The organism is Acidovorax sp. BLS4, assembly GCF_032929295.1.
In the GTDB taxonomy this organism is placed as follows: Bacteria; Pseudomonadota; Gammaproteobacteria; order Burkholderiales; family Burkholderiaceae_C; genus Paracidovorax.
The window spans coordinates 3412672-3528014 of sequence record NZ_CP136797.1; the positions used below are offsets into that span (position 1 = coordinate 3412672).

Here is a 115343-nt window from a genome sequence, read left to right on the forward strand (position 1 = left end):
ACACGACCCTCAATGCCGGCGACCAGGAAGCCGCGTACGTCGCATTGCGCAAGGGCATCATGGATTACGAACGCCGCCAGCACTACCGCGGGCCCGAGAAGTTCGTCGCCCTGCCCACCAATGCCCAGGAAGCCGAGGACGTGATCGATGACACCCTCGCCCTGCATCCCGACAACGGGGACGTGATGTCGGCGGTGGTGCTGGAGGTGACGCCCAAGAAGATCGTGGCGGCGCGCGCCAGCGGCGAGCCGATCGAGATCACCGGCGACGGGCTGAAGCCGGCCCAGTCGGGCCTGAGCGACAAGGCGCCGCCGAACGTCAAGATTCGCCGCGGCGCGGTGATCCGCGTGATCCAGACCCCCAAGAAGACCTGGGACATCACCCAGCTGCCGGAAGTCGAGGGCGCCCTGGTGGCGGTCGATCCGCGCACCGGCGCGATCAAGGCCCTGGTGGGCGGCTTCGATTTCGACAAGAACAAGTTCAACCATGTGACGCAGGCATGGCGCCAGCCAGGGTCGAGCTTCAAGCCGTTCATCTACTCGGCCGCGCTGGAAAAAGGCTTCACGCCGGCCACCGTGGTGAACGATGCCCCGCTGTTCTTCAGCGCCGGCGTCACGGGCGGCCAGCCCTGGGAACCCAAGAATTACGACGGCAAGTACGACGGCCCGATGACCTTGCGCACCGCGCTGGCGCGCTCCAAGAACGTGGTGTCCATCCGCGTCCTGCAGGCGGTCGGCCCCAAGAACGGCCAGGAATGGGTATCCAAATTCGGCTTCGACGCCGAAAAGCACCCGCCCTACCTGACCATGGCGCTGGGCGCGGGGTCGGTCACGCCCATGCAGATGGTGTCGGCCTATTCGGTGTTCGCCAACGGCGGCTACCGCGTGAACCCCTACCTGATCAGCCGCGTCACCGACCACAAGGGCCGCATCCTGTCGGACTTCCAGCCGCCGGCCACCTCCGACAACCCCCGTGCAATCGATGCGCGCAACGCCTTCGTGATGGACAGCCTTCTGCAGGAAGTCACCCGCTCCGGCACGGCGGCGCGTGCACAGGCCACGCTCAAGCGCCCCGACCTGTACGGCAAGACCGGCACGACCAACGATGCCGTCGATGCCTGGTTCGCCGGTTTCCAGCCCACGGTGGCCGCGGTGACCTGGATCGGCTACGACACGCCCCGCAACCTGGGCAGCCGCGAAACCGGCGGCGGGCTGAGCCTGCCGATCTGGATCAGCTTCATGGAGCGCGCGCTCAAGGGCGTCCCGGTGGCCGAGCCCACCGTGCCGCCCGGCGTGGTGAACGTGGGCGGAGAATGGTTCTATGAGGAGTTCGCCCGCAACGCGGGTGTCGCCAGCGTGGGCATGGAAGACGCCTCCGCCGCCGTGCCAGGATCGCCGCCGCAGGCACCCCCGCCGACCGAGGAGCGCAACCGGATCCTGGATCTGTTCCGCAATTGACCCCATGGACCGCCGGCACGCGGTCCCACCAAAAAAAGCCCTTGCGCGGCCATCGCGCAAGGGCTTTTTTGTTACAGGCCGAAGGCGCTCAGGGCGCGAAAGACAGCGCCAGTCCCGACTGCTCGCTGGCGCTGCGGTCCAGGGCTTCGAAGAACTCGCCCGCCCCCTTGGTGTCCATCCAGCGCTGGCCGTCGAACCGGTAGTGGTAGCCGCCGGACTGTGCGGCCAGCCAGATTTCGTGCAGCGGCTTTTGCAGGTTGATGACGATCTGGCTGCCGTTCTGGAACGCGATAGTCACCATGCCTCCGGAGCGTTGTGCGTCCAGGTCGGCGTCCGAGGTGTCGTTGATGCGATCGCAGCCTTGCTCGACAGCGAGCAGGAGCTTTTCCGCGTGGTCCAGGAATTCGAGGTCAGTCATTAGAATCGGCGGATGTTGAGAGCATCGCAAATTCTAGTCAGGACGCTTGCCCTTGCTGCGAGTGCGGCGGCCCTGTCGGGCTGCGGCCAGCGCGGCCCGCTGTACCTGCCCACCGACCCCGCTGCCAGCCAGCGGGCCACCCTGCCCCAGACGCTGGACCCGATGCGCGACACACCCACGCCGGCGCCGATCGTCCCCACCGCCCCCTCCCGTTCCGCTTCCTCCCCGACTCCATGACCTTGCCTGCCCTGCCCGGCCATCCCCACATCGCCTACCGCGGCGACGCACTGTTCATCGAACAACTCCCCCTGGCCGACCTGGCGCGGCAGCACGGCACGCCGCTGTACGTCTATTCGCAAGCGTCCATGCTGGACGCGCTGGCCGCCTACCAGCGCGGCTTTGCCGGCCGCCAGGTGCAGATCTGCTACGCCATGAAGGCGAACTCGTCGCTGGCGGTACTGCAGCTTTTCGCGCGCCAGGGCTGCGGTTTCGACATCGTGTCCGGTGGCGAGCTGGAACGCGTGCTGACCGCCGGCGGCGATCCGCGCAAGATCATCTTCTCGGGCGTCGGCAAGACGCGGGCCGAGATGCGGCAGGCCCTGCAGGCCGGCATCGGCTGCTTCAACGTCGAGAGCGAGTCCGAACTGGACGTGCTGAGCGAGGTGGCCGTGGCCTTCGGCACGAAGGCGCCGATCAGCATCCGCGTCAATCCCAACGTGGACCCGAAGACGCATCCCTACATTTCCACCGGGCTCAAGGGCAACAAGTTCGGCGTGGCACACGAGCGCATCGTCGCGGCCTACCAGCATGCCGCGTCGCTGCCGGGGCTGAAGGTGGCCGGCATCGACTTCCACATCGGCTCGCAGATCACCGACGAGACACCTTACCTCGACGCGACCGATCGACTGCTCGACCTGATCGAGGAGATCGAGGCCGCAGGCATTCCGATCCACCACATCGACTTCGGCGGCGGCCTGGGCATCGACTACAACGGCGACACGCCACCGGCCGCCGATGCGCTGTGGGCCAAGCTGCTGGCCAAGCTGGATGCGCGCGGCTTCGGTGACCGCCATTTCATGATCGAGCCCGGCCGCTCGCTGGTGGGCAATGCCGGGGTGTGCGTGACCGAGGTGCTGTACGTGAAGCCCGGCGAGCAGAAGAACTTCTGCATCGTCGATGCGGCGATGAACGACCTGCCGCGCCCCGCGATGTACCAGGCGTTCCACGCCATCGTGCCCGTGCAGGCGGCCGCGGCCGGCGCAGCGGCCGGGGTGTACGACGTGGTGGGCCCGGTCTGCGAGAGCGGCGACTGGATCGGCCGCGACCGCACGCTGGCGGTGCAGCCGGGCGACCACCTGGCCGTGCTGTCGGCCGGCGCGTATTGCAGCTCGATGGGCAGCAACTACAACACGCGCGCCCGCCCGGCCGAAGTGCTGGTGGATGGCACGCAGGCCCACCTGATCCGCGCGCGCGAATCGGCGGCCGACACCTTCCGCCACGAGAAACTGGTGGGCTGACTGGCCAACGCTTGATTCGCATCAAGCCCCGGGCACGGGGGGCGGCCTACATTGGCATTTTTCAAGAATGCTGCATGCCATGGCACTGGAACCGCTGGAACTGTACCGAGACAAGCACCACGCCTGCCTGATGTTCTCCGACCTCATCGAGGAGGACGGGCAGGCCGTTCAGGCCAATCAATTCCTGATCGTGGACGGCGACACGGGCGCCATCATCGACCCGGGCGGCAACCTCGCCTTCAACGAGCTGTTCATGGGAATGTCCAAGCATTTCCCGCCGCACAAGCTGTCGTACCTGATCGCCTCGCATGCCGACCCGGACATCATCGCCTCGCTCGACCGCTGGATGACCAGCACCAAAGCCACGCTGGTGATCTCGCGCGTTTGGGAGCGCTTCGCGCCGCATTTCACCAAGGTCGGCAAGACGGAGAACCGGGTGATCGGCGTGCCGGACGGCGGCGGCCACCTGCCGCTGGGGCGGCACGAGCTGGTGCTGCTGCCAGCGCACTTCATGCACTCCGAGGGCAACTTCCACTTTTACGACCCGGTCAGCCGCATCCTCTTCACGGGGGACCTGGGCGTGTCGATGACCTCGGGCACCGAGGCGCGCGAGCCCGTGACCGATCTGGCGCCGCACATTCCGCGCATGGAAGGGTTCCACCGCCGCTACATGGTGTCCAACAAGATCCTGCGGCTGTGGGTGCGCATGGTGCGGCAGATGGACATCGCCATGCTGGTGCCCCAGCACGGCGCGCCGATCATGGGACCGAAGGCCATCGGCGATTTCTTCGACTGGATCGAGAACCTGATGTGCGGCATCGACCTGTTCGACGACCGGGCCTACCAGTTCCCCACGGCCTTCATCGACCCGGCCACGCGGCAGGTGCGGCCGGCCCTGCACGCCGTGCAGGGGCGATCCTAGCCAAAAGGGCCTCCAGCACAATAACTACTAGGGCATATTGCTATTCTTTTAATAGCATCATGCCGTGCGGGCGGCCACCGGGCGCCGGGCGTAGCGCTTCCACACGCGCCAGCCCAGCAGCGCGCCCAGGATGGCCGCGTACACCGCCACCTCGGCGAAGTTGTTCTTGCCCGCGCGCATCCAGAAAAAGTGCAGCAGCGCCAGCCCCGCGACCGCATAGACGATGCGGTGCAGCGCCTGCCAGCGCTTGGCGCCCAGCCAGCGGATGGCGCGGTTGAACGACGTGGCCGCCAGCAGCGTGAGCAGCACGATGGCCAGCGTGCCCACCAGGATGAAAGGCCGCTTGCCGATGTCGTACACGATCTCCGGCCAGTCGAAGCCCATGTCCAGCCAGGCGTAGGCCACGAGGTGCAACACCGCATAGAAATACACGAACAGCCCCAGCATGCGCCGAAAGCGCGCCAGGGCCGGCGTGCCCGTGATGACGCGCAGCGGCGTCACCGCCAGCGCCAGGCACAGGGCCCGCAGCGCCCAGTCGCCACTCTCGCGGATCAGCGCCTCGGCCGGGTTGGGGCCGAGCCGGTCGGTGGCGGCGCCGAACACCAGCCACGCCAGCGGCAGCAGGCACAGGGCGAACACCACCGGCTTGGCGGCGGGATGCATCAGCAGTTTTTTCATGGCGGCGGCCCTCGAAGGCGCTGGCGGCGGGATGTCAGACGCGGGGCGGGTCAGTAGAACTTCTTCAGGTCCATGCCGGCGTACAGCGAGGCCACCTGGGCCTCGTAGCCGTTGAACATCAGCGTCTTGCGCTTCTTGGCGAACAGGCCGTCCTCGCCGATGCGCCGCTCGGTGGCCTGGCTCCAGCGCGGGTGGTCCACGTTCGGGTTCACGTTGGAATAAAAGCCGTATTCCTGCTTGGCTGCCTTGTTCCAGGCCGTGCCCGGCTCCTTGTCGGTCAGGCGGATCTTGACGATGCTCTTGGCACTCTTGAAGCCGTACTTCCAGGGCACCACCAGCCGCACCGGCGCGCCGTTCTGGTTGGGCAGCACCTCGCCGTACATGCCGAAAGTGAGCAGAGTGAGCGGGTGCATGGCCTCGTCCATGCGCAGCCCCTCGGTGTAGGGCCAGTCGAGCACGGCGGAGCCGACGAAGGGCATGGTCTTCTTGTCGGCCAGCGTGACGAACTCCACGTACTTGGCGCTGCCCTGCGGCTCCACGCGCTTGAGCAGCTCGGCCAGCGAGTAGCCCACCCACGGAATCACCATGGACCAGCCCTCGACGCAGCGCAGGCGGTAGATGCGCTCTTCCTGGGCGCTGAGCTTGATGAGGTCCTCGATGCCGAACTTGCCCGGCTTGTTGACCAGCCCCTCCACCTCGACCGTCCAGGGCGTGGTCTTCAGGGTGTGGGCGTTGCGGGCCGGGTCGGCCTTGTCCACGCCGAACTCGTAGTAGTTGTTGTAAGTGCTGGCGTCCTTGTAGTCGGTCACCTTTTCCATGGTGTTGGCGCCCGCCACCGCCGATTTGCCGCCGGCCAGGGCCGCCAGCTTGCCCGGACGCGCGGCCTCGGCGCCGGCATCGCGCGCGGCCCAGGTGGCCAGGGCCGCCCCGACAGCGCCGCCAGCCATGAGCTTGATGAGGTCGCGCCGGCCTTCATAGACGGCGCGGGGGGTGATTTCGCTGCTGGCGGCGTGGATGAAGCCGTTGTCTCTGCGGGGAATCGGCATGGGGAATCCTTGTGGTTCGGGGGGACGATGCCGGTTATACGCGCACCGGCCCCGAAAGGATTCATTGTGGGCTACAACGTTCCGTAGCTGTGCAGCCCCGACAGCCACATGTTCACGCCCAGGAAGGCGAATGTGGTCACGCCCAGCCCCACCAGCGCCCACCAGGCGGACACGGTGCCGCGCAAGCCCTTCATCAGGCGCATGTGCAGCCAGGCCGCGTAATTGAGCCACACGATCAGCGCCCAGGTCTCCTTGGGGTCCCAGCTCCAGTAGCCGCCCCAGGCCTCGGCCGCCCAGAGCGCGCCCAGCACCGTGGCGATGGTGAAGAAGGCGAAGCCCACGGCGATGGCCTTGTACATGACATCGTCCAGCACCTCGAACGACGGTAGACGGGCCGCGATGCGCCGGCGCCCGAGCAGGATGCCCGCCACGATGAACGCCGACACGCCGAAATACACCATCCAGTAAGCGCCGCCGTTCTCGGTGGCGCCCTGGCGGAACACGATGGGCTCGAAGCACAGCACCACGCCCAGCAGCCACAGGGGCGCGAGCTTGTACCAGCGCGTCTCGCCGGCCTGCTGCTTGATGAGGTAGGCGAACGCCACCATGGCCGACAGCGCGAAGGTGCCGTAGCCGATGAAGTTGGCGGGCACGTGCAGCTTCATCCACCAGCTCTTCAGGGCCGGCACCAGGGGCTGGATCTCGTGCGCCTCGCGCACCACGGTGTACCAGAGCAGAAAGCCCACGGCGGCGCTGACCACCAGCATGACGAAGCCGCCCAGCGCGCGGGTCTCGTACTGCGCCTCGTAATAGAGGTAGAAGGCCGCGGTCATCCAGCAAAACAGCACGAACACCTCGTACAGGTTGCTGACCGGGATGTGGCCCACGTCGGCGCCGATGAGGTAGCTCTCGTACCAGCGCACCAGCGTGCCGATGAGCGCCATGCCGATGCCCACCCACGCCAGGCGCGAGCCCAGCAGCGACAGGGTGCGGCCCTCGCCGCGGGAGAACATGCCGATCCAGTAGAACGCCGTGCTCATGAAGAACAGCATGCTCATCCACAGGATGGCCGACTGGCTGGACAGGAAATACTTGAGGCCGAACACCGTGTCGGCGCGCGCCAGGCTGCCGGCGCCGTCCTGCTGGTACAGGCCGATGGCCGCCAGGGCGAAGGCCGCCACCACCACCATCAGCACCCGCAGCGGCCGCCAGAACCAGCCCAGCCACACGGTGCAGGGAATGGCGCCGAGCAGGATGCCTTTTTCGTAGACATCCATGAACGCGCCGTAGCGCTGCAGCGCAAACAGCCCGCCCGCCGCGACCAGCGCGGCGAAGACCCAGTCGAAGGCATTGCGCCGGGCCAGGAACCCCTCGTTCAGGGTGATGGTGCGGTCGGCGCGATCCGTGCGATCGCGGGCAGCGTCCGTGGCGGCGGTGTTCATGCGGTGTCTCCGTGGGGCCGCGCCCCGATGAGTTTGTCGGTGAGCCGGGCGAACTCGCGGTCGCCGTCCAGGGTCTTGCGGTTGCTCGACAGCGCCATGGTGGCCTGGGCGCCCCCGTCCTGGGGCACCAGCCACACCCACAGGCGCCGTTCGCGCACGTAGAGCATCGAAAACACGCCAATGATCAGCAGCGCGCAGCCAAGGTACACGATGTTCTTGCCCGGCGCGCGGGCCACCTGGAAGACACTCGCCTGCACCTGGGTGAAGTCCTTGAGCTCGAACGCCAGGGGCACGGGGTAGGCCTGCGCGTCGCTGAGCGACAGCACCGCCTGCGTCATGAACGCCTGGGTGGCATCGCTCTGCGCCAGGGGTTTGAGGCCCGCACGCTCGCGCGTGAGCTGGGCCAGCTCGAACAGCGCGCCGTTCAGGATGCGGATCAGCACCTCGCCCGCCCGCTCGCGTTCGGCCGGCGGCACGTTGGCCTCCATGAAGTCCGAGATCGCCTGCAGGCCGCCGCGGCCCGGCGCACCGCCCTTGCCCGTGGTGGCGCCTGCCGCGCCGGCGTCCGCCCCGGCAAAGAGCGACAGGGCGCGCACGGTCGACTGCGCCAGCTGCTCGGCCAGCTCGGGGCGCGCGGGGTCCACCGCCTTGGCCACATACCGGCGCACCGCCTGCTCGCGCAGCGCCGGATCGGCCAGCGCCACGCGCATGCGCACGAAGCCCTGCATGCTGCCCTGGTCGTCCACCGGAATGCGCAGGAAGCGAAACGGCTCGGACGGCGTGTCGCGCACGCCGAGCAGGAAGACGGGCTGCCCGTCGCCCGCGTCCAGCGGCAGCATGTAGTTGTGGAATTCGCGCGCCTGGCCCGCCGCGTCGCGCAGCTTGTAGCTCACGCTGGGGCCGATGTTGCGCAGCTCCTTGCGGGTCACGGTCTTGTTGCCCGCGCCCAGGCGCGCCTCAATGGCCTGGCGCAGGTCCACCTTGCGCACGTCCGCGCCGGAGGTGACGGCGCCGGTGTCGGTAAAGTTCTCGACGTTGATGGTGCGCAGCGCGGTGAACTCCAGCGTGAACGGCTGGCCCGCGGCGCTGGCGGTGAGCGGCGTGGAACTGCCCACCACGCCCTCCACGTCGAAGGGTGCTATGCCGGGCGCGAGCGGCACCGCGCGAAGCTGCAGGCGCGAGCCGCCGTCGTCGAAGCTCGACTGGTAGATCTCGATGCCGCGGTAGCTCGCCGGGTGGTTGACCTCCACGCGCGCGGGCGTGGCCTCTCCGGTGGCCTTGTCGTGGATGACGATCTCGCTCGCGAAGAGCTTGGGCATGCCGGTGGAGTAGTGCTCGACGATGAACTTCTTGAGCTCGATGGCGAAGGGCAGCTCCTGCAGCAGCACGCCGTCGGACTGGTTCAGGATGGCGGTGCTCGACTGCGTGCCCTCGGCCACCAGCAGGTTGCCGCGGAAGGTCGGGTTGCGCTCGGACAGGCGGTGCTCGGGCCGGACCTCGGAGATCAATCCGCCGCCGTTGTACGGCGTCTTGCCGCCCAGCCACATCTGCGCGCGCACGACCAGGTCGCCGTCCAGCAGGCCGCCCACACACACCAGCACGATGGCGCTGTGCGCCGCGATGTAGCCGATCTTGTTGGCCGCACCCGCCTTGGCCGCCACCATCCAGCCCGTTCCAGGCCCGGCCGGCGTGGTGCGCTGCTGCAGCCGCACCTTCCAGCCGCCGCCGGCCAGCATGTCGCCGATGCGGCACGCGGCGGCCTCGGGGGTTTCGCCGGGCAGCGGCCCTTTGGCCCGCAGCCCGAAGGCCTCCAGGCTTTGCTCGCGGACGTTTTCCTTGTAGTTGCGCACGTCGGCCAGGTAGCGCGGGCCGTTGCGCGCGATGCACAGTGAGGTGCTCGCCACCAGGAACGCCAGGATCAGCAGGAACCACCAGGCGCTGTACACCGCGTTGAGCTTGAGCGCCATGAACAGCTCGGCCCAGAACGGCCCGAACTGGTTCACGTAGTTGGCGGCGGGCTCGTGCTGCTTGAGCACCGTGCCGATCACCGAGGCGATGCAGATCACCGTCAGCAGCGAGATCGCGAAGCGCATGGACGACAGCAGTTCCACCGCCGCGCGCATGGCCTGCGAGCGGGTGTGGATGCGGATGCCGTGGGTGGTTTCAGACATGGACGAAAGACAAAAGGGCGGGCCATCCGTTCAGATGGACCCGCCCGTCTTGGGTGTGATTATCGGCGGTTGGTTCAGGGGCGCGGCACGGTGGCCGGCCCGGGGGATTGACCCAGGTCAACGCAGGCCAGCGATGTAGTCGGCGACGGCCTTGATCTCGCGGTCGTTGAGCTTGGCGGCGACCTGCGTCATCTGCAGGCTGTTGCTGCGCACGCCGTCGCGGAAGGCGACGAGCTGCGCGGCGGTGTAGTCGGCGTGCTGGCCCGACAGGCGGGGGTACTGCACCGGAATGCCCGCGCCGTTGGGACTGTGGCAGCCGGCGCAGGCGGCGATGTTGCGGTCGGCGATGCCGCCGCGGTAGATGCGCTCGCCCAGGGCGACGAGTTCCTTGTCCTTGGCGAAGCCCGGCTTGGCCTGCTTGGACGCCACCCACCAGGCGATGTTGCGCATGTCGTCATCGGACAGGGCCGAGGCGAAGCCCTTCATGACGGGGTTGTTGCGCTTGCCGGACTTGAACTCCTGCAACTGCTTGACAAGGTATTCGGGGTGCTGCTGGGCCAGCTTGGGGTTGATGGCGATGGCGGAGTTGCCGTCGGCCGCGTGGCAGGCAACGCACACGGCCGTGAAGGTGGCCTCACCCTTGGCCAGATCCGGCTTGGCGGGTTTTTGCGCCGCGGCAGCGGGGGCGGCCCCCTGAGAAAAAGCCGGGAAAGCAGCAACTGCCAGCACGGCAGCCATCAGCATGGGAGCAAGCAATTTCTTCATATCGAGGGTTCTTGTGTTATGGGCGCAAAACGGCGCGATTCTACAATGCGACCCCCTGGCCCTCTATCCTTGGTAACCCCCGTTATGACGACTACATCACATGCGCCAGTTGCTGGCTCCCTCCCGCCCGCACCGGACGCCAAAGTCGCCATGGGGTGGATGCACACCACGCGGTTCCTGACGACGGCAGCGCAACTGCACCACCTGCCCCCCATCGATGTGCCCGAGATCGCCTTCGTCGGCCGCTCCAATGCCGGCAAGTCCACCTGCATCAACACGCTCACGCAGCAAAAGCAGCTGGCCTTCGCCTCCAAGAAGCCCGGTCGCACGCAACACATCAATTTGTTCTCGCTGGGCAAGCAGGGCGTGACCGACGCCGTGCTGGCCGACCTGCCCGGCTACGGCTACGCCGCCGTGTCGCGCTCGGACAAGATCCGCTGGCAGCAGGTGATGCTGAGCTACCTGGTCACCCGCCAGAGCCTGACCGGCATCGTGCTGCTGTGCGACCCGCGCCTGGGCCTGACCGAGCTGGACGAGGCACTGCTGGAGGCCGTGCGCCCGCGCGTCGAATCGGGCCTGAAATTCCTGGTGCTGCTCACCAAGGCCGACAAGCTCACCCGCGCCGAACAGGCCAAGGTGCTGTCCATCACGCGACTGCAGGCCGGCGGCGGCGAGGTCAAGATGTTCTCGGCCCTCAAGAAGCAAGGGGTGGACGAGGTGGCGCAACTGCTGTGGCAGTGGTCCCACCCAGTGGCCGGCCCGTCGCCCGAGGCGCAGGACGGCACCGAAGAGGCGCCCCTGGACGAGGATTCGGAAGACAACTAGGCGCCCGCGCAGACAGGTCATGCGCGGGCTGCGATCCAAGGCAGAGCACCATGATCGACACCATTGCGCACGCCCTGCCCCACGGCACCACGCTGCACTGCCGCACCCGCGGCGAGCGCGGCCGCCCGGTGCTGCTGTTCCTGCACGGGTTTCCCGAAGGCGCCTTCATCTGGGATGCGCTGCTGGAGCACTTCGCCGACCCGGCCCACGGCGGCTACCGCTGCGTGGCGCCCTGGCTGCGCGGCTTCGCGCCGTCGAGCGCCCCGCCGGACGTGGCCGCCTACCGCGCCAAGCACCTGGTGCAGGACATCACGGCCCTGATCGCGGCCGAATGCGGCGACTCGCAGCCCCTGGCCGCGCTGATCGCGCACGACTGGGGCGGCGCAGTGGCCTGGAACCTGGCCAACCAGCGGCCTGAGCTGATGCAGCGGCTGGTGATCGTCAATTCGCCGCACCCGGGCACGTTCCTGCGCGAGCTGCAGAGCAACCCGGCCCAGCAGGCGGCCAGCGAGTACATGCACTTTCTCTGCCGGCCGGACGCCGAGGCGCTGCTTGCGGCCGACGACTTCCGGCGCCTGTTCGGCTTTTTCGACCGAGCCGACGGCACGGCGCCCGCGTGGCTCACCCCCGAGGTGCGCGACCAGTACCGCGCCACCTGGGGCGCCGGCCTGACGGGCCCGTGCAACTACTACCGCGCCAGCCCGCTGCGCCCGCCGCGCGAGGGCGATCCCGCCGCCGACGCGCTCACCCTGCCAGATTCGATGCTCACCGTGAACGTGCCCACCCGCGTGGTCTGGGGCCTGGACGACCCGGCCCTGCTGCCTGGGCTGCTGCAGGGGCTCGCGCAGTGGGTGCCTTCGCTCACCCGCACCGAGGTGCCGGGCGCCTCGCACTGGATCGTGCACGAGCAGCCGGCGGCGGTGATTCAGGCCATCACCGAAAGCCTGACGCCCCAAACGCTACATAATCAATAGCAATACAGGCAATCAAACCGCCGGCGTGGCGCCGATTCGGCTACAGATTGCTTTCATTTTTGGTACACCGAAGGCTCGCCGTCCGGGCGCGACTTGAAGCGCTTGTGCACCCAGTAGTACTGGCCCGGCATGGTGTCGATCCACTGCTGCAGCTCGCGGTTCATGCGGGCCGTGTCGGCCTCCAGGTCGTCGGTGGGAAAGTGCTCCCACGCCGGCATCATCTCGGCGCTGTAGCCGGTGGGGGTCAGGCGCCCCACCAGCGGCACGACCTTGGCGCGGCCCAGGCGGGCGAAGCGCGACAGCGAGGGGATCGTCGCCGCGCGCACGCCATAGAACGGCACGAAGACCGACTCGCTCGGGCCGAAGTCCATGTCCGGCAGCAAATACAGCAGCCCGCCCTTGCGCAGCCCGCTCAGGATGGGCTTGACGCCGTCGCCCCGGTTGAGCATGCGCACGTTGCCGAAGCGCTGGCGGCCCGCGAACAGCCAGGCGTCCACGGCCGGGTCCGGGTGCGGCGTGAAGATCGAGGTGAAGGCCCGGTCGGTCTGCAGGGTGAGCGCCGTGCCCGCCGCATCCATGCCGAGGAAATGCGGCGCGAAGATGATGGTGGGCGCATCGCCGTCCAGCTCGTGCAGCGCGCCGTGGATGGTGAGTCGCTTTTCGACCACGGCGCGCGGCGCCATCCACAGCCAGCTGCGGTCCAGCCAGGTCTGGCAAAAGCGCACGAAGGTCTCGCGGGCCCAGGCGCGCCGCTGGGCGGGGGACGCATCGGGAAAGCACAGCTCCAGATTGCGCAGCGCCACCTTGCGGCGCGGCGCGGCCAGCCGGTACAGCACCTGGCCGATCACCCAGCCCAGGCCGCGCAGCACCGGCAGCGGCAGGCGGGCCAGCACGCCCATCAGCCACACGTTCATGCGGCCCGTCATGCCGCGGCCCCTGCGGCGTGCGCTTCGGCCCGCGGCTGCTTGTAGCGGGCATAGCCCCACAGGTACTGGTCGGGGCTCTGGCGGATGGTGTGCTCCATCGCCTGGTTGATCTGCAGCACGGCCGCGTCAAGGTCTTCGGACAGGGGCACGGACAACTCCTCGAAATGCAAGACATAGCCGCGGCCGGCGCCCAGCCGCTCGCAGCGCGCCAGCACCACGGCGGCGCCCGTCTGCTGCGCCAGCCGCGCGGCCAGGGTCATGGTGTAGGCCTCGCGGCCGAAGAACGGCGACCACACGCCCTGGCCCTGCGGCGGGACCTGGTCGGGCAGCAGGCCCACGGCCTCGCCGCGGCGCAGCGCCTTGATCATCTGGCGCACGCCCGTCAGTGCCGTGGGCACCGCGCGAATGCCAGGTCGGTTGCGAGCGGTGGCCATCACGCCGGCCAGCCAGGGCTGGCGCGCGGGGCGGTACAGGATGGTGATGGGTCCGCGCTCGGCGGCCCAGCGCTGGGCCGCGGCCTGCACCGACAGCTCGAAGCAGCCCAGGTGCGGCGTGAGAAAGACGATGCCCTTGCCCGCGCCCCAGGCCCGCTCCACCACGGCGGCGTTCTCGATGCGGCACGGGGTCTGCTCGCGCAGCCACAGGCGGGGCAGTTCGGCCGCCATGCGGCCGGCGTGGCCCACGGCCGCACGCACCTGTCCGAACGAATAGCCGGCCCGCGCCGCGTTCTCGCGAAAGCGCCGCCGGTAGGTGGGCGAGAGGCAGAAAACCAGCCAGCCCGCGGCCGCGCCGAGGGCATGGGCGAGCCAGAGCGGAAGCCGGGAAAGGAAACGGAAAAGGGTTGGCATTAAAATGGCGCGGTCGCTGAGTTAAATGAGCAACTTGCAGGGCGACGTAAAACAAATCTGCTAAAGCGTTCGCCAAAGCTCCCAAGGCTGAGGGCAACGCCCAAAATGCCGGAACACAGGAGTTTATTCAAATGGCGAACGATTTCCTTTTCACCTCCGAATCCGTCTCGGAAGGCCACCCCGACAAGGTCGCCGACCAGATTTCCGACGCGATTCTGGACGCGATCTTCAAGCAGGACCCCCGCAGCCGCGTGGCGGCCGAGACCCTCACCAACACCGGGCTCGTGGTGCTGGCGGGCGAGATCACCACCAACGCGCACGTGGACTACATCCAGATCGCGCGCGACACCATCAAGCGCATCGGCTACGACAACACCGACTACGGCATCGATTACAAGGGCTGCGCGGTGCTGGTGGCCTACGACAAGCAGAGCAACGACATCGCCCAGGGCGTGGACCAGGCGAGCGACGACCACCTGAACACCGGCGCCGGCGACCAGGGCCTGATGTTCGGCTACGCCTGCGACGAGACGCCCGAGCTGATGCCCGCGCCCATCTACTACGCCCACCGCCTGGTCGAGCGCCAGGCCCAGCTGCGCAAGGACGGGCGCCTGCCCTTCCTGCGGCCCGACGCCAAGAGCCAGGTCACGATGCGCTACGTGGACGGCAAGCCCCACAGCATCGACACCGTGGTGCTCTCCACCCAGCACCACCCCGACCAGAGCGAGACCTCCACCAAGATGAAGGCCAGCTTCACCGAGGCCATCATCGAGGAGATCATCAAGCCCGTGCTGCCCAGCGAGTGGCTCCAGGACACCAAGTACCTGATCAACCCCACCGGCCGATTCGTCATCGGCGGCCCGCAAGGCGATTGCGGCCTGACCGGCCGCAAGATCATCGTGGACACCTACGGCGGTGCCTGCCCCCACGGCGGCGGCGCGTTCAGCGGCAAGGACCCGACGAAGGTGGACCGCTCGGCCGCCTACGCCGCGCGCTACGTGGCCAAGAACATCGTCGCCGCGGGCCTGGCGCGCCAGTGCCAGATCCAGGTGGCCTATGCCATCGGCGTGGCCCGCCCCATGAACGTGACGGTGTACACCGAAGGCACGGGCGTGATCCCGGACGACCAGATCGCCAAGCTGGTGCAGGAGCACTTCGACCTGCGCCCCAAGGGCATCATCCAGATGCTCGACCTGCTGCGCCCCATCTACGAAAAGACCGCCGCCTACGGCCACTTCGGCCGCGAAGAGCCCGAGTTCACCTGGGAAAAGACCGACAAGGCCGCGGCACTGCGGGCGGCTGCGGGGCGATAAGCCCGCCCCGCGATCCGCGTGAACGGGCGGGAAGCCCGCCGCGCGGACACCGCGGTCCAGTCGTGCGCAGGCCCATGTGCGAAGCGATGTGAGCCTGCGGGTAGCGCAACAGCGGTAACACGGCAACTGCTTCGGATGCGCGCACCGACCTCGCGCGCAGCCCCGTATGGTCCCGGCATCCCGGAGTCTGACCATGCAGATCACACCGCAATTCCACAAACCGCCCCGCGCGACCGCGGCTGCGGAGCCTTACGCGCCGCAAGAAGCCGTGCGCTACGAACCGAGCCTTGACGGGACTTCGATACCGGCTTTCGAAAAATCGGGCCGGGGCAAGCAGCTCATGACGCAGTACCGGGCAGGCATCGGCAAACTGAAAACCTTTCTCGAAGAACATCCCTCCTCCAGATCCCAGCAGTCCATCAAGGCGCTGGACATCTTCAAAAGCCGGGTGGAGGGTGGCATGGCAGGCCACTATTCCACCCAGATATCGCGCCTCTACGGCGAAGGCAAGGCCTCGTTGGACACCCTGTGCACGGCCGTGGCGGACCACACGATCCCGCTTTCCAGACGCATGGAAATCATCGAGAACCTGGCGTCAGGACTGCTGGTCTGCTCCGACGGCACCACGACCAACCTGATCATGGCCGCCCAGGACCTGAACTTGACCCAAGGCCTGCACACCCACGCCAAAAGGGTGTGGGAGGACATGCTGGACCAGGCGCTGCGCGACTTCAGCCAGTCCAAGCACAAAGGACTCGAACACTACGAGGCCAGCGAAATCCATTTCGTCAACGGTTACCGCAATTTCCTGGCGGATCAGTTCGGTGTCACGGAACGCAGCGACAGCTTCGTCGATGTGCGCACCGTCAGCGCCCATGTGCAGGAGGCCGCGGCGTTTGTGCAAGCCCGCGTGAACCCGGTCGAGCTGGTTCGGCAACTCGCCGAGGAATGCCTGAGCGAGGTGAAGGAGCGTTTCAGGCCCCACCTGGGCCGCCCGCTGACGGAGGAAACGGCGGGCCAGTTGCACAAGGCGTACAGCGAATCCATGGAGGCCGGATTGCAAGGGCGGTTCGGCAAGATTCCCGCCTGGGTCGTCATCTCGGAACACGAGCCCACCGGCGATGAAGACGCGCCCTATTCCGTTCTCGAGCATCCCGCACTGCTGATGCGCGTCATCGCAAAGAACCTGAAGGAACAGGGGCTGCTCGACAAAGAGAAGTTCGAGGTCGTCGATACCGTATTGACGGACGAGGGCAACCGCCGGATCAAGCGCATTGCCGACGGAGATTTCTACGTGAAGGAGATGGACAAGGCCGGCGGGGTCGGCTACCGCGGCATGCGGCTGTCCGACCTTTCTCCTGCCGTGGAGTGGCCGTCCGCGCTGCTCATGAGCGCCCTCACCGCGACCCAGGACCCCGAGGAGCTGCGCAGCCTCGATCCCGCCAAAGTCTGGAACATGGTCCGCAACGGCACCTCGGCGACGAGCACCCAATGGCAGGCCGCCCTGATGCATCCGGCATTGAAGCGCTACCGGGAGGCCTCCGCGGAAGCGGAATTTTTCCTGCTGAACCAGGCTGCGGAGGAAGTGGACAAGCTCCCGGAGCAAGAACGACCCCAAGCGGTGGCGCAAAGCCTCATGGCCGGCGACCTGGCGCTGGCCAGCTTGCTGGTCGTGTTGCCCATGCCATCGTCATGGAAAGACCAGAATCAAAACACCCTGCTCCACCACGCCGTCGCTGCGGGAGCCGATTCGGTCGTGACCCTGCTTGCGTCCGCTGCGGCACTGCAAGCGGTCAATGCCCGGGGGGACACACCCCTGATGCACGCAGCGCGCTATGGCCAAACCGCCATGGTCCACAAGCTGCTGGGCGCGAGTGCTTCGATCGATACCCGCAACAAGAATGGAGAAACAGCCCTGTACCTTGCAGCCCAGGCGGGCGACGTGGCCTCCGTGGGCATCCTGGTGCAGGCGTCCCTCAAGGACCCCAAGAACCGCGGCATGCTGGACCAGAAATCCAGTACCGGCAGGACGCCGCTCATGGTGGCCGCCGCCGCTGGCAACGAGGTCCTCGTGCAAATGCTGCACCGCGCCGGCGCCCAGGTAGGCGTGACGAGCAGCGACGGCAGGACGGCACTGCACGAGGCGGCCCGCCAGGGCCGCATGGGGGTTGCACGGCTGCTGCTGAAGGCAGGCGCCAAGCCCAATGCCTATACCGGGATGTTGCACGGCGGCGTGACGCCGCTGATGGAGGCCCTCGACAACGGCCACTACGAAATGGCCACCATGCTGGTGAGCCGCAGCCATTTGAACCAGCGCGACTGGCGTGGGGAATGCGCACTCATGCGGGCCGTGGGGCAACAGAATGCCCGTGCGGCAAGGCTGCTGATCGATGCCAAGGCGAACGTTGATCGCGACACTCGGGACGGAACCACGCCGCTGATGCGAGCGGCGGAAAGCGGCAACGTCGCGATCATGTCCCTGCTGCTGAAAGCGGGCGCGCAGGCCGATCGCAGAACCGAGCTTCGGTATTCCGCCATTTTCGCGGCCGCGAAGAATGGTCACGCACCCGCTGTGGAACGGCTTTTGGATGCGAAAGTGAATTCGACATCGACCGATCTGGACGGTCTGACGCCCTTCATGCTCGCGGCCCGCAATGGGCATGCCGAGGTCATGGAGACCTTGCTGAAGCAAGAAGCCGCCGGCGACGTGCACGCCACCAAGTTCTATGGGGAAAACGCCACCATGCTGGCGGCGTCGAACGGCCACGCCGAAGTGATCGCGCTGCTGCTGCGCCACGGTCTTGCGGGCAACCTGGAACGCTGGTCCGGCGAATCCTCCGAGACGGCTCTGACCCAGGCAGCGGCTAACGGACATGCGGACGTGGTGAAACTGCTGCTGGACGCAGGCGCGCACGGCAGCCTGGCGCGAGCCGAACGATTGGCGAAATCGAAGGGCCACCCCAAGGTATTGCATCTGCTGGTCGAAGCCCGGAACGCCAATAGAAAAGCCAGCCAGTCGGCCCCCGGCACGAGCAAAAGCACAAGCGCCTGAGCCGCTAACGGCCGCCACGTGCCGCGGGTCATCCATCGCCACTACGGCCAATTGCGGTCATGGCTTGACCTGCGCAGTGGCTGAACGGGTGCGACGGGCGGAAGAAGCCCTTGCCCTCCCCGCGCCGTCTGCCGCCTTGCCCGCGCACCTTTCCTACAGCCGCAGCCCCGCTCTGCTGACGCCCGTGACGCGGCAGCGCTGAAATGATCGCTCCATACCTCATCCCACCGGAGTCCTCACCATGCTGAAATACGCCATCGTCTTCGCCATCATCTCTCTCATCGCTGGCGCGCTGGGTTTCACCGGGGTCGCTGCGGGCGCTGCCGGCATCGCGAAGATCCTGTTCTTCATCTTCCTGGTGATCGCCGTGGTCTTCGTCGTGCTGGCCGTGCTGGGCATCGGCGCGGCACGCAAGGCGCTCAAGTGAAGGGGCCGCGCGCATGAACATCTTCGAAGCCCTGCGCGAAAGCCACGAGCGGCAGCGCGACATGGTCCGCCAGGTGGAGGCCACCAGCGGCGACACCCCGGAGCGGCACGAGCGGTTCCTCGAGCTCAAGCGAGAACTGGCGGCCCATGAGCTGGCCGAAGACCGCCACTTCTACCGGCCGCTCATGGAGCACGATGCCGGCATCGACCTGTCGCGCCACGCCATCGCGGAGCACCATGCCCTGGACGAACTGGTCGAAGACCTGGAGGCCGCCGACCCCGGCAGCTCCGCCTGGCTGGCGGTGGCCAAAAAACTGGGCGAGAAGGTGCGGCACCATCTGGAGGAAGAGGAACACCGGTTCTTCCAGATGGCCGGCAAGCTGCTTACCGAAAAGCAGAAGACCGAACTCGCGAAGCAGTACCTGCAAACCTACGACGAAGCCAAGGCGGTCGCCGCCTGAGATGCGTCTTGCTCCGTTCGTCCCAAGCCCCGCAAGGGGCTTTTTTCTGTTCAGAGCGCCCGGGACGACAGTGCCAGGGCCTTGCGGAACGCGGGGCGCAGGCGGTACATCTGCGCGGGCCGGTGGGCACCGCCCTGCACCAGGCCGGGCACGGGTTCGAGCATGTCCAGCTCGTCCATCTTGCGGCGAAAGCTCACCTTGTTGAGCGGCTCGCCCAGCACCGCCTCGTACACCGCCTGCAGCTGCGGCAGGGTGAATACGTCGCCGCACAAATGCACAGGCATCGAGGAATACAGGCTCTTGCTGCGCACGCGCGCCAGCGCCGCATCCACCATGGCGCCATGATCGAACGGCAGGGGCGGCAAGGCATCGACCGGCACCAGCTTCACGCCCTGCCGGGGCGGGATGCCCTGGAGCGCCTCGCCAGGCACCAGCGCGCAATAGGCCACCGCCAGCGACCAGCCCCGCGGATCGCGCGCCAGGCCCGAGAACGTGGCGAGCTGCTCCAGGTAAGGGCTTTGCAAGCCGGCCTTCTCGCGCAGCACGCGCGCGGCGCTGGCCTGGGCATCGGCATCGTCCTGCGCATGGATGTAGCCCCCCGGCAAAGCCCACGCGCCGACATAGGGGGCCTTGTCGCGGCGCACGAGCAGCGCGTGGAGGGCGCCGCCCTGCAGCGTGAGCAGCACGGTATCCACGGTGCAGATGACGGCGGGCGAAGCAGCGGAGGACATCGAGGGGATGGTTATGTGCAGGATTGGACGAACGAGCCTACCACTCCCGGAATGCCGATGCCACCCATCCAGTCACGCCGACCGGTTTTTCATTTCCTGGCAATGCCTTTCGGCCCACTTAGTTGCAAAGTCAAACTAACAGGAATAGACTGCACCCATTGCCCCGAGGACCTTGCACCATGACCCGATCCATGAACCGCCCCTTGACGACCCAGCTGCTGGTGATCGACCCCCAGAACGATTTCTGCGACCTGCCCACCGAGTGGCAGCCGGCGCACCCGCTCACCGGCCAGTCCATCGCCCCCGCCTTGCCCGTGCCCGGCGCCCATGCCGACATGCAGCGCCTGGCCGCCTTCATCCGGCGCCAGGGCCCGGCGCTGGAGGCGATCACCGTCACGCTCGACTCGCACCAGCGCTACGACGTGGCGCACCCCCCGTTCTGGCGCCAGGGCGATGGCGGCGAGGTCGCTCCGTTCACGACCATCACCGCGGCGCAGGTGCGCGCCGGCGCGTTCGCCCCGCGCGATGCCGCAGCCCTGCCCCGCGTGCTGGCCTACCTGGACGCGCTGGAGGCGCAAGGGCGCTACACGCTGATGGTGTGGCCCGTGCACTGCGAGATCGGCAGCTGGGGCCACGGCGTGCATGCCGACGTCCTGGCCGCCTGCGGCGCGTGGCAGGCACAGCGCCAGCGCGCGGTGCACCCCGTGTTCAAGGGCACCAACCCCTGGACCGAGCACTACAGCGCCATCGAGGCCGAGGTGCCCGATGCCGACGACCCCGCTACCTTGCTCAACACCCGGCTGCTCCACGCCCTGGGGACGGCGGACCGCCTCGTCGTTGCGGGCGAGGCCGGCAGCCACTGCGTGCGCGCCACCACCGAGCACATCGTGCAGCACCTGCCCCGGCTGCAGCCGGGCTGGCGGGCGGAACGCCTCGTGCTGCTGACCGACTGCATGGCGCCCGTGGCCGGCTTCGGTGCGCAGCAGCAGGACTTTCTGGACGCGCTGCGGGGCCAGGGGGCGCAACTGGCCCGCAGCGATGAAATCCGCCTCTAGCGCAGGTTCGCTCCCGGCATCCCTTCCTAAAAACATAGCAAACGCCATGCAACCCGTCATCACCAGCCTGCTCGATACCGATCTCTACAAATTCACGATGTGGCAGGCGCTGCTGCACGGCCACCCGCAGACGCAGGCCGAATATCGCTTCGTCTGCCGCAACCGGCCGGCCTATCCGCTGGCCGAGCTGCTCGGCGAAGTGAACGCGGCGCTGGACGCGCTGTGCACGCTGCGGTTTTCCCCCGGTGAGCTGGACTACCTGGCCGGCCTGCGCTTCATCAAAAGCGACTTCGTGGACTTTCTGCGCCTGTTCCAGTTCCAGCGCGCGTTCATCGAGGCACGGGCCGAGGGCGGCGACCTGCACATCGTGGCGCGCGGCCCGCAGGTGCATGTGATGGGGTTCGAGATCTTCGTGCTGGCGATCGTGAACGAGCTGTATTTCCGCCGCTTCGACCCGGCCGCGGCGCTGGCCGAAGGACGCCGCCGGCTGGCGGACAAGATCGCGCACGTGCAGGCGCTCTCGGGCGAGTCCGAGCGCACGCACCCGTTCGAGATGTTCGACTTCGGGCTGCGCCGGCGCTACAGCGGCGCGTGGCAGCGCGAGGTGGTGCAAGCCTTCGCACAGCAGGCGCCGCAGTGGTTCAAGGGCACCTCCAACGTGATGCTGGCGCGCGACCTGAACCTGGTGCCCATCGGCACCATGGCGCACGAGTATTTGCAGACCTACCAGGCCCTGGGCGTACGGCTGCGCGACTTTCAAAAAGCGGCGCTGGAGGACTGGGTGCAGGAGTACCGGGGCGACCTCGGGATCGCGCTGACCGACACGGTGGGCATGGACGCCTTCCTGGCCGACTTCGACCTGTACTTCGCCAAGCTGTTCGACGGCCTGCGCCACGATTCGGGCGACCCGGTGGCCTGGGGCGAGAAGGCGCTGGCGCACTACGCCCGCCTGCGCATCGACGCGCACACCAAGCGACTCGTGTTCTCCGACGGACTGAACGTGGACAAGGCGCTGTCGCTGCACCGCCATTTCAGCGACCGGGTGCAACTGGGCTTCGGCATCGGCACGCAGCTCACCAACGACATGGGCGTGGCGCCGCTCAACATCGTGATGAAGATCACCCATGCCAACGGCCAGCCGGTGGCCAAGCTCTCGGACAGCCCGGGCAAGACGCTGTGCGACGACGAAACCTACCTGGCCTACCTGCGGCAGGTGTTCAACGTGCCACCGCCATGAGGCGCCGCGGCACGCCGCCGCCCCGCCACCGAACCATCGCCGCTTGAAGAAGAAAGACAGAAAGGAAAGACCCCATGCTCCGCATCACCCTGGCCCAACTCAACCTCACCGTGGGCGACATCGAAGGCAACGTCGAGCGCATGATCGCCGCCGCGCAGGAGGCCGCGGCCGCGCAGTCCGACCTCGTGGTGTTCTCCGAGTTGTCGCTGTGCGGCTACTACCCGGGCGACCTGCTGGAGGAGCCCGCCTTTCTCGAACGCCTGGACGCGGGCCTGGCGCGGCTGTGCGAGGCATCGGCCGGCCTGCCTGCGCTGCACTGGGTGGTCGGCATGCCGGTGCGCACGCCGGGGCCGGGCAAGCGGCTGCTGAATGCGCTGCGGGTGCTGCGGGCGGGCGAGGTGCGGCTGTCTTATGCCAAGCAGCTGCTGCCCACCTACAACGTCTTCGACGAGCGCCGCCATTTCGAGCCCGGCCCGGACGTGGCCAAGGTGCTGCGCATCGGCACCTCGCAGGTGGGGTTCATCGTGTGCGAGGACGGCTGGAACGACAGCGGCGCCGACTACCAGACCAACCCCTTCCAGCGCATGGCCGATGCCGCGCCCGATTTGGTGGTGAGCATCAACGCCAGCCCCAGCCACATCGGCAAGCGCGAACTGCGCCACCAGGTGTTCGGCGATGCGGCGCGGCGGCACGGCCTGCCCATCGTCTACGTGAACCAGGTCGGCGGACACGACCAGCTGGTCTATGACGGCGCCTCCTTCGCGGTCGAGCCCGAGGACGGTGTGGTCTTCGAATCGCGCCGCTTTGAGGAGGACGTGTCCACCGTGCAGCTGCTGGACAACGGCCACTTCGCCCGGCTGGATGGCACCGACCTGCCGCCCGTGCCGCGCGAGGGCCTGCCCACCATGGCGTTCTACCGCCAGCAGATCGTGCTGGGTCTGCGGGACTACGCACGCCGCTGCGGGTTCACCCAGGCGGTGGTGGGCAGCTCGGGCGGCATCGACAGCGCGCTCACGCTGGCGCTGGCGGCCGAAGCACTGGGGCCGGAGAACGTGGTGGGAATCACCATGCCCTCGCGGTTTTCGTCCAGCGGCTCGGTGGACGATTCGGTGCAGCTGTGCCGCAACCTGGGCGTGGTGCTGCACACCCACCCCATCGCGGACCTGGTGGCGGGCTTTTCCGCGCAGTTCGAGACGAGCTTCGGGCAGCCGTTGCGCGGGCTGCCGCTGGAGAACGTGCAGGCCCGCATCCGCGGCACGACGCTGATGGAGTTTTCCAACGCCTTCGGCCACCTGCTGCTCACCACCGGCAACAAGTCGGAAATCTCGGTGGGCTACTGCACGCTGTACGGCGACACCAACGGCGGCCTGGGCCTGCTGGGCGACCTGTACAAGACCGAGGTGTTCGAGCTGTCGCGCCACGTGAACGAGAACACGGGGCGCGAGATCATTCCCCAGGCCATCATCGACAAGCCGCCCTCGGCCGAGCTCGCGCCCGGCCAGAAGGACGACGACAGCCTGCCGCCCTACCCCGTGCTGGACGAGATCCTCAAGCTGCTCATCGAAGGCGAAGGCCTGTCGCGCGCCGAATACGCCAACGCCCAGGCCTTTGCGCGCCAGCTGCAGGCCAGCGCGGACGGCCGGGCCCTGGCGCACCGCGTGCGCATGCTGGTGGCGCGCAGCGAATACAAGCGGCGCCAGGCCCCGCCCATCGTGCGTGTGCGGGCCAAGGCCTTCGGCACCGGGCGGCAGATGCCGATTGCGGCGCGGTATGTGTGAGGCGGTGGCCTGCGCCACAGAGAGGTTTGCATCAAAAATGCCCCCAGCGCAATCATTACTAGGGCATATAGCTATTATTTTTATAGCAGGCCCATGAATCCGGCCGCGCGGTGACCCATGCGGAGCGGTCGGTGCATTCGCAGCGCCCGCCGCCCGCCCCGGCCCGCCCGGCTACATTCCCAGCAGCCCCGACGGCGCCGCTCACGGCGCGGGACGCCCAACCGGAACACACATGTACGACACCGCCATCTACATCGGCCGCTTCGAGCCCGTCCACAACGGCCATCTGGCCCTTTTGCAGCGCGCGCTGGACAGCGCCAACAACGTGATCGTGGTCATGGGCTCGGCCTGGCAGGCCCGATCGCCTAAGAACCCGTTCACCTGGGCCGAGCGCGAAGCCATGCTGCGCAATGCCCTGCCCGAGGCCGACCGGGCCCGGCTGACCGTGCTGCCCGTGCGCGATCACTACAACGAGGCCCTGTGGGTGGCGGCGGTGCTGCGCGCCGTGTCCACGCACGTGCTGCCCGATGCGCGCATCGGCCTGGTCGGCCATTTCAAGGACGCGACCAGCAGCTACCTGGACGCCTTCCCCGGCTGGTCGCTGATCCCCATGGACCGGCAGGGCACCATCGATGCCACCGCCATCCGCGACGCGTATTTCGGCGCGGCGCCGCAGGGCGTGCTGACGGCGCTCGGCCCCCTGGCCGACCAGATGCCGGCCAGCACGCTCGAATTTTTGGACGTGTTCGCCCGGCAGCCGCACTACGCGGCGCTGCAGGAAGAATGGCGCGTGCTGCGCAGCTACCGCGAATCGTGGGCGCAGGCGCCGTACCCGCCGGTGTTCGTGACGGTGGACGCGGTGCTTCGCTGCCAGGACCACGTGCTCGTCATCCGCCGCGCGCACGCCCCGGGCAAGGGCCAGCTGGCCATGCCGGGCGGCTTCATCGAGCAGCGCGAGACGCTGTGGCAGTCGTGCCTGCGCGAGCTGGCCGAAGAGACGCACTGCGACGTGCCTGACGCCACCCTGCGCCGCGCGCTGCGCGCCACGGCCGTCTTCGACCACCCCGACCGCAGCCAGCGCGGGCGCACCATCACGCACGCCCACTACTTCGACCTGGGCGATGTGCCGTTCCCTGCGGTGCAGGCCGATGACGACGCCATGCAGGTGCAGTGGATACCGGTCGCGGACCTGGCGGCCATGGAAGAGGCCTTCTTCGAGGACCATTTCCACATGCTGGACCACTTCTTGAACCTGACCGGCGCGCACGGCGCCGGCTAGGGGCTGGCCGCCCGCCCCCAGCGGGCGCGGACGACCACCTCGAAGCCGGCAGCCGTCCGGCAGCCGTTACTGGCTCAACTGGGCCGCAGTAGCGGCGTCGAGCCGGCCGGTGATGGGCAGGCCGCGCTCCTTCTGGAAGGCACGCAGGGCGGCCGCCGTCTTGGCGCCCATCGCGCCATCGGGCGTGCCGGTGTCATGCCCCAGGGCGTTCAGCTTGGCCTGCGCATCGCGCAGCGACAGGCCACCGGTGGCCGACGACACGGGCTGCGCGCGCGGCGCCGAGGTCTGCGACGGCGCGGCGCCGCCATCCACCCCCAGGCGACCGCCGCCGCCCAGGCCCTGGCCCTTGACCGACTGGGCCTTGTAGCTGCGCAGCGAACGCACCATCTGGTTGAAGGCGTCCATGAAGGCCGCGGCGATCACCTTGCCTTCGGCCGTGTTGCTGTAGCCGCCCAGGCGCGCGCCGCCCGAGCCGCCGAACAGCTGGCCCACGGCGCCGAAATCGGTCTTGGAGGCGCTGCCTTCCGAGGCAGCGACCTGCACGCCGGAGCGGTGGTCGATGAGGGTGAGCAATGCGCTCGCTTCCTTCGTGTTCAAGCTGCCGCCCAGCGCCGCCAGCAAGCCGCCCGCGCGCCCACCCACCAGGCCGCCCAGCGATGCGGAGGCCCCGCCGGCGTTGTCGTTGTTGAACACGATTTCCGGGGACAGGCCGTAGTCGGAGGCGACCATCTGGCCCTTGCCGAAGTTGCTGCCGCCGCGCATTTCGCCCGACTGCATGATGGCGCGCTCGCGGTCCATGGCCGTCATGCCGGCCGCGCCGCGCTCGATCACGACGAAGCAGTTGGACTGCTGCACCAGCAGGCGCAGCAGGTTGGCCGTGGGCGGCAGGCGGTATTCGTTGCGCAGGATGGTGTACCAGCCGGCCTGCTGGTTCTCGATCAGCGAGACGGTGCCCAGTGGCGATTCGCAGCGTTCGAGCTGGCTGCTGGCGCCTTCGGTGGCACCGCCGGCCGCGCTGCCCGTGGCCACGGTCTTGGCATCGGGGCTGCCCATGCGCATGTTGGTGGTCTCGCAGCCGGCCAGGGCCAGCGCGGCGACCACGGTGGCGGCCACGAGGGTCGCGCGGGCGGGGGTGGAAGGAAAGCAGGCGGAGGCAGCGCGCCCAGCGGGCTGGTTCGGTGTCGTCATGGAAGGCATGGCTTCAAGCAAAGCGTTGAACGTTATGCGCTGCGGGGGCCTGCCACAACCCCACCGGGGGAGGGTTGCTGTAACACGGCGGCAGGCCGCCGCCCCGGCCACGCACCATTCAGGTGCCGGCGCGTTCCAGCATGGCATGCAGCAGCACGTTGCAGCCGGCGGTGATGTGCTCGGGTTGGGCGTCTTCGATCTCGTTGTGGCTGATGCCGTCCTTGCACGGAATGAAAACCATGCCCGCAGGTGCCAGGCGCGCCATGTAGACCGCATCGTGCCCCGCGCCCGACACGGCCGGCATGTGGCTGTAGCCCAGGCTGGCAGCGGCGCGGCCCACGGCGTCCACGCAGTCGGGGTGGAACACCTGCGCGGGGTAGCTGGACACCAGGTCGATCTGGATCGGCAGGCCGGTTTCGGCGCTGAGCCGGGCGGCGACGTCGCGGATGTCCCGGTCCATGCTTTCGCAATCGGCGTCGGTGGCGTTGCGCAGGTCGATGCTGAACTTGACCTGGCCGGGGATCACGTTGCGGCTGTTGGGGTGCACCTGCACCATGCCCACCGTGCCGCGACCGTGCGGCGGGTGGCGGTGCGCGCAGGCCACCACCTCCTGCATGAGGCGCGTGGCAACCTGCAGCGCATCCTTGCGCAGGGCCATGGGCGTGGGGCCGGCATGGGCCTCCATGCCGGTCACGGTGCAGTCGTACCAGCGGATGCCGAGCACGCCCGTCACAACGCCGATGGTCTTGCCGTGGTCCTCCAGCACCGGGCCCTGCTCGATGTGGGTCTCGAAATACGCGCCGATGGGGTGGTCGCCGGGCACCTGGTCGCCCACGTAGCCGATGCGCTCGAGCTCGCCCTTCACCGTCTTGCCTTCGGTATCGGTGGCGGCGTAGGCATGCTCCAGGGTGAAAGCCTTGGCGAACACGCCCGAGCCCATCATCACGGGTACAAAGCGGCTGCCTTCCTCGTTGGTCCAGAAGGCCACCTCGATCGGCGCCTCGGTCTCGATGCCGTGGTCGTTCAGCGTGCGCACCACCTCGATGCCGGCCAGCACGCCGTAGTTGCCGTCGAACTTGCCGCCCGTGGGCTGGGTGTCGATGTGGCTGCCAGTCATGATGGGCGGAAGCTTGTTATTGCGCCCCGGGCGGCGCATGAAGCCGTTGCCGATCTGGTCGATGGTGACGGTCATGCCGGCCTCGCGCGCCCAGCGGGTGACGAGGTCTCGGCCCTGCTTGTCCAGGTCGGTGAGGGTGAGGCGGCAGACGCCGCCCTTGGGCGTGGCGCCGATCTGCGCCAGCTCCATGAGCGAATCCCACAGGCGCTCGCCGTTGACGCGCAGGTGGCTGATGTCGGTTCGGGTGGTCGTGTCCATGGTGTTCTCCGGATGCGTGGGCGGCCGTCAGCGGGCGACCGCCGTGGGAGCGAGGTCCTGCGCGCGCTTTTGCACGGCCTGGAACTGGGGGCCGAACGCGGGGCGCTTGATGTAGCGGCCCCGGCCCGGCTCGGCGCGCAGGTCGCCGTTGGCGAACACCACGCGCCCCTGGCTGATGGTGCGGCTGGGAATGCCGCGCACGGTGCGGCCCTCGAAGATGTTGAAGTCGCCCTTGCTGTGCTGCGTCTTCGCGGAAAACGTCTTCGTGCCTTGCGGATCCCAGAGCACGAGGTCGGCATCGGCCCCTGTACCGACGAAGCCTTTGCGCGGGTAGATGTTGAAGAGTCTGGCCGCATTGGTGGAGGTGATGGCGACGAACTCCGAGGGCGTGAGCCGGCCGGTGTTCACGCCGCCGTCCCAGATGGCGGCCATGCGCTCTTCCACGCCGCCGGTGCCGTTGGGGATCTTGGCGAAGTTGTCGCGGCCCATGGCTTTCTGCGCAGCGCAGAAGGTGCAGTGGTCGGTGGCCGTGGTGTGCAACTGGCCCGATTGCAGGCCGCGCCACAGCGCCTCCTGGTGGCCGCCCGAGCGGGGGCGGAACGGCGGGCTCATCACGTGGGCGGCGGCGGTGGCGAAGTCCGGGTCGCGGTACACGCTGTCGTCGATCAGCAGGTGGCCGGCCAGCACTTCGCCGAACACGCGCTGGCCCCGGGCGCGGGCGCGGGCGATGGCCTCGGCCGCCTCGGCGCAGCTCACATGCACCACGTAGATGGGCACGCCCAGCACGTCGGCGATGGCGATGGCGCGGTTGGCCGCCTCGGCCTCCACCATGGGCGGGCGGGCCAGCGGATGGCCCTCGGGACCGGTGATGCCCATCTTGGCCACCTCCTGCTGCAGCAGGTAGACGAGTTCGCCGTTCTCGGCGTGCACGGTGGGCATGGCGCCCAGCTCCAGCGCGCGCCGGAAGCTGTTCACCAGCGTTTCGTCGTCGCACATGATGGCGTTCTTGTAGGCCATGAAGTGCTTGAAGCTGTTGACGCCCTCTTCCTGCACCAGCGTGCCCATGTCGGCCCGCACCTGCTCGCTCCACCAGGTGACGGCGACGTGAAAGCCGTAGTCGGACGCCGATTTCTCGGCCCAGCCGCGCCACTTGCGGTAGGCCTCCATCATCGGCTCCTGCGGATCGGGGATCACGAAGTCGATGATGCTGGTGGTCCCACCCGCCAGGCCCGCCGCCGTGCCGGTGAAGAAATCGTCCATGGTGACGGTGCCCATGAAGGGCAGCTGCATGTGCGTGTGCGGATCGATACCGCCCGGCAGCACGTACTGGCCGCTCGCGTCCAGCGTCTCGGCACCGGCAGGCGCCTCGCCCGCCACATCGGGGCCCACGGCGGCGATGCGGCCGTCCACGCACAGCACGTCGGCGCGCTCTTCGCGGTCGGCATGCACCACGGTGCCGCCGCGGATCAGCACGGCGTTGGAAGGGGTCGGGCTCATGGCAGGTCTCCTGAAGGATGAAGGGGTGGTCGCCGTGCTCAGGCTCGGCGCAGCGGAGTGGGTGCCAGGTGCGTCTGGCCGGCCATGCCGAGGCGGTACACCACGGCGGCAATGGCCAGGCCGATGAACCAGGCATAGGCATAGATCTGCTTGAACACCTCGCCCACACCGGGGAAGGTGGCCGGGAACGCCGCGTTCAGAAAGCCGGGAATGTTGGGCGCCACGCCCAGCACGAAGGCCACCACGGCCACCGCATTCCAGCCGCCGCGGTAGCGGTAGGCGCCGCGCTCTTCGTACAGCGCGGCCACGTCCAGCTCGGTGCGGCGCACCAGGTAGTAGTCCACCATCAGGATGCCGGCCACAGGCCCCAGCAGCGCCGAGTAGCCGATGAGCCAGGTGAAGATGTAGCCCTGTGTCGATTCGAGGATCTTCCACGGCATCATCGCGATGGCGATGCCCACGGTGATGTAGCCGCCCACCCGATAGCTGATGCGCGACGGGCTCAGCGCGGAGAAGTCGTACGCCGGTCCCACGAGGTTGGCAGCGAGGTTCACGCTGACGGTGTCGATCAGCAGGATGATGAGCGCGATCAGCACGGCCGCGCCCGTCATGCGGCTGGCCAGGTCCACCGGGTCCCACAGCGCCTTGCCATAGATGACCACCGTGGCCGAGGTCACGAACACCGCCAGCGCGGCCAGCAGGCCCATGGGCACGGGCAGGCCGATGGCCTGGCCTACCACCTGATCGCGCTGCGACCGGGCAAACCGCGTGAAGTCGGGAATGTTGAGCGCCAGCGTGGCCCAGAAGCCCACCATGGCGGTCAGCGACGGCCAGAACACGGCGCTGAACTGCCCCGCCTTCTTGCCGCCGGGCGCGAACTGCGAGGGCTGGTCCAGGATGGGCCCGAAACCGCCCGCTTTGTCATACGCCCACCACAGCAGCAGAAAGCAGATGACGATCTTGATCGGCGCCGTCCACGTTTCGAGCTTGCGGATGGACTCGATGCCGTGCACCACGAAATAGAACTGGATGGCCCAGAACACCAGGAAGCACACCAGCTGGCCCAGGTTGATGCCCAGCCCCGCGATCTTGTCGCCCTCCAGGGGATGCCCGAGGAGCACGCCGGCCAGCGTGTAGATCATCATGCCGCCAAACCAGGTCTGGATGCCGTACCAGCCGCAGGCCACCAGTGCGCGCAACAGCGCCGGCAGCTTGGCGCCGCGCGTGCCGAACGACGCGCGCGCCAGCACCGCATAGGGAATGCCGTACTTGGCCCCTGCGTGGCCGATGAGCAGCATGGGCACCAGCACGATCAGGTTGCCCAGGAACACCGTGCCCACCGCCTGTCCCCACGACATGCCGCTGTCGATCAGGCTGGCGGCCAGCGTGTAGGCGGGGATGCACATCACCATGCCCACCCACAGGGCCGCGAAGTGGTACCAGCGCCAGGTGCGCTGGTGCGGCTGGGTGGGCGCCAGGTCGTCGTTCCACAGTTCGTTGCTGGCACCGGGGGCATGCAGGGTCTTCATGGGGCGGTCTCCGAGACGTTGCAGACAGGCTGGCAGGCGGAAGGCGGGCGCGAAGGTGCGCACCAACGCGGGCAATGGGCCGCGGCAGCGCGGCTCAGGCGGCCACGCGCTGCGGGTTGTTGGGGTGCATGGTCCAGTTGGCGTACTCGCCTGTCACCACCTTGCCGGTGCGCGCATCGACCTCGCCGGGCGCGAGGCTGCGCAGCGTGATGCATTCGGGCACGGGGCAGATCGACACGCACAGGTTGCAGCCCACGCATTCGGCCTCGTTCACCTCGAACCGGCGCACGCCGCCATCCTTGGTGAAGGTGATGGCCTGGTGCGACGTGTCTTCGCACACCACGTGGCAGCGGCCGCACTGGATGCAGGCATCCTGGTCGATCACCGCCTTGTCGATGTGGTTCAGGTCCAGCTGCTTCCAGTCCTTGACCGTCGGCACGGCCTGGCCGCGGAAGTCGTCGAGGGTGTGGTAGCCGTGCGCGTCCATGAAGTTGGACAGCCCGTCGCACATGTCCTGCACGATCTTGAAGCCGTACACCATGGCCGCCGTGCACACCTGCACGGTGCCGCAGCCCAGGGCGATGTACTCGGCCGCATCGCGCCAGGTGGAGATGCCGCCGATGCCGCTGATGGGCAGGCCGGCGGTCTGCGCGTCGCGCGCGATCTCGGCCACCATGTTGAGCGCGATGGGCTTGACCGCCGGGCCGCAATAGCCGCCGTGCGAGCCCAGGCCGCCGGTGCTGGGACTCATGGCCATGCGCTCCAGGTCCACGCCCATGATGGAGTTGATGGTGTTGATGAGCGACACCGCATCGGCCCCGCCGGCTTGGGCAGCGCGGGCGGGCTGGCGCACGTCGGTGATGTTGGGCGTGAGCTTCACGATCACCGGCAGCCGGCTGTAGTGCTTGCACCAGGCTGTCACCATCTGGATGTATTCGGGCACCTGGCCCACGGCGGCGCCCATGCCGCGCTCGCTCATGCCGTGCGGGCAGCCGAAGTTCAGCTCGATGCCGTCGGCCCCCACGTCCTCCACCATGGGCAGGATGCGCTTCCAGCTTTCTTCCACGCAGGGCACCATGAGCGAGACGATCATTGCGCGGTCGGGCCAGTTGCGTTTGACGCGGCGGATCTCGTCCAGGTTGGTCTGCAGCGGGCGGTCGGTGATGAGCTCGATGTTGTTGAGCCCGATCACGCGGCGGTCCTGCGACATCAGCGTGGCATAGCGCGGGCCGTTGACGTTGACCACGTGCGGGTCTTCGCCCAGCGTCTTCCAGACCACGCCGCCCCAGCCCGCCTCGAAGGCGCGGGTGACATTGATTTCCTTGTCGGTGGGCGGTGCGGAGGCCAGCCAGAATGGATTGGGGCTCTCGATGCCGAGAAAGCGGCTGCGGATGTCTGCCATGGGAAATGCTCCGGGGGTGCGGGGTGTTGGAGGGAGAAGGCGCCGGCCGTCAGCCGCGCAGCGCCTCGCTGATGGAGAGGGCGGCCACCTTGCCGTGCTCGACCGCCTCGACCGTGAGGTCGCGCCCGCCGGCACGGCAGTCCCCGCCGGCCCACAGCCGCGCCACGCTGGTGCGGCCCATGTCGTCGGTGGCGATGCGCCCGCCCTGCAGGGCCACCGTGGGACCTGCATGCTCGGGCAGGTAGCTCTGGCCGATGGCCTTGAGCACCATGTCGACCTCCAGCGTGAAGGATTCGCCCGTGTCCACGAGGCGTCCACCCGCCAGGGCCGTGGCCGCGAACCGCATGCCACGCACCACCCCGCCTTCGCTGAGCAGTTCCTTCGGCGCCGCCCAGTGGCGGATGGCCACGCCGTTCGTCTGCGCCCAGCGCTGCTCCACGGCGGAGGCGGACATGCCGTCGGCACCGCGGCGATAGACGATCGTCACCTCTTCGGCGCCCAGCTTGCGCGCCTGCACGGCAGCGTCCACAGCCGTCATGCCGCCGCCGATCACGACCACGCGGCGGCCCACGGGGACGGTCGAAAGGTCCTGCGCCTGGCGCACGTCGGCAATGAAGTCGACCGCGTTGCACAGCCCCTCGACCTGCGGCTCGGCGATGCCCAGCGCATTGACGCCCGCCAGTCCCAAACCCAGGAACACGGCGTCGTAGGCCTGAAGCAGGCTGTCCACGGTGGCATCGCGGCCCAGCACCTGATTGCAGCGCACCTCGATGCCGCCGATGGACAGCAGCCATTCGATTTCCTTTTGCGCGAAGCCGCCCGTGGTCTTGTAGCTGGCCAGGCCGTATTCGTTCAAACCGCCCAGCTTGGGGCGCGCCTCGAACAGCACCACGTCGTGCCCGCGCACCGCCAGGCCATGGGCGCAGGCCAGCCCTGCGGGCCCCGCACCCACCACGGCCACCCGGCGGCCCGTGGGCGCGGCGCGGGTGAACAGGGGCGCGCCCGGGTCGGCAAAGTACGCATCGGTGGCGTGGCGCTGCAGCGCGCCGATCTCCACCGGCTTGTCGTCATGCGAGTTGCGCACGCAGGCCTGCTCGCACAGCACCTCGGTCGGGCAGACGCGGGCGCACATGCCACCGAGCGGGTTGGCCTCGAGAATGGCGCGGGCCGCGCCGCGGTCGTTGCCCTGTGCGACGCGGTGGATGAATGCGGGAATGTCGATGCCGGTCGGGCACGCCGTGGCGCACGGCGCATCGAAGCAGTAGTAGCAGCGCTCGGCCTCCACCAGAGCCTGCGCCTTGGTGAGCGGCGGATGCGCGTCGCCGAAGTTCACGGCGTAGTCGGCCAGGTTCAGGCGTGCGGCATGAATGCCGCACGCGCGGCTTGCGGTCGTTTCCATCGGTAGTCCTCGGGGCGAAGGGTCAGGGACGGGAGATCAGGGACGGGAAAGGGGCGCGCGAACGCGGCGTGGCGCGTGGGCGTGGCGCTTGCGGCGTTGGCGGGGCCAGGCGCAGGCGGCCGGGCGGCCGCACATCGGAACAGTCTGCAGAGGTTTCATCGGGGGGCCTCGCTGTCGTGGTGCAGGTGTCTTCGGCGGTGCCGTGCCCTGCTGGTTTTCAATTTACCAATCAGTAAAAATTTACCAATCGGTAAAATCCCCTAGTGCAAACACCGTGCCAGCGAAAACACCCCGCAGTCGTTCCACAATGGTGCAAATGAGCCCTTCGCCCAAGCCCTCCCGCCCCGCACCTGTGCGAACGCGCACCGCCCTGCAGCCCCCCGCGCCCGATGGAGCGCCCGCCGACCCGGGGCGCCCGCCCACCGCCTCGCGGCTCAAAAAGGAACAGGCCATCCTCACCGAGGCGGAGACGCAGTTTGCGCAGTTCGGTTTCGAGGGCGCGTCGCTGGAGAGCATCGCCGCGGCCATCGGGCTGAGCCGCCACAACCTGCTGTACTACTTTCCGAACAAGGAGGCGCTGTACCTGCGCGTGCTGGACGACGTGCTCAACCAGTGGCTGGCCGGCATGGAAGAGATGTCCCATGGCGATGATCCGCACGAGGCGCTGCGCCGCTACATCCGCGCCAAGCTGCGCTCGTCGCTGGAGCGGCCGAACGCCGCCAAGGTGTTCGCCAAGGAGGTCATCGCCGGTGCGCCGCGCTACGCGGGCGTGATCGCCGAACGCGTGGGCCCCGTGCTCAAGAACGATGTGCGCACCTTCGAGCGCTGGGCGCGCGAGGGCCGCATCGCCAAGGTGAATTTCACCCATCTCATGTTCATCATCTGGTCCGTGACCCAGGCCTACGCCGACCAGCAGGCCCAGTTCGCGCTGCTGCTGGGCAAGCCCGCGCTGACCGAGCGCGACTACGACAAGGCGGAGGAATTGCTCTGCCACCTGGTGCTGCGGGGCCTGGAACCCGGGCCGGCGGCGCCCGTCCAGGACTGAAACCGGGCCGCTGCGAGCCCCTGCGTGCCGCTGGAAAATGGTCGGGCCTGGAGGCATCCCGCATCCGGCGGTGCCAAGCGGGTGCGAAAATTCCATCGCTTAGACTTCCCGGCTGCCTGCGCGCACTGCCACGCACCGCTGCGCCCGTCCACCTGCTTTCTATCCGCCCATGGCCAAACCGTCCATTTCCCTTGCTGTATTCGGCATCGCCGTTCTGGCGGCCGTGCTGGCCATCTACCTGCCCGGCTGGAACCATGCGTTGCTGTTCGACGATCTGCGGCTTTCCGACGGCGCGATCTTCGGTAGCTACGGCAGCCTGCTCACCTTCAAGCAGCGGATGCTGTCATATGGCAGCTTCATCTGGGTGGACTCCTTGGCTGGCCCCGGCTGGGGCAAGCAGCGGCTCGTGAACATTGCACTGCACCTGGCCACGGTGGCCGCGCTGTATGCGCTGGTGCGTGACCTGCTGGCCCGCACGCGCTTCCCGGAGGAATTCGAATCGCAGCCGCATTTCGGCCTGTCGCAACAGGCGGCGGTGCGGGTGGGCGTGGCACTGTTCGCGGTCAATCCCATGGCGGTGTATGCCGTGGCGTACCTGGTGCAGCGCTCGATCGTCATGGCCACGCTGTTCTCGGTGCTGGCGTGCTGGTGTTTCGTGCGGGGCCTGTCCGGCCGGGGCGTGCTCTGGTATGGCCTGGCCCTGCTGAGCTACGTGGCGGCGGTGCTGTCCAAGGAACATGCGGTCATGGTCGCTGCGATGAGCGTGCCGCTGTATATCCATGTCCGCCGCCCGAGCTGGAAGACGGTCGCCACGCTGGCTGGCGCATCCGCCGCGCTGATCGCGGTGGCAGCGGTGGTCTTTTTCGGCATCTACGGCGAATTCATCGGCAAGCTCTTCGACCAGCGCTCGCTGGACTTCGCCCAGCAGCTGGAGCGCCTGAGCCCGGGGATCACGCAGCGCATGTACCCGCTCAGCATCCTGAACGAGGCGGCGCTCTTCTTTGCCTACGGGTTCCTGTGGTTCTTCCCCAACGTGATGTGGATGTCGGTGGACCTGCGGCCCGCGTTCCCGTTGTCGTATGCCGCGTTCCCGCAGATCCTGGGCATCTTCGGCTATTTGGCGCTGTGGGCCGCCGCGCTCTGGGCCGTGCTGCGCCGCCGCGGGGCGTTGAGCCTCGTGGGCGTGGCGCTGATGTTCCCGCTGCTGCTGTATGTGACCGAATTCGCGACCGTGTGGGTGCAGGATCCGTTCGTGCTCTACCGCAGCTATCTCTGGGCCATCGCCGTGCCGGTGCTGGTCGCCATCGTGCTGACCGGCTTCAAGCCAAAAACCATTTACGTGCTGGGCTGCATGGTGGGCCTGGTGTTCAGCCTGCTGGCATTCGAGCGGGTGGAATCCCTGCGGGACGACTACGCCGCCTGGGGCGATGCGGCCGAAAAGATCGACCTGCAGGCATCGCCGAGCGCCGTGGGCCGCTGGCGTCCGTTCCTGAACCTCGGGGCCTACCACCTCGATCGCGGTTCGGTGGCCGAGGCCCAGAAGAGCTTTGCCACCGCCGAGGCGCTGGGATCGCTGCAGGGCTCCGCCCGCTTCAATATCGGCGTCGCGCTGCAGCAGCAAAAAAAGCACACCGAAGCCTTGGCGGCCTTCGCAGAAGCGGAAAAGCAGGGATTCACCGACCTGCCGCTGTACTACCACCGGGGCGAATCGGCCTTTGCGCTGGGGCAGTTCGCCGCGGCGTATGACGCCTTCACCCAGGGCATGACACGCGCAGCCGAAGGCATCACCGACAAGGAGGTCGAGCGCATGCGCGAATCCATGCGCATGCGCCGTGCCGAAGCCGCCATCGGCGCGCAACGGTACGACGATGCCATCAGCGATTTCACCGCGTTGGTGAAGGCCAGCCCCAACAACCAGCGCCTGATGCTGGGCCTGGGCATGGCGCAGGTGGGCAAGGGCGATGCGAAGGCGGCGATCGCGCTGTTCGACCAGATCATCGCGCGCACCCCCAACGCAGCGCCGGCGTACTACGGGCGGGCCATGGCCCACCGCGCGGCCGGCCGCCTGGACGACAGCCTCAAGGACCTGGACCGCGCCATCGCGATCGATCCGCGCAATCCGCAGTACCCGCAGGTGCGTGCCCAGGTGGCGGCCCTGAAGAAATAGCCTGAGGCAGCGAGACCCCTGTGGCACTGCGCGTCCTGCACATCGGCAAGTTCTTTCCGCCCTATCTGGGCGGCATGGAAGTGTTTCTGGCCGACCTCATCGAGGCCCAGCGGGCCCAGGGCATCGAGGCGTTCGCGCTGGTACACGGAACGCCCTTGCCGGACGACCCGCCCTGGCTGGTGCGGGTGCCGGTGCAGTTCAACCTGGTCTATGCCCCCATCGCCCTGGGCTTTCGCTCGGCGCTGGGAAAGGCCATCCGGCACTTTCAGCCCGATGTGCTGCACCTGCACCTGCCCAACAACTCTGCGCTGTGGGCCCTGACACTGCCTGCGGCCCGCAAGGTGCCGTGCGTGGTGCACTGGCATTCCGACATCGTCGTCTCGGACATCAAGTTGTCCGTGGCGATGGCGTATTTTCTGTACCGCCCGTTCGAGCACGCGGTGCTGGACCGGGCGCAGTTGATTTTCGCCACGTCGCCCCCCTACCTGGAGGCCAGCCGGGCGCTGCAGCCGTGGCGCAGCAAGTGCGAGGTCATTCCGCTGGGCATCAACCTGCACCGCCCTCCCCCGCCCACCGCCTTGCGCAGTGGACTGCAATGGAGACCCGAAACCCAGCTGCGGCTTCTGTCCATCGGTCGGCTCACCTACTACAAGGGGTTCGAGACACTGATCCAGGCCGTGCAGGCCATGCCGGGGGTTGAACTTTTGATCGCCGGCGAAGGCGAGTTGCGGGTGTCGCTGGAGGCCCTGATCCGGGATACCACGCCCGCCGGCCGTGAACCTGCAGTGCGCCTGGTCGGCTCGGTGCTCGATGCGGAAAAACACGCCTTGCTGGAAGGCTGCGACGTCTTTTGCCTGGCGTCGCGCGAGCGCACCGAGGCGTTCGGCATCGTGTTGCTGGAGGCCATGATGCACAAGCGCCCCTGCGTGGTGACGGACCTGCCCGGCTCCGGCATGCCCTGGGTGGTGGCCTACGCCCGTGCCGGGCTGCATGTGCCCATCGAAGACGTGGAGAGCTGGCGCAGTACCCTGGCGCGCCTGCAGCACGACACGCGGCTGCGCATCCAGTTCGGCGAGGCGGGCTACCAGGCGCTGCTCCAGCATTTCGACATTGCCCAGTGCGAACGCGCACTGGCGCACCAATACCAATACCTGGCCCTGGGCAGCACGCCGGCCGCGCCCAATCCACGCGTGCTCGTGGTGATCTCCACCCGCAACCATGCGGCAAGCATCCAGCACCTCATCCAGCGCGTTCGCGCGCTGGTGGGGGCCGACGTGCTCGTGGTGGACAACCGCAGCACGGATGGCACCTGCCATCTGGCCGAAAGCACAGGAGCGCGGGTGCTGCGTCCTTTGCTGGCGATGACCACCTGGGGGAGCTTGCAAACGGGGCTTCGCTACGGACTGGCCCGCGGCTACGACGGGGTGATCACCATCGACGCGGAAGGCCGCTATGAGGTGGAAGAAATTAAAACACTCCTGGATCAGCGGTATCAGGGAGACGTCGTCGTAGGCTTTTTCCCAGCGCGCATGAGTTGGATTCGCCGACTCGCCTGGCAGTGGTTTCGCTGGATCACAGGATTTGCGCTACGGGATTTCGTGTCCGGCTTCCGGCTCTATAACCGTCGTTCACTGGAGGCAGCCACCTCGACAGAGGCCACTTTGCTCGACTACCAAGACATCGGAACGCTGTTGCTCCTGCGGCGCCGTGGTCTTCGCATTGCAGAAGTAGCGCTGTCCATGCAGACCTTGAAGGTGGACAAATCGAAGATTTTTCAATCTTGGGCGAACGCCGTTCGATACATAGCCGTATCGTCTCTGCTATCCATTGCGCACTGGCGCTCCAAGTCTTAATTGTTGACCGACGGCAGGCCTTTGCGAGAACTGCCTGCGCAGTTCGATGGCATCCCGTCAATTAGACGGGCACCGTCCGCGCGGCGCCTTGCCACCGTTGTGCGAGAACGCGGCCTCGTTCGCGCAACGGCTTTTCAATGAGTTGATAAGACATTTCGGCAGCGACAAAGATCAACACTATCGTTCCAAATATCTGGTAGTCCATTATTTTCTGAGGTGCCCAATGGGTCCCCAGAAGCGAGTCCGCACTGAGAAGCAAAAAAGCGACCGGAATATGGCACAAGTAAATCGCATACGATCGCTTACCCAGGTAGCCGAAGACCTTTCCTGCCCAGGCGCGGAATTCAAACGCCTTGAGTTGCAGCACTGAAATTGCAACGATCAAGCAACAACAAATATCCAATACCCCCACCATGAACCATACGCCCCGCATGTGAACAGGTATCGCCATGATCGCAAGAAGCAGCAGAATTTGAACGGCAAACAGCAACTGCGACCTATTTGCCAACCTTCCCCTCACATTCAAATAGTGGCTTGTGAACGTCCACAGATAGATAAAGCAACCCAGTATCAGCGCGTCATATCTCACCATGAATATTATTTTTGACTGGTCGACGGGACGAGGAAGCAAAAGCTGTACAACCGCCGCCACCAGCAAAACGGCAAACACCTTTTTTCTTGGCAAGAAGATCAGCAGGAGTGGAAAAATAATATAAAACTGCTCTTCTATCGACAGCGACCAATAAATTGACAGCTGCGGAATCACATCAAAAGTCAGATATATATTCTCCACAGAGAGAATGGATGCCCCAAAATGCCATATGACTTTTGAAACATCTCCAAATTTACCAACCCCCTGAAAATACCAACTAAAGAAGAGAACGACAGCCGCCCAGAAAAAAGCCTGCGGAAATATTCTGAAAAATCGTTTTACAAAGAAAATCTTAAGCCCATCGGTGTTGGCGCTCCATCCATCGCCAACGCGCAACAAGGCATGCAGCTGCTTGGAGATGACAAAACCGGATATGACGAAAAACAGATCCACGCCACCCCAAAACTGGGCCACATTTTGAATGACATACGCATACCATTCATTATTTTCATGGGTAAAAAAACCCAGGTGCGCCACCAATGTCATGACAATGGCCACGGCCCTCAGGTTGTCAACCTCTTTAATATGGGGATTCGAACTCATTAATTACCAGCTATCCCAAATGCTTTTTCATTGATTGAATGAACTGCTTTTCGCTGAACAATACCGCTCGCCGCCGGCACAGTTCCGAGAGCGTAGGCCCCACAGACATTTCCATTTCTTCCACCGCGTCGATCAGCGCTTCGATGCTGGGCGGCGGATTCAATAGCAGTCCAGTCTCTGCCGGAACGACGGTTTCCAACAACCCCCCTTCGGCCACACCGATCACGGGTTTGCCTGCAGCCATGGCCTCCACTGGCGACATGCCAAAGTCCTCGTCCACCGGCAGGTAGATCACGCAGCGAGCGTTGCCTACCCAGCGCCGCAGCGCGTCATCGGCCTGCCAGCCGGTGAACCGGATGTTGGGCGACTCTCCGGCGATCGCTTTCAATCGCTCCAGCTCCGGCCCGCCAGAGAGCACCACCAGGGAGCGCTCGGGCATCTGAAGGAAAGCTCGCACGATCACATCCACCCGCTTGTTGGGCACCAGTCGTGCGGTAGAGAGGTAGTAGCCCTCATCGGCCAAAAACCGAAAGTGCTGTATGGCCACAGGGGGGTAGACCACCTCGGCATCCAACCCTGTATACCGCTGGAGCCGTGCGCGAACGTTCTCCGAGTTCACAAAAATGCGATCCATCCGGCCGATGGCCGCTTCGTACTGCTTGCGAAACCACCGCACGAAGATTGCGTAGAACGGCCGAAGCCACCACGGAAAACCCGCCAGCGTGCTGTCGTACAGGTCGTAGGCGAATCGGGGGATGGTGTGGCAATAGTAAAAGCGCCGGCCAGACCGCTGCTGGTAGACCGCCAGCGGGGCATAGAAGCCGCTGTAGAGCACGGTGTGGGCATCGTGCAACCGTCCGGCCCGAAACCGGAAGCACCACATGCTTTCCAGAATGCGCGGCAGGCGCGCAGACCAGCCACCCCGCAACTCCTGCACTTGGGCAGTGGAGGCATCCAGCAAGGGTTGGGCGTCAGGGTAGCACCGGCTAACCAGGGTCTGAAAGTCCGGAAAGGCCTCAGCCAGCGTGAGCGTGACCCGTTCCGCGCCTCCGGCCACCTGCATGAAGTCGTAGAGAAGGTAGTTTTTCATGCCAGCAACATCTCCAGACGGGCCAGCATGGTCTGAGCGCGCGTACTCCAGTCGTGGGCTTGCACGAAGTCTTTCGCGAAGCTTGCAGGGCGAACCTGCGCCTGCTCCCGGGCCTGAACGATGGCATCGGCGAATGTCCGCGCATCGTTGCCGTAGCAGGCCAGATCACCCATTCCGTGGCGCAAAGCGCCCAGATCGGTGCTGGCCACGCCCAATCCGGCTGCGATGTATTCATAGAACTTCAGAGGGCGCTCGACATAGCGCATGCGGCCCTCGGCCTCGCAAAAAGGAATCAGACCCACTTCATGGCTTTGGAGAACCGCTGGCAGTTCCGCACGGCCAACGCTGCCGCGCCATTGGAGGTTGGGCGGCCATCCGTGCTGCGGGGGCGTACCAGGGGCGTACACCGCAAAGGTCCAATCGGGAAGCAAACGCGCGGCCTGGGCGAGCAAGCCGGTGTCCAGCCAAGCCGTGAGCCCGCCGACATAGACCGCGCTGCGCGGCTGCCGCACCACCGGGCTTTGCGTGGCAGGCATCAAAAGACGGGCCTCTACCCCATTGGGAATGTGCACCACCTCACCCTGCGGGTTCAGCGCACGGGCATATTCCGCCAGGGGTTCAGAGACGGCCCACACTTCATCAAAATCGGGGCCACCCACCATGGACCCGAGCGCGTTGATGAGCACCGGGTGCAGATCGCGAGCGAACCCCTGCGGCCAATCGTTGAGGCGGCAGATCTTGGCGCGGGCCGTGATCTGGTGCAGCAGCAACATGTTGGGTGCGACATCGGCAATGCATGCGTCGAACGGCACGTCGCGCAATGGCGACGGGCAGCGTTGGCCATACGCCGCCAATTGCCAAGGCCAACGCAGAAAAAGCCGATGCGCGGGAAACATCGATTGAAGGCTCCACTCGGTGAGACCTTGCGAAATGCCCACTGCTCGCTGCGGCATCCCATGTCCCCATGCTCTCGCCAGCCGGGCATGGCGCTGGCGGCCCACCACGTCCAGCGGGGAGGAGAGCGTGGGCACATAGTCGACCGACCAGCCCGCCGCCGCCAGCGCGTGCGCCAGATGCTGAGAACCCACCTTGGTGCCGCCGTCGATGAACGACTGGGTTCCGAGAACAATCGCGCGCATGGCGTCAATGCACCGGGCAGGCACGGTCGGCCAGCAAGCCGCGCACCTCGTCACGAAGCCATTGGCGAGTGGCCGCCGCATTGAACCGCTGGCTGGCCAAGTCCGAAGCGCGCTTCATGGCATCGATGTCCTGGGGTGTGAGGCGCGAGAGATGCGCGGCCAGGTCTGCTGCCTCGAAACTGCCGCTGACCACGCCGCAACCAAGCTCGGTCACCAGCGCTTGCATCTCAGGCGACGGACCGATGGCGATGGCCAGGCGTGCCTGCATGAATTCGAAGAACTTGTTGGGCAGTGCATGCAGGTAATTGAAATTGGTGGGGGGCAGCAGGAACAACCCGATGTCATAGCCGTTGGTGTGCGCGGCAATATCGCGCATGGGCACTGGCGGAATGAACCGGATGCGCGAATGCGGGGCCGCCCGATGCTTCAACGCGGCGAGGTAAGCAGGATCTTGCTCCATCAGCATCAGGTCGAGGCTGAAGCGATCGTCCAGATGGTCCATGAGGTCGATCATCACCTCGATCTTGCGCGAGGCGATGGCTGCGCCGTGGTGGATCAGCCGAATACGGTCAGCATGCGTTGGCTTCACCGGCAAGTTCTCTGGCTCGGGGCAATTGGGCATGACGGATACCGCAACGCCGTAGCACCGCTCGTATTCGCGCGCGATGCCTGCACACACGGTGCTCATGCGCGCAACCTGTGGCAGCGCATCGCGGCAGGTGGCATCGAAGAAAGGCCCCAGCAACGTGCGCCACGCCCAAAGGTCTTCGAACTCCCGCGGCGCGTACTCGTGCGCGTCGAGCCACACGGGCGCACTGCCCGCCAACCGCAGCGCCATGGGCAGAGCCATGACATCGTTGGCCAATACCAGGTCGAAACCCGCTGGCACCTGCGCTGCGGCCTTTTCCAGCGCGCGGATCTGAGGGTGTTGCCAGTAATAGGCGTCGTAGCGTCGAAAGGCCAGACGCAGCGCATTGCGCAAAACCCCTTTGCGATCCGCACGAGGCTGTTCGACGGAGGTGAAATGCAGCATCCCGGGTGGGCATTCTCCGAACCCCAGCACATGGACTTCATGCTCGTCCTTCAGCGCCCCGTACTGGCGCATCACGCGGGGATCGGAGGCAATGGGTGAAAGCGACAACAGCATCAGACGGGCCACGGCCACCTCATTCAGCAAAATGCCGCGCATGCCAGCGCGTGAAGTTGATCCAGCGCCACACTTGCCAACTGAACGGACGCTGCCCGGCAACGACCTGATCGAACGCCTTCAGCACCTCGTCCTGGCGAAAGAACGGCAAACCCAGCGGGTACCGCAACCATTCCCGCACCTGCGGCGCCATTTGCAAAAGCCACGCTTGTTCAGGCGTGGCGAAGCCGATCTTGTCCCGGCGATCCAGCACTTCCTGCGGCACCAGGCCACGCATTGCTCGGCGCAATAGATGCTTGGTCTCACCTTGGGGCGACACCAGGTATTCCTCAGGCAGCGTCAGCAGAAAATCGGCCAGCCCCGTCGTAAGGAACGGGACCCGGCTTTCCACCGAGAACCGCATGGAATTGCGATCACCATGGCGCAAAAGCCCAGGCAGGCCGACGCCATGCAGCGAGCGGGCCAACTCTGCCACCAAACGGCGTCCCGGTGCCGTCTGGGGAGGCAGTTCTCGTGGGAAACGCAGCGCCACGCCTGCATCGGCCAGTACCTGTCCATCCAGCCAAGGCGGGCAGGCCTTCGCACCGTTCACGCGGCGCAGCGTTTGGTAGGCGGAATCGCTGGTGTATTCCGCTACTGCAGCCTTGAACCCGTCCAGCGACGCCCTGCCAGGCCAACGCCCCCAATCCCGCAAGAATGCAGCCGCACCCAGCCACTGCCCTTCGTCCAGGAGACTGCGTACGCGCGGCCCAGGATAGCCGACATAACCGCCGCACAGTTCATCCGCGCCTTGTCCATCGAGCGTCACGGTCACACCGTGCTCCCGTGCCAGCTGAAACACCCGGTATTGGGCATAAATGCTGGTGCTGCCGAAGGGCTCACCCTGCGTCTCGATCATGTCGTCCAGATCGGCTGCAAGCTCCTGCGGCGTGATGCTCAGCTTGTGCGAAACCGCACCAACGTGCGCAGTCATGCGGTCGACCCACTGCTCTTCCGAAACCGAGTCCCCGGCCGCAACGAAGCTGAACGTGTGGATGGTCGCTTCGGGCTCAAGGTGCCGCATGCAACCCACGATCGTGGAGGAATCCAGGCCACCTGATAACGCGGCCCCCAGGGGCACATCGCTGCGCAGATGAAGCCGCACGCTGTCCAACAGATGGCTGCGAAGCGCCTGCGCCGCGTCGTCGATCGTCAGCCGTTGAACAGGGGCAATTTTTGGCGACCACCAGCGCTGCAGATCCAGACGCTGGGAGTCCAGGTCGTAGGTGAAACGGTGTCCCGGTGGCAGCGCACGGACTTCGGCAAAGAAGGTGCGTTCGCCAGTGTCATAAGCACCATGCGCCAGATAGTCATAGGCGATCTGCCAGTCAAGTGCCGGGGTGAACGATCGCAATGCCTGGACCGCCGGGATCTCGGAGGCGAAACAGAAATTTCGATCATCCTGGTGGTAGTAAAGCGGCTTGATGCCAAAAGCGTCGCGGGCACCATGCAGCAAGTTCGTTTCGCGGTCGAAGATGACGAAGGCGAACATGCCGACCAACCGGGCAAGTGCCGCCTGACCCCATTGGGCCCAAGCCTGCAGCAGCACTTCGGTGTCGGACGCCGAGTGGACATGGCGGCCAAGAGATTGAAGTTCTGAACGGAGCTCGCGATAGTTGTAAATCTCTCCGTTGAAGACCAGCAAGAATCGCCCGTCCCGGCTCGCCATGGGCTGGTGTGCTGCATCGGTCAGGTCGATGACACTGAGACGGGTGTGTCCGAGGTGCATTTGGCCATCGGGTAACCACACGCTCGACAACCCATGATCGTCGGGGCCCCGGCGCCCCAACTTCGAAAGGCCCAGCTTGAGCCTGGCCTCAGCATTGTCGAGACGGCCAGCGCCATACAAACCAAGAATGCCGCACATGCTTATTTCGCCTTCAACGCTTCTTCGTACTTGGCCACGGTCAATGAAGCGACATGAACGGGGTCATGCCACCTGCGGGCATATTCAAAGCAGGCTTCTGCGTGTCCGGTTAACTTTGCGGGTGAATCCAATAACCCCTCAAGAACCTCTTCAATGGTGTTCGGATCTGCCTGGATGACGGCTTGCAAAAGCTCTTCGCGCATCGGTCCAGGCACCGCATGTGCATCCCGTGCATCTATCCGCACGACGACAGGCTTTCCCAGCATCATCGTTTCGACTGCGAATGCTCCATACCAGCCTATCAATAACTGGTCCACGATGACATCCGCGGCCCCATAGATTTCCAGCGCCTCGGCATGCGACTTGCCCTCGACCAACACAAGTTCGATGGCGTCGGGATGTCGCCTGTTAATTTGTTCCACCGCGTTCAGAAGAAACGCAGTGCCCTTGATTTCGCGGTTGGTAGGGGCATGCGCGACACGCAGGCGACGCCTGCCCTCGTTCCGCTGCGGCCTCGCTTTCTCCACAATGGGCACGGCATATGGAAGGAATCCAGACCGCTGGCTGGGCAAAAAGGGGAGCAAGTCGGGATTCAACGCCCAGAGGTGCTGGGCATGGCGTTCCATCTTGATGATTCCAGCCTCACGGCTCCTGTCGAGGGCTGGTCCGCAATCCCGGACGACGCAATGCTCACAGGCGCTAAAGCCTCCCTTGGCCAGCGTGGGCAATTTCTGACGGGCATCGCACCCGTTATAGGTCGCAAACAAGGCCGCTGTGTCAGGGTAGAAAGGCAGTTCAAGGTGCTGCAGATTGATCCCACGCATCGTGAACAATGACGAGCCCCAGTTGAAGTGAAATACGTCATAGCGCGCTCTCACAGACAGGAACGCCTTGAGCAGGAGGTACCACCTTCCCAATGCCGTACTGGAACCGCTGAGATCGACGATCGAGTCGGCAGGGTAGTCCAAATAGGACGTCTGAGTCACCAAAGTATCGCTGTGCACACCCAATGACCGTTCACCCCTGGAAAGGGCCCAGGCATTGTTGCCAATAGAGGTGGGAAGGTGAAGAACCCTCATTGCGAGGCTTCTAGCACCTTTTGAATGCCCTCTTTGAATGGGGTCAGCGGAGGGGTGTAGTGAGAGCGGAACAGAGACGTGTCCCCGATCAGATCTCCTGCCCGCTCATGATCGTTCACGGCCACCTGCGGCGAGGTACCAGCCACTTCGCCAATGATTTCCACCATCTGCCGGATCGAAAGCACTTCATCGCCTGCAAAGTTCATGACCGGCACACCGCGAATCCCAGCCACCATTTCGATGGCCCGCACAGTGTCATCGATATAGATGGGATTGGTTCTCAACCCTTCAGGCTGGGCCTCCGCAGCTGAGGGCTGGCGATCGACGGTCACGGTTTCACCCCGTGTCACGCGCGCTATGAGATTGGGGATGAGCTTGTCTGCTTGGCCGGGCCCGTACACGCCGAAAATCCTAAGGCATGTCAGGTCCATTCCACCGGCGGCCAGGCGCAAACCTTCCTCGCCCATTATTTTCGATAGCGAATACCAGTTCCCACGTTCCAGCGTGGAATGCTCCTTGAATGCATCAAAAGATGCTTGGTAGACGTTTCCCGTCGATGCGTAAATAAACTTGGAAACGTTCGATGCCTGAGCAGCGATCGCAACATGGACCGCACTGACGCAATTGACCGCCAGAAGATGGGGGGCCCGCTGAGGCAACTGCCGATAGAACGGCGACTGAGCCAGATACACCACAACGTCGACCTGTGCCAAATCCAACTCGGGCAACAGTCCTGTGGTTGGGTCGATGCCTCCTGCCAGCGAGGAGCTAACCTTGTCGACAGAGTGCCCCTGTTTGATCAAATGCTCGCAAAGAAACCGGCCTATATAACCACCAGACCCGACAACACAATATCTCATTTAGACACTCCAAGCTCTGTATATGCCTTGCCCAAGCGTTTGGCAAAAGCATCCATAGAATAATGCTTTTCAATAAAATTGCGGCCCTGCAGGCCCCGATTGAGACGTTCCGACCGACTCGCATTCACCCATGATCGAAGTACCTCTTTGATGTTCTCCGGATTGGCATTAATAATGGGAGAGTTTTTTGCATCAATAAGATAGCGCTCCGGTTCGCGAATGAAACACACGACCGGCTTGCTCATGGCCATTGCCTCAAGAGCAAAAAACCCATGAAAACCCACCATGACTTGATCCACAATAATATCCGCCGTTTGGTAGATCTTGAGGGCCTGCTGATTTGGAACCCTCTCAACCAGCACGAGCTCCACAGCCAATCCTTCGGCAGATAATTCAGAAACAGCCGCCTCTATGAATCTCGTGCCCTTGAACATCCGATGGTTGGGAGCGTGGACAATCCGCACCAATGGTGGATTCAATTCAGAAACAGTCTGGATATTTTTATATTTTTCATCGCCAATATCCAGCGGCCAGAAATATAGTGTATTTACGCTTCCGGGAGTGTACTCAATCATGTCCCCCATCGAGAAAATTGCCACGCATTTATCTCGCGCATAGTCATATCGAGGTAGAAACAAGCCTTCATCACAGATACATGCTGAATTCTGAGCGGTGCAATCCGTGCAGCAGTTCGGGTCGCCCAGCGACCGGGTGATGCGCTGGGTGCGGCAATCTCCACCATAGGTCCACGCAAACACATCTACTGCCAACAATTTATAGGTGAAAAGCTCCAATTTGTTGAAGGATCGCATCTTCGCATTCGGCAAGATACCCCCATCCAAATAAATATGAACACGATCAGCGATCAAACAAATGATCCAAAAAGCAATGTATCTATATTGCGTGTTAAAAACTCGCCCAAGAGGAAGCCTTTGAAGATCGAAATCGAATTTATTGGTAATGAAATAGGTATGAGCAACTACCGAATAAGACTTGGCACCTGTCAACCTCTCCGCGCTGGAGTTGATTGCCATATTTAGGATGGGTGCACCAGTCCAAATACTGACAGGCGCTTGCCCTCGCACCCACTTCAATGACATCCTCAGTGCCACAATCAAGGGCAGCAAAAGAATGGAAACCGAATTGAGGAGAGAAATCATTCCTCCACGAAAAATATACATCGGCCAACCTAAAGATCCTGAATCGACACGAACATCATGGCAATATAGCCACCTCTGCGGTCAATGAATAACTATTGCCCGGATTTATGCGGCGATTTCTTTAATCAATCCAACGAGGCGCTCGGCGATCAATCTATTGGAATGATGCTGCAAATACCATTCTCGAGATTCATTCTCAACGCCATTGCGATAGGAAATATCACTTGCGAGTTGTTGTAGACGAGCGGCAACATCAACATGCGACTCCACGCTGATGAGCGGAGGAATCACATCGAAGCAAGCCCTGTGCGGCTCCGGGTCAATATGACACAGGGTCGCCTTTCCACACATCAACGATTTAGCGGCCAAGCTCCCGAAAGCACCTACACCGATTTGATCCACCACGACGTGAGACAGACTGATCATTTCAATCATGTGCTGATTGGGGAGGACCGGTATCCACACCACGGCATCTTCAATACCCAATTTTTTGATAAGCCGTCGGCTATGCTCTATCGTCAACCCCCATTCAGTAAGGACCAAAACAGTTTTGACACTGGTTGCCTTTTTAAATCTTGCAAAGCCTGCGATGATTTTGTCATTTCCCTTTTCCCAACTGGGATCGCGATGCCTATCCCAATGGTGCCGGGCGGGATGAAAGACGATAAATTCCTGTTTGTCAAGGCGCTCGGTACAACTGGGCGGAAGCTGCACCTTCTGAACCTCCTCATTGATCGGATGAGGTATAAATCGATAGTCTTTTAGCTGCAACTTCTTTGCAGCCTTGACGTTGTCGCAGTTGGTGATAATTACTTTATCTGCGGCTTTATAAACGGCTTTGCAGATTCGCCCCAGAGCATCATCGACAAACGGAATTTTCCTGATCGTTCCATGCTCAAAGGCAATATATTTCTTATTGCATATCAGTGGATAAATTCCATCTATGGAATATCCGATAACCGCATCATATTTCTTAAAAACCCGTTCCCACAAAGCTTGATGAAAAAAATAAGGGACTGCCTCTGAGCGCCTCAGGTCACATTTGGTACGTCTGTTGATCTGATCCAAAGTAACGCGTATTTTTGCGAAACGATCCCCACCATTTTTTTTGAATGCAGATTCAGCATAAAAATGCAATCGACACATGACATGCAGAATCGGAACCGAAACCCTCGTCAGCAGGTTGACCAAGGATTTTTGTTTGTATCCGAAAAGCTTCGTCCAAGCATCATTCAAAAGAAGCTCAAGTGTTCCCCCAAATGCGTGGCTGTGCGCTGTCCCGATGATTCGCGATAGACGCCCCATCTTCTGCTCTGGAGCCGCAGCGTCTCCAGCCAGTTCAGCCAGGATTTGACCTAAGGCACCCGAATGAAACCAATTTGGCCTTTGAAATCCTTGCAAATCCAGATTGGCCCAATCCGGATTGAAGTGATCGATTCCCTCAAAATCAAATACCGCATCCTCCCATTCTGGGGTGCCCATGATATGGTAATAATCTGCGCAAATTACATCTGATTCAACGCCGTGCCGAAGAAGCAATTTTGCATTCAGATAAGCATTATTAGCAATATTGCCAATATGCAGCACTTTATAGGGCCTCTCTGTGGAAAGAATTCTCTTATTCATTTTTTATAAATTGTCTGATCATGGATTCCAGACTGATCAGCGACCAGATCTGCAAGCGGTGATTCATTTCCCCACTGCCGTGCTGCCGAACGATCTCATTCACATAATCACGGTTCAAGTATTGATGGGTCAAAGCATTAGGGCTGAGCAAAGTACGCTTGACATAATCAATGCTTTCACCTTTGAACCAACTCGCATCTGGAGCAGAGAACCCCTGCTTTTCACGATCCGTTATCACAGGTGGCAACAATCGCTGCATCACCTGGCGTAAGAGCAGCTTTCCATCTTTGGTTTTCTGAAAATATTTGGCGGTCTTCGCCCCGGGTTCATTTTCATTCAACTTGACGACTTCACCCAAATTTCCAAGCTTCATGCGTGCTGGCAATTGCATTGAAAAATCCACGAGATCATTGTCGAGGAATGGGACTCGCGTTTCGATCCCATGGGCCATGCTCAATTTGTCTTCAACTACCAGTAGCCCGTGGAGGAATGTCCTGGCCTCGAAATACAGGGAGTGATTGATATAGTCTTCCGGCCGGCCAATGTTCTGGGGCCGTTGATGAAAGACGGACTTGAACAGGTCTCGCGAGTCAATGTGCTGAACCTCCGCCCATACCGGAGCCAATGCGGTGGACATTTTCCCCTGGGGAATCAGACGCTGCCAGAAAGCGTGGTACTTATCTATATAGTGATCAAAATCATTATTGACTACCGCTCTATAGTATCGCCACGGATATCCACCGAAGAGTTCATCACCACCGGCACCAGACAGCACAACTTTGACAAATTTACTGGCCAGTTGAGCCGCATAATAATTCGGATAACTTTGTCCTACGCGCGGCTCTTCGATGTGCCACGCCAACTTGGGCATGACTCGCTCCATATCTCCCGCCTTGAGCACCATTTCATAATGCTCAGTTTTGAAGAGATAAGACATATATTCAGCCGTCGGGCGTTCATCAAACCCCAGTTCAATCCCTGAAGCCGAATTCAAATCGAAGCCGCAGGTGAATGTTTTCATGTATGGGATTTGCTGAGCGGCGACTGCTGTGATGGACCCGCTATCCATCCCACCACTCAAATAAGATCCAATGTCTACGTCACTGACCAGTTGCCGAGAGACAGCCTGCACGAACAGGCGATCCAGTTCTTCTGCATACTCCTCCAATTTTCGCGGCGATTCAGGCTCAACGAATTGGTAGTCCCAATAACGGGTGAAACTGGCTTCCACAGATCCAGTGCTGCCTCTTCTAACCGTTGCAAACGTTCCAGCAGGAAAAAGACTGATGCCGCTGAATATGGTTCGATCGGCAAGAAAATTTTGAAAACTCAAATATTCAAACAGCCCGATGGAATCGACTTTAGGATCGACAACGCCGTGTGCAAAAATTGCCTTGATTTCAGAGCCAAAAACAAATGATTTTCCAGAATTGTGATAATAAAGCGGCTTGACCCCGTAGCGATCGCGCGCGAGCGTCAAAGTCCTTTCAGCATTGTCCCAAATTGCCAATGCGAACATGCCGTTGAGGCGGCTGAAACATTTCACGCCCCACTCGACAAATGCATAAAGCAGGACTTCTGTATCGCTGTGGGTATGGAAATGGCGGCCCAAGCTCTCCAGTTCCATACGGATTTCTTTGAAATTGTAGATTTCCCCGTTGTAGGTGATAACGTATCGGCCATCTTCGGAGGCTTTGGGCTGGTGCCCCCCGGGCGAGAGGTCGATAATGGCAAGACGTCGGTGGCCCAAGGCCAACGCTTCATGAACGTAACTTCCTTCGCCATCTGGTCCCCGATGCGCAATCGCATCGGTCATGCGTTTGATCACCACCGCCGAGGCTGGGTATTGGTCCGTGTTGTAATAACCCGCGATGCCGCACACGTTGGATACCTCAGAGGCCGACGGAAGCGCGACGAGCAGCCACCTCTGCTTTATGTGACGCACGCCAATCGATCAGCTTGCGCAAGCCTTCGTCGAGATCGATCTCTGCATTGAATTGAATTTCTTTGCGAGCCTTGTCAGGACTCCCAATGCGGTTGCGCACGAGCGTGGCCTGACTACGGGGTGCATAAGTGATTTCTTTGGTTGAGCCGGTGATACGCAGAAGCTTTTCTGCCAACTCCTTCAACGACGTCCGCTTGCCGGTACCGACGTTGTAGAAAGCGTCAGTCGCGCTGGCCTTCATCGCACAGACGTTAGCCAACGCACAGTCTTCCACGGCAACAAAGTCGAACGCCTCGGAACCATCGCCCATGATGGTAGGGCTATTGCCGCTGTCGATTGCATCGAGCATTTTCATGATCACGGCAATATAGGCACCATGATAATCTTGACGGGGGCCATAAACATTCATGTATCGCAGCCCCACATAATCCAGTCCGTAGCGATGATGGTAAGCCCGCAAAAAAGCCTCACCTGCAATTTTGGTGGCTCCATAGAAATTCTTGTTATTGAATGGATGGTCCTCCGTCATGGGCTCCTCCACTGCATCGCCATAGACAGAAGCTGAAGAGGAATACACCAAGCGCTTCACCCCATTCCTCACACACGCGTCCATTACATTGAAAGTTCCCCGAACATTGGTTTCGAATGCGGTCCTGGGATATTCATGGCATTGAAGGAGCCAAAGCGCCGCCAGATGAAAAACCCCGTCGACGCCCTTGAGAGCAGCATCCAATATGTCTGTCTGCAGAATATCGCCGCCAGCTTCAAAGATTTTTACCCGTGGATCTTTGAGCGACTCCGTTAAATTCTCCATTCGACCGCGTACGAAGTTATCGTAGATCACCACTTCGGCTACGTCTTCTTTCAGTAGCCGGTCAACGGTATGGGATCCGATCAAGCCGCCACCACCGATGATGACGAAGCGTTTGTTTTTGATGTCCATGATCATTCTTTCTAACAATTGATTGGGCCTGCCGATAGGCTTCGATGCGAGGCGACTCCCGACGACGAAATCAGGCAGAGGGGTTTTCGAAATAAAACTGCTGAATAGCCCGGGCTACCAGGGACTGATCCGAGTCGCTCAGGTAAGGGCCCATGGGAAGACTTAAAACTTCATTGGCCAGCTGATCGCCAATGGGGAGTTGCTTGCTGCCATCTTCCACTGCAGGCTGCTTGTTCAGGGGCAACGGATAATGCACCGTGGTGGGTATGTCTAATTTTTTCAGTGCTTGCTGAAGGTCATCGCGATGATTCGACCGGATCGTGTATTGGGCCCAGGCGCTAAGGTTGCCATTTTTGATGGATGGACAAGCTATTTGAGGAATTGGCAGCAATTTGCTTGCGTATTGATCCGCGATCTTTTGGCGCTTGGCAATCTCTTCATCGAAAACCACCAGCTTTCCCAGAAGAACTGCCGCTTGCAATGTATCGAGACGGCTATTCACACCTACGCGAACGTGGTGATAGCGGCGATCCTGTCCATGACGCGAAATCTGACGGAGGACCCGAGCCAATTCCTCGTCACTAGTGAAAATGGCTCCGCCATCTCCATAGCAGCCTAAAGGTTTGCTGGGGAAAAAGCTGGCGCAAGCCAAAGTGGTGAGGTTGCAACTCTTGCGCCCTTTATAGTTGGCACCAAAACTTTGAGCCGCGTCCTCAATGACAGGAATTCGGTATTTGGCGGCTATTTCATTGATACGATCAAATTCAGCGCATTGCCCATACAGGCTGACCGGAATGATGGCCTTCGTACGGGGCGTGATGGCGGCCTCGAGTAATGAGGGATCCAGGTTGTACGTATCCGGCGACACATCTACATATACGGGCCTCGCACCAAGCAGCGCGACCGTCTCGGCAGTGGCGATATACGTAAAACCGGGGGTGATTACCTCGTCTCCAGGCCCAATGCCCAGAGCCATCTGGGCAATTTGAAGCGCATCAGTGCCATTGGCTACCGTAATGCAATATTTGGCTCCGGTGTACGTCGCCAATTGCTCTTCCAGTTCATGCACTTCCGGGCCCAGGATGTACTGGCCATGATCCAGTACTTTCTGAATGCGCACGTCGATATCAGACTTGAGCCGACGGTATTGCGCTCTTAGATCGGTGAATTCCATTACAACTCCATGCGATGGGTGGGGATCAAGCTCGCTGCAGCTCACCATCGATCAAACGATATAAATGACCGGTTTGCGGACAATGTGCTTGCGCGTGTCCAGTCAAGGGAAGATCGAGACGCTCCCCGTGTTCGCTCATCCATCCGATTTGCCGAGCAGGCACGCCTGCAACCAGCGCATAGGCCTTGACGTCGCGTGTGATCACCGCACCAGCGCCGACGAATGCGTGGGCACCAATGGTGGTGCCACATACCACGGTTGCATTGGCACCGAGCGTGGCCCCCTTGCAAACCCGGGTTCGCCTGTACTCGTTTTTACGCACGACGCTGCTGCGAGGGTTGTACACATTGGTGAAAACAACGCTGGGCCCGCAGAAAACATCGTCTTCCAGCGTGACCGCATCGTAGACACTGACATTGTTCTGAACCTTGACGTTGTTGCCGATCATCACGTCATTGCCGACATAGACGTTCTGCCCGAAAGAGCAAGAAAGGCCAATCCGCGCCCCCGCTGAGATATGCACCCAGTGCCAGATGCGGGTCCCCGCGCCAATTTGCGCCCCTGCATCGACGATCGAAGTCGGGTGTGCGGTATAGGATGTTTCGCTCATGCTGCCCAAAATAATGAAGCTAGTTGCCGTGATAGGCAGCCAGACAGTCTTCGATACTTCCCTGCATGCGGATCTGGCCCTCGTTGAGCCATATCCCTGTATTGCAGAACGTTTTCAAGATCGAGTCGTTGTGTGAAGCAAGTACCAGGATCTTGACCTTGCTCATCATGTTTTCCAGCCGAATACGTGCCTTATCAATGAATTGCGCGTCGCCCACCCCAATCATCTCGTCCATCAGCAAGATATCGGGCGCGACGGCTGTCGACACTGCGAAGGCGAGACGGAGCATCATTCCGGAAGAGTACGTGCGCACTGGCAGATGCAGGTAGTCACCCAGCTCCGTGAACTCCTCTATATCGGGGACCAGGTCCTTGGCTTCTTTGCTTCCAATTCCCATCACGACGCACCGTGTGGCAATGAACTCGTAGCCACTGGCATCGGGATCCATGCCCAACATCAGGTCAATCAGGGAAGAGATGTGGCCATCCGCTCTCATCACGCCAGAGGTGGGTTCATACACGCTGGACAGTACCCGCAGCATGGTGGACTTGCCAGCCCCGTTGCGGCCTATCAGGCCCATCCGATCCCCATCCTTGAGAGACAGCGTGATGTCTCGCAGTGCGCGCACTGCGATTGCGCCATGCCCGATGTCTTCGATTCGCCCCCGGTGCCCTTGCGCCTTCCCGAGCAGAGTGTTCAGCAATCCGCGTGAGCGTGATGAAAACAGCGGGAAGTCGACATTGACTCGCTCCAGTTCGATGCTTGCCATGATCAGAGCCAATACACAAGCCTGCGACGGCTCTGCAAAAACACGGTGAAAAATGCCAACAGCAATGCGAGAAAGGTGGCACCGGCCATCAGATAGCTGTAGGGATTGACGGATTCGCCCAAAACGGGGGCCCTCACCAAGTCAAGAAACGCAGCTAAAGGATTGACGTGCACGATCAATTGGGCCCGCTCACTGAGTTGCGATGCCTGCCACATGACCGGCGTGAGAAACATCGCAATCTGCATCAAGCTCGTGACAATCATGGGTATGTCGCGAAAACGCGCGCACAGGGCACCCAGGATGCAGGAAACCAGTACCGCGCACAACACCGTGAATGCGAGCCCGAACAAAAATGGGATGGGCCTCACATCATCCAGGCGCCCAAACGCCAGAAGAACGATCAAGGCAATCGGAATGTTGTGCCCCATCATCAACAGGTTGCGCCATATGACTCGCAAACCGAATGCAGTCTTGGGATAAGGTGTTTGTTTCAGGAATGCGCTGGAGCCAATAAACGTCTGGCAACTGTCGGAAATGCACTGTGAGATAAACAAAAACAGAACATGGCTGACACAGAAGAATGGCAGGTACGTCTGGATATCTATCTTGAAGACCTGCGATCCGATCAAGCCGAATGCGCCGATGAAAATAGCCGTGTTGATCGATATCCACACGGGTCCGAGAAACGAGCGGCGGTACTGCTTGAGGATGTCTTCCAATCCCAGATGCAGCCAGAAGCGCCAAAGCTTGAGCGCGCCCCGCACATCCCCGACCAGCAATTCGAACTGGGAAAGCGGCTTCAAACCAGAAGCTTGCATGCTCTCAATACCCCTTGTTGCGCACGAAGGGATGCACACGCTCATCCCCATCGGCCGCAATGGACGCGCTGCGAATCACGTCCACCGTTTCGATGCAATGCCGCGCATCCGCCAAGCCGTACCCTCGGCCCGCCAGGATTTCGCGGTAACTGGTAGTGTGCAGATCGGTGAAGCCTTCGGAAAACTCGAGTTGCTCACCGCTGACATCGATGTTCCGGTACGTGGGCTTCTTGCCTTTGACTTCTTCCGGTAGATCGTTGGCATCGATGGACAAAAACCATCGCACCCGGGCGCGTTCGTATTCCAGATAGCCGGCGGCCTTCGTTTCCTCACTCAGGTGGATGCGATTGTCCTGAAGCTTGCCGAAGATGAAGTGCAGCATGTCGAAGAAATGCACGCCGATGTTGGTGGCCACGCCAAACGATTTGCGCGGGTCGCCCTTCCAGCTCTCCAGGTACCACTTGCCGCGCGATGTGATGTAGGTCAGTTCGACATCGAACTTGGTGTCCTTGGGTGCCGCAGCCACTTTGCCGCGCAGCTTCAGGATCGCTTCATGGTGGCGCAACTGGAGAATGTTGAATACCCGCCGGCCCGTTTCCTGTTCGATGCGCGCCAGTTCGTCCATCAATTGCGGCGTGGGAACGAGCGGTTTTTCGCAGATCACATCACATCCCAGGCGCAGGCCAGCAGCGATGTGGGCATGGTGCAGGTAGTTGGGCGAGCAGATCGACACGTAGTCAAGTGCGGTGGCTGGATCGCGCTTGAGCTGGTGCGCATGCTCCGCAAACCGTTCAAACTCGGTAAAGAAGTCGCTCTGCGGCGAAATGCTGTCGATGATGCCGACCGAATCGTTGATGTCGTAAGCCACGGCCAGATGGTTGCCGGTGTCCTTGATGGCACGCATGTGGCGCGGCGCGATGTAGCCGGCGGCGCCGATGAGGGCGAAGTTTTTCATGGCGGATCCGAAGGGGAGAATTAGAGGCGAAAAACGGTGAAGCCGGCTTCGGCGGCCTGCCCGCGGTGGTAGAGGCTTTTGACGTCGGCCAGGACAGGCTGTGCGCCACGGCAGTACGTGCGAAGCTCCGCGGGCGTGGCCTGACGGTATTCGTTATGGCCGACCGCCACCACCAGGGCATCGACCGGATGGTCGGCATCGACACGACCCAACGCCAGGCCGTACTCGTGGTCCACCTCTTGTGCGCTGGCCCAGGGATCGGCGATCACCACGTCCGCGCCCCACGCCAGGAACTCGCGCACCATGTCCACGACCTTGCTGTTGCGGATGTCCGGGCAGTTTTCCTTGAACGTGATGCCCAGGATGCCGATGCGGCAACGGGGCACGTCCATGCCGTTCTTGAGCATGAGACGAATGGTGTTGCGCGCCACGTAGCGCGCCATGTTGTCGTTGATGCGCCGCCCGGCCAGGATGACCTGCGGGTGGTAGCCCACTTCCTCGGCCTTGTGGGTCAGGTAATAGGGGTCCACACCGATGCAGTGGCCGCCCACCAGTCCCGGCCGGAAGGGCAGGAAGTTCCACTTGCTGCCCGCGGCCTCCAGCACGTCGAGGGTGTCGATGCCCAGCCGCTCGAAGATGACGGACAGCTCGTTCACCAACGCGATGTTCAAGTCGCGCTGGGTGTTTTCGATGACCTTGGCCGCTTCGGCCACTTTCAGGCTGCTGGCCTTGTGGGTGCCGGCCGTGATGATGCTGCCGTACAGCGCATCCACCGCGTCGGCCACTTCGGGGGTGCTGCCGCTGGTGATCTTCTTGATCTTCGTGAGGGTGTTGACCCGGTCGCCCGGATTGATGCGCTCCGGGCTGTAGCCGCAGAAGAAGTCCGTGTTGAAGGTCTTGCCGCTGAGCCGTTCGAGCACCGGCACGCACACTTCTTCGGTCGCGCCAGGGTACACGGTGGATTCGTAGATGACCACGGCGCCGTCCGGCATGACCCTGCCCACCGTTTCACTCGCCTTGACCAGGGGCGTCATGTCGGGGCGGTTGGCCTTGTCCACCGGGGTGGGCACCGTCACGATGAAGACCTTGCAATCGCGCAGGTCCTCCGGGTTGGCGCTGTATTGCAGGTGGCTGGCGGCTTGCAGGTTTTCCGGGGTCACCTCCAGCGTGCCGTCCTCGCCCGATTGCAACTCGGCGATGCGTGCGGCATTGATGTCAAAGCCGATGACCGGCCGCTGGCGGCCGAACTCCACCGCCAAGGGCAGGCCCACGTAGCCGAGCCCGATCACGGCAATCCTTGCTTGTTCTAGATTCATGTTTTTATGTTGGAAGAATGGGGAGGGTCAAGTGCAGGTGCCGCACTGCTCGCACGCCGGGAAATGCGTGCGCGCGGGCCTGGCAATCGTCACGCCGGTCGCGAAGGCAATCCAATCCATCATGAAACGCCTTCGGCACCGGTAGAGCGCCCGTAGATGTCGTCGAACCGGACGATATCGTCCTCACCCAGATAGTCGCCCGATTGAACCTCGATGATTTCGAGAGGCGTCTTGCCCGGATTGGCCAGCCGATGGCGGCGGCCCACCGGAATGAACGTGGACTCGTTCTGTGCCAGCAGATAGGTGTCGTCGCCATTGGTGATTTCAGCGGTCCCCCGCACCACCACCCAATGCTCAGCGCGGTGGTAGTGCATCTGCATGCTCAGGCGCGCGCCCGGGTTCACCACGATGCGCTTGACCTGGAAGCGTTCGCCGCTGTCGACAGCGTCGTACCAGCCCCATGGCCGGTGCACCTTCCGGTGGTGGTGGGCCAGCGCATGCCCTGCCTGCTTCAGCCGGGCCACGATTTGCTTGACGTCCTGGGTACGGCGCTTGTCGGCCACGAGGACCGCATCGGGTGTTTCGACGACCACGATGTGGTCGAGCCCCACGCCGGCCACGAGCCGGTGGGTGGACATCAACAGGGTGTCCTGGCTGTCTTCCAGCAGGGCATCGCCCACGGTGGCGTTGCCTTGGCCGTCGCGCGGCAGCACGCCCCACAGGGCATCCCAGGCGCCCAGGTCGGACCAGCCCGCCTGCAGCGCGACCGCGAACGTGGGGATGCCGATCTCCGGCATCAGCGGCAACCGTTCCATCACGGCATAGTCGATGGAATCCGAAGGGCAGGCCTGGAAGGCGGCCGCGTCAGGCCGGATGAAGTCGAGATCACGCTGCGCCCCCGCCATCGCGGCCTCGCAGGCCTGGAGGATGTCGGGGCGGCAAGCACGCAGAGCGGCCAACCACTGGCTGGCGCGCACCATGAAAAGGCCGCTGTTCCAGAAATAATCACCCGCATCGAGATAGCGCTGCGCGGTCGCGGCATCGGGCTTCTCGGCAAAGCTGGCAATGCGGTGGATGCCCGCACCCTCCGGGCCCGCCGCATGGCACTGGATGTAGCCGTAGCCGGTTTCCGGCCGGTCCGGCACGACGCCGAACGTCACCAGTCCGCCCGACAGGGCCATGGAATGGGCCCGCCGGACCGCGGCGTGAAACGCGGGCAAATCCTTCACCACGTGATCGGCCGGCATGGCCAGCATGATCGGATCATCGCCTCCAGCGCATGCCTGCAAGGCGGCCAGCGTCAGTGCGGGCGCGGTGTTGCGCCCCTCGGGCTCCAGGAGTACGCGTGCCGTCCGGATGCCGACTGCCAGCAACTGGCTGGCCGCGATGAACCGGTGCTCGGTGTTGCAGACCAGGATGGGATCGGGCGCGACGTCGATCTCCGGCGCCCACCCCTGCAGCCTCAGTGCCGTGTCCTGGAGCATGGTGCGGGAACCGGCCAACGCCAGAAACTGCTTGGGATAGGCCTCCCGCGACAGGGGCCACAAACGCGTGCCCGACCCGCCGCACAGGATGACCGGCAACAACGGCTGCGCCAAGGTCATGGCTGCGATCCATCGCCCATCACGCGCGCGCGCAGGCTTTCATTGTCGGCCTGCAACAGGGCCAGCCGCTGGTTCAACCGGCGGACATCCCTCTCGATGCGGGTGTTCACCATGTCGGTGTGCAACGACTTCACCAGCAGCACCATGCTGGCCAGCAGCAGCAGCAGCGCAGGGGGATAGCTGATGCCCAGCAGCTTGGCCAGACGATCGATCAGTCCCGGCCAGGCCCCCAGCAAGGCAGCGGCCCCCGCCACCACCACCCAGAACAGGCCGTGCATCAGATACAGGTGATCCCTGCGGATCAGGTAAAGGATCAGCACCGCCAGGCCGATGCCCATCAGCGCGGTGGTTGCTTGCAAAGACGCCATTGGACTCCCGAATCTATGGATCTGACCCGCATCGGGCGTTTGATTGAGAGCACCGCCGGGAACAGCGCCCATCCCTGCTTGGGGACCAAGCGGACTGCGGGCGCCGAATCACCTCCGGCCTCAAGGAGGTCGGTATTGTAGGTGCACGCCTCATCCATCCCTCAGCCGCCGTCCTTCCTGTGGGCGCGCCGCACTCCCACTGCCAGTCCCCCTCTTGAAATGCGAAAGAATGCCCGTATCATTAGCACTCGACGCGACCGAGTGCTAGCAACGCTGGCGCCAAGCCGCTGAAGTCAGAAAGCGCCCGCACCCTGCGGGCGTGTTGTTGATGTCGCAATCCTTTTTTGAACCAGGAGAGATGCAATGAACCTTCGCCCCCTGCACGATCGCGTGATCGTCAAGCGCATTGAAAGCGAAACCACGACCGCTTCCGGCATCGTGATCCCCGACAACGCCGCTGAAAAGCCCGATCAAGGTGAAGTGCTGGCCGTCGGTCCCGGCAAGAAGAACGACAAGGGCGAGCTGATCGCCTTGAACGTGAAGGTCGGCGACCGCGTTCTGTTCGGCAAGTACTCTGGCCAGACCGTCAAGGTCAACGGCGACGAGTTGCTGGTGATGAAGGAAGACGACCTGTTCGCAGTCGTCGAGAAGTAAGCCTTTCGGCCCTTTTCCCGAACATCCTGTTTACTGAATCCGGAGAAATCAAATGGCAGCAAAAGACGTAGTTTTCGGCGGCGAAGCCCGCGCCCGCATGGTCGAAGGCGTGAACATCCTGGCCAATGCGGTCAAGGTCACCCTGGGCCCCAAGGGTCGCAACGTGGTGCTGGAGCGCTCGTTCGGCGCCCCCACCGTGACCAAGGACGGTGTGTCCGTGGCCAAGGAAATCGAACTCAAGGACAAGCTGCAGAACATGGGCGCCCAGCTCGTGAAGGAAGTGGCTTCCAAGACGTCCGACAACGCCGGTGACGGCACCACGACCGCCACCGTGCTGGCACAGGCCATCGTGCGCGAAGGCTTCAAGTACGTGGCCGCGGGCATCAACCCCATGGACCTCAAGCGCGGCATCGACAAGGCCGTGACGGCCCTGGTGGAAGAGCTGAAGAAGGCTTCCAAGGCCACCACGACCTCCAAGGAAATCGCCCAGGTGGGTTCGATCTCCGCCAACTCCGACGAAACCATCGGCAAGCTGATCGCTGACGCCATGGACAAGGTCGGCAAGGAAGGCGTGATCACCGTGGAAGACGGCAAGTCCCTCGAGTCCGAACTGGACGTCGTGGAAGGCATGCAGTTCGATCGCGGCTACCTGTCGCCCTACTTCATCAACAACCCCGAAAAGCAATCCGCGATTCTGGACAACCCCTTCGTGCTGCTGTTCGACAAGAAGATCAGCAACATCCGTGACCTGCTGCCCACGCTGGAGCAAGTCGCCAAGGCCGGCCGTCCGCTGCTGATCATTGCCGAAGAAGTCGAAGGCGAAGCCCTGGCAACGCTGGTGGTCAACACGATCCGCGGCATCCTGAAGGTCGTGGCAGTGAAGGCCCCTGGCTTCGGCGACCGCCGCAAGGCCATGCTGGAAGACATCGCCATCCTGACGGGCGGCAAGGTCATCGCCGAAGAAGTGGGCCTGACGCTCGAGAAGGTCACCCTGGCCGACCTGGGCCAAGCCAAGCGCATCGAAGTGGGCAAGGAAAACACGATCATCATCGACGGCGCCGGCGCCGCTGAAGACATCGAAGCCCGCGTCAAGCAAGTGCGCGTGCAGATCGAGGAAGCCACGTCCGACTACGACCGCGAAAAGCTGCAAGAGCGCGTGGCCAAGCTGGCTGGCGGTGTGGCCGTGATCAAGGTCGGCGCTGCCACCGAAGTCGAAATGAAGGAAAAGAAGGCCCGCGTGGAAGACGCCCTGCACGCCACGCGCGCAGCGGTGGAAGAAGGCGTCGTGGCTGGTGGCGGCGTGGCGCTGCTGCGCGCCAAGCAAGCCGTGGGCAACTCGATCAAGGGCGACAACGCCGATCAGGATGCCGGTATCAAGCTGGTGCTGAAGGCCATCGAAGCCCCCCTGCGCGAAATCGTGAACAACGCCGGCGGCGAAGCCTCGGTCGTGGTGAACGCCGTGCTGGCCGGCAAGGGCAACTACGGTTTCAATGCCGCCAACGACACGTATGGCGACATGCTGGAACTGGGCATTCTGGACCCCACGAAGGTCACCCGCACGGCCCTGCAGAACGCCGCTTCCGTGGCCTCCCTGCTGCTGACGACGGAATGCATGATCGCTGAAGCCCCCAAGGACGACGCACCGGCCGGCGGCGGCATGCCCGACATGGGCGGCATGGGTGGCATGGGCGGCATGGGCATGTAATTGCCGGCCGCACCGGACGGGATGCACTCCCGCCCGGCTGCTCCATCAAAAAACCCCGCAGGCTGCAAGGCCTGCGGGGTTTTTCTTTGGCGGGGCCGTGGGTGCGGCCCGCAGGATCGAGGGGCTGCTCAGAAACGGTAGGTCGCGCTCAGCACCACGTTGCGCCGGGGCGCCCACCAGCAATCGCCGCGCGACAGGCAGGTGCTCATGTACTGCTTGTCGGCCACGTTGTTGATGTTGAGCGCGTAGCGCCATGCCTGGCTGTCATAGGCCAGCAACGCATCTCCGACGAGCGACGATGGAACGCGCGGGCCGGAACCATCGCGGAACGCGGAGAGGTACCGCACCCCGGCCCCGGCCGAAAAGCCGCGAATCCCCGCGACGGAAAATCGATACAGCCCCCACACGGCCGCCTGGTTGCGGGGCAGGCCTTCCAGGGTCGGATCCACATCGGTGTAGTTGTAGTGGGCGATCAGATCGAACGCGGTGGTCACGCGGGTCTTCAGTTCCAGCTCCAGCCCCTTGTTGCGGGTCTGTCCGACCTGCAGCGTGTTCATCGGATTGGTCGGATCGGTGACCTTCTGGTTCTTTTCCTTCAGGTCGTACACCGAGGCGGTGAACGAGGTCGCGCCGCCTTCGGGCAGGTACTTCACCCCCACTTCGATCTGCTCGCCTTGCAGCGGCTTGAAGCGGGCCCCCGAGGTGTTGGTGCCGCTTACCGGGCTGAACGACTCCGCATAGCTGATGTACGGCGTCCAGCCGCCGGCCAGTTGATACATCACGCCCAGGCGCTTGGTGGTGTCGCTGGTGCGGTCATCGGCCGAGCCGGCCAGGGCATTCGCCACGCGGTCATGGCGCAGGCCGGCGATGAAGATCCATCGGTCCCACTTCATCTGGTCCTGCACATAAATGCCGGTCTGGCGCTGCACGTTCCGGGGCTGCGCGGTGAGCGGCCGGTCGGTCCGCCCGCTGTACACCGGCGCGAACGCGTCGATGGGCGAATCGTAGGCATCGCCGGATTCCGCCTTGTCCTCCGACTGGCGATTCCAGTCGAGGCCCAGCAGCAACTGGTGCTGCACGGCGCCCGTGGTGAGCCGGCCCAGCAGGTTGGTGTCGACCGCGGCCATGCGCGTGCGGGTCACGTTCTGCCCGTACAGCCGGCCGATCAGGCGCTGGTTGACCGGGTCGGCGCCCCACCCGCCCGGATCGGTGAAGAAGTCCGCATAGTGGTAGCCGCCCCGGTTCTCGTTGCGAGCCCAGCGCAGGTTCTGGCGCGCCGTCCAGGCATAGTTAAAACGGTGTTCGAACTGGTAGCCGATGGATTGCCGATCGGTGTCGTAGTAGTCGCCCGGCTCGCCGATGAACTGGCTGGTGGGCAGCTGCCCGTTGGGATTGGGAAGCAAGGTGCCCGACCAGGGCAGGAACTGCGACGTGCTGCCCGAACGGTCCTGCTGCCAGTGCGCCTGGAGCAGCAGCGACGTCGCCGCATTGGGCCGCCACATCAGCGACGGTGCGATCAGGCGGCGGTCGTCGGGCACGTGGTCCACCTGCGTGTCGGCGTCGCGGGCCAGCGCCACGAGGCGGTACGACCACTGGCCATCGGCCGTGAGCGGGCCGGTCAGGTCGGCCTGCAGCTGCTTGCGGTTCCAGCTGCCGATCTGCACGCCCACTTCGCGCTGCGCTTCCTGCAGCGGGCGCTTGCTCACCATGTTGACCACGCCCGCCACGGTGCCGGTGCCGAACAGCATGCCCGACGGGCCGCGCAGCACCTCCAGGCGCTCCAGCGTGTACAGCTCCGCGGGCGTGGTGCTGGTGTAGTAGTTGTAGCTCTGGCGCAAGCCATCGAGGTAGATGTCCGGGTAGCTGCCGCGCACGCGCACGCTGTCGGAGCGGCTGTCCAGACCATAGGCATCGCTGCGCACGCCCGCGGCATAGAGCAGCGCCCCCTGGAAGGTCGTCGCGCCCTGATCGACCATCTGGTCGCGCGTGACGACGGTGACCGATTGCGGCGTTTCGCTGAGCGGCGTGTCGGTTTTGGTGGCCGTGGTGGCGTTGCGGGCGCGGTAGCCCACCACGGGGCCGGTGGCGGATTCCTTTTCGGCGTTGGCATCCACCCGCACTTCGGACAGCGTGGCGCCCACGCCCTGTGCATGCGCCCAAGGCACCAACCCCAGGGCGGCGGCCACGCAGGCAGGGCCCCGCAGATCAATGAATTTCATGGCAAATATAAATAGTATTGATAACGATTCCTATTCTAGAAATCGATGATCGATCTGTAAGCAATTTGTTGCAATCAGGCGACATGCCGACGCTGCATTCCCGGGACGCGGCAGAACCGGCGGCAGCCCCTCCTGCCTCGGTCGACCCCAAGAAAAATCCCCGCGGGTCGCGAGACCGGCGGGGATTGTCTGGATGCGCTGGCGATGTCAACGCCGGCAGCGAAGCCTTCCCGTCACACCTTGAAGGCCCCCACCACCTGCCGCAACAGGTCGGTCTGCTCCTGCATGGAGCGCGCCGCGGCGGACACTTCCTCCACCAGCGCCGCGTTCTGCTGCGTCGTGGTGTCGAGCTGGGCGATGGCTTGGTTCACCCGCTCGATGTCCCGGCTCTGCTCCACACTCGCGGCCATGATCTCGCCCATGATCGAGGCCACGCTGGTGTTGGTGGCGATGATCTCGCTCATCGTCGTGCCGGCCTGCACCACCAAGGCGCTGCCGGACTCCACCTTGGTGACCGAGTCCGCGATCAGGTTCTTGATGTCCTTGGCCGCTTCGGCCGAACGCTGGGCCAGGCTGCGCACCTCGCTGGCCACCACCGCGAACCCGCGGCCCTGCTCGCCCGCGCGGGCCGCCTCGACCGCGGCGTTCAGCGCCAGGATGTTGGTCTGGAACGCGATGCCGTCGATCACCCCGATGATGTCCACCACCTTCTTGGAAGACGTGCTGATCGAATCCATGGTCTCGACCACGTTGCCGATGACCTGCCCGCCCCGGGACGCCACCTGGAACGCATCGGTGGCCAGGCGGTTGGCCTGGTTGGCGCTGTCGGCGTTGCGCTTGACGGTGCTGGTGATCTGCTCCATGGAGCCCGCCGTTTCCTGCAGGAACGCGGCCTGCTCCTCCGTGCGCACGGAAAGGTCGTGGTTGCCGCTGGAGATTTCACCGGAGGCCGAGGCGATCGACGATGCGCCCGTGACCACCTGGCTCACCACGCCCTGCAGGCGGGCGATGAAGGCATTGAAGCTCGCCGCGACCGCGCCGAACTCCGCCCCGCCGGTTTCGGGCAGACGGCGCGTCAGGTCCGCCTCGCCGGCCGAGAGCGCGTCGATGTTGCCCTTGAGGACGGCCAGGCGCTTCATGAACAGGCGAACGCCCATCACCATCAGGCCCAGCAGCACCAGGGCCATGGGCACCTGCACGGCGGCCAGCTTGGTCAGGATGCGGTGGCTGTTGACCGCCAGCAACGAGGCCGGAAGGGCCGTGGCGATGAACCAGGGGCTGCCGGGAATGGGTTTCAGAAACAGCACCTGGGTCCCCTCGCTGTCCTTGAACGAACTCTCGGCCGCCGCGTTGGCTTGCAGGGTTGGCAGCATTTTCTGGATTTCCGCCGCCATGGGCGAGCTCGCCGCGATGTCCGAGACGTTCTTCAAGACGACGTTGCCCTGGATCTTCGTGCTGTTGCTGACGATCTTGCCGTCGCCCTCGACGATCAGGATCTGTCCCTGGATCCTGCTTTCCATGTCCGCCACGAGGCGGTTGAAAAAGCCCAGCGTCACGTCGATGGTGGACACGCCATACAGCTCGTCGCCCTTGTAGATGGGCATGGCGCAGTTGGTGCGCGGCTGCGGGCTGGCGGCGTCCTGGTAGGCCTTGGCCCACTTGCACTGGCCCTTGGGCGCCGTCTTGCCGTTCTCATACCAGGGCTGCTCCCAGTATTTGAGCGACTCGGGGGAATTCCAGTGGGTGTTGACCACCAGCTTGTTGCTGCCGTCCCGCGCGAAGAAGGTGCTGAACTTGTCGCGGCCCGGCTCCCGCTTGTTGGGCAGGGGCCAGATGCCGCCGCCGAACACGTTGGGGTCGCCGTACTGGTCCACCAGGCCGGGCTGCAGCACGTCGATCTGGTCGCTGGCCAGCAAGGCCACGGTCTGGGTGATGCTGCGGGACTGGGCCTCGACCTGGCGAAGCTGCTCGCTGATTCGCACCGAGATCTGCTCCACGTTGGCGGAGACGACCTTGCCTTCCAGCGTGGACAGGTCCGGCGTGACGGACAGTTGGATGACGGCGAACGTTCCCAGCAGAAGGAGCAGGAAGAAGCCGCAGATCAGGAGGGTGAAACGGATTTGGGTGGAAGCAGTGCGGATCATGGGCAGTCCGGTGATGGGATAAAAAAGGGAGACACGCGGTCTCCCTTTGTTATCGGCAACCGTCCGGCGGCGTTGAGGCCCGCAGGCCCGCCGTTACAACCCCGCTCGCCCCTCGACACCCCATCGCGCCCGCCCGGGGCGCCAGGCGTTCAGGTCAACGCAGCTGGCGCAGCAGGCCGGCGGTCGAAGCGTCCAGCCCATCGGTGTCGCCCGAGGACAGGCGGGGCTCCAGCTCCCGGGCCAGCACCTTGCCCAGTTCCACCCCCCACTGGTCGAAGCTGTTGATGCCCCAGACCGCGCCACTCACGAACACGCGGTGCTCGTAGAGCGCGATGAGCGCACCCAGCGAGGCAGGCGCCAACTGATCCAGCACCAGGAACGTGCTGGGGCGGTTGCCGGTGAAGTGCCGGTGCCCGGACTCCTGCGGCCGGCCCAGCATCAGCGCCTTGGCCTGGGCCAGGGCGTTGGCCACGAGGCGCGAATGGTGGTGCGGCAGGTCGCGCGCGCCCTTGCGCAGCGCGATGAACTCCACCGGAATCACGTCGGGCCCCTGGTGGACCATCTGGAAGAACGCGTGCTGGCCGTTGGTGCCGGGTTCTCCCCACACCACGGGCGAGGTCTGCACCGCCAGCGGCCGGCCTTCCCAGTCCACGCCCTTGCCGTTGCTCTCCATCTCCAGCTGCTGCAGGTAGGCCGGCAGCCGGCGAAGGCCGTGGCTGTAGGGCGCCACGCAGCGGCTGGCGAACCGGTGGAAGTTGCGGTACCACACGTCCAGCAGGCCGAGGCGCACCGGCAGGTTGCGCTCCAGCGGCGCGTGGCGAAAGTGCTCGTCCATCGCGTGGGCGCCGGCCAGCAGGTCGCAGAAATGCGCCGCGCCGATGGCGATGGCGATCGGCAGGCCGATGGCCGACCACAGCGAATAGCGCCCGCCCACCCAGTCCCAGAAGCCGAGCGTGGTGTCGATGCCGAACTCCGCCGCGGCTTCGACGTTGGTCGTCAGCGCGACGAAATGGCGCGACACCGACACGCGCCCGGCCTGCCGCGGACTGCCGCCGTGCGACAGAAACCAGTCGCGCGCCGCATGGGCGTTGGACATGGTCTCGGCGGTGGTGAACGTCTTGGAGGCGATGAGGAACAGCGTGCTCTCGGGCCGCAGGGTGTGCAGCAGCGTGCCCAGTTCCTGCCCGTCGACGTTGGAGACGAAGTGCAGGCGCTTGTCGCTCTGGCGCAGGTCGTCCAGCGCCTTCACCACCATGGAAGGCCCGAGGTCCGACCCGCCGATGCCGATGTTCACGATGTCGGTGATGGCGGTGTCGGCACGCACGCGCTCGGCCAGCGCCAGCATCGCATCGAGCGTGGTGTGCACGTCGCGCAGGCTGTTTGCTACGAAATCAGTAGCGCCAGGGGCATGATTTTCTAAGGCATCGGCCGGATTTCGCAACAACCAGTGCATCACCGCGCGCTGCTCGGTGTGGTTGATCGCCTCGCCGGCGAACATGGCGTCGCGGTAGGCCTCCAGACCGCATTCGCGCGCCAGCTGCATGAGCAGCGCCTCGGTCGGCCGGTCGATGCGGTTCTTGGACAGGTCGGCGAACAGGTGCGGCGCCTCCTGGCTGAAGTCCTCGAAGCGCAGCGGGTCGATGGCGAACGCCTGGCGCACGTCGAAGGTGCGGCCGATGTCGTCGTAGCGGGCCTGCAGCGCCGCCCAGGCGGTGGTGTGGTCGCAGCGGATGCGTTGGGGCATGGTCATGGGTCAGGCGGCCTGCATCATGTGTTCGAGCTTGGCCGCATCGGCCGCGAAGGCGCGGATGCCTTCGGCGAGCTTCTCGGTCGCCATGGCGTCGGCATTGAACGCGTAGCGGAAGGCGGGCTCGTCGTATTCGACGGCCGGCAGGTCCAGCGCGCGCGCCGCCTCGGGGTCGAGCGCGCGGGTCAGCGGCGCATCGCTGGCCGCCAGTTGCGCGAGCAGGTCGGGGGCGATGGTCAGCAGGTCGCAGCCGGCCAGCGCGGTGATCTGTCCCACGTTGCGAAAGCTCGCCCCCATGACCTCAGTGGCGATGCCGAAGTGCTTGTAGTACTGGTAGATCTGGCGCACCGACTGCACGCCAGGGTCGTTGGGGCCGGCCATGGCCGCCTCGTCCCACTGGGCGCCGGCCTGCTTCTTGTACCAGTCGTAGATGCGGCCGACGAAGGGCGAGATCAACTGCACCTTGGCGCGGCCGCAGGCCACGGCCTGCACGGGCGAGAACAGCAGCGTGAGGTTGGTGTGGATGCCGCGCTCTTCCAGGATGCGGGCGGCTTCGATGCCCTCCCAGGTGGCGGCGATCTTGATGAGCACGCGGGCGGTGTCCACGCCCTCGGCCTGGTACAGCTCGATGATGCGTTCGCCCCGCGTGACGGTGGCCATGGTGTCGAACGACAGGCGCGCATCCACTTCGGTGGAGACGCGGCCGGGAATGAGGGAGAGGATTTCGCAGCCGAACCGGACGATCAGCCGGTCCATGATTTCTTCCACCGGATGGCCCTTCCAGCGGGTCACGGCCTCTTGCAGCAGGGGGGCGTAGTCGGGCTTTTGCACCGCCTTGAGGATTAGCGAGGGGTTGGTCGTCGCATCCTGCGGCTGGTAGGCGCTCAGTTGGCGGAAGTCGCCCGTGTCGGCCACCACGGTGGTGACCTGTTTGAGGGCGTCGAGTTGGTTCATGCAATGCTCCCGTGAGGTGGCGTGCGGGGGCGCTCGGGCGGGCCCCGTCGGCACGGCAACCGCAGAGTGTATTGCGCGGTAACCCGGGTTCCTGTCAGTCGCCGCCTCATCATGAAACTCGGTAACATGCCCGGCAGCTTAATTACCAATTTTCTGGGACGCGACAACGATGAGTTTCGATCTGGTTCTGTTCGGCGGCACGGGCGATCTGGCATGGCGCAAGCTGCTGCCGGCCCTTTTCCAGGCGTTCCGCCACGGCTCGCTGCCCGCAGGCGGCCGCATCATCGGCGTGGCGCGGGACGACCTGACCGATGCCGCCTACCGTGAACTGATCGCCAGCCGTTTCGCCGCTGTGGTGGACGACAAGCGCCCGAGCGCGGAGGAGTTCCAGCAGTTCGCGGCCTTGCTGCAGTACCAGCGCATGGACCTGTCCAAGCCCGAGGACTACGCCCGGCTGGCCGAGCGGCTGGGCGAGCGGCAGGCCGACACCGTGGTGATGTACCTGGCCACCGCCCCGGGCCTGTTCACCACCGCCTGCGAGCAGCTCGGCGCCGCCGGGCTGGCCACCCCAAACACGCGCGTGGTGCTGGAAAAGCCGCTGGGCCACGACCTCGAATCCAACCGCGCCATCAACGCGGCGGTGCGCACGGTGTTCAACGAGTGGCAGATCTTCCGCATCGACCACTACCTGGGCAAGCCGTCGGTGCAGAACCTGCTGGCGCTGCGCTTCGGCAATGCGCTCTTCGAGCCCCTGTGGCGCCGCGAGACCGTCGCCAGCATCGAGATCACCATGGCCGAAAAGCTGGGCGTGGAAAAGCGCGGCGCGTTCTACGACGGCACGGGCGCCCTGCGCGACATGGTGCAGAACCACGCGCTGCAGCTGCTGTGCGCGATCGGCATGGAGCCGCCCATCAACGCCCATGCCGATGCCATCCGCGACGAAAAGCTCAAGGTGCTGCGCTCGCTGGTCCCCTGGACGCCCGCCACCCTGGCACGCGACGTGGTGCGCGGCCAGTACACCGCCGGCAGCCTGAGCGGCGAGCGCGTGAAAGGCTACGCCGACGAGGACGGCGTGGCGCCCGGCAGCCGCACCGAGACCTTCGTGGCCCTGCGCACCGAGATCGCCAACTGGCGCTGGGCCGGCGTGCCCTTCTACGTGCGCACCGGCAAGCGACTGGCCTCGCACGAGGCGCACATCGCCATCAACTTCCGGCCCACGCCCCACCCCATCTACCGCTCGCCGATGGGCGCGGCCAACCGGCTGGTGATCCACCTGCAGCCGCGCGACGGCGTGGCCCTGCACCTGTTCGCGGCGGGCCAGGAAAAGCGCGGCACCCGCGTGTCGGAGGCGCAGGCGCTCGCGCCGGTGCACCTGGACCTCGACTTCGAGCAGCGCTTCGGCACCGAGCGCGTGGGCGCCTACGAACGCCTGCTGCTGGACGTGATCGGCGGGCGCCTGAACCTCTTCGTGCGGGCCGACGAGCAGGAAGCCGCCTGGCGTTGGGTGGAGCCCATCATGCAGGCCTGGCGCGACTCCGACGACGGCCCCCGGCCCTACTCCGCCGGCAGCTGGGGCCCCAGCGCCGCCAGCGCCATGGTGGCGCGCGACGGCCACACCTGGATGGAGGAAGCGTGAGGCCCCCCCTGAGTCGCCTGCGGCGCCTTCCCCCCAAGGGGGGACGACGCCCGTGGCCTGGCAAAGCCAGTTCCACGGCGTCTGCGGGCGTGGCCTGCTCCGCGGCCATTCGACGGGTCAGGCCGCAGCGGGCGCATGGGCTGCAGGCGATGGGCTGCGCGCAGGAGCACTGACATGATCGAACGCATCACCGCATCCCTGCCATCCCTGGCCCCGGCCGAGCAGCGCGTGGCGCAGCTCGTGCTGGACGACGCGCGGGCCTTCGCCCGGCTGCCGGTGCGCGAACTGGCGGCCCGCGCCAGCGTGAGCAAGCCCACCGTGGTGCGGTTTTGCCGCAGCATGGGCTACGACGGCCTGGCCGACTTCAAGCTCAAGCTGGCCGGCAGCGTGAGCGAAGGGGTGCCCTTCATCCACCGCAGCGTGGACGCCGACGACAAGACCGGCGACGTGCTGGTGAAGGTGGTGGACAACGCCGCAGCCGCTTTCCTGCAATACCGCAACGCCGCCAGCACCGGTGCCATCGAACGCGCCGCCAAGGCCATCGCGGACACCTGGCAGACCGGCCGGCGCATCGAGTTCTACGGCGCCGGCAATTCGGGCATCGTCGCGCAGGACGCGCAGCACAAGTTCTTTCGGCTGGGCATCACCAGCATCAGCACGAGCGACGGCCACATGCAGGTCATGAGCGCCACCCTGCTCGGCCCGGGCGACTGCGCGGTGATCGTCTCCAACTCCGGCCGCACGCGCGACCTGATGGACGCGGCCGACATCGCGCGCAAGAACGGCGCCACCACCATCGCCATCACCGCGAGCGGGTCGCCCCTGGCCCTGGCCTGCCACATCCACCTGGCGGCCGACCACCCCGAGGGCTACGACCGCTACAGCCCGATGGTGTCGCGCCTGCTGCACCTGCTGGTGATCGACGTGCTCGCCACCTGCGTGGCCCTGCGCATCGGCGAACCCCTGCAGCCCCGCCTGCAGCAGATGAAGGACAACCTGCGGGCCAAGCGGTACACCTGATCCGGCCCGCCCGCCAGGAGGCGGAGGCTTTCAGGCCTCCAGCGCAATATCCACTAGGGCATTCAGCTATTATTTTTATAGCATCTCAGGGCACCCATCGGCGGAACACCAGCGAGGCGTTGACACCGCCGAAGCCGAAGCCGTTGACCAGCGCATGCGCCAGCTTCATCGGGCGGGGCCGGTGGGCCACCAGGTCCAGGCCCTGGGCGAGATCGTCGGGCTGGTCCAGGTTCAACGTGCCGGGCACGACCTGATCGCGCAGCGCGAGGACCGTGAAGACCGATGCCACCGCGCCCGCCGCCCCCAGCAGATGCCCGGTCGCCCCCTTGGTGGAGGCAATGGCCACCGCGGCCCCTTCGCCGAACAGGCGGCGGATCGCCGCCAACTCGCCCCGGTCGCCGACATAGGTGGACGTGGCATGGGCATTGAGGTGCTGCACCTGCTCCGGCTGCAGCCCGGCCTGCGCCAGCGCCGCCTGCATGCTGCGCAGGGCACCGTCGCCGTCTTCCGGGCCCGAGGTGATGTGGTGCGCGTCCGCAGAGGTGCCGTAGCCCACCACCTCGGCCAGCGGCACGGCGCCGCGCGCCAGCGCGTGCTCCAGCGCCTCCAGCACCAGAACACCGGCGCCCTCCCCCATCACGAAGCCGTCGCGCGCCGCATCGAACGGGCGAGACGCGGCGGCAGGGTGGTCCGCGAAGCCGGTGGACAAAGATTTGGCCGCGGCGAAGCCGCCCAGGCTGACGCGGTCGATCGCGGCCTCGGTGCCGCCGCACACGGCCACGTCGGCTTCGCCGCAGCGGATCATGCGCACGCCGTCACCGATGGCCTGGATGCTGGCGGCGCAGGCCGTCACGGGCGCGCCGATGGGCCCTTTCAGGCCATGCCGTATCGACACGTGCCCCGCCGCCAGATTGACCAGGAACGATGGCACGGTGAAGGGCGACAGGCGCTGCGGCCCCCGCGTATCGGTGGTGCGCACCGCCTCGGCAATGGCGCCGAAGCCGCCGATGCCGGAGGCGATCACCGTGGCCGTGCGGTGGGCCGCGTGGGCATCCGCCGGCGCCCATCCGGCCTGCGCCAGGGCTTGCTGCGCCGCGCCGAGGGCGAAGGGGATGAAGCGGTCCATCTTGCGCGCATCCTTCGGGCCTACCACCGTGCCGGGGTCCCAGCCGCCCTCCGGGTCTTCCATGGTCGTCGGCACCACGCCGCCCACCTTGGCGGCCAGGCCCTCCACGGTGGATTCCGGCAGGCGCCGAAGGCCCGAAGCGCCCGACAGCAGCCGGCTCCAGGCCCGCTCCACGCCGCAGCCCAGCGGGGACACCAACCCCATGCCGGTGACGACCACGCGCCGCATCACGGCGCTCCGTTCGAAGGCAGGCAACTCGGGTTCATTCTTGGGATTCGCCATCATGGGCCTCGCTGGTATGTGCGCGGACGGCCGCGCATTTAAGATTACGGCCGTCATCATAAATGCATGGCCATTTTTTGCGTACGGTCGCAATCAAAAAGGAATTTCCCCATGAAAGTCTCCAAGGCCCAAACGGCAGAAAACCGGCAGGGCATCCTCGATGCCGCCGCGCGGCTGTACCGGGAGCGTGGCCTGTCCGGCGTGGGCGTGGCCGACATCACCCGCGATGCGGGGCTGACGCACGGCGGCCTGTACCGGCATTTCGCCTCCAAGGACGCGCTGGTGCGCGAGGCCTGCGCGCTGGCCTTCGACTGGTCGATCCCCGCGCTGGAGGGCAGCGAGGGTGACACCCCCCTGGCATCGCGGGTGGCGAGCTACCTGTCCCCGGTGCACCGCGATCGCCCTGGCGAGGGCTGTCCCGTGGCGGCGCTGGCGGTGGATGCGGCCCGGGCCGGGGGCGGCCTCTCCGAGGTGTTCGCCCAGGGCATCGAACGCAACATCGACCGCTTCGCCCGGGTGATCGAGGGCCTGGCGCCCGCCGACAGCGCCCCCAGCGCCCAGGGCCGGGCGCGCGCCATGGCCATGCTGGCCACCATGGTGGGCGGGCTCGTGCTGGCGCGGGCCACGGCGGACGGACGGCCCGCACTCTCGGACGAGATCCTCGCCACGCTGCGGGAACAGCTGGCCGCGCCATCCCCCGGCGCGTGACGAACGCCGCCCCTGCCGGGCAAGGGGCGCGGCCGCATGCACGGCCATCTCCCGGACGCAAAGTTGTGCGAAAACGCACTGACAGCCCGGGCGCGTCCCCGCATACTGCGATTTTTGACCTGGAGAGGAGAACCCCATGAACAACGCATCCCGCCACCCCGCCTCCGCCGCCGCATCGGACGATGCCGGCAAACTCGTCCTGCGTATCGCCGTCGGCGTGCTCGTGCTGCTGCACGGCATCTTCAAGCTGCAGAACGGGGTGGGCTTCATCAGCGGCATGCTGGAGCGGGCCGGCCTGCCGGGCGCCCTGGGCTACCTGGTGTTCGTCGGCGAAATCCTGGCGCCGGTGCTGATGATCGTCGGCCTGGCCACCCGCGCGGGCGCCGCCATCGTGGTGGTCAACATGCTGGTGGCGTTCGGCCTCGTGCACATGGCCGACCTGTTCGCGCTCAACAAGCAGGGCGGCTGGGCGCTGGAACTGCAGGGCCTGTACCTTTTCGGCGCGTTGAGCGTGGTGCTGCTGGGCGCCGGGCGCTACAGCGTGGGCGGCGTGAACGGCAAATTCAACTGAACGGGGGATGGGCGGTGGCGCCTGCCGCCGCTCACCCGAATCCAACCGAGTCCCTTTTTTTGCTATAGAAAATATAGCTGAAAGGGCATGCTTTACTAGGGCATCGGCCCGATTTCGATCAAACCGCGGCGGGAACGGGCACCGCCACCAGCGGAATGCGCCCTTCCTCGATGCCGTGGCAGGCCACGCGGGCGCCGCCCTGGTTCAGCAACTGCGGGCGCTCGGTGCGGCACCGGTCGTTGGCGTGCGGGCAACGCGGGTTGAACGCGCAACCGGGCGGCGGGTTCAGCGGATTGGGCACCTCCCCCTGCACCGGCGTGCGCGAGCGGCCGGTGTCGTGCATCTTGGGGATGGCGTCCAGCAGCATGCGCGTGTAGGGGTGGCGCGGCGTGGCGAAAAGCTCGCGCTTGTCGGCCAGCTCCACCAGGCGCCCCAGGTACATCACGCCCACCTGGTCGCTCACATGGCGCACCACCGCGAGGTTGTGCGAGATGAACAGGTAGGTCAGGTGCCGCTCGCGCTGCAGGTCCTTCATGATGTTGAGCACCTGCGCCTGCACCGATACGTCGAGCGCCGACGTGGGCTCATCGCACACGAGGAATTCCGGCTCGGTGGCGAGCGCCCGCGCGATCGAGATGCGCTGGCGCTGGCCGCCCGAGAACTGGTGCGGGTACTTCACCATGTCCAGCGGCGACAGGCCCACCGACTGCAGCAACTCGCCCACGCGGGCCTTCAGCTCGGCCTTGTCGGTGATGAGGCCGTGCTCGCGCAGCGGCTCGCCGATGATGTCCTCGACCAGCCAGCGCGGGTTGAGGCTGGCATACGGGTCCTGGAAGATCATCTGGATGCGGCGGCGCATGGCCTGGGCGTCCTTGCCCTTGAAGGCCGCGTGCGCGTCCTGCCCGTCGAAGGTGAGGCCGCCGCGCGTGGGCTCGTACAGGCCCACCAGCAGCCGCGCCACCGTGCTCTTGCCGCAGCCGGATTCGCCCACGAGCGCCAGCGTCTTGCCGCGCTCGATCTCGAAGCTCACGCCGTCGACGGCGTGCAGCAGCGTGCGCGGCTTGCGCTCCAGCACGCGGTTGAGCCAGGGGGCGGACACATCGAACGTCTTGGCCAGGTCGTGCGCCTGCACCAGGGGCTTGCCGGCGGCGGCGGCGTTGGCGCTGGTCGAAAGGGTGGGAGTGTGGGCGCTCATGCGGCGGCTTTCTTGGGCAGGTCGTGCAGCCAGCAGGCGGCTTTGGTGGCGCCGGCCTGCAGCAGTTCGGGGCGCTCCACCTTGCAGCGGTCGAAGGTGTGGGGGCAGCGCGGATTGAAGGCGCAGCCCTGGGGAATGGCGTTCAGGCGCGGCATGGCGCCGTCGATCTGGTTCAGGCGCTCGCGCTCCTGCTCCATGTCGGGGATGGACGCCATCAGGCCGGCCGTGTAGGGGTGCGCCGGGTGGTTGATGACCTCGTGCACGGGGCCGATCTCGGCCACGCGGCCGGCATACAGCACCGCCACGCGGTCGCAGGTCTCGGCGATCACGCCCATGTCGTGGGTGATGAGCATCACGGCCGCGCCGCGCGATTTGCAGATGTTCTTGAGCAGCTGGATGATCTGCGCCTGGATCGACACGTCCAGCGCCGTGGTGGGCTCGTCCGCCACGATGAGCTGCGGCTCGGCCGCCAGCGCCAGGGCGATCACCACGCGCTGGCGCATGCCCCCCGAGAACTGGTGGGGGTAATGGTCCACGCGCTGCTCGGCGGCCGGGATGCCCGTGTCCTTGAGCAGGTCGATGGCGCGGCGGCGCGCCTCGGCGGCGTTCACCGGCAGGTGGGCCTGGATGGTCTCGACGAGCTGCTGGCCCACCGTGTACAGCGGGTTCAGCGAGGTCAGCGGGTCTTGGAAGATCGCGCCGATGCGCCGGCCGCGGATGTGCCGCATCTCGCGCGACGACAGGTTGTCGATGCGCTGGCCCTCCAGCACGATCTGGCCGGAAGCCACCCGCCCCGGCGGCTCCAGCAGGCCGATGATGGCCGCGCCCGTGAGCGACTTGCCGGCGCCCGACTCGCCCACCACCCCCAGGATTTCACCGGGCGCGATGGAAAAGGAGATGTCGTCCAGCGCGCGCAGGGTGCCGCGGCGGCTGGGGAATTCGACGACGAGGTTCTTGACTTCGAGAAGGCTCATTGGGTGCTTTCAGCGGAGGCGGGGGTTGAGCGCATCGCGCAGCCAGTCGCCCAGCAGGTTCACCGACAGGGCGATCAACACCAGCATGGCACCCGGAAACACCGTGATCCACCACTCGCCCGAGAACAGGTAGTCGTTGCCGATGCGGATCAGCGTGCCCAGCGAGGGCGAGGTGGGCGGCGCGCCCACCCCCAGGAACGACAGGGTCGCCTCGGTGATGATGGCCGTCGCCACCTGGATGGTGGCCAGCACCATCACCGGGCCCATCACATTGGGCAGCACGTGCTTGCGCATGATGCGCAGCGAGTTGACACCCGTCACGCGCGCGGCCTGGACATATTCCTTGTTGCGCTCCACCAGCGTGGAGCCGCGCACCGTGCGCGCATATTGCACCCAGCCGGTGAGCGAGATCGAGATGATCAGCACCCCGAACGCCAGCGACTCGTGCGCATTGGGAAACACCGCGCGGCCCACGCCGGCGATCAGCAGCGCCACCAGGATGGCCGGGAACGACAGCATCACGTCGCACAGGCGCATGAGCACCGCATCCACCCAGCCGCCGCGAAAGCCCGCCAGCAGCCCGAGCGCCACGCCGACCACCACCGACAGCACCACCGAGGCGAAGCCCACGATGAGCGAGATGCGCGCGCCGTAGATCACCGCGGACAGGATGTCGCGGCCCTGGTCGTCGGTGCCCAGCAGGTACTTGGTGGATCCTTCAGGGCTCCAGGCCGGCGGCAGCCGCGCATCGCCCAGTTCGAGCGTGGTCAGATCGAACGGGTTGTGCGGCGCGACCCAGCCCGCGAAGAACGAGCAGAACACGCAGATGAGCGCGATCACCGCCGCGCCGATGGCCACGGGCGAGGTGCGAAAGCTGTGGCCGACATCGCTGTCGAACCATCGGAAGAGCGTTTTTTTCATCGTGTTTGGAAACCCCAGGAAACTCACTGCAGCGGCGCCGGCTGGCCACCGCCTCGGTCGGGCACCTTGCCGGCGCGCCCTGCTTGGTTGGCTACGCCGCTGCGGCACTCATTTGACGATGCTCATCCATTTGAAGGGCATGAAGTTGTCGGCCATCTGCACCAGCCTGACCTTCTTGCTCACGCCCCAGGCCAGCGCCTGCTGGTGCAGCGGCACGTGGCCGATGTCGGCGGCGTGGATCGCGAACGCCTCGCGGATCATGGCGTTGCGCTGGGTCTTGTCGGTTTCCGCCTGGATCCGCCGGGTGAGCTCGTCGACCTTGGGGTTGCAGTACGCGCCCAGGTTGAACTGGCCGGCGCCCTTGTCGTCCACGCACGTCATGAGGGCATTCAGCGCGTTGTGCGCATCGTAGGTCGCAGGCGACCAGCCCAGCATGTAAAAGCTCGTGTCGCGGCGCAGCACCTTCGGGAAATAGGTACCCTTGGTCTCGGCCTGCAGGTTGATCTTGACGTTGATGCGCGCAAGATTGGCCGCCACCGCCTGGCACACGCGGCCGTCGTTCACGTAGCGGTCGTTGGGGCAGTTCATCGTCAGTTCGAAGCCGTTGGCGTAGCCCGCCTCGGCCATGAGCTTCTTGGCCGCATCCACGTCGTAGGGCAGCCGCTTCATGTCGGCCTGGAAGCCGTTGATGCCGGGGCCGACCAGCTGGGCGGACGGGTTGGCCGCGCCGCGCATGACGGTCTTGCGGATGCCTTCGATGTCGATGGCCTGGTAGAACGCCTGCCGCACCCGCTTGTCCTTGAAGGGGTTCTTGCCCTTCACGCTGGAATACAGCAGCTCATCGCGCTTTTGGTCCATGCCCAGGAAGATGGTGCGCAGCTCGGGACCCGTCACGGCGCGGGTGTTGGGGCTGGTGTTCACGCGCTCGATGTCCTGCACCGGCACGGGCTCCATCACGTCCACCTCGCCCGACAGCAGGGCCGCCACGCGGGTGGCGTCGTTGCCGATCGGCGTGTAGATGATCTCGCTGGCGTTGCTCTCGATGGCACCCCAGTAGCTGCCGTTGCGCGTGAACACCGTGCGCACGTTGGGCTGGCGCTCGCGCACGCGGAACGGCCCGGTGCCGTTGGCACGGAACGACGCGGCGTTCTCGATGCCCTTGCGGCGGTCCACCGGCGTCGTGGCCTGGTTGGTCTCGCACCACTTCTTGCTCATCATGTACACGAGCGTGAGCACATCAGGCAGGATGGGATAGGGCGAGCGGGTCTCGATCTCGACCGTGTAGTCGTCGATCTTGCGCACTTCCTTGAAGTCGTTCGTGTAGCTCTTCATGTCCGAGCCCTCGACCTGCGTGCGGCCCAGCGAGAACAGCACGTCGTCCGCCGTGAACGGGGTGCCGTCGTGGAACTGCACGCCGCGCCGCAGTTCGAAGCGCCAGACCGTGGGCGAGGTCATCTTCCAGCTGGTGGCCAGCGCGGGCGCCAGGCTCAGGTCCTTGTTGCGGCCCACGAGCGGCTCGTAGACGTTGCCGGTCACGCTCAGCTGCAGCGATTCGTTGAGCGAGTGCGGGTCCATCGACAGGGCATCGCCCTGGTTCGCCACGCGGATGGTCTGCGCCCCTGCGACGGACACCATGGCGACCATCGCCAGGGCCAACGCCGTTTTTGTCTGGAATTTCATGGGGACTCCTGAGGAAGAAAAGGGGGATGTGCGCACACGGGCCGATGCGGGCGTCAGGCGCTCGCCAGCGGCATGGCCTGCTCGACCAGGCTGGCATGCAGCGCGGCGCCCAGCGGCAGGATGTCGTCGTTGAAGTCGTAGCGGTTGTTGTGCAGCGCGCTGTTGCCCGGGCCCGTGCCCTGGCCGATGCGCAGGTAGGCGCCGGGCTTGTTCTGCAGCATGAAGGAAAAGTCTTCCGCGCCCATGCTGGGGTCCATGTCGCGCACCACGTTCTCGCCGCCCACCAGCGATTCGGCCACGTCGCCCGCGAACTGCGCATGGCTTTCGGTGTTGATGGTGGCCGGATAGATGCGTTCGTAGCGCACCGTGGCGGTGGCGCCGAAGCCGAGCGCAATGGCGCTGCACAGCTCCTGGATGCGCCGCTCCACCATGTCCTGCACCACCGGATCGAAACTGCGCACCGTGCCCACCAGCGTGGCCGTGCCAGGCAGCACGCTGAAGGCGCCCAGGTCGCCCGCCTGGATCGCGCACAGGCTGATCACGGCGCTGTCGATGGGGCGCACGTTGCGCGAGACGATGCCCTGCACCGCGGTGATGATGTGCGCCGCCACCAGCACCACGTCCACCGTCTGGTAGGCATGGGCGCCGTGGCCGCCCCGGCCGGTGATCTCGATCGTCACGCGGTCGGCCGCGGCCATCATGGCGCCCGAGTTCAGGCCGATGGTGCCGGGCTTCATGGCGGGCCAGTTGTGCATGGCGTACACCGACTGCACGGGAAAGCGTTCGAACAGGCCGTCCTCCACCATCACCCGCGCGCCGGCAAAGCCTTCTTCGCCGGGCTGGAAGATCAGCACGGCGGTGCCGTCGAACTGGCGCGTGGCGGCCAAGTAGCGCGCCGCGCCGATCAGCATGGCGGTGTGCCCGTCGTGCCCGCACCCGTGCATGAGGCCGGACTTGCAGGACTTCCATGCGAAATCGTTCTGCTCGGTCATCGGCAGCGCGTCCATGTCGGCACGCAGGCCGATCATGCTGCGGCTGCCGCGGCCCTGCCCCCGGATGACGGCGACGATGCCCGTGCGCCCGATGCCGTCGTGGATCTCGTCCACGCCGCAGACCTTGAGGGCCTCTTTCACGCGGGCCCCGGTGTACACCTCCTCGAAGCCGAGTTCGGGGTGGGCGTGCAGGTCCCGCCGGAATGCGGTGAGTTCGGGGTGGTACTGCGCGATGTGCGCGAAGGCCCGGCCCCCGGCCTTGAAGCGAAGCGCCTGCGCCATGTCTCAGTGCCCTCCGGCCTTGCCCACGCGCAGGCGCGGATCGACGGCGAAATACAGCAGATCGACCACGAGGTTGATCACCACGAAGATCAGCGCGATCAGGCACAGGTAGGCCGCCATCACCGGAATGTCCGCGAAGGTGACCGCCTGGATGAACAGCAGGCCCATGCCCGGCCACTGGAACACCGTCTCGGTGATGATGGCGAAGGCGATGAGGCCGCCCAGCTGCAGGCCCGTGATGGTCATCACCGGCACCAGCGTGTTCTTGAGGGCATGGCCGAAGTGGATCGCCCGGTCGGACAGGCCGCGCGCGCGGGCGAACTTGATGTAGTCGGTGCGCAGCACCTCCAGCATCTCGGCGCGCACGAGCCGCATGATCAGCGTGAGCTGGAAGATCGCCAGCGTGATCGCCGGCAGCGTGATGTGGTGCCAGCCCTTGGGGGTCAGCAGCCCGGTGCTCCACCAGCCCAATTGCGTGACGGGGCCCCGCCCGAAGCTCGGGAACCAGCCCAGGTGCACGGCGAACACGAGGATCAGCAGGATCCCGATCAGGAAGGTGGGCAGCGACACGCCGAGCAGGGACAGCGTCATGAACAGCTGGCTCGCGAAGCTGCCGCGCCGCAGGGCGGCGTACACGCCCATCGGCACGCCGATCAGCAGCGCGAGCACGGCGGCCACGAGGGCCAACTCCAGCGTGGCGGGAAAGCGCTCGGCGATCAGCCGCGACACCTTCGCGCCCTGGCGCAGGCTGAGGCCGAACTCGCCCTGCGCGGCATTCACCAGAAAGTGCCAGAACTGCACGATGAAAGGCTTGTCCAGGCCGAGCGCCGCGCGCAGCTCACGGATCTGCTCGGGCGTGGCATCCTGGCCGAGCAGGAAGGTGACGGGATCTCCGACGTACTGGAACAGCATGAAGGAGATGAAGGCCACCGCGATCATCACGATGACGGCCTGAATCAGGCGTCGCAGAATAAAGGCAAGCATCAGTGAACCGTGAGTGAATCGGGCATGCTAGCAGGGGGATGGGCCATCGCCGCGAATACCCCCCGGCCGGCAGTTGGGCAAGCGCCAGGCCGGGTTGGCAGCCTGGGCAGGATCGCGTGCATCAATTGATCTTGACCGTGCGCATGTCCACGCGGTTGTCGGCCCGGTGGACCACGTCCACCGTCTTTTTCATGGCCCAGGGAATGACCTGGTCGTACAGCGGAATGTGCGAAACCGTGTCGTTGGACAGCTGCAGCGCCTCGGTCAGCATGCGCGAGCGCACCGGTGCATCCGTCTCCGCCTTGATGCGGTCCACGAGGTAGTCCATGCGCTCGTTGCTGTAGCGGCCCACGTTGTAATTGCCGTCGCCGCCCGTGCCGACGGTGCGCACCAGCGACTGCAGGCTGTAGAGCGCGTCGAACGTCGGCACGCCCCAGCCGAGCATGTAGATGCTGGCCTCGCTGCGCTGGATCATCGGAAAGTACGTCACCTGCGGCAGCGTGCGCAGCTTGGCTTTCACGCCGATGCGCGCCCACATGGCCGTCACGGCCTGGCAGATGGCCTCGTCGTTGATGTAGCGGTTGTTGGGGCAGGCGAAGTCCACCTCGAAGCCGTCGGCGTAGCCGGCGTCCGCCATGAGCTTCTTCGCGGCCTCGACGTCATAGGGCATGCGCTTGCCTACCGCTTCGGTCCAGCCCGCGACCTGGGGCGCCACCAGCGTGCCGGTCGGTTTGCCCAGGCCGCGCATGATGCTGCGGGTGAGCGTGTTCACATCGACGGCCTGGTAGAGCGCACGGCGCACGCGCACGTCCTTGAACGGGTTCTTGCCCTTCACGCTGGAGCCCACCAGTTCCTCGCGGAACTGGTCCATGCCGAGAAAGATGGTGCGGTTCTCCACGCCATCGACCACCTTCAGGTCGGCGCCGGAGCGCAGCCGTGCCAGGTCCTGCGGGGAGGGATCGAGCACCATGTCCACCTCGCCGGAGAGCAGGGCCGCCACGCGCGTGGACGCGGATTTGATGGGCGTGTAGATGATCTCCGTCACGTTGCCTTCCATCGTGCCCCACCAGTTCGGGTTGCGCTTGAACACCATGCGCACGTCCGGCTGCCAGGACTCGAGGGTGTAGGGGCCCGTGCCCATGGCATTGCGGTGCGCGAAGTTCTCGTCGGTGCCCTTGATGTCCTTGGGTTCCACGGACTTGTTCTTTTCGGCCCAGGCCTTGCTCATGATGCGCAGCTCGGTCAGCTGGCGCAGCAGCACGGGATTGGGCGACTTGAGGAAGATGTCGAACGTCTGGGCATCGACCTTCACGATCCGGTCGAAACCTTGTACGAACGGTGTGTAGTTGGAGGTCTTGGCCATGGCCCGGGAGAGCGAATACACCGCATCGTCGGCCGTGAACGCCGAGCCGTCATGGAACTTGACGCCCTGCCGCAGCGTGAAGCGCACCTGCGTGGGGCTCACCTCGCGCCACGCAGTCGCCAGCACGGGTTCGATCTCGAAGGTGCGGCTGTTGTAGTACGTCAGCGTTTCGTACACGTTCGCGTGCAGCCCGTTCTGCAGGGCATTGTTCTGCGAGTGGATGTCCCAGGTGGAGATTTCGCCTTGGCTGGCCCATTTGAACGTCTTGGAATGAGCCAGGGGCGACGCGAGGATCGCACAGGCGGCAGCGCCCGAAACAATGGCAGTGATGAGCTTCATGGAACCCTCTTGGATAAAGCGTGGAACATGCCGCTTCCTTTTTGAGGAATGCGGAAGGTCGCTGGAAGCCGGGCTCTGGCCGGCCCAGGATCTGGCATGAGCGGGAAACCCATGCAAGGAAGGTGCCAGTCCCCGCCCTGCGCGGATCGGCGCTGGCGGGCCACCCGGCCCTTCGTGTGCACTCCGTGCAGACAGCCTCTTTCGAAGAGACTGGCGTTCGCATCGATGAACGGCTGCGCCTCGGCGCGCAGCCAGTGCCTGTCAGAAGCGGTGACGCAGGCCGATCGTGTAGCCCGTGCGGCTCTTGGCGCCATTGACCTGGCCCGCCGCGTTGCTCAGGCTGATCTGGTCGCCCTTGAGCTTGGTGTGGTCGAGTTCGAGGTACGCGTCAGTGCGTTTGGAGAACGCGTAGTCGAAGGCCATCGTGAAGAAGTCCGCCTTGCCCTTGGCGGCCGCCGTGCTGCCCTTCTGCTCGGCACGGAAGTAGTGCGCACCGATGTTCAACTGGGGCGTGATCTGATAACCCGCACCGATCTTGTAGATGGTGCGCTTGTTGGCAGCCAGGAAGGCCGGCCCACCGAAGCCGCCGTTGATCGTGCCCTGCCACATGGCGCCCAGCACAGCCCGGTCGACCGCCGTGAGGCCGTCATCCACCTTGTTCTGGCCGTAGCCCGCATTGAAGTACCAATCGCCCAGGCGGTAGGAGCCACCGACGGTCCAGGCATCGACCTTCTTGCCCGAAGCGAACTCGTAGTTCTGGTACCCCAGGCCAGCAGCCAGGCCGCCCGCTGCATAGCGCAGGTAGCCCCCGGCCGTCTTGCCACCGGTGGGGCTCTTCTCATCGAACGAATACTGCAATGCGCCCCGCCATGGACCGACCTCGGCCATGTACTTGAGCATGTTGTCGGCCCGCGCGCCCAGTGCGAAGCCGATTTCCGGCTTGTACACGTCCATGTAGGGCGAATAGGGATAGGAGGCGTAGGTGCTCGTGACTAGGTCGAACAGGATGTTGTATTGACGGCCCATGGTCAGCCGTCCGAAGCCTCCCTGCACGCCCACCCAGGACTGCTGGAAATAAGGCGTCGCCGGGGTTCCCGTGTCTGCCCCGAATCGGTTCTCCAGATTGACCAAAGCCTTCAGACCACCGCCCAGGTCCTCGGTCACATTGATGCCCCAACGGCTTTGAGACATGCCGCCGCCCACCATCTGGTTCAGCGAGCCCCCTGGACTGCCGGCCGGGCCTTCGTTGTTCGTGTGGCGATATGCCATATCCACAATACCGTACAGCTGCACGCTACTGGTATTGGCCTGGGCGAAAAGCAATGGCGAGGCCACACCCAGCGCTGCAGCAGCGATGGTCTTTGTCACAAACGAAGTACGCATGTGTTGTCTCTTTCTGCTTGGAATAAGGGAAATTCATTTTAGAAATCCCGGTTTTTGCAGAACAGAGCGTATGGCAGCATACCCACAGGCGTTTTCCCTAGTCTTTTGTTACATACGCGACACAGGGGACACCAATGCAAAAAGCCGCCGACCCGAAGGTCGGCGGCTTTTTTCTTCTCAAGAACCGCTGACTTGCGTCAGCGCCCTATTAGAAGGAGTGGCGGATACCAACTTGGTAGCCGTTGACGTTCTCGCCAGGCAGAGCGGTAGCGCCGGTCAGGCCGTTGCTGGCCAGAACGCGCGTTGCGCCGCCCTTGTTTTGCATGTGAGCGATCGTGCCGTACACAGCGGTGCGCTTGGACAGGTCATACACGTAGCCCAGAGCCAGCACGCGGGAATCGGCGCTGCTGTTCTTCAGGTCCAGGTTCGCGAACGAAGCCTTCACCGTGCCAGGGCCGACAGGAGCGGTCAGGCCGATCAGGTACGTGCTGTACTTCGTTTGCACAGCAGCGTTGTTCTTTTCTTGGTGCCAGATGAAGATTGGCTTCACGACGCCCAGGTCGTACGAACCAGCGATGGAGTACGTGGTCACGTCTTGGGGAGCCGTAGCACCGCGCAGCTTGTCAGCTGCCAGGGTCACGCTCAGAGGACCGTTTTCGTAGCCGCCGGCCAGGCCGAGGTAGTTGCCAGCCTTGTCATAGGCAGCGTTGGAAGGCGTTTCGCCGAAAGCGTAGTGCACGGTACCGAAGAAGCCACCCAGGTTGCCAGGGGTGCGGTAGCTCACGCCGTTGCCGATACGGAAAGGTTGACCGCCGATGCCGAAGCCCAGGAAGTTACCCACGCCGACTTGGCCGAACGGATCGTACGAGCTGGGCTTGTCGTAGCCAGCCGTCAGTTCACGACCCAGACGAACTTCACCGAAGTTGCCCATCAGGCTGACCGTGGAACGGCGCTTGAATTCGAAGCCAGGACCCGTAGCGCCGCCGCCAGCACCGGTGCCGGTGTCGTTCTGGATAGCGCCTTCGAGCCAGAAACCAGCCTTCAGACCGCCACCGAGGTCTTCAACGCCGCGGAAACCCAGACGGCTGGTTGCATTGCCGCTGTTGTACACGCCGGTCACGGAATTGTCGGCGGAGATGCGGCCAACGCCTGCATCAACGATACCGAACATCGTGACGGAAGATTGAGCCATTGCAGCGCCGGAAGCAGCCAGCACAGCCAGGGCAATCAGGGATTTTTTCATTGCGAGTTACTCCAAGGTTAAACGAGGGCGCCGGTTCGGGGGGCTGAGATGCACAAGCGCAGTCCGCCGGATCCCCGGGCCAACCTCCTGGTGGGGAAGTTGTCCTTATTGCAACAGAGCCACGTCCGTTTCGCAAAGGAATTCCCTCACAATTGCACCGAAAGGCCCAAATCGTTGCTGTGTTGCAACAACCCTTGGGGCGTCACGGAACTGACTTATCGCGGCGCCCAGCGGGCAAAGGATGCTCGCATTTTTGTATCCATTCGAAAATTCTGTAGCGCTTTCGAACTTCACCCGATTTTTCCATGGATCCACTTCTGACGGCGGTCGATACCGCACTGCGCACCCTCTTCGCCAAGCCCCGGGCGGGGGAGCCCTCACCGGCACGCGCCCATTCTGAGGCCAACCTCTCGCCCGCGGAAAAACGCTTGGCAGGCGCGCTCATGCGGGTGAACCACGTGGGCGAAGTGTGTGCCCAGGCACTCTACACCGGCCAGGCCGCCGTGACGCGCGATGCGCACCTGCGCGCACACCTGCTGGAGGCGGCGCGAGAGGAAACGGATCATCTCGCCTGGACCCGCGAGCGGCTCGACGCCCTGGGCGACCGGCCGAGTCTGCTCAATCCGCTCTGGTTCGCCGGGGCGTTCGCCATCGGATGGACTGCCGCCCAGGTCAGCGACCGGGTGAGCCTGGGGTTCGTGGTGGAAACCGAGCGGCAGGTGGCGCAGCACCTGCAAAGCCATCTGGAGCGCTTGCCGGCACAGGACCTGGCGTCCCGCTCGGTCGTGGCACGCATGAAGAGCGACGAAGAGCGGCACGCGAGCGGCGCCCTGGCCGCGGGCGGCCAGGAGTTGCCGGCCCCGGTGCGCCTGCTGATGAAGGCCGCCGCCAAGTGCATGACCACGGTGGCGCACCGCATCTGAAGGAATGCCCTCGGTGCAGTGGCCGCCGTCAGCGCGCCGCCAGGCCGATCACCCCTCGACGATGTCGAAGCCCGTGGTGATCTCCGCCATCTTGCCCAGCATGATGCTGGCGGAACAGTATTTTTCGTGGCTCATGGCGATCGCACGTTCGACCGCCGCCGCAGGCAGCGCCTTGCCCGTCACGGTGAATTGCATGTGGATGCGGGTGAACACCTTGGGGTCGACCGGCGCGCGTTCGGAGGTGAGCTTGACGCTGCAGCCGCGGACATCGTGCCGGCCGCGCTTGAGAATCAACACGACGTCGTAGGCAGTGCACCCCCCCGTGCCGGCCAGGACTGTCTCCATGGGGCGAGGCGCCAGGTTCTGGCCCCCGTTGGCGGGGTTGGCAGCATCGGGCGCGCCGTCCATGGCCAAGACATGGCCGCTGCCGGTTTCGGCGATGAATCCCATACCGGACCGGGTGCCCGTGGCGCCCGTCCAGGTGACTGTGCATTCCATGTTGTTTTTCTCCATCAAAAAAAGCGAAAAACCGCGTTTCCATCCTGGGATGGTCTATCAATTTTGCTGCAACGCAGCATGGTTTGGGCTACACTTCGCACCATGCGTTGCCCGAAAGGGTGGACAGCAAGCCCAAACGGTTTGTTCGCACCCATTGTCTCCTCCATCTCCTCAAAGGATGGATTCGGCCCCGGACTTCACAGTCCGGGGCCGTTTTTTTTGCCCTGCGCACGACGGCAGCAGCGTCGGGCCACCGCCTATGATGGCGGCCCTGCCCGCGACCGGCGCGGCAACGATCCGCACGACATGACCCAGCACCTCACGCCCCTGGACTACCTGAAGAAGATCCTCACGGCCCGCGTTTACGACGTGGCGGTCGAATCGGCCCTGGAACCCGCCAAGGCGCTGAGCCGCCGGCTCCACAACCAGGTGCTGCTCAAGCGTGAGGACCAGCAGCCGGTGTTCAGCTTCAAGCTGCGGGGCGCCTACAACAAGATGGCGCACCTGTCGCCCGAGCAGTTGCAAAAGGGCGTGATCTGCGCCTCGGCTGGCAACCATGCGCAGGGCGTGGCGATGAGCGCGCACAAGCTGGGGACCCGCGCCGTCGTCGTCATGCCGACGACCACGCCCCAACTCAAGGTGGATGCCGTCCGGACGCTGGGCGGCGAGGTCGTGCTGCACGGCGACAGCTATTCCGACGCCTATGAGCACGCGGCACAGCTGCAGGCGGCCCAGGGCCTGACCTTCGTACACCCCTTCGACGATCCCGACGTGATCGCCGGCCAAGGCACGATCGCCATGGAAATCCTGCGCCAGCTGCAGAGCCTGGGCAGCAACCGGCTCGATGCGGTGTTCGTCGCCATCGGCGGCGGCGGGCTGGTGAGCGGCGTGGCCAACTACATCAAGGCGGTGCGCCCCGAGATCCGCGTGATCGGCGTGCAGATGAACGATTCCGACGCCATGGCGCAGTCCGTGGCGTCCGGCAGCCGGGTCACGCTGGCCGACGTGGGCCTGTTCTCCGACGGCACGGCCGTCAAGCTGGTGGGTGAGGAGACCTTCCGCGTGGCCCAGGGCCTGGTGGACGAATTCATGACCGTGGACACCGACGCCGTGTGCGCCGCGATCAAGGACATCTTCGTGGACACGCGCAGCATCGTGGAGCCGGCCGGCGCCCTGGCCGTGGCCGCCATCAAGCAGTACGTGGATACGCACAAGACGCGGGGCGAGACCTACGCGGCCATCCTGTGCGGCGCCAACATGAATTTCGACCGCCTGCGCTTCGTGGCCGAGCGCGCCGAGGTGGGCGAGGAACGCGAAGCCCTGCTGGCGGTCACCATTCCGGAAGAGCGCGGCAGCTTCAAGCGGTTCTGCGAGGTGGTGGGGGAACTGCCCGGCGGCCCGCGCAATGTGACCGAGTTCAACTACCGCATCAGCGACGCCGCGCGCGCCCACGTGTTCGTGGGCCTGACCACGCACGGCAAGGGCGAGTCGGAAAAGATCGCCCGCAACTTCCAGCGCCACGGGTTCGAGGCACTCGACCTCACGCACGACGAACTGGCCAAGGAGCACCTGCGCCACCTGGTGGGCGGCCGCTCGGCGCTCGCGCAGGAGGAGCGGCTGCTGCGCTTCGTCTTCCCCGAGCGGCCGGGGGCGCTGTTCAAGTTCCTGAGCCTGATGCAGCCGAGCTGGAACATCAGCCTGTTCCACTACCGCAACCAGGGCGCCGACTACGGGCGCATTCTGGTGGGCATGCAGGTGCCGCCGGGCGATGCGGCGGCGTTCGACGCTTTCCTGGCCACACTGGGCTACCCGTACGTGGAAGAAACGCTGAACCCGGCCTACCAGTTGTTCCTGCAGGCCGGGCGCGCCTAGCCCGAAGGCTTGGCACCAAAACGGCCTCCAGCACAATTAGTACTAGGGCATATAGCTATTTATTTGATAGCAAACAGCATGCAGGCGCTTCGCCACTATCTGCTGGCCGTGCAGTTCTTCACCCGGATTCCCGTCACCGGCCGGACCGCGGCATGGGTGGGCTACAGCCCGGCCCTGCTGCGCGCCAGTGCCGGACATCTGCCGGGCGTGGGCTGGCTGGTGGCGGCGGTCGCGGTGGCGGTGCATGCCGCGCTCGCGTGGGCGCTGGGCCCCCAGCCCGCGGCGCCCTGGGTGTGTGCGGTGTTCAGCACCGTGGCCACCGTGCTGGTCACGGGGGGGTTCCACGAAGACGGCCTGGCCGACGTGGCCGATGGCCTGGGCGGCAGCCTGCAGCGCGAGCGGGCGCTGGAGATCATGAAGGATTCGCGCATCGGCGCCTTCGGGGCCATGGCGCTGGTGCTGGCGCTGGCCGCCAAGCTGGCCTTGCTGGCGCTCTTGGGCGCCGGCGGCCTGGGCGTGGTGCTGCCGGCGCTGGCCGCAGCGCATGTGCTGTCGCGCTTTTGGCCCCTGGTGCTGGTGCGCACCCTGGCCCATGTGGGCGACACGGCCACCTCCAAGAGCAAGCCGCTGGCGGACCAGATCAGCGGGCGCTCGCTGGCCACCGCGCTTTTGTGGTCGATCGGGTCTCTGGCGCTGATGGGCTATGCGCTGGGCATTGCGGTATGGATAGCGTCCCTCGCGGCCAGCGCCCTGACCGCGCTGGGCATGCGCCGCTGGTTCGCGCGGCGGCTGGGCGGCTTCACGGGCGACTGCCTGGGGGCCACGCAGCAGATCGGCGAAATCGCCATCTACCTGGCCACCGCCATCGCGTTGGGGCCAAGCCTGCGGTGACGCAGCGGCGCCTGTGGCTGGTGCGGCATGCGCTGCCGCTCGTGGCGCCGGGCGTGTGCTACGGCGCGCTCGACGTGCCCGCCGACCCTGCCGCGACGGCCGATGCCGCCCGCCGGCTGGCCCGCGCGCTGCCCGGCACGCTCGCGGACATGCGCCACTCGCCGCTACGAAGATGTGAGCAGCTTGCGCAGGCCCTGATGGCGCTGAAGGCCGATTCGGCCAGCGAGCCCGACGCCCGCCTCGCCGAGATGGATTTCGGCACCTGGGAAGGCCGCGCCTGGGACGCCATTGCCCGGGCCGACATCGATGCGTGGACGGCGGATTTCGGCGCCCCCCGCGCCAGCGGCGGCGACAGCCTGGCCGCGATGCTGCTGCGCGTGGACGCAGCGCTGGCAGAGGCACGCCGGTTGTCCCCCGACCGGGGTGGCGATGTGCTGTGGATCACCCACGCGGGGGTGGCGCGCTGCGTGCAGTGGCTGCAGGCCCGGCCCGGGCGCCTGCCGCGGGCCGACGAATGGCCGGTGGCCGCACCGGCCTATGGGGAATGGACCACGGTGCCGCTGGACGCGCCAGCGCACTGAACGCTTCGGAGACAGCGGCTTTCGCCCCACCTGAAACAGGTGTCTTTCTTTGTGCCGCACACCCCTCGTGCGGCCCCCCGAACCGCTACCGCTTGTCCGGAATTTCCAGCGTGACCGTGGCCGCGCCGTCGTGCGACGGCCCCAGCCGCGCCTGGCGGCGGCCCAGGGCCTGGAGCACCAGCCCTTCGGCCACCGTGGCCCCGACGCGAAACGGCTTGGCCGGCTGGTTGTCCACGGCGATCAAGGCCGCGCCGCCACCGCTGGACGTGCCCGCCAGCACGCCCACCAGCGCGAACCGGCTGGGTTCGCGCACTGCCGGCGCCGACGGCGCGGCGGGCCCTGCCCCGAGCAGCCGCGCCAGGGCCTGGGCATCGGGGACCAGGGGCGCGGGCGCTGCCGCCGCCACGCCCGGGCCTGCCGGCCGGGCCGAGAGGCGCAGGCCCCAATAGACCACGCTGGCGCCCGCCAATGCCCACAGGGCCATCGTGCCCAGGCGCACGCCCCACCTGCCGTATGTGTTTGTCACCATCGCACGATTATGATTGACCGCATCTGCCCTATCCGAGTCGCCCCTCAGTGAATTCACACGCTTTCTCCCTTGCCCGCACCGCACGCCGCCGCCTGGCGGCCGGTTTCACCCTGATCGAACTGATGGTGGTGCTGGTGATCATCGGCGTGCTCGCCGCGCTGATCGTGCCCAACGTGCTCGACCGCGCCGACGACGCCCGCAGCACGGCGGCGCGCACCGACATCACCAACATCGTGCAGGCCCTGAAGCTGTACCGGCTGGACAACCAGCGCTATCCCACGGCCGAGCAGGGCCTGCAGGCGCTCATTGCCAAGCCCACCTCGGGCCCCGCGCCCGGCAACTGGCGCCCCTACCTCGAGAAGCTGCCCAACGACCCCTGGGGCCGCCCCTACCAGTACCTCAGCCCCGGCATCAAGGGCGAGGTCGATGTGATGTCGTTCGGGGCCGATGGCCAGTCCGGCGGCGAGGGCAAGGATGCGGACATCGGCAGCTGGCAGTGACGGCTGCGCCACGGAGCCCCGGCTTGCGGCCGCCGCCCGCATGAACGCGCCGGTCCCCGCCCCTGTGGCGATCGACGTCCTGTGACCCCGAATCCTTTCCGCCGCGCCCGGGGCTTCACCCTGTTCGAGCTGCTGGTGGTGGTTTCGATCATCGCGCTGGCCACGGCCGGCGTGGGCTTTGCGCTGCGCGACAACGGCCAGACGCTGCTGGACCGCGAGGGCGAACGGCTCTCGGCGCTGCTGGAGGCGGCACGCGCGCAATCGCGGGCGTCCGGCGCCACCGTGCGCTGGCGCGCGTTCGCGGGCGGCTTTCGCTTCGAAGGGCTGCCGGGCAATCCGTCGGCCGGCGCCTGGCTGGACCCCGGCACGCAGGTGCTGGGGCCGGGCCTGCTGCAGCTCGGGCCGGAGCCGCTCATCGGCCCGCAGCAGCTCGTGCTGGCCAACCAGGGCCACCCGGGGCGCGCGGTGCGCGTGGTCACCGACGGGCTGCGGCCCTTCGCCGTGGAGCCCGCGCCATGACCGGCCGCCCCGGCGGGCCGCGCCGGCCGCGCGAGCGCGGCTTCACGCTGGTCGAGGTGATGGTGGCGCTGGCCATCGTGGCGATCGCGCTCATGGCGGGGCTGCAGGCCACGTCGGCCCTCACGCGCAATGCCGCGCGGCAGACCGACGTGCTGCTGGCCCACCTGTGCGCCGAGAACGAACTCGTGAAGGTGCGCCTGTCGCGCCAGATGCCGGCCATCGGCGACAGCACGCTGGCCTGCGAGCAGGCCGGGCGCCGCTACGACGTCACGCTGGTCGTGCGGCCCACGCCCAACCCCCAGTTCCGCCGGGTCGATGCCCAGGTGTCCGACGGGCAGAACTCCGTGCTGCGCCTGTCCACCATCGTGGGAAGGTACTGACATGCGCCGCCCGAACCGGCTTTCGCGCGGCTTCACGCTGATCGAGCTGCTCGTGGCCATCGCCATCATGGCGATCCTGGCGATCATGAGCTGGCGCGGGCTCGACGGCATGGTGCGCGCGCAGGAGCAGACGCGGGAGCGGGCCGACGGCCTGCTCGTCATCCAGGCGGCGCTCGCCCAGTGGGGCACCGACCTGGATGCGCTGCAGGCCATCGACCAGACCGAGCCGCTCGACTGGGACGGCCAGGTGCTGCGCATGACGCGCCGCAGCAGCGCCGAGCCCGACGAAGGCCCGGTGGTCGTGGCCTGGACCCGGCGCAACGTGAACGGCATCGACCAGTGGCTGCGCTGGCAGTCGCCGCCGGTGCGCACGCGGGCGCAATGGCGCGAGGCCTGGCAGCGCGCGGCGCAGTGGGCCCGCACGCCGGGCGAGGCCGAGCGGCGCGCCGAGACCGTGCTCATGCCGCTGGTGAACTGGCAGATCTATTACTACCGCGACGGCGCCTGGTACAACGCCCTGTCCAGCAGCGAGACGACCGCCAACCTGCCGCAATCGCAGGGCCCGACGGCGGCCACCAACATCCCCGAAGGCGTGCGCCTGCAGCTGACGCTGCCGCCCGGCCGCGCGCTGGCGGGCACGCTCACCCGCGACTGGGTCAACCCGGTGAACGGCGGAGGCAAGACATGACCCGCGCCCCCCGCACACTGCCGCGCCGCCCCGCCGCACGCGGCGCGGCGCTGCTGGCCGCCATGCTCACGGTGACGCTGGTGGCCACGTTCGCGGCCGCGGCCATGTGGCAGCAGTGGCGCGCGGTCGAGGTGGAGACCGCCGAGCGCGCACGCGCGCAGTCGGCGTGGATCCTGGCCGGCGCGCTCGACTGGTCGCGGCTCATCCTGCGCGAGGACGCCGCCGCGCGCGACAGCGACGGCACCGACCACCTGGCCGAGCCCTGGGCGGTGCCGCTGGAAGAAGCGCGCCTGTCCACCTTCCTCGCGGCGGACCGCAACGTGAGCCAGCCCGAGGATGCGAGCACCGACACGGCCGATGCCTTCCTGTCCGGCCGGATCATCGACCTGCAGTCGCGCCTGAACCTCTTCAACCTGGTGGACGGCAATGCGGTGCAGGAGATCCCCCTGCGCCAGTTCACCCGCCTTTTCGAGCAGCTCGGCCTGCCGCGCCAGCAACTGAACCTGCTGGCCGACGGGTTGCGCCAGGCCAAGGCCACGGGCGGCGATGCGGGCAACGCGCCCCTGATGCCGCGCACCCTGTCGCAGCTGTCCTGGCTGGGCGTGGACGCCGCCACCATCGCGGCGCTGGAGCCCTACGCCACCGTGCTGCCGCGCAGCACGCGGGTGAACCTGAACACGGCCAGCGCCCAGGTGCTGCAGGCCAGCATCGAGGGGCTGGACATGGCCGGCGCGCAGCAACTGGTGCAGGCGCGCGAGGCCCGGCACTTTCGCAACGAGGAAGACGCACGCAAGCTGCTGAGCGGCTCGGCGCAAATGGACACCACCACGCACACCGTCTCCTCGTCGTACTACGAAGTGCTTGGCCGGCTGCGGCTGGGAAGCACCGTGGTGCAGGAACGCTCCCTGGTCTACAAGGCCGGCCGCGAAGCCCGCACGCTGTGGCGCGAACGCGGGGTCTTCGCGCGCAACGACGCCGCCACGGCCACCCGCTGACCCCGGCCGCGCGATCCGTCATGCCACGCCCCTAAAATGGCCCGCGAAACCCATCCATGAGCACCCTCATCCTTTCCTTGCCCCCGGGCCACCCGGGGCCGGCCACCGAGTACGGCTACACGCTGACCACCGACGGCCACACCGCCACACGACACGCGAACGCGCCCGCCGCGCTGCTGCCCGACCCGGGCCGCGCCGGCGAGGTGGTGGCCGTGGTGCCGGCCCGCGCCCTGTCGTGGCAGCGCGTCACCCTGCCGCCCGGTGCCGGCACGCAGGCGCCGCGCCTGCGCGCCGTGCTCGAAGGGCTGCTCGAAGAGCGCCTGCTGGACGATCCCGCCGCACTGCATTTCGCGCTGGAGCCCGGGGCCCGCCCCGGCGCGCCCGCCTGGGTCGCGGTGTGCGACCGGGCCTGGCTGCGCGCCGCGCTGCAGGCCCTGGAAGCGGCCGGCCGCCCGGTGCAGCGGGTGGTGCCCGAGTTCGCTCCCGGCCCCACCGCCAGCGGAGCGCCCGACCACTTCGCCCTGGGCACGCCCGAAGACGCCCATCTGGTGGCCACCGCGCAGGGCCCCGATCAGGCCGTGGCGGTGCTGCCGCTGTCGCCCATGGCCCTGCAGCTCACGGGCGCGATGGCCGGTGCGGATGCGGGGGGGCAGCCCCCCGCCGTGCGCGCCGAACCCGCCGTGGCCGCGCTCGCCGAGCAGATGCTGGGCCGCCCCGCCGTGCTCTACACCGCCAGCCAGCGCGCCCTGGACGCCGCCCGCAGCGACTGGGACCTGGCGCAGTTCGACCTGGCCAGCAGCGGCCGCACCCGCGCGCTGCGCAAGGCCGGCAGCACGCTCGGCACCTTCGCGCGCGCGCCGCAATGGCGCGCCGCGCGCTGGGCCCTCGGGCTGCTGGTGGCCACGCAGCTCGTGGGCCTCAATGCCTGGGCCTGGCAGGAACGCCAGGCACTGGAGGCCAAGCAGGCCGGCGTGCGCGCCGCGCTCACGCAGACCTTTCCCCAGGTGAAGGTGGTGGTCGATGCGCCCGTGCAGATGGAGCGCGAACTCGCCCAGTTGCGCCAGGCCGCCGGCAGCGTCTCGCCGCGCGACCTCGAACCCATGCTGGCCGCCGCGGGCGCCGCGCTGCCGCCGGGCCAGTTGCCCACCGCGCTCGACTACAGCGCGGGCGACCTGCGCCTGCGCGGGCTCGAGCTGCCCGCCGAGGCACTGGCCAGCGCCAACCAGCGGCTGTCCGCCGCCGGGTATTCCTCCCGCATGCAGGACGGCCAGTGGCTGCTGCGCACCGGAGGCCAGCCATGAAGCGCCCCGCACCCGCCGCCCCCTCTTCGCCCTCCAGCGCCGTCGCGCCCCTCAAGGCGCGCTGGAAGGCCCTGGCCCCGCGCGAGCAGTCGCTGGTGCTGGCCGCCGGCGGCCTGGTCGCCGCCGCGCTGCTGTGGTGGGTGGCGGTCGCGCCCGCACTGCAGACCCTGCGCAGCGCGCCCGCACGCCATGCCGAACTGGATGCGCAGCTGCAGCACATGCAGTCGCTGCAGGCCGAGGCCCTGCAGCTGCAGAGCGCGCCGCGTGCGCCGCTGGGCGACACCGCCCAGGTGCTGCGCAGCTCGCTCACGCAGCGCCTGGGCACCACCGCGCAGATGGCGGTGCTGGGCGACCGCGCCACCGTCACGCTCAAAGGGGCGCCTGCCGATGCGCTGGCCCTGTGGCTTTCGCAGGCGCGCAGCAATGCCCGCACCGTGCCCATCGAGGCGCGCCTGGCGCGCAGCAGCACGGCCGTGGTCGGCCCCACGCCGGCCGGCAAGCCGCCCGCGGCCCTGTCCAACCAGCCTGCGGCGCCCGACATGCCGCGCTGGGACGGCACCCTGGTGCTGGCCCTGCCGCCGGGCTGATCCGCTGGTCCTTGCCATCCCTCCTCTCGCCCACCCCTTCCCCGAGCCCTTTTTTTGAACGCCACTGTGTCCCGCAGCACCGCCCCCCGCCCTCCGTTCGCCGGCTCCGCCGTGCCGCGCTCGCCGCGCGGCTGGGCGCTGGCCGGCGTGCTGCTGGGCGCATTGCCGGCGCTGCTGGTCTTCGCTCCCGCGCAGTGGCTGGCCAGCGCCGTGGAGCAGGCCAGCGGCGGGCAGGTGCGGCTGGCGCAGGCGCGCGGCACGGTGTGGACCGGCTCGGCCCAGATGGTGCTCACCGGCGGCCGCGGCAGCCAGGACCAGGCCGCCCTGCCCGGGCGCCTGCAGTGGCGCCTGCGCCCGGCGTGGGACGGCGCCCGCGCCGAACTGCGGGCCGATTGCTGCACGCCCCAGCCGGTGCAGCTGCGGCTGCGCCCGCACTGGGGCGGTGCCCGCGTGACCGTGGCCGACGGCCGCAGCCAGTGGCCGGCCGCCGTGCTGGCCGGCCTGGGCACGCCCTGGAACACGCTGCAGCCGCAGGGCCAGCTGGCCCTGGGCACGCAGAGCCTTTCGTTCGACTGGTCCGCCGGCCGCCTCGTGGTGGACGGGCAGGCGCAGGTCGATGCGCTGGACATGTCCTCGCGCCTGTCCACGCTGCGCCCCATGGGCAGCTACCGGCTGGTGCTGCAGGGCGGGCAGGCGCCCACCCTGGCGCTGTCCACGCTCGACGGCGCGCTGCGCCTGTCCGGCAGCGGCCAGTGGGTGGGCCAGCGCCTGCGCTTCACCGGCGAGGCCACCGCGGCGCCCGAGCGCGAGGGCGCGCTGGCCAATCTCCTCAATATCATCGGGCGGCGCACCGGCGCGCGCTCCATCATCACCGTGGGTTGACCCTATGACTTCCTTGACTTCGCAACGCCTGCGGTTCGCACTCCACGCTTTGGCCGCAGGGGCCCTGCTGGCCTGCGCGGGCGGCACGCTCCAGGCCCAGACGGCCGTGGGTACCGGCACCAGCAGCGTGCGCGCCGGCGAGCCGGTCACGCTGAACTTCGCCAACGCCGAGATCGAGGCCGTGGCACGCACCATGGCCACCATCACCGGCCGCAACGTGGTGGTGGACCCGCGCGTGAAGGGCCAGCTCACCCTGGTGACCGAACGCGCGGTGACACCCGCGGCCGCCTTCCAGCAGTTCCTGGCCGCGCTGCGGCTGCAGGGCTTCACGGTGGTGGAGGCCGCGGGCCTGTACAAGGTCGTGCCCGAGGCGGATGCCAAGCTGCAGGCCGGCAGCGTGAACGTGTCGGAAAGCGGCCTCGGCGGCACGCGCGGCGGCGGGCAGATCGTCACGCAGATCTTCAAGCTCAACTTCGAGAACGCGGCCAACCTGGTGCCGGTGCTGCGCCCGCTCATCAGCCCCAACAACACGATCAACGTGAACCCCGGCAACAACTCGCTGGTGATCACCGACTACGCCGACAACCTGCAGCGCCTGGCGCGCATCGTGGCGGCCATGGATGTCTCCAACGCCAGCGACGTGGAAGTGATTCCGCTGCAGAACGCGCTGGCCACCGAACTGGCGCCGCTGGTGTCGCGCCTGCTGGAGGGCAGCGGCACGGCCGCCGGGGCCGTTCCGGCCGTGGCCCAGGGGCAGTCGGACACGTCGTTCCGCACCACGCTGCTGGCCGAGCCGCGCAGCAACTCGCTCATCCTGCGCGCGGCCAACCCGGCGCGCCTGGCGCTCGTGCGGTCGCTGGTGCAAAAGCTCGACCAGCCCGCCACGCCCGGCAGCAGCGCCGCGGGCGGCAACATCCATGTGGTGTACCTCAAGAACGCCGACGCCACCAAGCTTGCGGCCACGCTGCGCGCGGCGCTGTCGGCGGCCACGGGCAGCGGGTCTTCGGGCTCGGGCACCACCTCCAGCGCGCCCACCGGCTCGGGCCTGGGCTCGACCGGGCTGACGGGCGGCATGTCGCAGACCGGGGGCAGCAGCTCCATGAACAACAACTCCACGTTCGGCGGGAGCAGCAGCAGCAGCGGCGGGCTGGGCAGCAACGCCAGCAGCGTGGGCAACTCGTCCAACAGCAACCAGCCTTCCACCGGCGGGCAGATCCAGGCCGACCCGACGACCAACTCGCTCATCATCTCGGCGCCCGAGCCACAGTACCGGCAGCTGCGCGCGGTGATCGACCAGCTCGACGGCCGGCGTGCCCAGGTGCTGGTGGAAAGCCTGATCGTCGAAGTCGCCGCCAACAAGGTGGCCGAGTTCGGCATCCAGTGGCAAAGCGTGGTGGGCAACACGGGCAGCGGCACGGTGGGCGTGATCGGCACCAACTCCACGCAGGGCGGCGGCTCCAACATCATCAACCTCGCCCTGGCGGCAGCCAGCGGCAACTCGACCAGTATCGCCTCGGCGCTCACCTCCAGCGGCAGCAGCCTGGGCAACGGCCTGAACGTGGCCGTCGCGCCGCGCATCAACGGCAACTACTACCTGGGCGCGCTGGCCAACTTCCTGGAGAACACGGGCGATGCCAACGTGCTCTCCACCCCGAACCTGATGACGCTGGACAACGAAGAGGCCCAGATCATCATCGGCAACAACGTGCCGTTCGTGACCGGCTCCTACGCCAACAGCACCGGCAGCAGCACTGTCAACCCGTTCACCACCGTCGAGCGCAAGGACGTGGGCCTGATGCTGCGCGTGCGCCCGCAGATCAACGAGAACGGCCAGGTCAAGCTCACGCTGTACCAGGAAGTCTCGCAGGTGGACTCGGCCACGCTCACCTCCGCCAACGGCCCCACGACCAGCAAGCGGTCGATCGAATCCACCGTGCTGGTGAACGACGGCAGCGTGATCGTGCTGGGCGGCCTGCTGGAAGACCGATACGCACTCGGCCAGGACAAGGTGCCGTTGATGGGCGACCTGCCCCTGGTGGGCGGCCTGTTCCGCAACGAGAACCGCTCGCGCAGGAAGACCAATCTGATGGTGTTCCTGCGCCCGCTCGTGATCCGCGACGCTGCCACCAGCGATGCGGTGATGACCGACCGCTACGAAGCCATCCGCGCGCTGCAGCAGACCACGCAGCCCGCGCCCAGCACCGTGATGCGCAGCGTCTCGGACGCCCCCGTGCTGCCGGCCCTGCCCACCGCCCCAGTGGTGCCGCAGGCGCCGACCCGCACCGCGCCGCTCGCACCGCTCCTGCCCGAGCAGCGCGCCATCCCGCGGCCGGTGCCCACGCCGTCCGAATACACCGCGCCCCCGGAAAAGCTCAGCCCCCAGTAAGCCCATGCGCCACCCGCTTCCCTACGCCTTCGCGCGCACCGCCCAGCTGCTGCTCGAGGACGACGGCCAGACCACCGTGCTGTGGCACGGCCCCGCGCCCGATGCCGGCGCCCTGTCGGAGGTGCTGCGCAAGTACGCCGTGCGCGAACTCATGCCGCTGGACGCCCACGGGCTGGCGCAGCGCATCAGCGCGGCCTATTCGCAGGGCGAGTCGAGCGCGGCCACGGTGGTGAGCGAGGTCGAATCCGATGCCGACCTCTCGCGCATGATGCAGGAGCTGCCGGCGGTGGAAGACCTGCTGGAATCGGCCGGCGATGCGCCCATCATCCGCATGCTGAACGCGCTGCTCACGCAGGCCGCGCGCGACGGCGCGAGCGACATCCACATCGAGCCCTACGAGCGCCACTCCAGCGTGCGCTTTCGCGTGGACGGCACCCTGCGCGAGGTGGTGCAGCCCAACCGCGCGCTGCACGCCGCGCTGATCTCGCGCCTGAAGATCATGGCCGACCTGGACATCTCGGAAAAGCGCCTGCCGCAGGACGGCCGCATCAGCCTGCGCCTGGGCACCCGCGCCATCGACGTGCGCGTGTCCACCCTGCCCAGCGCCCATGGCGAACGCGCGGTGCTGCGCCTGTTGGACAAGAGCGAGAGCAAGCTGAGCCTGGAGGCCGTGGGCATGCAGGGCAACACCCTGCGCCGCTTCGACAGCCTGATCCACCAGCCGCACGGCATCATCCTGGTGACCGGGCCCACGGGCTCGGGCAAGACCACCACGCTGTATGCCGCGCTCGGCCGCCTGGACGCGGCCAGCAGCAACATCATGACGGTGGAAGACCCCATCGAATACGAGCTGCCGGGCGTGGGCCAGACGCAGGTGAACGCCAAGATCGACCTCACCTTCGCCAAGGCCCTGCGCGCCATCCTGCGCCAGGACCCGGACGTGATCATGATCGGCGAAATCCGCGATTTCGAGACCGCGCAGATCGCCATCCAGGCCTCCCTCACCGGCCACCTGGTGCTGGCCACGCTGCACACCAACGACGCCGCCAGCGCCGTCACGCGACTGACCGACATGGGCGTGGAGCCCTTCCTGCTGTCCAGCTCGCTGCTCGGCGTGCTGGCCCAGCGCCTGGTGCGCAAGCTCGATCCGTCCGACCCCAGCGGCTACCGCGGCCGCACGGGCGTGTTCGAGATGCTGGTGGTGGACGACACGCTGCGCGCGCAGATCCACAACCAGTCTTCCGAGGCCGACCTGCGCGCCACGGCCCTGGCCGGCGGCATGACGCTGATGCGCGACGACGGCGAGCGCCTGGTGCGCGCCGGCATCACCAGCCCCGAGGAAGTGCTGCGCGTCACGCGGGACTGAGCGGGCAGGCACGCCAGAGAGCGGCCACGGCGCGAAGCATCGATCGCTATTATTTTAATAGCACTATGCCCTAGTACTGATTGTGCTGGCGGCCTATTCGGCCCCAATCGCCATCGGCGGCCAGGGCAGGTCGGAGTCTGAAGGTGGCCGTGCCTGTCGCCGGGCCGCTTCGCTTCAGCGCCCCAGCCCGCGCTTGAGCTCCTTGAGCAGCAGCACCACCTGCTTGGACGCATGCTGGCAACCCTTGAGCGCCTGCTGCGCCAGCGCCATGTCGCCCGCCTCGGCGTGCCGCACCAGGTCCGCCGCCTGCTGGTGGAAATGGCGGTGGCGCCGAGCCATCATGTCGAAGGCCGGAAAGTGGCCCAGCGCGATGCGCCCGTCCCCCTGCAGCCACTGGCCCAGTTCCGAGCAGCCGTCGTCCTGGATCACCTCGGGCCGCAGCCGCTCGTCGCGCGCGCCCTGCAGCACCTGCTCCAGCCAAGGCAGCCAGCGCTCGTGGCTGGCGATGGCGGCGTCGATGTCGATCTCGGCCAGCAGCTTGGCGGCCTCCTCGCCCATCACCACCAGTTCGCTGGCGTTGCTGTCGGGCAGCGAGGTCCAGTCGTCTTCCACGGCCTTGCCATCCGCCCGCGGCGTGAACAAACGGCTGAAAAATCCCATGGCTTCCTGGTCTTGGTGCGTGCCCCGCTCGGCCACGCCGCGGACTGCGGCGATGCAGGGGACAGGGACGGCGGCGCCGTCATAGCCTGGGATTATCGACGCTGGCTCAGCCATCGCCAAACTTGGCATTCGCGGCGCCCCGCATGGCACGCCTAGCACCGAACCGATGGCCGCGGGCGAGCACAGGTTTGGCCGGCGCCCCACAATCGTCCGCATGACCTCTACGCAACGCCCCACGCAACGATTCCCCGCTCTTTCCATGCTCGATCTGGTGGCCGTTCGCGAAGGCGGCACGGTGGCCGAGGCCCTGCAGATCGCCGTGCGCACCGCCCAGCATGCCGAATCGCTGGGCTTTTCGCGCTACTGGCTGGCCGAACACCACAACATGCCCGGCATCGCCAGCTCGGCCACGGCCGTGCTGGTCGGCCACATCGCCGGCGCCACGCAGCGCATCCGCGTCGGCTCGGGCGGCATCATGCTGCCCAACCATGCGCCGCTGGTGGTGGCCGAGGCCTTCGGCACGCTGGCCGAGCTGTACCCCGGCCGCATCGACCTGGGCCTGGGCCGAGCGCCCGGCACCGACGGCCCCACCATGCGCGCCCTGCGCCGCGACCGCGTGGAGACCGAGCAGGACTTTCCGCGCGACGTGGCCGAGCTGCAGCGCCTGCTGGGCCCCGTGCAGGCCGGCCAGCGCCTCGTGGCCACGCCCGGTGCCGGCACCGAGGTGCCCGTCTGGCTGCTGGGCTCCAGCCTGTTCTCGGCCCAGCTCGCGGCAGAACGCGGCCTGCCCTACGCCTTCGCCTCGCACTTCGCGCCGCGCATGCTGCACCAGGCGATCGATCTGTACCGGCGCCTGTTCCGCCCCTCGCCCACCCTGGCCGCGCCCTACGTGGTGGTCGGCGTGCCGGTGATCGCCGCCCCGACCGACGCCGAGGCCGAATACCTCGCCAGCAGCACCTACCAGCGGGTGCTGGGCATCCTGACGGGCAACCGCCTGCAGTTGCAGCCGCCCGTGGAAGACTTCGCGGCGCGGCTGTCGCCCCAGGAGCGCGCCGCCATCGGCGACTTCCTGGCTGCGGGCGTGATCGGCGGGCCGGACACGGTGCGCGCCGGCCTGCGCGAACTGGCCGAGGAAACCCGCGCCGACGAGTTCATGCTGGTGAGCGACGTGTACGACCCGGCGCTGCGCCTGCGGTCGCTGGACATCGTGGCCGCCGCCAACCGGGCGGAGTGAGCGGCCGGCACGGCGCCGCGCGCGACCGACGGCGCCGGGGCGGCAGGCGCACGCCGGCCCGCCATCGCCGCGCGACACCGGCCTGCCACCGGCAGCGGCTACCATCACGCACCGCCCCGTTGCCCATTCCCCTCGCCGATCCCGACTGAACCGCATGCCCGCCTTTTCCTTTGAAGCCCTCGACGCGCAGGGCCAGACCCGCAAAGGCACCATCGAAGCCGACACCGCCAAGGCCGCCCGCAGCCTGCTGCGCGCCCAGGCGCTCGTGCCCATGGCCGTGGAGGCGCTCGCGGCGGGCCAGGGCCCCACCGGCGGGGGCGCGGCCACCTTCAGCCAGCGGCTCTTCACGCGGCCGGTGTTCGGCGCCACGGCGCTCTCCATCTGGACCCGCCAGCTCGCCGGGCTCGTCGCCTCGGGCCTGCCGCTGGAGCGGGCCCTCACCGCCCTGGCCGACGAGGCCGACGACGAGCGCCAGCGCCACCTCGTGGCCACCCTGCGCGCCGAGGTGAACGCCGGCTCCACCTTCGCCCGTGCCCTGGGCGCCCACCCGCGCGAGTTCTCGGCCATCTACTGCGCCGTGATCGGCGCCGGCGAGCACAGCGGCAACCTCGGCCTGGTGCTGGAGCGCCTGGCGGACGATCTGGAGGACCGGCAGGCGCTCAAGGCCAAGCTGATCGGCGCGGCGCTCTACCCCGCCATCGTCACCCTGGTGGCCATCGTCATCGTGCTGTTCCTGGTGGGCTATGTCGTGCCCCAGGTGGCGGCCGTGTTCGCCGGCACCAAGCGCGCACTGCCCTTTCTCACCGTGGCCATGCTCGCCATCAGCGACGCGGTGCGCCACTACGGCTGGGCGGCGCTAATCGCTATTATTTTCATAGCATTCGGGGCAAGGTATGCCCTGGCGCAGCCGCGTTTTCGCGAAAAATTCGATGCCGTGTGGCTGACCCTGCCGCTGGTGGGCAAGCTGGCGCGCAGCTACAACGCGGCGCGCTTTGCCGGCACGCTGGCCATGCTGGCGGGCGCCGGCGTGCCCATCCTGCGGGCGCTGCAGGCCGCCGCCGAGACGCTGAACAACCGCGCCATGCGCGCCGATGCGCTCGACGCGCTGGTGCTGGTGCGCGAGGGCGCGCCGCTGGCCTCGGCCATGGCGCAGAAAAAGCGCTTTCCTGGCCTGGTCGCCATGTTCGCGCGCCTGGGCGAGCAGACCGGCCAGTTGCCCGTGATGCTGCAGCGCGCGGCCACGCAGCTGTCCACCGAGGTGCAGCGCCGGGCGCTGCAGCTGGCCACCATTCTGGAGCCCCTGCTCATCGTCGCCATGGGGCTCATCGTCATGCTGATCGTGCTGGCCGTTCTCATGCCCATCATCCAGCTCAACCAGTTCGTCAAATAATGACCGGCCTGCCTTCCCTCCGCCGCCGGAGCCCTCCATGGCCATGACCCTGGACGACAAGCTCGTCGTCGCCATCTCCTCGCGCGCGCTGTTCGATTTCGAGGAGGAAAACCGCCTGTTCGATCCGCTGCAGCCGCAGACCTACATGCAGCTGCAGCTCGACCGGCTGGACACGCCCGCGCGCCCCGGCGTGGCGTTCTCGCTGGTCAAGAAGCTGCTGGCCTTCAACGAGCCCGGCCACCAGCGCGTGGAGGTGGTGGTGCTGTCGCGCAACGACCCGGTGAGCGGCATGCGCATCTTCCGTTCGGCCAGCGCCGCGCACGTGCCGCTGGAGCGCGGCGTGTTCACGCAGGGGCGCGACCCGTTCCGCTACCTGCGGCCGCTGGGCGCGCACCTGTTCCTGTCCGCCAACGAGGCCGACGTGCGCCAGGCCCTGCAACTGGGCTACCCGGCCGCGCGCGTGCTGACCGAATCGGTGCAGGCCAGCCACGCCAATCCGCACGAGGTGCGCATCGCCTTCGATGGCGACGCCGTGCTGTTCTCCGACGAGGCCGAGCGCGTGTACCAGGCGCAGGGGCTGGCCGCCTTTCAGCGCCACGAGACCGACAAGGCCGCGCAGCCGCTGCCCGACGGCCCCTTCAAGCCGCTGCTGGCCGCGCTGCACCGGCTTCAGCAAGCGGCGGGCAGTTCGTCGGGCATGCGCCTGCGCACGGCCCTGGTCACCGCCCGCAGCGCGCCAGCGCACGAACGCGCCATCCAGACGCTCATGAACTGGAACATCGCCGTGGACGAGGCCATGTTCCTGGGTGGGCTGGACAAGGGCGGGTTCCTGCGCGAGTTCGAGCCTGATTTCTTCTTCGACGACCAGACCGGCCACGTCACCTCGGCGGCGCGGCACGTGCCCTCGGGCCACGTGAACAGCGGCATCTCCAACCCCGGTTGAAGGCGGTGGGCCCAGCCACCCCGCCATCGAAAGGCAAAGAAGCGCAAACCTTTGCAACCGCCGGTGAAACCCTGCCGCCCCCGATTGCAAAAACCCGCCGGCCCCACCATCTGTGACACCATGCCCCGAATGAACACCCCTGCCGCTCCCCTGCCGTCCCGTGTCCATGCCGCCCGCGCCGCCGCGGCGCCGGTCCGGCCCGGTGCAGCCGCCCTGCGCGCCATCGCGCTGTTTTCCCTGCTCGCCATCGGCCTGGCCTTCAGCGCCGTCGCCGCGACGCCCCCGGCCGCCGCGCCCCAGGCCAAGGCCAGCGAGCCCCTGAGCAAGGGCGAAATCAAGGCGCAAAAGGAGTTCAAGATGCTGGACTTCAATGGCGACGGCAAGCTGAGCCGCTCGGAAGTGGCGCTGTTCCCACGCCTGGCCAACGCGTTCGACGACGCCGATACCAACCACGACGGTTTCGTGTCGTACGAGGAAGTGCGGGCGTTCGCCGCCAAGTACCGGGCCGAACGCGACCGCGCCCGGGCCGAGGAAGCGAAAACCCCGGCCAGCGCGGCAGGCGGTGCGGCCAGCGCGGCCAAGCCCTAGCCGCCGCTCGCTACCGCCACCGCCACCGGACTCGTCGTTTTATAGCCAAAACGGCCTCCAGCACAATCAGCACTAGGGCATCCTGCTACTGATTTAAGAGCAAATCGCCTTACAGCCCGCCCGTTCGCTTGACCTTGGGGTCGGCATAGGTGAGGGGCTCGTCCTTGGCCTCCTGGGCCAGGCGCTCCTGCAGCGGGGTCTTGTTGAGCTCCTGCGCCATCTCGACGGCGCTGCCGCTGGCGCGCCACATCGACTGGATGAACTCGAGCAGCTGCTTGTAGATGGGCTCCGGCGGCGGCTCCTGCTTCTCTTCGACCGTGTCCTTCTTCTTGACCTCGGTCCAGTCGCGGTTGCGCGTGTCCGGGTCGGAGGGCTTGTCCGGCTCTCGCACGATGGCGCCCTCGCCCAGCCGGTCCATTGACTCGACGGGGTTGGCCGCATGGATGGGCCGGACAGGAACCGCGCCGGAGGCCCCCGTGGAATACAAATCGGCGCCCTGGGGACGCCAGCTCGGCGATCGGTCAACAGGTGGCATTTGCATGGCGGGGTCCGTTCGTGAAAGTGGAGCGGCAAGGGGAATTCATCCCTCGTCGTATTTCATAACGGCAAAAAGAAAGGGAAATTAAGGCCTTTTTAACGGATCAAGGCAAAAATCAGGGTTTACCCCTATCCCTTGGCCACGCCTGTGCCTCGCCACGCCGCAAGGCAGGGCGGTAGCAACCGCCGCCGGCTCATGCCCGGCGCGGCCGGGGTGCTATAGAAAACGCTCCAGCAGCCGGCGCGAGGATTTGTCCAGCGCCGCCACATCGGGCACGCGGAACTGCACGCCGTCGGCCGAGGCGATCAGCAAGGTGGTGCGCCCGCCCAGCCGGCGGATGTCCTCCTCGGCCTTGAGCACCAGCTGCGCGGGGCCGCGGTCCGTCTCCACCACCCAGGTGCTGGGGGTGGAAAACCCCGAGACGCTGACCAGCCTCTGCAGGATCGGCACGAATTCGCGGGCGTGAAGGTCTTCCTGGACCAGCGCCCGGGCGGCAGCAGGCAGGTGGTCCAGGTGCTCGATCCACTGCAGCTCATGGCCGTCCGCACCGACCAGGGAGATGCCCTCGGCCGGCGCGGCGATGGGAAAGGCCCGCACCGGCACCACTTCGGCGTGCTCGGCGCCGCCGGGCTGGGTGAGCACCAGGCGGCCGTGGGCGTTGCGCTGCAGGCGGATGCCGGCCACGGCCGAAGCGGTGGCAGGGACGGCGGCCGCGGTGGACGCGGCTGCGGAAAAAGGAGAAGGCGAAGCAGTCATGGGCGTGCGCTCTCTTTCAAGGATCAGGAGTTGCCCGCGGGATGGGCGGGGTGCAGCAACGCGCTGTCGATGACGAGGCCCGACGCCTCGGCGTCCTCCTCGGCCCGGCGGGCCTGGGCTTCGTAGAGGCGCCAGTAGGCGCCCTGCTTTTCCATCAGGGCGTCGTGCGGGCCGACCTCGACCACCTCGCCCCGGTCCATGACCACCAGGCGGTCGGCCTTGCGCAGCGTGGACAGGCGGTGGGCGATGGCGATGGTGGTTCGGCCCTGCACCAGGTTATCGAGCGCCTTCTGGATTTCCTTCTCGGTCTCGGTGTCCACGGCGGAGGTGGCCTCGTCCAGGATCAGAATGCGCGGGTCGATCAGCAGCGCGCGAGCGATGCTGATGCGTTGGCGCTCCCCGCCCGACAGGCCCTGGCCGCGCTCGCCCACCAGCGAGTCGTAGCCCTGGGGCAGGCGCAGGATGAATTCGTGCGCGTGGGCGGCGCGCGCGGCCGCCACGATCTCGGCGCGCGTGGCCTCGGGCTTGCCGTAGGCGATGTTCTCGGCGATGGTGCCGAAGAACAGGAACGGCTCCTGCAGCACCAGCCCGATGTGCCGGCGGTAGTCGGCCACGCGCAGCCGGCGCACATCCACGCCATCGACCTGGATCGAGCCCTCGGTCACGTCGTAGAAGCGGCTGATCAGGTTGACCAGCGTGCTCTTGCCCGAACCGCTGTGGCCCACCAGGCCGATCATCTCGCCCGGCCGGATATCCAGATTCAGCCCCTTGATGACCGAGCGGCTGCCATAGCGAAAGCCCACGTTGCGCATCGCGATGGCGCCCTCGACGCGCTCCATGGTCACTGGCTGCACCGGATCGGGCACGTTGCTCACGTGGTCCAGGATGTCGAAGATGCGCTTGGCGCCGGCCGCGGCCTTCTGCGTGACCGAAACGATGCGGCTCATGGAGTCGAGCCGGGTATAGAAGCGCCCGATGTAGGCGATGAACGCCGCCAGCACGCCGACGGTGATCTGGTTGTGCGCCACCAGCCAGATGCCGAAGCCCCAGACGATGAGCAGGCCGATCTCGGTCATCAGCGAGACCGTGGGCGTGAACAGCGACCAGGTCTTGTTGAGCCGGTCGTTCACCTCCAGGTTGTGCTGGTTGGCATCGCGAAAGCGCTGCGCCTCGCGCTTTTCCTGGGCGAAGGCCTTCACCACGCGGATGCCGGGAATGGTGTCGGCCAGCACGTTGGTGACCTCGGACCACACGCGGTCGATCTTCTCGAAGCCGGTGCGCAGACGGTCGCGCACGTTGTGGATCAGCCAGGCGATGAAGGGCAGCGGCACCAGCGTGACCAGCGCCAGCCAGGGGTTGATCGAAAACAGGATGGCTGCCGTCATCAGGATCATGAGCACATCGGTCATGAAGTCGAGGGCGTGCAGCGACAGGAAGACGTTGATGCGGTCCGTCTCCGAACCGATGCGCGCCATCAGGTCGCCGGTGCGCTTGCCGCCGAAATAGTCGAGCGAAAGGCGCAGCAGGTGCTCGTAGGTGGTGGTGCGCAGGTCCGCGCCGATGCGCTCGGACACCAGCGCCAGGATGTAGGTGCGCGCCCAGCCCAGCCCCCAGGCCAGCAGCGCCGACAGCAGCAGGCCGCCCAGATACAGCCCCACGAGGTGCACCGGAATCTGCTGGCCATTCTGGTAGGGGATGAGGATGTCATCCATCAGGGGAATCGTGAGGTACGGCGGCACCAGGGTGGCCGCAGTGGAGGCGAGCGTGAGCCCGAAGCCCGTCGCAAGTTGCTTGCGGTACGGCCGGGCGAAGCGCCACAGGCGCAGCAGCACCCAGGTGGAGGTCTGCGGGGCCGGCGCGCGGGCACAGGCGGGGCACTCCTCGGTGTCGGGCGGCAGCGCGGTGTGGCAGACCTCGCAGCGGGCCTCGTCCGCGGGCTCGGACTCGACCTTGGCATCGTGCGGCATGCCCAGCGCGGCCAGGCGCTGGTCAAACTTCTGCAGCATGCGCAGGGCCTGCGGATGGGCGCCGAGGGTGAAGCGCCACAGCGCCAGGCGGCGCTCGGCGTCGTGCAGTTCCAGCGCGCCCACGCCGCCGTGGTCGGACAGGCGCAAGGCCATGCCGGCGGCCAGCGGCCACTCCTGCACGGCACCGCCATCGGTGCGCGACAGCAGGCGCTGGGAGGTCAGCACCAGCAGGCCGGGCGCGAAGCGCAGGGCCGGGCTCAGGTCAACCTGCAGCGCGGCCAGCACGTTTTCGTGGGGAGCGAGCCTGGCTCGCCATTCGGCCCCGTCGGGGCCATTCAAGACACTCGAGGCGTCCACAGGATGTTGATGTTGCATTTTGGTTGGTTTTTCCGCCCTGGACGGCCCGAGAAGCCAGCCCGTGCTCTGGTCCCCATTCTCCCCGATGCTCCACAGGCCGCTTTGGCATCTGCATGTAACGCCTTCCCCACGGGCCACGCTGACATCCTTTAGGCCACCCCCGAGTGGGCGCACAATTGACCGACACTCCTTCCGCAAATCGGTCCGCTTCGGGCCGCAGTTTCCTTTACGCTGCACTCCATGGCGACATTCAATGACATCCAACTGCTGCGCATCAACTACCTGCGCGGTCCCAACATCTGGACTTACCGTCCAGTGCTCGAAGTCTGGCTGGATCTCGGCGCGCTCGAAGACCACCCGTCCAACGCCCTGCCGGGATTCAACGAGCGCCTGACCACCTGGCTGCCGGCGCTCATCGAGCACCACTGCGGCGTGGGCGAGCGCGGCGGCTTCCTGCAGCGGCTGGAGGGCGGCACCTGGTGCGGCCACGTGCTGGAGCACATCGTGATCGAGCTGCTCAACCTGTCGGGCATGCCCACGGGCTTCGGGCAGACGCGCAGCACCTCGCAGCGCGGCGTGTACCGCATGGTGTTCCGGGCGCGCGACGAGCGCGTGGCGCGCGTGGCGCTCGAGCAGGGCCACCAGCTCATCATGGCGGCCATCAATGACACCCCGTTCGACGTGCAGGCCGCCGTGGCGCGCGTGCGCACCGAGGTGGACGACCAGTACCTCGGCCCCAGCACCGCGTGCATCGTCACCGCCGCGACCGACCGCGGCATTCCGCACATCCGGCTGAACGACGGCAACCTGGTGCAACTGGGCTACGGTGCCTCGCAGCGCCGCATCTGGACGGCCGAGAGCGAGTTCACCAGCGCCATCGCCGAAGGCATCGCCAGCGACAAGGACCTGACCAAGAGCCTGCTCAAGTCGTGCGGCGTGCCCGTGCCCGAGGGCCAGGTCGTCAACAGCCCCGAAGAGGCCTGGGAAGCCGCGCAGGACATCGGCCTGCCGGTGGTCGTCAAGCCCTCGGACGGCAACCATGGCCGTGGCGTGACGCTGGACCTGCGCAAGCAGGCCGACATCGAGGCGGCCTACCACGTGGCCTACCCCGAGGGCAGCGACGTGATGGTCGAGCGCTTCATCCCCGGCGACGAGCACCGGGTGCTCGTGGTGGGCGGCAAGGTCGTGGCCGCCGCGCGCGGCGAGGTGGTGAGCATCACCGGCAACGGCCGATCCACCGTGCAGGAGCTGATCGACACGCAGCTCAACTCCGACCCGCGCCGCGGCTACGAAGAGGAATACCCGCTCGAGTTGATCCAGGTGGACACCAACGTGGCCGTGCAGCTCGAACTCAAGCGCCAGGACCTCAGCGCCACGGCCGTGCCCGAGGCCGGCCGCGAAGTCGTGGTGCAGCGCAACGGCAACGTGGCCGTGGACTGCACCGACGAAGTGCACCCCGAGGTGGCCTACATCGCCGCACTGGCGGCCAAGGTGGTGGGCCTGGACATCGCCGGCATCGACCTCGTGGCGCGCGACATCGGCCGCCCGCTGCAGGAGCAGAGCGGCGCGATCGTCGAGGTGAACGCCGGCCCCGGCCTGCTCATGCACCTGAAGCCCGCCATCGGCGCGCCGCGCCCCGTGGGCCAGGCGATTGCCGAGCACCTGTTCCCGGCCGAAGAGAACGCCGACGGCACGATCGGCCGCATTCCGCTGGTCGGCGTGGCCGGCACGCGCGGCACCAGCACCATCGCCCGCGTGGTGGGCTGGCTCATGCACCTGGGCGGGCGCCACACGGGCCTGGCCTGCCGCGAGGGTCTGTTCCTGGACCGCCGCTGCGTGGACACCACCGACAGCGCCCACTGGGAAGCCGCGCACCGCCTGCTGATGAACCAGATGGTGCAGGCCGCCGTGATCGAGAACGACGCCCGCACCATCCTGCGCGACGGCCTGGCCTACGACCGCTGCCAGGTGGGCGTGGTGACCGACATGGACGGCAAGGACGGGCTGGCCGAGTTCGACGTGTTCGAGCAGGACCAGATGTTCAAGGTGCTGCGCACGCAGATCGACGTGGTGCTGCCCGGCGGTGCCGCAGTGCTGAACGCCGCCGAGCCCCAGGTGCTGGAGCTGGCCCCGCTGTCGGACGGCGCCGTGGTGCTGTACGCCCAGGACGGCACGCTGCCCGCGATCGCGGAGCACCGCGCGCAGGACAACGGCCGCGCCGTCTTCGTGAAGGCAGGCCGGGTGGTGCTGGCCACCGGCTCGGCCGAGCATGTGCTCGGCGCGCTGGCCGACCTGACGTTCGGCCGCAATGCCGTGCAGACCGAGCCCGACACCCTGCTGGCCATCGTGGCAACGGCCTGGGCGCTGGACATCGCGCCGGACCTGATCGGCGCGGGCATCAAGACGTTCGAGCCCGAGCTGCCCTGCGCCGCACCGGCCCGCTAGACCCCTTTCAACGACCGCATGGACTCGAGCCGGCGCCCGCGCCGGCAACCCCAAGAAAGAGACGCTTTTCCATGGACGTATCCCGCACCCGGGCCCTGCGCGGCCCCAACCTCTGGAGCCGCCACACCGCCATCGAGGCCGTGGTGACCTGTGCCGAATCCGAACTCGCCATGCGCCAGATCGATGGCTTCGAATCCCGGCTGCGCGCGCTGTTTCCCGCCGTGGGCGTGCTGCACCCCGAGGGCAGCGATGCCGATGTCTCCCTGGCCCATGTCCTGGGCGGCGCGGCCCTGGCGCTGCAGGCGCAGGCCGGCTGCCCCGTCAGCTTCAGCCGCATCTCGGCCACCGTGGACCGCGGCGTGTACCAGGTGGTCGTCGAGTACAGCGAAGAGGCCGTGGGCCGGCAGGCCTTCGAGGATGCCCAGGCGCTGATCCAGGCCGCGCTGCAAGGCGGCCACTTCGACGCCGAGGCCGCCGTGGCGCGCCTGCGCGAGCTGGACGAGGACGAACGGCTGGGCCCCAGCACCGGCTCCATCGTCGAGGCCGCCGCGGCACGCGGCATTCCGTGGCGCCGGCTCACGTCGGGCAGCCTGGTCCAGTTCGGCTGGGGTTCCAAGCAGCGCCGCATCCAGGCCGCCGAGGTCGATTCGACCAGCGCCGTGGCCGAATCCATCGCGCAGGACAAGGACCTCACCAAGCGCCTGCTGCACGCCGCCGGCGTGCCCGTGCCGCTGGGCCGCCCGGTCGAGTCGGTGGACGATGCCTGGAAGGCCGCGCAGGAAGTCGGCCTGCCCGTGGTGGTCAAGCCCCAGGACGGCAACCAGGGCAAGGGCGTGACGGTGAACATCACCGAGCGCTCGCAGCTCGACGAGGCCTTCCGCGCCGCCGCCGAATACGGCACGGTGATGGTCGAGCGCTTCCTGCCGGGCCATGATTTCCGCCTCCTGGTGGTGGGCGACCAGCTGGTGGCCGCCGCGCGCCGCGAGCCGCCGCAGGTGCTGGGCGACGGCGAGCGCACCGTGCGCGAGCTGGTGCACCTGGTCAACCTCGATCCGCGCCGCGGCGAGGGCCACGCCACCTCGCTCACCAAGATCCGCCTGGACGACATCGCCGTGGCGCGGCTGGCCATGCAGGGCCTCACGCCCGACGCCGTGCCGGCCAAGGGCCAGCGCGTGATCCTGCGCAACAACGCCAACCTGTCCACCGGTGGCACCGCCACCGACGTGACGGACGACGTGCACCCCGAGGTGGCGGCCCGCGCCATCGCCGCGGCCCAGATGGTGGGCCTGCACATCTGCGGCGTGGACATGGTGGCCGAGAACGTGCTGCAGCCGCTGGAAGTGCAAGGCGGCGGCTTCGTCGAGGTAAACGCCGCGCCCGGCCTGCGCATGCACCTGGCGCCCAGCTACGGCAAGCCCCGCAACGTGGGCCAGGCCATGGTGGACAAGCTCTTCGCCAACGGGCAGGACGGGCGCATTCCCGTGGTGGCCGTGACCGGCACCAACGGCAAGACCACCACCGCGCGCCTGATCGCGCACCTGTTCTCGGCCCAGGGCCTGCGCGTGGGCATGACCAACACCGACGGCGTGTACGTGAACGGCCGCCAGATCGACAGCGGCGACTGCTCCGGCCCCAAGAGCGCGCGCAACGTGCTGCTGCACCCCGAGGTGGATGCGGCCGTGTTCGAAACCGCGCGCGGCGGCATCCTGCGCGAGGGCCTGGGCTTCGACCGCTGCCAGGTGGCCGTGGTGACCAACATCGGCGCCGGCGACCACCTGGGCCTGAACTACATCACCACGGTGGACGACCTGGCCGTGCTCAAGCGCGTGATCGTGCAGAACGTGGCGCCGGACGGCTACGCCGTGCTCAACGCGGCCGACCCCATCGTCGCGGCCATGGCCTCGTCCACGCCGGGCAAGGTGATCTACTTCGCCAGCGACCGCCACCACCCGGTGATGGCCACGCACCGCGCGCAGGGCCACCGGTCGGTGTACATGGACGGCGAGTCCATCGTCGCGGCCGAAGGCTCGTGGCGCGAGACCATCCACCTGCGCGACGTGCCCATCACGCGCAACGGCAAGATCGGTTTCCAGGTCGAGAACGTCATGGCATCGGTGGCCGCCGCCTGGGGCGCGGGCCTGCCATGGCAGACCATCCGCCGCGGGCTCTCGGGCTTCGTGAACGACAGCGACAACGCCCCCGGCCGCTTCAACGTGATGGATTTCAAGGGCGCCACGGTGATCGCCGACTACGGCCACAACCCGGACGCGATGCGCGCCCTGGTGGCCGCCGTCGATGCGCTGCCGGGCAACCGCCGCAGCGTGGTCATCAGCGGCGCGGGCGACCGGCGCGACGAGGACATCCGCGACCAGACGGTGATCCTGGGCGCGGCGTTCGACGACGTGATCCTCTACCAGGACGCGGCCCAGCGCGGCCGTGCCGACGGCGAGGTGATGGCGCTGCTGCGCGAGGGCCTGGCGGGCGCCTCGCGCACCAAGCACATCGAGGAGATCCGCGGCGAGTTCATCGCCATCGATTCGGCGCTGGATCGGCTGCAGCCGGGCGACCTGTGCCTCGTGCTGGTGGACCAGGTGGAAGAAGCCCTGGCGCACCTGGCCAAGCGCTGCGCGGAGGTGGCCGCATGACCGCCGCCCGCCGCCTCTCCCATGCCCTGCCCCGTGCCGCGCTGGCACTCGGGCTGGCCGCCGCCGCGCTGTGCACCCAGGCCGAGACCATCGGCACCGTGGACACCGCGTTCAAGCTCCTGGGCCGCGACCACGACATCATCGTGGAGGCCTACGACGACCCAGCCGTGCAGGGCGTGACCTGCTACGTGTCGCGCGCCCGCACCGGCGGCATCAAGGGCTCGCTCGGGCTGGCCGAGGACAAGGCCGAGGCCTCCATCGCCTGCCGTCAGACCGGGCCCATCGCGTTCCCCAAGCCGCCGCTCAAGCAGCAGGACGAG

98 protein-coding genes (2 of these 98 only partly in view) are annotated in these 115343 nt (G+C 66.2%); 44 read left to right on the top strand and 54 right to left on the bottom strand.

Annotated elements, in window-relative coordinates; genetic code table 11:
• Positions 1-1457, top strand: the 3' portion of a protein-coding gene (locus R1Z03_RS15860) for a penicillin-binding protein 1A (protein WP_284429907.1). 931 nt of this gene lie to the left of the window's left edge; only the last 1457 of its 2388 coding nucleotides appear in the window; the start codon falls outside the window, past its left edge; its stop codon occupies positions 1455-1457.
• Between the two features lie 88 nt (positions 1458-1545).
• Here the strand turns inward: R1Z03_RS15860 and cyaY are convergent, their stop codons facing one another.
• Entirely contained in the window at positions 1546-1875 is a 330-nt protein-coding gene (gene cyaY / locus R1Z03_RS15865; protein ID WP_272567550.1) for an iron donor protein CyaY, read from the bottom strand.
• Between the two features lie 12 nt (positions 1876-1887).
• On the opposite strand from cyaY, the gene R1Z03_RS15870 reads away from it, so the two are divergent.
• The 3 genes from R1Z03_RS15870 (at position 1888) to R1Z03_RS15880 (ending at position 4314) form a co-directional block, all read left to right on the top strand.
• On the top strand, positions 1888-2112 hold the full coding sequence (locus tag R1Z03_RS15870; protein WP_272567549.1) for a lipoprotein: 225 nt from the start codon (positions 1888-1890) through the stop codon (positions 2110-2112).
• Positions 2109-3392, top strand: coding sequence for a diaminopimelate decarboxylase (gene lysA / locus R1Z03_RS15875; protein WP_317352634.1), 1284 nt, complete (start codon positions 2109-2111; stop codon positions 3390-3392). Before R1Z03_RS15870 ends, lysA begins: the two co-directional genes overlap by 4 nt.
• A gap of 79 nt (positions 3393-3471) precedes the next feature.
• A complete protein-coding gene (locus R1Z03_RS15880) occupies positions 3472-4314 on the top strand; it encodes an MBL fold metallo-hydrolase (protein WP_272567546.1) in 843 nt (280 codons plus the stop codon).
• 57 nt (positions 4315-4371) lie between these two features.
• Here R1Z03_RS15880 and R1Z03_RS15885 read toward each other — a convergent pair whose 3' ends face one another.
• From R1Z03_RS15885 to R1Z03_RS15905, 5 genes are all read right to left on the bottom strand, one after another.
• Positions 4372-4992 carry a protein-methionine-sulfoxide reductase heme-binding subunit MsrQ gene (locus R1Z03_RS15885; RefSeq protein WP_317352637.1) on the bottom strand — a complete coding sequence of 207 codons (621 nt, stop codon included), beginning with the start codon at positions 4990-4992 and terminating at the stop codon, positions 4372-4374.
• A 50-nt stretch (positions 4993-5042) separates the two neighbouring features.
• The gene (gene msrP / locus R1Z03_RS15890) at positions 5043-6038 is read right to left on the bottom strand and encodes a protein-methionine-sulfoxide reductase catalytic subunit MsrP (protein WP_317352641.1); all 996 of its coding nucleotides are present in this window, start codon (positions 6036-6038) and stop codon (positions 5043-5045) included.
• 71 nt (positions 6039-6109) lie between these two features.
• Entirely contained in the window at positions 6110-7480 is a 1371-nt protein-coding gene (ccsB, locus tag R1Z03_RS15895; RefSeq protein ID WP_317352643.1) for a c-type cytochrome biogenesis protein CcsB, read from the bottom strand.
• Positions 7477-9651 (bottom strand): cytochrome c biogenesis protein ResB, encoded by a 2175-nt coding sequence (locus R1Z03_RS15900; RefSeq protein WP_317352645.1) that lies wholly within the window; start codon positions 9649-9651, stop codon positions 7477-7479. Before R1Z03_RS15900 ends, ccsB begins: the two co-directional genes overlap by 4 nt.
• A 117-nt stretch (positions 9652-9768) precedes the next feature.
• Positions 9769-10416: a cytochrome c gene (locus R1Z03_RS15905; RefSeq protein WP_284425978.1), complete on the bottom strand. Its 648-nt coding sequence runs from the start codon at positions 10414-10416 to the stop codon at positions 9769-9771.
• Positions 10417-10500: 84 nt separating this feature from the next.
• On the opposite strand from R1Z03_RS15905, the gene yihA reads away from it, so the two are divergent.
• Both yihA and R1Z03_RS15915 read left to right on the top strand, forming a co-directional pair.
• Positions 10501-11241, top strand: a complete 741-nt coding sequence (gene yihA / locus R1Z03_RS15910) for a ribosome biogenesis GTP-binding protein YihA/YsxC (protein ID WP_284425977.1) — start codon at positions 10501-10503, stop codon at positions 11239-11241.
• Between the two features lie 50 nt (positions 11242-11291).
• Positions 11292-12215: an alpha/beta fold hydrolase gene (locus R1Z03_RS15915; RefSeq protein ID WP_317352652.1), complete on the top strand. Its 924-nt coding sequence runs from the start codon at positions 11292-11294 to the stop codon at positions 12213-12215.
• Positions 12216-12268: 53 nt separating this feature from the next.
• Here R1Z03_RS15915 and R1Z03_RS15920 read toward each other — a convergent pair whose 3' ends face one another.
• Together R1Z03_RS15920 and R1Z03_RS15925 are read right to left on the bottom strand one after the other, a co-directional pair.
• Positions 12269-13141: a lipid A biosynthesis acyltransferase gene (locus tag R1Z03_RS15920; protein ID WP_317352655.1), complete on the bottom strand. Its 873-nt coding sequence runs from the start codon at positions 13139-13141 to the stop codon at positions 12269-12271.
• Positions 13138-13989, bottom strand: coding sequence for a lysophospholipid acyltransferase family protein (locus R1Z03_RS15925; protein WP_317352658.1), 852 nt, complete (start codon positions 13987-13989; stop codon positions 13138-13140). Before R1Z03_RS15925 ends, R1Z03_RS15920 begins: the two co-directional genes overlap by 4 nt.
• 131 nt (positions 13990-14120) lie before the next feature.
• On the opposite strand from R1Z03_RS15925, the gene metK reads away from it, so the two are divergent.
• The 4 genes from metK to R1Z03_RS15945 all read left to right on the top strand — a co-directional run bounded on the left by metK (position 14121) and on the right by R1Z03_RS15945 (position 19241).
• Positions 14121-15302: a methionine adenosyltransferase gene (gene metK / locus R1Z03_RS15930; protein WP_284396627.1), complete on the top strand. Its 1182-nt coding sequence runs from the start codon at positions 14121-14123 to the stop codon at positions 15300-15302.
• Between the two features lie 193 nt (positions 15303-15495).
• The gene (locus tag R1Z03_RS15935) at positions 15496-18354 is read left to right on the top strand and encodes an ankyrin repeat domain-containing protein (RefSeq protein WP_317352662.1); all 2859 of its coding nucleotides are present in this window, start codon (positions 15496-15498) and stop codon (positions 18352-18354) included.
• 241 nt (positions 18355-18595) lie between these two features.
• The gene (locus R1Z03_RS15940) at positions 18596-18781 is read left to right on the top strand and encodes a DUF1328 family protein (protein WP_272567532.1); all 186 of its coding nucleotides are present in this window, start codon (positions 18596-18598) and stop codon (positions 18779-18781) included.
• A gap of 13 nt (positions 18782-18794) precedes the next feature.
• Positions 18795-19241: a hemerythrin domain-containing protein gene (locus R1Z03_RS15945; RefSeq protein ID WP_317352665.1), complete on the top strand. Its 447-nt coding sequence runs from the start codon at positions 18795-18797 to the stop codon at positions 19239-19241.
• A 50-nt stretch (positions 19242-19291) separates the two neighbouring features.
• Here the strand turns inward: R1Z03_RS15945 and R1Z03_RS15950 are convergent, their stop codons facing one another.
• Positions 19292-19972 (bottom strand): NUDIX domain-containing protein, encoded by a 681-nt coding sequence (locus R1Z03_RS15950; RefSeq protein ID WP_317352667.1) that lies wholly within the window; start codon positions 19970-19972, stop codon positions 19292-19294.
• A 179-nt stretch (positions 19973-20151) separates the two neighbouring features.
• Here R1Z03_RS15950 and R1Z03_RS15955 point away from each other — a divergent pair, with 179 nt between their 5' ends.
• The 4 genes from R1Z03_RS15955 to R1Z03_RS15970 all read left to right on the top strand — a co-directional run bounded on the left by R1Z03_RS15955 (position 20152) and on the right by R1Z03_RS15970 (position 25321).
• Positions 20152-21027, top strand: a complete 876-nt coding sequence (locus R1Z03_RS15955) for a cysteine hydrolase (protein ID WP_317352670.1) — start codon at positions 20152-20154, stop codon at positions 21025-21027.
• Positions 21028-21073: 46 nt separating this feature from the next.
• Positions 21074-22264, top strand: coding sequence for a nicotinate phosphoribosyltransferase (gene pncB / locus R1Z03_RS15960; protein WP_317352672.1), 1191 nt, complete (start codon positions 21074-21076; stop codon positions 22262-22264).
• A 74-nt stretch (positions 22265-22338) separates the two neighbouring features.
• Positions 22339-24042 (top strand): NAD+ synthase, encoded by a 1704-nt coding sequence (locus R1Z03_RS15965; protein ID WP_317352674.1) that lies wholly within the window; start codon positions 22339-22341, stop codon positions 24040-24042.
• A gap of 232 nt (positions 24043-24274) precedes the next feature.
• Complete coding sequence (locus tag R1Z03_RS15970; RefSeq protein WP_317352676.1) at positions 24275-25321, top strand: bifunctional nicotinamide-nucleotide adenylyltransferase/Nudix hydroxylase; 1047 nt, start codon at positions 24275-24277, stop codon at positions 25319-25321.
• A 66-nt stretch (positions 25322-25387) separates the two neighbouring features.
• Here the strand turns inward: R1Z03_RS15970 and R1Z03_RS15975 are convergent, their stop codons facing one another.
• The 6 genes from R1Z03_RS15975 to R1Z03_RS16000 form a co-directional block, all read right to left on the bottom strand.
• Complete coding sequence (locus R1Z03_RS15975) at positions 25388-26509, bottom strand: peptidoglycan-binding domain-containing protein (RefSeq protein WP_317352677.1); 1122 nt, start codon at positions 26507-26509, stop codon at positions 25388-25390.
• Positions 26510-26627: 118 nt separating this feature from the next.
• Positions 26628-27884, bottom strand: a complete 1257-nt coding sequence (locus R1Z03_RS15980; protein ID WP_284429891.1) for a Zn-dependent hydrolase — start codon at positions 27882-27884, stop codon at positions 26628-26630.
• 27 nt (positions 27885-27911) lie between these two features.
• Positions 27912-29381, bottom strand: a complete 1470-nt coding sequence (gene hydA / locus R1Z03_RS15985) for a dihydropyrimidinase (protein ID WP_317352681.1) — start codon at positions 29379-29381, stop codon at positions 27912-27914.
• A 38-nt stretch (positions 29382-29419) separates the two neighbouring features.
• Complete coding sequence (locus R1Z03_RS15990; RefSeq protein WP_317352685.1) at positions 29420-30910, bottom strand: NCS1 family nucleobase:cation symporter-1; 1491 nt, start codon at positions 30908-30910, stop codon at positions 29420-29422.
• Between the two features lie 94 nt (positions 30911-31004).
• Complete coding sequence (gene preA, locus R1Z03_RS15995) at positions 31005-32312, bottom strand: NAD-dependent dihydropyrimidine dehydrogenase subunit PreA (protein ID WP_284429889.1); 1308 nt, start codon at positions 32310-32312, stop codon at positions 31005-31007.
• Positions 32313-32361: 49 nt separating this feature from the next.
• Positions 32362-33711 carry an NAD(P)-dependent oxidoreductase gene (locus R1Z03_RS16000; RefSeq protein WP_317352687.1) on the bottom strand — a complete coding sequence of 450 codons (1350 nt, stop codon included), beginning with the start codon at positions 33709-33711 and terminating at the stop codon, positions 32362-32364.
• A gap of 316 nt (positions 33712-34027) precedes the next feature.
• On the opposite strand from R1Z03_RS16000, the gene R1Z03_RS16005 reads away from it, so the two are divergent.
• From R1Z03_RS16005 to R1Z03_RS16015, 3 genes are all read left to right on the top strand, one after another.
• Positions 34028-34756 (top strand): TetR/AcrR family transcriptional regulator, encoded by a 729-nt coding sequence (locus R1Z03_RS16005; protein WP_372588160.1) that lies wholly within the window; start codon positions 34028-34030, stop codon positions 34754-34756.
• Positions 34757-34925: 169 nt separating this feature from the next.
• The gene (locus R1Z03_RS16010; protein WP_317352692.1) at positions 34926-36923 is read left to right on the top strand and encodes a tetratricopeptide repeat protein; all 1998 of its coding nucleotides are present in this window, start codon (positions 34926-34928) and stop codon (positions 36921-36923) included.
• A gap of 74 nt (positions 36924-36997) precedes the next feature.
• Entirely contained in the window at positions 36998-38776 is a 1779-nt protein-coding gene (locus tag R1Z03_RS16015) for a glycosyltransferase (protein WP_317360401.1), read from the top strand.
• 61 nt (positions 38777-38837) lie between these two features.
• On the opposite strand, the gene R1Z03_RS16020 is transcribed toward R1Z03_RS16015, so the two are convergent.
• From R1Z03_RS16020 to R1Z03_RS16110, 19 genes are all read right to left on the bottom strand, one after another.
• On the bottom strand, positions 38838-39971 hold the full coding sequence (locus tag R1Z03_RS16020) for an acyltransferase (protein ID WP_317352695.1): 1134 nt from the start codon (positions 39969-39971) through the stop codon (positions 38838-38840).
• A gap of 10 nt (positions 39972-39981) precedes the next feature.
• On the bottom strand, positions 39982-41061 hold the full coding sequence (locus R1Z03_RS16025; RefSeq protein WP_317352698.1) for a glycosyltransferase: 1080 nt from the start codon (positions 41059-41061) through the stop codon (positions 39982-39984).
• Positions 41058-42200 (bottom strand): glycosyltransferase, encoded by a 1143-nt coding sequence (locus R1Z03_RS16030; RefSeq protein WP_317352700.1) that lies wholly within the window; start codon positions 42198-42200, stop codon positions 41058-41060. The genes R1Z03_RS16025 and R1Z03_RS16030 overlap by 4 nt, the downstream gene beginning before the upstream one ends.
• Before the next feature lie 4 nt (positions 42201-42204).
• On the bottom strand, positions 42205-43389 hold the full coding sequence (locus tag R1Z03_RS16035) for a hypothetical protein (RefSeq protein ID WP_284429884.1): 1185 nt from the start codon (positions 43387-43389) through the stop codon (positions 42205-42207).
• Entirely contained in the window at positions 43367-45253 is a 1887-nt protein-coding gene (gene asnB, locus R1Z03_RS16040) for an asparagine synthase (glutamine-hydrolyzing) (RefSeq protein WP_317352705.1), read from the bottom strand. Before asnB (R1Z03_RS16040) ends, R1Z03_RS16035 begins: the two co-directional genes overlap by 23 nt.
• A gap of 2 nt (positions 45254-45255) precedes the next feature.
• A complete protein-coding gene (locus R1Z03_RS16045; protein WP_317352708.1) occupies positions 45256-46221 on the bottom strand; it encodes a hypothetical protein in 966 nt (321 codons plus the stop codon).
• Positions 46222-46328: 107 nt separating this feature from the next.
• Positions 46329-47192 carry an NAD(P)-dependent oxidoreductase gene (locus R1Z03_RS16050; RefSeq protein WP_284429881.1) on the bottom strand — a complete coding sequence of 288 codons (864 nt, stop codon included), beginning with the start codon at positions 47190-47192 and terminating at the stop codon, positions 46329-46331.
• On the bottom strand, positions 47189-48226 hold the full coding sequence (locus R1Z03_RS16055; RefSeq protein ID WP_317352712.1) for a hypothetical protein: 1038 nt from the start codon (positions 48224-48226) through the stop codon (positions 47189-47191). Before R1Z03_RS16055 ends, R1Z03_RS16050 begins: the two co-directional genes overlap by 4 nt.
• Positions 48227-48457: 231 nt before the next feature.
• Positions 48458-49978: a glycosyltransferase gene (locus tag R1Z03_RS16060; protein WP_317352714.1), complete on the bottom strand. Its 1521-nt coding sequence runs from the start codon at positions 49976-49978 to the stop codon at positions 48458-48460.
• Positions 49971-51860, bottom strand: coding sequence for an asparagine synthase (glutamine-hydrolyzing) (asnB, locus tag R1Z03_RS16065; RefSeq protein WP_284429878.1), 1890 nt, complete (start codon positions 51858-51860; stop codon positions 49971-49973). The genes R1Z03_RS16060 and asnB (R1Z03_RS16065) overlap by 8 nt, the downstream gene beginning before the upstream one ends.
• Positions 51861-51870: 10 nt before the next feature.
• Positions 51871-52866 (bottom strand): NAD-dependent epimerase/dehydratase family protein, encoded by a 996-nt coding sequence (locus R1Z03_RS16070; protein ID WP_284429877.1) that lies wholly within the window; start codon positions 52864-52866, stop codon positions 51871-51873.
• A 70-nt stretch (positions 52867-52936) separates the two neighbouring features.
• Positions 52937-54040 (bottom strand): DegT/DnrJ/EryC1/StrS family aminotransferase, encoded by a 1104-nt coding sequence (locus R1Z03_RS16075; protein ID WP_317352720.1) that lies wholly within the window; start codon positions 54038-54040, stop codon positions 52937-52939.
• A gap of 25 nt (positions 54041-54065) precedes the next feature.
• Entirely contained in the window at positions 54066-54650 is a 585-nt protein-coding gene (locus tag R1Z03_RS16080) for a DapH/DapD/GlmU-related protein (protein ID WP_317352723.1), read from the bottom strand.
• A gap of 19 nt (positions 54651-54669) precedes the next feature.
• Positions 54670-55419 carry an ABC transporter ATP-binding protein gene (locus tag R1Z03_RS16085; RefSeq protein WP_121454445.1) on the bottom strand — a complete coding sequence of 250 codons (750 nt, stop codon included), beginning with the start codon at positions 55417-55419 and terminating at the stop codon, positions 54670-54672.
• 2 nt (positions 55420-55421) lie between these two features.
• Positions 55422-56237 carry an ABC transporter permease gene (locus R1Z03_RS16090; protein ID WP_284429874.1) on the bottom strand — a complete coding sequence of 272 codons (816 nt, stop codon included), beginning with the start codon at positions 56235-56237 and terminating at the stop codon, positions 55422-55424.
• 4 nt (positions 56238-56241) lie between these two features.
• Positions 56242-57192 (bottom strand): Gfo/Idh/MocA family oxidoreductase, encoded by a 951-nt coding sequence (locus tag R1Z03_RS16095; RefSeq protein WP_317352731.1) that lies wholly within the window; start codon positions 57190-57192, stop codon positions 56242-56244.
• Between the two features lie 20 nt (positions 57193-57212).
• Positions 57213-58508, bottom strand: a complete 1296-nt coding sequence (locus R1Z03_RS16100; protein ID WP_317352733.1) for a nucleotide sugar dehydrogenase — start codon at positions 58506-58508, stop codon at positions 57213-57215.
• 119 nt (positions 58509-58627) lie between these two features.
• Positions 58628-60112: a mannose-1-phosphate guanylyltransferase/mannose-6-phosphate isomerase gene (locus tag R1Z03_RS16105; protein WP_317352735.1), complete on the bottom strand. Its 1485-nt coding sequence runs from the start codon at positions 60110-60112 to the stop codon at positions 58628-58630.
• Positions 60109-60480 carry a DUF2304 domain-containing protein gene (locus R1Z03_RS16110; protein WP_317352738.1) on the bottom strand — a complete coding sequence of 124 codons (372 nt, stop codon included), beginning with the start codon at positions 60478-60480 and terminating at the stop codon, positions 60109-60111. Before R1Z03_RS16110 ends, R1Z03_RS16105 begins: the two co-directional genes overlap by 4 nt.
• A gap of 363 nt (positions 60481-60843) precedes the next feature.
• Between R1Z03_RS16110 and R1Z03_RS16115 the strand changes: the two genes are divergently transcribed.
• Positions 60844-61134 carry a co-chaperone GroES gene (locus R1Z03_RS16115; RefSeq protein ID WP_011804151.1) on the top strand — a complete coding sequence of 97 codons (291 nt, stop codon included), beginning with the start codon at positions 60844-60846 and terminating at the stop codon, positions 61132-61134.
• Between the two features lie 52 nt (positions 61135-61186).
• Complete coding sequence (gene groL, locus R1Z03_RS16120; RefSeq protein ID WP_272567476.1) at positions 61187-62839, top strand: chaperonin GroEL; 1653 nt, start codon at positions 61187-61189, stop codon at positions 62837-62839.
• Positions 62840-62967: 128 nt separating this feature from the next.
• Here the strand turns inward: groL and R1Z03_RS16125 are convergent, their stop codons facing one another.
• From R1Z03_RS16125 to tal, 4 genes are all read right to left on the bottom strand, one after another.
• On the bottom strand, positions 62968-65058 hold the full coding sequence (locus R1Z03_RS16125; RefSeq protein WP_317352752.1) for a TonB-dependent siderophore receptor: 2091 nt from the start codon (positions 65056-65058) through the stop codon (positions 62968-62970).
• A gap of 233 nt (positions 65059-65291) precedes the next feature.
• Positions 65292-67202: a methyl-accepting chemotaxis protein gene (locus R1Z03_RS16130; RefSeq protein ID WP_317352755.1), complete on the bottom strand. Its 1911-nt coding sequence runs from the start codon at positions 67200-67202 to the stop codon at positions 65292-65294.
• Between the two features lie 154 nt (positions 67203-67356).
• Entirely contained in the window at positions 67357-68952 is a 1596-nt protein-coding gene (gene pgi / locus R1Z03_RS16135; protein ID WP_317352760.1) for a glucose-6-phosphate isomerase, read from the bottom strand.
• A 3-nt stretch (positions 68953-68955) separates the two neighbouring features.
• Positions 68956-69903: a transaldolase gene (gene tal / locus R1Z03_RS16140; protein ID WP_317352764.1), complete on the bottom strand. Its 948-nt coding sequence runs from the start codon at positions 69901-69903 to the stop codon at positions 68956-68958.
• A gap of 169 nt (positions 69904-70072) precedes the next feature.
• On the opposite strand from tal, the gene zwf reads away from it, so the two are divergent.
• Entirely contained in the window at positions 70073-71539 is a 1467-nt protein-coding gene (gene zwf, locus R1Z03_RS16145) for a glucose-6-phosphate dehydrogenase (protein ID WP_317352767.1), read from the top strand.
• Between the two features lie 174 nt (positions 71540-71713).
• Positions 71714-72559 (top strand): SIS domain-containing protein, encoded by an 846-nt coding sequence (locus R1Z03_RS16150; protein ID WP_317352770.1) that lies wholly within the window; start codon positions 71714-71716, stop codon positions 72557-72559.
• Between the two features lie 85 nt (positions 72560-72644).
• On the opposite strand, the gene fabF is transcribed toward R1Z03_RS16150, so the two are convergent.
• Positions 72645-73967: a beta-ketoacyl-ACP synthase II gene (gene fabF, locus R1Z03_RS16155; protein WP_317360403.1), complete on the bottom strand. Its 1323-nt coding sequence runs from the start codon at positions 73965-73967 to the stop codon at positions 72645-72647.
• Positions 73968-74078: 111 nt separating this feature from the next.
• Between fabF and R1Z03_RS16160 the strand changes: the two genes are divergently transcribed.
• Positions 74079-74675 carry a TetR/AcrR family transcriptional regulator gene (locus R1Z03_RS16160; RefSeq protein WP_317352772.1) on the top strand — a complete coding sequence of 199 codons (597 nt, stop codon included), beginning with the start codon at positions 74079-74081 and terminating at the stop codon, positions 74673-74675.
• A gap of 136 nt (positions 74676-74811) precedes the next feature.
• Positions 74812-75246, top strand: coding sequence for a DoxX family protein (locus R1Z03_RS16165; RefSeq protein ID WP_317352774.1), 435 nt, complete (start codon positions 74812-74814; stop codon positions 75244-75246).
• 118 nt (positions 75247-75364) lie between these two features.
• Here the strand turns inward: R1Z03_RS16165 and R1Z03_RS16170 are convergent, their stop codons facing one another.
• The 9 genes from R1Z03_RS16170 to R1Z03_RS16210 form a co-directional block, all read right to left on the bottom strand.
• On the bottom strand, positions 75365-76441 hold the full coding sequence (locus tag R1Z03_RS16170) for a dipeptide ABC transporter ATP-binding protein (protein WP_317352776.1): 1077 nt from the start codon (positions 76439-76441) through the stop codon (positions 75365-75367).
• Positions 76438-77415 carry an ABC transporter ATP-binding protein gene (locus R1Z03_RS16175; RefSeq protein ID WP_272567463.1) on the bottom strand — a complete coding sequence of 326 codons (978 nt, stop codon included), beginning with the start codon at positions 77413-77415 and terminating at the stop codon, positions 76438-76440. Before R1Z03_RS16175 ends, R1Z03_RS16170 begins: the two co-directional genes overlap by 4 nt.
• Positions 77416-77424: 9 nt before the next feature.
• Complete coding sequence (locus R1Z03_RS16180; protein ID WP_284405054.1) at positions 77425-78336, bottom strand: ABC transporter permease; 912 nt, start codon at positions 78334-78336, stop codon at positions 77425-77427.
• Positions 78337-78444: 108 nt separating this feature from the next.
• Positions 78445-80016, bottom strand: a complete 1572-nt coding sequence (locus R1Z03_RS16185; RefSeq protein ID WP_317352778.1) for an ABC transporter substrate-binding protein — start codon at positions 80014-80016, stop codon at positions 78445-78447.
• A 53-nt stretch (positions 80017-80069) separates the two neighbouring features.
• On the bottom strand, positions 80070-81290 hold the full coding sequence (locus R1Z03_RS16190; protein WP_284396458.1) for a M20 aminoacylase family protein: 1221 nt from the start codon (positions 81288-81290) through the stop codon (positions 80070-80072).
• A gap of 3 nt (positions 81291-81293) precedes the next feature.
• Complete coding sequence (locus tag R1Z03_RS16195) at positions 81294-82274, bottom strand: ABC transporter permease (RefSeq protein ID WP_272567456.1); 981 nt, start codon at positions 82272-82274, stop codon at positions 81294-81296.
• A gap of 121 nt (positions 82275-82395) precedes the next feature.
• Positions 82396-83976: an ABC transporter substrate-binding protein gene (locus tag R1Z03_RS16200; protein ID WP_317352781.1), complete on the bottom strand. Its 1581-nt coding sequence runs from the start codon at positions 83974-83976 to the stop codon at positions 82396-82398.
• A 261-nt stretch (positions 83977-84237) separates the two neighbouring features.
• Positions 84238-85359 carry a porin gene (locus R1Z03_RS16205; RefSeq protein ID WP_284429860.1) on the bottom strand — a complete coding sequence of 374 codons (1122 nt, stop codon included), beginning with the start codon at positions 85357-85359 and terminating at the stop codon, positions 84238-84240.
• Between the two features lie 208 nt (positions 85360-85567).
• On the bottom strand, positions 85568-86602 hold the full coding sequence (locus tag R1Z03_RS16210) for a porin (RefSeq protein ID WP_284396449.1): 1035 nt from the start codon (positions 86600-86602) through the stop codon (positions 85568-85570).
• Positions 86603-86907: 305 nt separating this feature from the next.
• Between R1Z03_RS16210 and coq7 the strand changes: the two genes are divergently transcribed.
• Positions 86908-87525, top strand: a complete 618-nt coding sequence (gene coq7, locus R1Z03_RS16215; RefSeq protein WP_284429859.1) for a 2-polyprenyl-3-methyl-6-methoxy-1,4-benzoquinone monooxygenase — start codon at positions 86908-86910, stop codon at positions 87523-87525.
• 48 nt (positions 87526-87573) lie between these two features.
• On the opposite strand, the gene R1Z03_RS16220 is transcribed toward coq7, so the two are convergent.
• Positions 87574-88023 (bottom strand): OsmC family protein, encoded by a 450-nt coding sequence (locus R1Z03_RS16220; RefSeq protein WP_284396445.1) that lies wholly within the window; start codon positions 88021-88023, stop codon positions 87574-87576.
• Positions 88024-88329: 306 nt separating this feature from the next.
• Here R1Z03_RS16220 and ilvA point away from each other — a divergent pair, with 306 nt between their 5' ends.
• The 3 genes from ilvA to R1Z03_RS16235 all read left to right on the top strand — a co-directional run bounded on the left by ilvA (position 88330) and on the right by R1Z03_RS16235 (position 91367).
• A complete protein-coding gene (gene ilvA, locus R1Z03_RS16225) occupies positions 88330-89895 on the top strand; it encodes a threonine ammonia-lyase, biosynthetic (RefSeq protein WP_272567449.1) in 1566 nt (521 codons plus the stop codon).
• Between the two features lie 78 nt (positions 89896-89973).
• Positions 89974-90786, top strand: coding sequence for an adenosylcobinamide-GDP ribazoletransferase (locus tag R1Z03_RS16230; RefSeq protein ID WP_317352786.1), 813 nt, complete (start codon positions 89974-89976; stop codon positions 90784-90786).
• Positions 90783-91367: a histidine phosphatase family protein gene (locus R1Z03_RS16235; protein WP_317352788.1), complete on the top strand. Its 585-nt coding sequence runs from the start codon at positions 90783-90785 to the stop codon at positions 91365-91367. The genes R1Z03_RS16230 and R1Z03_RS16235 overlap by 4 nt, the downstream gene beginning before the upstream one ends.
• A gap of 85 nt (positions 91368-91452) precedes the next feature.
• Here R1Z03_RS16235 and R1Z03_RS16240 read toward each other — a convergent pair whose 3' ends face one another.
• The gene (locus R1Z03_RS16240) at positions 91453-91896 is read right to left on the bottom strand and encodes a type II secretion system protein N (RefSeq protein ID WP_317352791.1); all 444 of its coding nucleotides are present in this window, start codon (positions 91894-91896) and stop codon (positions 91453-91455) included.
• A gap of 47 nt (positions 91897-91943) precedes the next feature.
• On the opposite strand from R1Z03_RS16240, the gene gspG reads away from it, so the two are divergent.
• From gspG to R1Z03_RS16290, 10 genes are all read left to right on the top strand, one after another.
• Positions 91944-92396, top strand: coding sequence for a type II secretion system major pseudopilin GspG (gene gspG, locus R1Z03_RS16245; RefSeq protein ID WP_284396434.1), 453 nt, complete (start codon positions 91944-91946; stop codon positions 92394-92396).
• An 81-nt stretch (positions 92397-92477) separates the two neighbouring features.
• Positions 92478-92915 carry a prepilin-type N-terminal cleavage/methylation domain-containing protein gene (locus R1Z03_RS16250; RefSeq protein WP_317352794.1) on the top strand — a complete coding sequence of 146 codons (438 nt, stop codon included), beginning with the start codon at positions 92478-92480 and terminating at the stop codon, positions 92913-92915.
• Positions 92912-93295, top strand: coding sequence for a type II secretion system minor pseudopilin GspI (gspI, locus tag R1Z03_RS16255; protein ID WP_272567444.1), 384 nt, complete (start codon positions 92912-92914; stop codon positions 93293-93295). Before R1Z03_RS16250 ends, gspI begins: the two co-directional genes overlap by 4 nt.
• Before the next feature lies 1 nt (position 93296).
• Positions 93297-93983: a type II secretion system protein J gene (locus R1Z03_RS16260; RefSeq protein WP_284405046.1), complete on the top strand. Its 687-nt coding sequence runs from the start codon at positions 93297-93299 to the stop codon at positions 93981-93983.
• Positions 93980-94978 carry a type II secretion system minor pseudopilin GspK gene (gene gspK, locus R1Z03_RS16265; RefSeq protein WP_317352798.1) on the top strand — a complete coding sequence of 333 codons (999 nt, stop codon included), beginning with the start codon at positions 93980-93982 and terminating at the stop codon, positions 94976-94978. The genes R1Z03_RS16260 and gspK overlap by 4 nt, the downstream gene beginning before the upstream one ends.
• Before the next feature lie 56 nt (positions 94979-95034).
• Complete coding sequence (gene gspL, locus R1Z03_RS16270; protein ID WP_284429851.1) at positions 95035-96279, top strand: type II secretion system protein GspL; 1245 nt, start codon at positions 95035-95037, stop codon at positions 96277-96279.
• Positions 96276-96866 (top strand): type II secretion system protein GspM, encoded by a 591-nt coding sequence (gspM, locus tag R1Z03_RS16275; protein WP_284429850.1) that lies wholly within the window; start codon positions 96276-96278, stop codon positions 96864-96866. The genes gspL and gspM overlap by 4 nt, the downstream gene beginning before the upstream one ends.
• A 66-nt stretch (positions 96867-96932) precedes the next feature.
• Positions 96933-97748: a type II secretion system protein N gene (gene gspN / locus R1Z03_RS16280; protein WP_284425927.1), complete on the top strand. Its 816-nt coding sequence runs from the start codon at positions 96933-96935 to the stop codon at positions 97746-97748.
• Positions 97749-97752: 4 nt separating this feature from the next.
• A complete protein-coding gene (gspD, locus tag R1Z03_RS16285; protein ID WP_317352804.1) occupies positions 97753-100134 on the top strand; it encodes a type II secretion system secretin GspD in 2382 nt (793 codons plus the stop codon).
• Between the two features lie 4 nt (positions 100135-100138).
• Positions 100139-101500, top strand: coding sequence for a GspE/PulE family protein (locus tag R1Z03_RS16290; protein ID WP_272567432.1), 1362 nt, complete (start codon positions 100139-100141; stop codon positions 101498-101500).
• Between the two features lie 174 nt (positions 101501-101674).
• Here the strand turns inward: R1Z03_RS16290 and R1Z03_RS16295 are convergent, their stop codons facing one another.
• On the bottom strand, positions 101675-102160 hold the full coding sequence (locus tag R1Z03_RS16295; protein WP_317352810.1) for a CZB domain-containing protein: 486 nt from the start codon (positions 102158-102160) through the stop codon (positions 101675-101677).
• A 214-nt stretch (positions 102161-102374) separates the two neighbouring features.
• Between R1Z03_RS16295 and R1Z03_RS16300 the strand changes: the two genes are divergently transcribed.
• From R1Z03_RS16300 to R1Z03_RS16315, 4 genes are all read left to right on the top strand, one after another.
• Positions 102375-103394, top strand: coding sequence for an LLM class flavin-dependent oxidoreductase (locus R1Z03_RS16300; protein WP_317352813.1), 1020 nt, complete (start codon positions 102375-102377; stop codon positions 103392-103394).
• A gap of 154 nt (positions 103395-103548) precedes the next feature.
• The gene (gene gspF / locus R1Z03_RS16305; RefSeq protein WP_317352816.1) at positions 103549-104784 is read left to right on the top strand and encodes a type II secretion system inner membrane protein GspF; all 1236 of its coding nucleotides are present in this window, start codon (positions 103549-103551) and stop codon (positions 104782-104784) included.
• Between the two features lie 37 nt (positions 104785-104821).
• Complete coding sequence (locus R1Z03_RS16310) at positions 104822-105727, top strand: 5'-nucleotidase (RefSeq protein WP_272551189.1); 906 nt, start codon at positions 104822-104824, stop codon at positions 105725-105727.
• Positions 105728-105856: 129 nt separating this feature from the next.
• Entirely contained in the window at positions 105857-106315 is a 459-nt protein-coding gene (locus R1Z03_RS16315; protein ID WP_317352818.1) for an EF-hand domain-containing protein, read from the top strand.
• A 109-nt stretch (positions 106316-106424) separates the two neighbouring features.
• Here R1Z03_RS16315 and R1Z03_RS16320 read toward each other — a convergent pair whose 3' ends face one another.
• The 3 genes from R1Z03_RS16320 to R1Z03_RS16330 all read right to left on the bottom strand — a co-directional run bounded on the left by R1Z03_RS16320 (position 106425) and on the right by R1Z03_RS16330 (position 109951).
• Positions 106425-106856 (bottom strand): hypothetical protein, encoded by a 432-nt coding sequence (locus R1Z03_RS16320; RefSeq protein ID WP_284396393.1) that lies wholly within the window; start codon positions 106854-106856, stop codon positions 106425-106427.
• Positions 106857-107069: 213 nt separating this feature from the next.
• Positions 107070-107609, bottom strand: a complete 540-nt coding sequence (locus tag R1Z03_RS16325) for a DUF1854 domain-containing protein (RefSeq protein WP_317352820.1) — start codon at positions 107607-107609, stop codon at positions 107070-107072.
• Positions 107610-107632: 23 nt separating this feature from the next.
• The gene (locus R1Z03_RS16330) at positions 107633-109951 is read right to left on the bottom strand and encodes an ABC transporter ATP-binding protein (protein WP_317352822.1); all 2319 of its coding nucleotides are present in this window, start codon (positions 109949-109951) and stop codon (positions 107633-107635) included.
• A 222-nt stretch (positions 109952-110173) separates the two neighbouring features.
• Between R1Z03_RS16330 and cphA (R1Z03_RS16335) the strand changes: the two genes are divergently transcribed.
• From cphA (R1Z03_RS16335) to R1Z03_RS16345, 3 genes are all read left to right on the top strand, one after another.
• Positions 110174-112378: a cyanophycin synthetase gene (gene cphA, locus R1Z03_RS16335; RefSeq protein ID WP_317352824.1), complete on the top strand. Its 2205-nt coding sequence runs from the start codon at positions 110174-110176 to the stop codon at positions 112376-112378.
• Positions 112379-112449: 71 nt separating this feature from the next.
• Complete coding sequence (gene cphA, locus R1Z03_RS16340) at positions 112450-115023, top strand: cyanophycin synthetase (RefSeq protein ID WP_284429840.1); 2574 nt, start codon at positions 112450-112452, stop codon at positions 115021-115023.
• Positions 115020-115343, top strand: the 5' portion of a protein-coding gene (locus R1Z03_RS16345) for a CreA family protein (protein ID WP_317352829.1). 180 nt of this gene lie beyond the right edge of the window; 324 of the gene's 504 nt are visible here — the first part of the coding sequence; the start codon lies at positions 115020-115022; its stop codon lies beyond the right edge, outside the window. Before cphA (R1Z03_RS16340) ends, R1Z03_RS16345 begins: the two co-directional genes overlap by 4 nt.

Excerpts from the sequence above, each read along its gene's own strand:
- cyaY (WP_272567550.1), bottom strand. The coding sequence starts at position 1,875 with ATGACTGACCTCGAATTCCTGGACCACGCGGAAAAGCTCCTGCTCGCT.
- R1Z03_RS15870 (WP_272567549.1), top strand. The coding sequence starts at position 1,888 with ATGTTGAGAGCATCGCAAATTCTAGTCAGGACGCTTGCCCTTGCTGCG.
- lysA (WP_317352634.1), top strand. The coding sequence starts at position 2,109 with ATGACCTTGCCTGCCCTGCCCGGCCATCCCCACATCGCCTACCGCGGC.
- R1Z03_RS15880 (WP_272567546.1), top strand. The coding sequence starts at position 3,472 with ATGGCACTGGAACCGCTGGAACTGTACCGAGACAAGCACCACGCCTGC.
- R1Z03_RS15885 (WP_317352637.1), bottom strand. The coding sequence starts at position 4,992 with ATGAAAAAACTGCTGATGCATCCCGCCGCCAAGCCGGTGGTGTTCGCC.
- msrP (WP_317352641.1), bottom strand. The coding sequence starts at position 6,038 with ATGCCGATTCCCCGCAGAGACAACGGCTTCATCCACGCCGCCAGCAGC.
- ccsB (WP_317352643.1), bottom strand. The coding sequence starts at position 7,480 with ATGAACACCGCCGCCACGGACGCTGCCCGCGATCGCACGGATCGCGCC.
- R1Z03_RS15900 (WP_317352645.1), bottom strand. The coding sequence starts at position 9,651 with ATGTCTGAAACCACCCACGGCATCCGCATCCACACCCGCTCGCAGGCC.
- R1Z03_RS15905 (WP_284425978.1), bottom strand. The coding sequence starts at position 10,416 with ATGAAGAAATTGCTTGCTCCCATGCTGATGGCTGCCGTGCTGGCAGTT.
- yihA (WP_284425977.1), top strand. The coding sequence starts at position 10,501 with ATGACGACTACATCACATGCGCCAGTTGCTGGCTCCCTCCCGCCCGCA.
- R1Z03_RS15915 (WP_317352652.1), top strand. The coding sequence starts at position 11,292 with ATGATCGACACCATTGCGCACGCCCTGCCCCACGGCACCACGCTGCAC.
- R1Z03_RS15920 (WP_317352655.1), bottom strand. The coding sequence starts at position 13,141 with ATGACGGGCCGCATGAACGTGTGGCTGATGGGCGTGCTGGCCCGCCTG.
- R1Z03_RS15925 (WP_317352658.1), bottom strand. The coding sequence starts at position 13,989 with ATGCCAACCCTTTTCCGTTTCCTTTCCCGGCTTCCGCTCTGGCTCGCC.
- metK (WP_284396627.1), top strand. The coding sequence starts at position 14,121 with ATGGCGAACGATTTCCTTTTCACCTCCGAATCCGTCTCGGAAGGCCAC.
- R1Z03_RS15935 (WP_317352662.1), top strand. The coding sequence starts at position 15,496 with ATGCAGATCACACCGCAATTCCACAAACCGCCCCGCGCGACCGCGGCT.
- R1Z03_RS15940 (WP_272567532.1), top strand. The coding sequence starts at position 18,596 with ATGCTGAAATACGCCATCGTCTTCGCCATCATCTCTCTCATCGCTGGC.
- R1Z03_RS15945 (WP_317352665.1), top strand. The coding sequence starts at position 18,795 with ATGAACATCTTCGAAGCCCTGCGCGAAAGCCACGAGCGGCAGCGCGAC.
- R1Z03_RS15950 (WP_317352667.1), bottom strand. The coding sequence starts at position 19,972 with ATGTCCTCCGCTGCTTCGCCCGCCGTCATCTGCACCGTGGATACCGTG.
- R1Z03_RS15955 (WP_317352670.1), top strand. The coding sequence starts at position 20,152 with ATGACCCGATCCATGAACCGCCCCTTGACGACCCAGCTGCTGGTGATC.
- pncB (WP_317352672.1), top strand. The coding sequence starts at position 21,074 with ATGCAACCCGTCATCACCAGCCTGCTCGATACCGATCTCTACAAATTC.
- R1Z03_RS15965 (WP_317352674.1), top strand. The coding sequence starts at position 22,339 with ATGCTCCGCATCACCCTGGCCCAACTCAACCTCACCGTGGGCGACATC.
- R1Z03_RS15970 (WP_317352676.1), top strand. The coding sequence starts at position 24,275 with ATGTACGACACCGCCATCTACATCGGCCGCTTCGAGCCCGTCCACAAC.
- R1Z03_RS15975 (WP_317352677.1), bottom strand. The coding sequence starts at position 26,509 with ATGACGACACCGAACCAGCCCGCTGGGCGCGCTGCCTCCGCCTGCTTT.
- R1Z03_RS15980 (WP_284429891.1), bottom strand. The coding sequence starts at position 27,884 with ATGGACACGACCACCCGAACCGACATCAGCCACCTGCGCGTCAACGGC.
- hydA (WP_317352681.1), bottom strand. The coding sequence starts at position 29,381 with ATGAGCCCGACCCCTTCCAACGCCGTGCTGATCCGCGGCGGCACCGTG.
- R1Z03_RS15990 (WP_317352685.1), bottom strand. The coding sequence starts at position 30,910 with ATGAAGACCCTGCATGCCCCCGGTGCCAGCAACGAACTGTGGAACGAC.
- preA (WP_284429889.1), bottom strand. The coding sequence starts at position 32,312 with ATGGCAGACATCCGCAGCCGCTTTCTCGGCATCGAGAGCCCCAATCCA.
- R1Z03_RS16000 (WP_317352687.1), bottom strand. The coding sequence starts at position 33,711 with ATGGAAACGACCGCAAGCCGCGCGTGCGGCATTCATGCCGCACGCCTG.
- R1Z03_RS16005 (WP_372588160.1), top strand. The coding sequence starts at position 34,028 with ATGAGCCCTTCGCCCAAGCCCTCCCGCCCCGCACCTGTGCGAACGCGC.
- R1Z03_RS16010 (WP_317352692.1), top strand. The coding sequence starts at position 34,926 with ATGGCCAAACCGTCCATTTCCCTTGCTGTATTCGGCATCGCCGTTCTG.
- R1Z03_RS16015 (WP_317360401.1), top strand. The coding sequence starts at position 36,998 with ATGGAAGTGTTTCTGGCCGACCTCATCGAGGCCCAGCGGGCCCAGGGC.
- R1Z03_RS16020 (WP_317352695.1), bottom strand. The coding sequence starts at position 39,971 with ATGAGTTCGAATCCCCATATTAAAGAGGTTGACAACCTGAGGGCCGTG.
- R1Z03_RS16025 (WP_317352698.1), bottom strand. The coding sequence starts at position 41,061 with ATGAAAAACTACCTTCTCTACGACTTCATGCAGGTGGCCGGAGGCGCG.
- R1Z03_RS16030 (WP_317352700.1), bottom strand. The coding sequence starts at position 42,200 with ATGCGCGCGATTGTTCTCGGAACCCAGTCGTTCATCGACGGCGGCACC.
- R1Z03_RS16035 (WP_284429884.1), bottom strand. The coding sequence starts at position 43,389 with ATGCGCGGCATTTTGCTGAATGAGGTGGCCGTGGCCCGTCTGATGCTG.
- asnB (WP_317352705.1), bottom strand. The coding sequence starts at position 45,253 with ATGTGCGGCATTCTTGGTTTGTATGGCGCTGGCCGTCTCGACAATGCT.
- R1Z03_RS16050 (WP_284429881.1), bottom strand. The coding sequence starts at position 47,192 with ATGAGATATTGTGTTGTCGGGTCTGGTGGTTATATAGGCCGGTTTCTT.
- R1Z03_RS16055 (WP_317352712.1), bottom strand. The coding sequence starts at position 48,226 with ATGGCAATCAACTCCAGCGCGGAGAGGTTGACAGGTGCCAAGTCTTAT.
- R1Z03_RS16060 (WP_317352714.1), bottom strand. The coding sequence starts at position 49,978 with ATGAATAAGAGAATTCTTTCCACAGAGAGGCCCTATAAAGTGCTGCAT.
- R1Z03_RS16070 (WP_284429877.1), bottom strand. The coding sequence starts at position 52,866 with ATGGACATCAAAAACAAACGCTTCGTCATCATCGGTGGTGGCGGCTTG.
- R1Z03_RS16075 (WP_317352720.1), bottom strand. The coding sequence starts at position 54,040 with ATGGAATTCACCGATCTAAGAGCGCAATACCGTCGGCTCAAGTCTGAT.
- R1Z03_RS16080 (WP_317352723.1), bottom strand. The coding sequence starts at position 54,650 with ATGAGCGAAACATCCTATACCGCACACCCGACTTCGATCGTCGATGCA.
- R1Z03_RS16085 (WP_121454445.1), bottom strand. The coding sequence starts at position 55,419 with ATGGCAAGCATCGAACTGGAGCGAGTCAATGTCGACTTCCCGCTGTTT.
- R1Z03_RS16090 (WP_284429874.1), bottom strand. The coding sequence starts at position 56,237 with ATGCAAGCTTCTGGTTTGAAGCCGCTTTCCCAGTTCGAATTGCTGGTC.
- R1Z03_RS16095 (WP_317352731.1), bottom strand. The coding sequence starts at position 57,192 with ATGAAAAACTTCGCCCTCATCGGCGCCGCCGGCTACATCGCGCCGCGC.
- R1Z03_RS16100 (WP_317352733.1), bottom strand. The coding sequence starts at position 58,508 with ATGAATCTAGAACAAGCAAGGATTGCCGTGATCGGGCTCGGCTACGTG.
- R1Z03_RS16105 (WP_317352735.1), bottom strand. The coding sequence starts at position 60,112 with ATGACCTTGGCGCAGCCGTTGTTGCCGGTCATCCTGTGCGGCGGGTCG.
- R1Z03_RS16110 (WP_317352738.1), bottom strand. The coding sequence starts at position 60,480 with ATGGCGTCTTTGCAAGCAACCACCGCGCTGATGGGCATCGGCCTGGCG.
- R1Z03_RS16115 (WP_011804151.1), top strand. The coding sequence starts at position 60,844 with ATGAACCTTCGCCCCCTGCACGATCGCGTGATCGTCAAGCGCATTGAA.
- groL (WP_272567476.1), top strand. The coding sequence starts at position 61,187 with ATGGCAGCAAAAGACGTAGTTTTCGGCGGCGAAGCCCGCGCCCGCATG.
- R1Z03_RS16125 (WP_317352752.1), bottom strand. The coding sequence starts at position 65,058 with ATGAAATTCATTGATCTGCGGGGCCCTGCCTGCGTGGCCGCCGCCCTG.
- R1Z03_RS16130 (WP_317352755.1), bottom strand. The coding sequence starts at position 67,202 with ATGATCCGCACTGCTTCCACCCAAATCCGTTTCACCCTCCTGATCTGC.
- pgi (WP_317352760.1), bottom strand. The coding sequence starts at position 68,952 with ATGACCATGCCCCAACGCATCCGCTGCGACCACACCACCGCCTGGGCG.
- tal (WP_317352764.1), bottom strand. The coding sequence starts at position 69,903 with ATGAACCAACTCGACGCCCTCAAACAGGTCACCACCGTGGTGGCCGAC.
- zwf (WP_317352767.1), top strand. The coding sequence starts at position 70,073 with ATGAGTTTCGATCTGGTTCTGTTCGGCGGCACGGGCGATCTGGCATGG.
- R1Z03_RS16150 (WP_317352770.1), top strand. The coding sequence starts at position 71,714 with ATGATCGAACGCATCACCGCATCCCTGCCATCCCTGGCCCCGGCCGAG.
- fabF (WP_317360403.1), bottom strand. The coding sequence starts at position 73,967 with ATGGCGAATCCCAAGAATGAACCCGAGTTGCCTGCCTTCGAACGGAGC.
- R1Z03_RS16160 (WP_317352772.1), top strand. The coding sequence starts at position 74,079 with ATGAAAGTCTCCAAGGCCCAAACGGCAGAAAACCGGCAGGGCATCCTC.
- R1Z03_RS16165 (WP_317352774.1), top strand. The coding sequence starts at position 74,812 with ATGAACAACGCATCCCGCCACCCCGCCTCCGCCGCCGCATCGGACGAT.
- R1Z03_RS16170 (WP_317352776.1), bottom strand. The coding sequence starts at position 76,441 with ATGAGCGCCCACACTCCCACCCTTTCGACCAGCGCCAACGCCGCCGCC.
- R1Z03_RS16175 (WP_272567463.1), bottom strand. The coding sequence starts at position 77,415 with ATGAGCCTTCTCGAAGTCAAGAACCTCGTCGTCGAATTCCCCAGCCGC.
- R1Z03_RS16180 (WP_284405054.1), bottom strand. The coding sequence starts at position 78,336 with ATGAAAAAAACGCTCTTCCGATGGTTCGACAGCGATGTCGGCCACAGC.
- R1Z03_RS16185 (WP_317352778.1), bottom strand. The coding sequence starts at position 80,016 with ATGAAATTCCAGACAAAAACGGCGTTGGCCCTGGCGATGGTCGCCATG.
- R1Z03_RS16190 (WP_284396458.1), bottom strand. The coding sequence starts at position 81,290 with ATGGCGCAGGCGCTTCGCTTCAAGGCCGGGGGCCGGGCCTTCGCGCAC.
- R1Z03_RS16195 (WP_272567456.1), bottom strand. The coding sequence starts at position 82,274 with ATGCTTGCCTTTATTCTGCGACGCCTGATTCAGGCCGTCATCGTGATG.
- R1Z03_RS16200 (WP_317352781.1), bottom strand. The coding sequence starts at position 83,976 with ATGAAGCTCATCACTGCCATTGTTTCGGGCGCTGCCGCCTGTGCGATC.
- R1Z03_RS16205 (WP_284429860.1), bottom strand. The coding sequence starts at position 85,359 with ATGCGTACTTCGTTTGTGACAAAGACCATCGCTGCTGCAGCGCTGGGT.
- R1Z03_RS16210 (WP_284396449.1), bottom strand. The coding sequence starts at position 86,602 with ATGAAAAAATCCCTGATTGCCCTGGCTGTGCTGGCTGCTTCCGGCGCT.
- coq7 (WP_284429859.1), top strand. The coding sequence starts at position 86,908 with ATGGATCCACTTCTGACGGCGGTCGATACCGCACTGCGCACCCTCTTC.
- R1Z03_RS16220 (WP_284396445.1), bottom strand. The coding sequence starts at position 88,023 with ATGGAATGCACAGTCACCTGGACGGGCGCCACGGGCACCCGGTCCGGT.
- ilvA (WP_272567449.1), top strand. The coding sequence starts at position 88,330 with ATGACCCAGCACCTCACGCCCCTGGACTACCTGAAGAAGATCCTCACG.
- R1Z03_RS16230 (WP_317352786.1), top strand. The coding sequence starts at position 89,974 with ATGCAGGCGCTTCGCCACTATCTGCTGGCCGTGCAGTTCTTCACCCGG.
- R1Z03_RS16240 (WP_317352791.1), bottom strand. The coding sequence starts at position 91,896 with ATGGTGACAAACACATACGGCAGGTGGGGCGTGCGCCTGGGCACGATG.
- gspI (WP_272567444.1), top strand. The coding sequence starts at position 92,912 with ATGACCGGCCGCCCCGGCGGGCCGCGCCGGCCGCGCGAGCGCGGCTTC.
- R1Z03_RS16260 (WP_284405046.1), top strand. The coding sequence starts at position 93,297 with ATGCGCCGCCCGAACCGGCTTTCGCGCGGCTTCACGCTGATCGAGCTG.
- gspK (WP_317352798.1), top strand. The coding sequence starts at position 93,980 with ATGACCCGCGCCCCCCGCACACTGCCGCGCCGCCCCGCCGCACGCGGC.
- gspL (WP_284429851.1), top strand. The coding sequence starts at position 95,035 with ATGAGCACCCTCATCCTTTCCTTGCCCCCGGGCCACCCGGGGCCGGCC.
- gspM (WP_284429850.1), top strand. The coding sequence starts at position 96,276 with ATGAAGCGCCCCGCACCCGCCGCCCCCTCTTCGCCCTCCAGCGCCGTC.
- gspD (WP_317352804.1), top strand. The coding sequence starts at position 97,753 with ATGACTTCCTTGACTTCGCAACGCCTGCGGTTCGCACTCCACGCTTTG.
- R1Z03_RS16290 (WP_272567432.1), top strand. The coding sequence starts at position 100,139 with ATGCGCCACCCGCTTCCCTACGCCTTCGCGCGCACCGCCCAGCTGCTG.
- R1Z03_RS16295 (WP_317352810.1), bottom strand. The coding sequence starts at position 102,160 with ATGGGATTTTTCAGCCGTTTGTTCACGCCGCGGGCGGATGGCAAGGCC.
- R1Z03_RS16300 (WP_317352813.1), top strand. The coding sequence starts at position 102,375 with ATGACCTCTACGCAACGCCCCACGCAACGATTCCCCGCTCTTTCCATG.
- gspF (WP_317352816.1), top strand. The coding sequence starts at position 103,549 with ATGCCCGCCTTTTCCTTTGAAGCCCTCGACGCGCAGGGCCAGACCCGC.
- R1Z03_RS16310 (WP_272551189.1), top strand. The coding sequence starts at position 104,822 with ATGGCCATGACCCTGGACGACAAGCTCGTCGTCGCCATCTCCTCGCGC.
- R1Z03_RS16315 (WP_317352818.1), top strand. The coding sequence starts at position 105,857 with ATGAACACCCCTGCCGCTCCCCTGCCGTCCCGTGTCCATGCCGCCCGC.
- R1Z03_RS16320 (WP_284396393.1), bottom strand. The coding sequence starts at position 106,856 with ATGCAAATGCCACCTGTTGACCGATCGCCGAGCTGGCGTCCCCAGGGC.
- R1Z03_RS16325 (WP_317352820.1), bottom strand. The coding sequence starts at position 107,609 with ATGACTGCTTCGCCTTCTCCTTTTTCCGCAGCCGCGTCCACCGCGGCC.
- R1Z03_RS16330 (WP_317352822.1), bottom strand. The coding sequence starts at position 109,951 with ATGCAACATCAACATCCTGTGGACGCCTCGAGTGTCTTGAATGGCCCC.
- cphA (WP_317352824.1), top strand. The coding sequence starts at position 110,174 with ATGGCGACATTCAATGACATCCAACTGCTGCGCATCAACTACCTGCGC.
- cphA (WP_284429840.1), top strand. The coding sequence starts at position 112,450 with ATGGACGTATCCCGCACCCGGGCCCTGCGCGGCCCCAACCTCTGGAGC.